Here is a 115,343-nt window from a genome sequence, read left to right on the forward strand (position 1 = left end):
TGTTTCCTTGTTAATACCTGACTGTTTGAATACAGGCATGTTTTAAAATTACTCACTTTTTCTCTCCAAAAATTTTTCAAATAATAACAAATATTAATAAATTGTTATATATAATATGAGAATTAATAACCAAGGTTACCGGGCTTTAGAGCATAGGACTTTGTGCTTTTCTGCAAACCCCAAAGACTTTTAGAGCAAAGGGCTTTCTACTTTGCGGCAAAGCCCTTTCACTTTTAACACCTGGGACTTTCAACTTTGCTCTGAAACTGAAAGCCCTTTGCCATAAAAGGCTTTCGACTTTACCGCAAAGTAGAAAGCCCTTTATGGCCAGATAGTACAAAAAATCCCCGGATTCAGAAGTTTAAATCTGAACCCGGGGAAGGTACCTTAAAATAACTGACTTATGAAATTACAATTTGTTTCTTGTATTCATAACTTGCTTCATCAACTGTAGGCTTATTACGAATAATAAGCTTATAGCTGCCGGCAGGAATGGAACTTTCTACACGTGCGCAAACTGTGCCACCTGTTATCTGAGTATAGTAAGAAAGACGGTATTCAGTTTCTCCATCAGAAAGGAAAATTCCATGTACTTCATTTTCTGAATCAAACTTAAGAAAGTCCCCTTTAATGCAGATTGTGTCGCCAGCTTTAATAGGACTGTCTGTCTTACCGTCTGCATTTGCCACAGTGTCTATGTAAACACGCGTTTTAATTGCATTTGAAACACGTTCAATAACTGTGTGGCTACTTACATCTTCCGAAAGTTCACGGTAAGGTCTAAAACGCATTCTTACAGCGTGGTTTGTTTCCTTTACATTAGGAAGAAATTCTTCAGCCTTTGATTCTGCAGAACCACCGGCAGCTGCAAAAAAAGTTCCAAAAGGAGTCTGTGCTGCATATCCTTCTTTTACTTTTTCCATAACAATCTTAAGCATTACATTGAGTGCTGCAAGTGCATCGGCTTCGGTAAGGGTGGTGTTGTACTCTGCCATCTTTTTTACCAGCTGCTCCTGTGTAAATGTTGCCATGTTCTCACTCATAAACACAAAACCGTTTTTAGCAACTGGGCTTACATTTTCTCTAACAAATACTTTTAACATAATAAGTTCTCCTTGCGGTAATGCATAAGCCTGCGCGCCGGACTCTGCACTACCCTTTTAATTTAATTTCAGCTCTGCCGGATTCAACGCTCCGTCTGCAAAACTGTTGTCATCAATATATTGCACTTAAACCTGCCCGTGCGTGGTGAAATTTCACCCAGTGGCATGGTGATTTTTCACCACGCAGAAGGGTTTCTTCTTTTTTTATTATTAAACGCACATACAACGTCTAAAAACAAGGAGGTACAGAGTATGGAAAAAGAAGATGAACTTTTGTTTGCAATGAACACAAGGCTTACAAGAGTAGAAAGCGGGCAGGAAAAGGTTATAGAACGCCTTACCAGCATTGAAAAGGAATTAAAGGAAGCACCGGCGCAGAAGAGAGCAACGGTACTTGCATGTATTTCTATTGCGGTGGGACTGGAAAAACTTATTCCGCTTGTTTTAAGGGGGCTTAGCTTATGTTAAGAACTGTTAATGAAAAAGAAACACGTTTTATAGATGCTCTTCTTACTTATGAAGGCTGCAAATATAAGCTTGGTAAAAGTGACAGGTTCGAAAGTGACTGTTCAGGTTCTGTGTGCGGAGCTCTTTCTTATGCTTATAACTGCAATATTCGGGTAACCGCAAATGAACTTTTAAAAAAGTATTTTACAAAAGCATACAGCCCCTTTACTGGCGGCATTCACGCAGCTTTTTTTCTTAATAAGAGCGGTAAGGCTGTTCATATTGCCGGCGGGCTTTATGGAAAGCTTTTTATGAATGTTTCCAGCATAGAAGTAGAAAAACGCGGTCATGTTCGTAATTTAGTAGAGCTAAGTGCCATGTACCCAGACTATAAGCTTGTTTTAAGAAGCCTTAATAAGGGGGTTCTTGAATGAAAATGAAACATGTTTCTAATACGGCTTCTGCCCTAGCCCTTATTCTAGTTCTTGCAACTTATGTACTTAATGCAGCAGGGGTTTGTAATGTCTGTATGGAAGAAGCTTTTAGAACTGCCCTCTTTATTAAAGGCTCTTTTGTACAAATAGATGTTTCCTGCTGGATAAACGCATTTAAGGGGCGGCTATGAATATAAAAAGTTTTATTAAAAAAGCAGCCTTTCCACTTGGGCTAATTTCAGGCTTTATATTATGCCTGCTAAAAACAAAAAAGGAGAAGTTTAATAATGAAAACAAAAAGAATTCTTATATGCCTTGTGCTGTTCCAGACTCTGCTACCGTTAATGAATGCTCAAAGCTTACAGAGCAGTACAGAAAAGATGCCGAACAAATCTACTCAAAAGCTTTGGACAGACACAGAAGTTCAGAAGCTTGTAAATGAACTTAACGCTCTTTCAGAAAACTACATTCAAAAAGCTTTCTTTGACGGCTGGAATTGTGGTTATAAAGAAGGCTTAATTAATGGTAAAAACTTTTATTCTGAAAACCCGCCTTTAAGATTAAAGGCAAAGTATTTTGGACTGGGATTTTGCGGTGGAGCTTTTACAGGGGCAGCAGGTCTTCTTTTCAAGTTACGGCTGTAAACAGCTAAACATATACCTTCCAAAAGGGTCATTCCATTCAGAGTCATCTTCATATACTATGCAGCTTACATAAAAATATTCAAACAAAATAGATGGCTCTGAACCTTCATTAAAAGCTTCATTCAAACATATAAAATCTTCTATATAATTATTTGCTTCTACAAAAACATTTATTGTAAATTCAAAATTGTATTCCTTGTCTTCTGTGTCATTTTCTTCTTCCTGATTACAAAAGAATACTATAGTTAAGCTCTTTACATTCTTTTGGGAATTATTATAAAAGCTGTATTCAATTTTTGTTTCTTCAGAATTAAAGGAAGTTTCTGTATTTGTGTACAATTTTAATTTATATGGAAGTATATCATTTTTTTCTGCTTCTTTCAGAAGAGTGCAAGACTGCATACAAATTAGAAACAGGAATATTAAACTCTTTGCTTTCATTTTTAATTTTCCTCACGATTTTGTTTTGCAAGCAGTTCTTTAATCTGCTTTCTAAAACCTTTCTTAAAATAGACATGTGGCACGTGCTTAAAATGAGCAGGACAGTTTTTCTGACTTTTTACATAATCAATGTAGTTAGTAAAAGCATTTGTAATGTTTTCTTTTAAGGTTTTATTTTCTACATCTTCTACTAAAAATATAATTTTTGCCCCATTCTGCTTTATTACACAGACTCCTTTATAAAGGCTGTAGGCTTTTGCAAGCATAAACTTATAGTTACCTTTCATTCAAAACCTCGTACCTATATACTTTCCAAGACAATGAAGTTTTGACAAAAATTCTGAAAAATATTTTAAATTTTTTGGAGATTTTTTTGCTTTTTACTATACAAAGAGCCGAGTTTCTATTTTTATTTGCCCTGACGTTACTTTTTCAGTATAATAATAGAAACTATTCTTACAAAAGGAGGCATGATTATGGACGGTGGAAGCTCCAGTTATCCCATATTTTTCTTAATTACAAATCAGTGCCTTCAGGAAAATTTTTCTTAGCAGCTAGTCTTTATTTCCTCAGGGCAAAATCAAAAGTCAAAAAGAGGAAAAATTATGATTACATATTGGCAGCAGGAAAACGGTCGCTTTTTAAAGGTAAAGAAAGACGAAATTCAAAAGTCTAAACCGCTCTGGATAGACGCCCGCAACGTTAACAGCGACGAAGCCGATGTACTTCAGCAGGAATACGAAATTGAACAGGATCACATTCTGGATATTTTAGACCCGGATGAGCTTTCTCGTATAGAAGAAGGCGAATCTGGCTATATCCTTACCATTGTACGTGTACCGGTTTATGACCCGGCAGCAGAAACTCCATATTTTACAGTGCCGGTTGGTATTATCATTAAAGGAAAGACTATCATCACCCTTTGCTGGACAGACAGCGAAGTTCTTAAAGACTTTGGGGCAAACCGCGTGCGTAACGTACGCCTTACAGACTTTCCTTCTTTTATTGCCCAGATTCTGAACCGCGCTAACTTGAACTTCCTTCGTTATCTTAAGGAAATAAATCGCCGTTCTACAGGCATTCAGAATGAAATGAAGCTGGAAATTGAAAACCGTGAGATTATGCAGATGATGAGTTTGGAAAAGTCTCTGGTTTACTTTACAACTTCGCTTAAAAGTAATTCGCTTCTTTTGCAGAAAATGCGCAACACACGCCTTATTAAGTTTGATGAAGAAGACCTGGACTTTGTAGAAGGCGTTATGATTGATAACAAGCAGGCTATTGAAATGGCAGACACATATTCAAGCATTATGTTTAACGTAATGAATACTTATGACTCTATCATTTCCAACAACCTGAATAACGTTATGAAAAAACTTGCCATCATCAATATTGTTATGATGTCTCCAACATTCGTAACAAGTTATTTTGGTATGAACGTAAAGCTGCCTTTTGACCACCTGGCAGGCTATATTCCTATTGTATACATTACTATCTGCTGTATTATTTCTGTTGTTCTTACAATTCTTGCCCTTAACGTAAACAAGGAGTCTGTAAGAAACCTGAGGGCCCGCCGCAAGCTGCAGAAAAAACAGCGTAAGAGTAATTCCAAAGCAAGAAAGAACCGCTAATTCTGTAACTTTTTTACATCTATTCATTTTAAATAAAAGGTTATAGAATGGTTAAAAAGTATGAAAAAAACTATCTGTTTTATAACGCTGATTTTATGCGCTTCTTTCTTCTTTGCCTTTACACCTATCAGCCTTGTAACATTTAAAAGTGGTCTCTCTTTTATTCAAGGGCAGAATACTCAGTCTACTCTTGCAGTTCGTGATTTAAAACCTTTTTCCATTAATAAATTTGAAACAACCTACGGCCTCTGGTATGAAATTCGTACTAAGGCAGAAATTTTAGGATATAACTTTGAAAATCCCGGTCAGCCGGGCTCTCTTGGCCGCCGCGCCGCCATACCAAATGAAGAAAATGCCAGTCAGCCTGTTACTATGATCAGCTGGTATGATGCTATTGTCTGGTGCAATGCCCTTAGTGAGATTCAGGGCCGTACCCCCTGCTACCAGTACAAGGGTCAGATTATCCGCGATTCAAGCGATACTGCCACCTGTGACCTGGCAGAATGCCTTTGGGAAAAAGACGGATTCCGCCTGCCTAGTGAAGCAGAATGGGAATATGCTGCCAGAAGAACTCCTGCTGGCTTTCAGGACGGGGATACTATAAGCGGAACTGTCTTAGCAAAAGAAGAAAATCCTGATGAAGGACTTTTATATTCATGGACTTCTGAAAATGCAGATGCTACCCACACTGTTGGAACAGCGGGGCTTCCTTTTGACCCGGAAAATATAAGCGAACCCGCTACCGGAAATGCCAATAATGCAGGGCTTTATGATATGTGCGGAAACGTGCTGGAATTCTGCTGGGACTGGTTCGGACCTTACAATCAGGATGAATTATACGGGGCAAAAAGGGGCTATGAGCGTGTTAGCCGGGGCGGAAGTTATTCTGAATACACTATGTTTAACTTTTGCGGAGACCGCTATAGCTTTGACCCTAACGAATGTTACGACTACTTTGGTTTCCGCATTGCCTGCACGGTAAAGGAACCCGCTAAGTTATAATTAAAGACTGCACAAGTCTGTTTTACTTACCTTCCAGCCATCGCCGGCTTTTTCTACTTCCAGCCAGGCGTAATTGCCTTCCTGTAACGGGCCCGGGTTAATTACAACTGTATCACCAATTTTATCTACAGCCTTTCCTTCGTGAATATGGCCGCATACTACTGCAAGCGGCTGATTTTCCTTAATAAAGTCTGTGAACATCTGGCTTCCGGCGTGGAGCTCTGCATTTACTGCGTCACACTTTGTATTTTTTGGAGGGTTGTGGCTTATTAAAATAAGGCTCTTCCAAAGGCTCTGGTCTCCTGTCTGTTCAACAGAATTCTTTACGATATTAAAGTCTGAAAGGATTTCTGCTTCTTCGCGTTCGTTGGCAGTTTTTCCTGTAAAATAAGTTCCGCCGCCGCTTCCTGCAAAGGCAAGTCCTTCATGGAAAACTAAAGTTTTTTCTACACAGATATCCTGATCTTCAAGCTCTTCTATGAATTCAGGCTCATCGCAGTTTCCAAGAACTGCAAAAATTGTATCATGCCTGGTGCAAAGGGTATTCAAGGCTTCTTTACCGGTTTCCGGCTTAAAGCATTCTGCAAAGTCGCCTGCAAAAATTACTGCATCTGCCTGGGCAAATTCTTTGTCCAGTTTTCCCAGGTTTTCATTATTTGCGTGTAAATCACTTAAAACTAAAATCTTCATTTTTATATTCCTTATACTGTTTTATTTATATTAAAAATCCGGGTTTTCTTCTTCAGATTTTTTTACGTCTTTCCAAAGGGCGCATCTGCCTTTTTTATGGTTCTTTACATAATAAAGGGCATGGTCTGCATTCATCATAACGCTTGCAAGGTCATAATGCTTTTCAATATCCTGATTTGAACAGAGTCCCATGCTGAAGCCCAGGTACTTTTCCGGCGGAATATCTACTGTACCGCCCAGCATGGCTTCCAGTTCAGGAATAAAGAAATCTGCGTCTTCCAGAGCCTTATGAAGGCGGTTGAACATAATTGTTCCGTCCTGGCTGCTGGTATCTGTCATTACAACAACAAATTCATCTCCGCCAAAGCGGCTTACAAAGTCTACTGCTCGGCAAACTCTTTTTAAGAGGCGGGCAAAGCTTGCAATTAAAAGGTCTCCGGCTTCGTGGCCAAAGTTGTCGTTATAATACTTAAAGTTATCAAGGTCTATAAAGGCAATGGTTTCTACTACAGAGAACTTGCGTTTTGGAGTATAGCGCTGGAGCTTTTCTGACTCATTGGAAATATGTTCCTGCAGGGCCCTTCTGTTTTTAAGCAGGGTAAGCAGGTCTGTAGAAGAAAGATATACCAGATGCTCTTCCTGCCTTATCATTACTATCTGAGCCTGAATGTTGGAAATGGCAAGGTTTAACACATTGAGCATTTCCATAGACATTTGGGTATGGCGGCCTGGAACAATAATCATTCCACCCACAAAGTCGAACTTAGAAAGGTTTCTGAAGTACTGGTGGAATACATTGTCGTAGGTAAGAAGGGTCTGAAGCTCTTCACTAGCCTGCTGGTAAAGTTCATCCCAGCGGGCGCCGGAAATTTCATCACCGTCGTTTCCGCTTGAAGCGGCAAGAAGCTTCCAGCCGTTTTCTGTATGTTCGGCGATATAAATGTCTTCTGCCATCAGATAATCCATTAAGGTTTGAACAACGCGGTTCAAATATACTTCCAGATTTGAATTATCTGAGCTGAAGCTCATAATCTTATTTAAGAACTGATATTCATAAATGCGGGCATGAAGCTGATTCATCAGGCTTTCTTTTTCAATCTTTTCTTCCAGATATTCCAGATTCAGGTTCAAAGGTTCAAAGTCGCGGATATCAACAAGATATTCGTCTATTGTCATGGAAGATTTGTTCTTTGTGTAATAGGTAAAATGATTGTCCCGTGCTATGTCAAAACCAATTTTAATGTATTCTGTAGATTTATCTGTGTAGCCGAATTTCTTAAGGGCATTTGAATACTCATAATAGAAGAATACAAGCCTGTGGGTCTGGTGGTAGTGGCCTTCTGAATAGCCGGCAACTGCCTCTTCAAAGGCTTCTTCAGAAAGCCTTATGTTTCCGTCTGAAATAAAAACAATGGCCTGCAAGAAGAAATAGAAAGGGCGTTCCAAAGGAGAAATTTCTGTATACTTTTTAGAAAGCATGTTGCAGTTGTTTCTGGCGTGAATAAAGTCTCCATTATCCAGCTCGATTACCGTTTTATAAAGGGTAATGTCTGCTGAACTTGGAAGTTCCGAAGTTGACTGGGTATTTGAAATGCCCATAAGCTGCAGGAATCTTGAAATCTTATTAAAAAGAGCGTAGGCAAGTTCAAAATGGCGCGAATAAAAAAGAGCGTAGGCGCAGTTTTTAAGGGTAGAAACAATAGAAGAATACTGGGTAACTTCGTAAAGGCGGCCTATAATTGAGTTGATAAGGATATAGGCCTCTGAATAATCTGCATGACAAAGGGCCTCATAAGAAAGTCCGTTACGGATATTCAAAAGAGGAGGAAGTTCTCCCATCTGGGTTCTAAGGCGGTTACTTTCATTATAAAGAAGTTTTGCCTGCTCGCTTTCTCCCTTATTAGAACAGATGATAGCCTTAAAATGTGCCGCAGAGGCAATTTCCGGTATATCGCCAATATGAGAAGCAAGTTTATATACGTCATCCAGGTGATTGATGATAAAGTCGTAATACTGAGGTTCTGCAGTAACTGTAATTGGCAGGTGGTTGCAGGTGTAAATATAGTTTACTGTGTAGCCGGATTCCTTTAATACCTTAAGGGCACGCTCGTAAAGCTCAAGGTAAGAGGCAACATCATAGCATTCTGTACAAAGGTACTCCATCATTACGCCAAGAGGATAGAGTTCTTTTATGCATTCTTCCTGGGCAATCTGCTGTACCAGAAGGGAATATTTTAAGCCCTGTTTTAAGTTGCGTTTTTTGAAGAATACTTTTGCAAGGAAAAGGTAAATATCGCAGGCAACTGCATCATTTTTTGAGCTTTCTATTACGTTGTTAAAGTAGAGGACTGCTTCATCCAGGTCGCCGTTATAGTAGTAGGAAAGTCCTATTTCCTTATAGACCATGCGGATCTGTTCCGGGAAGAAATTATGGGTTCCTGAATATTTTACAAAGAAGTCTGCAAAGCGCTTGTTTTCACTGATTGCAAGAAAGTTACGGTTATTAATAAAAATATCCATTACTTCAGAAAAAACATAGTCACGGTCGTACTTGTTTTTTGGTTTATCTGAATAAAGAGTTCTGTCACTTTCATCGCAGATATTTAAATAATTAAGTTCCAGCTGTTTGTCATTAAAATAAGCCTTTAGCGGTTCAGAAAGGAAGTCATCTCCCAGGGTATCAAAACAGAAGGCTACCGAACATTTAATATCTGATTTTTCAAAATCACGCAGAATATCAAAAGCTTCATCACCCATATACTGGGCGTTTAAAATTAAAAAGCTTCCGCTGGAAATTTCTTCCATAATGGAAATGATAGTCTGACGCATGGTGCGTTTTTCAAAAGTGATGTTATCAGAAATAAAAATATCGTAGCGCTTGTCTACGCAGCCGTTTTTCAAAAAGGAGCGGAAGGTCTTTTTCTGAGGGAAATAACAGAAGTCGTCCAGAAGAGTTTCAGAAATATTAAAGGTAGACATCATTTTTAGAAATGGCGAAAGAGGACTGAAATCTTCTGCCATATCAATAATGGTCATGTCCGAATCTTCAAATAAAAGAGGAAGGTCTTTTAAATATTCAGAAGTACCAGAAAGAAACTTCACCTGAAACTGAGGATCGTCTACAAACTCTTTTATTACCGAGGCCTGAACTTCTGAAAGATGCTTTATCTTCTGTTTCTGTTTTTTAAAGGCAAATTTTTTCAATTGCGATTTTTAATTTCTCCATCTGATCTTTTGTGCCAATCGTAATTCGCACAAAGTCTTCTATTCCAGCTGTGTTGAAGTGGCGGATTAAAATGCCCTGCTCTTTTACACGGCGGTAAAGGTCAACGCCGGCAATTCCGTCTTTTTTAGCAAAGAGGAAGTTTGTCTGAGATTTTAAAACGTAGAAACCTTTGTCTTTTAAAAAATTATAAAACGAGTCTCGCTCATCCGCAACCTTTTTTGCGCATTCTGCGTAGTAGGCAGGATTTAAGCAGGCAGCTGTACCGGCAACCTGAGCAACGGCGTCAATCGGGAAGTGGTTTACGCTGTTTTTTACTGTTGTTACCACGTTTACAAGCTCAGGATTTGCTACAATGTAGCCAAGGCGCATACCGGCCCCGCAAAGGCTCTTAGAGAATGTTCTTACAATTACAAGATTTTTGAACTCTTCAATCAAAGGAATGCATGATTCTCCGCCAAAATCTACGTATGCTTCGTCTACAATAAAGATTTCATCTGATGAAGCTGATTTGAGCATTTCGCGTACCTGTGCGCGGGTAAGTCCCAGGCCTGTAGGTGCGTTAGGGTTTGCAAAAATGATTCCGCCCTTATTTCCACCGGCACGTTTAAGCATTTCCTCAGTATCCAGCGTCCAGTCAGCACGCAAAGGAACATTATCCATCGGGATATTGTAAAAGCCTGCGTAAACAGGATAGAAGCTGTATGTAAACTGAGGCATTACAAACTTCTTTGAAGAGTCAAAGAAGGCATAAAATACAAAAGAAAGAACTTCGTCACTGCCGTTTCCGCTGTAAATCATTTCCGGAGTTACAGTGAATGGGATTTTGTCTTCCGGCGCTGGGGTAACCTTGCCGCCTTCAACCTTTGCACGGCAGAGAACGCTGCCTGTCTTATTGAGCATATCTGCAATTGCAGCGTGAAGCTCGTTTGAATCAGGATCTGGGTAAACTCCCAGTTTTTCCGGGTGATTCTGAACAAAATCAATTACCGCTTTCTGCACTTCCGGGCTTGGCGGATAAGGATTTTCGTTTGCATTAATTTTTATATAGTCTCTGTCTTTAGGCTGTTCACCCGGAACATATGGGTGAAGACCCTGCATACGGCTTGATGTTAGCATAAGTGTCTCCTAAACGTGCCGATAACGGCACTTACATACGTTCCAAATATGGAACCAATACCAGATTCATTGCATTCTTCATAACCTGAAGAGTACATTCTGCAAGATAAAGGCGGGCTGCGGCAACTTTCTTGTCATCAGCATTCATAATCGAACAGTTCTGGTAGAACTTACTGAAAAGCTTGCTTGTTTCGTAAAGGTAAGCTGCCATTACGCTTGAATCAAGATTTTCTGCAGCCTTCTGAACAGTTGCAGGGTAATCTCCAAGCTGCTTGATAAGCTCCCATTCTTCAGCTGCCTTCAAAAGTGCAACGCCCTCTGCCGAATAATCAGCTTTCATGCCTGCTTCTGCAGCCTTTCCAAGAATTGAGTTAATGCGGGCTCCCATGTACTGAAGGTAAGGTCCTGTATTTCCATTAAAGCTCAAAGATTCTTCCGGATTAAAGAGCATGTCCTTAATTGGAGTTGCCTGCAAAAGATAATAATGAAGCGCACCCAAAGCTACTTTTTCTGCAACATCATCTGCGTCCCCTACATCGCCATCGCGACCACGTTCCTTAATTGCTTCCAGAGCCTGAGCGTGCAAAGAATCAATCAAATCATCAGCATCAACGATTGTACCTTCGCGGCTCTTCATACGTCCGCTTGGAAGGTTTACAAGACCGTAGCTAAGGTGATAAAGCTTGTCTGCCCATTCAAAGCCAAGCTTCTTCAAAATATGGAAGAGAATCTTAAAGTGGTAATTCTGCTCGCTTGCAACAACGTAAACCAGCTGATTAAAAGCCCAGTCGTCGTGGCGGCTGATAGCAGTTCCAATATCCTGAGTAATATAAACAGAAGTTCCGTCCTTGCGGAGAAGAACTTTTTCGTGATTGTCTTCGTCTTTTCCCTTGCCGACAACGTCTGTTACGTCAATGCGGACAGAACCGTCATCAGCCTTAAAGAATACGCCTTTTTCAAGACCTTTAAGGATTTCGTCCTTACCCTTAAGGTAGGTTTCGCTTTCCATGTAAAGTTTATCAAAAGAAACACCTGTGCGGGCATAAGTTTCCTTTACACCTTCCAGAGTCCAGTCGTTCATCTTCTGCCAGAGGGCGCGAACTTCAGGGTCCCCCTGCTCCCATTTAATGAGCATATCTTCTGCCATCTGATTAGCTTCAGGATGAGCTGTTTCAGGCTTGTCTTTTTCGCCCTTAAGATAGCGGTCAAATTCAATATAGCACTGGCCTACAAAGTGGTCACCCTTCATTCCAAGGCTTTCCGGAGTATCGCCCTTTGCCTCGTGGAAGAGTTTATATGCCAGCATAGATTTACAGATGTGAACACCGCGGTTATTGATAAGGTCTACCTTGTAAACCTCAGCGCCCGCAGCCTTCAAAATGCGGCTTACAGATTCACCAAGAGCATCGTTACGCAAATGTCCCAGGTGAAGCGGTTTATTTGTATTTGGAGAAGAATATTCAACCATTACGCGGCGACCAGCCAGAGGCTTTTTACCGTCAGAGCCGAAAGAACCGTATTCGTCTTTCTGAGCGCGGATTGCATCCAAAATACCTGCAGCGCTTCCTGCCTTATCAAGCTTTACGTTTACGTAAGGGCCAACAGCAAGGAATTCACCGATTGATTTATCTGTAATAAGCTTTGCAACCTCTGCAGCAATCTGAGGAGGTGCCATATGAAGTGATTTTGCAAATGCAAATAGAGGAACTCCAAGGTCTCCCATTTCTGGTTTTGGCGGGGTTACAACCTGAATATTTTCTTCTTTTGCAAGCTCTGCTTCCGGAGCTTTTGCCTTAATAAACTCATTAAGAGCCGCACAAACAACCTTGCGGCATACTGATTTTGCATCTGCCATATAATAATCCCTAGTCTAAAATAAATTTCTTCTATTTTATTGATTTGACACAAGGCACGCAATATGATTTAATAAGGCAATTTGATAATGATTATCAGTTTTTACTGCTGACAACATTTACCATTTAGGAAGGCACATGGCACAATTGACATGCGAGCACCTTACTTTAGGCTACAACTCGCGCATTATAATAGAAGATTTAAACTTTTCTATTAGTAAAGGAAACTATCTCTGCATAATCGGCGAAAATGGTTCGGGAAAAACCACCCTGATGAAGACGCTTTTGCGCCTGCATAAACCAATTTCCGGCCGCATTATCACAGGGGACGGCCTTCTTCCGGATGAAATAGGCTATCTTCCCCAGCAGACTCAGGTTCAAAAGGACTTTCCTGCGAGTGTAAGGGAAATTGTTCTTTCAGGCTGCCAGTCCCGCTGCGGACGCCGTCCATTCTATACAAAAGAAGAAAAGCTTCTTGCCGCAGAAAACATGGAAAAAATGGGCATTACAGAATTTGCAAAACGCTGTTACCGCGAACTTTCAGGCGGTCAGCAGCAGAGAGTCCTCTTAGCCCGCGCCCTCTGTGCCACTCAAAAAATGCTGCTTCTGGACGAGCCAGTTTCCGGCCTGGATCCGATTGTTACAGAAGAAATGTACCGCCTCATCCAGCAGCTGAACAAAGATGGAATTACAATCATCATGATTTCTCATGACATTCAGGCCGCAATGAAGTACGCAAGCCACATTCTGCACATTGGCGACCAGAACTTCTTTGGAGAAAAAGAAATCTTCCGCCAGAAAATTCCGCAGACAACAAGGATTAAATTTTTATGATAGAAACCTTAGTACAGTATTTTTCATTTCCCTTTGTACGCTATGCCTTTATTGTAGGCGTTTTAATTGCTCTCTGCTCTTCCCTTCTGGGAGTAACATTGGTCCTCAAACGCTTCAGCTTTATCGGCGACGGACTTTCTCACGTAGCCTTTGGCGGAATTGCAATTGCAAGTGTTCTCAATCTTTCTAACAACATGTACCTGGTTCTTCCCCTCACAATTTTAAGCGCCATCCTTTTACTCCGCGCCGGAAAAGACACAAAAATCCAGGGCGATGCTTCAATTGCAATGATTTCTGTAGGAGCCCTGGCACTTGGCTACCTTCTTATGAACATTTTTTCAACTTCATCAAACCTTTCGGGCGATGTATGTTCAACCCTCTTTGGTTCAACTTCAATCCTCACCCTTACAAAAGGCGAAGTTTACCTTTGCAGTCTTCTTTCCCTCTGCGTAATAATAGCCTTCATTCTTTTTTACAATAAGATTTTCGCAGTTACCTTTGATCAGGATTTTGCAACCGCAGTCGGAACCCACGCAAGCATCTACAACCTTGCAATCGCAATCATCATCGCAGTAATTATCGTACTTGCAATGAACCTTGTAGGCTCGCTTCTTATTTCTGCCCTGGTAATTTTCCCTGCCATTTCTGCAATGCGGGTTTTCAAAAGCTTTTTCTCCGTAACAATCTGCTCGGCAATTATTTCTGTTACCTGCGCAGTTACAGGCCTTTTAATAGCAATTCTTGCAGGAACCCCGGTTGGAAGCACAATTGTTGCTGCCGATATTTTTGTATTCCTGGTATTTTACACAATTGAATTTATAAAAGGACGATAAGATGAAAGGTCAGGCGGCAAATCTTCTTCCTATATTTTTAATTCTACTTCTCTCTGCCGGCTGTAAAGCCAAAGCTCAAATGCAATTGCCGCCCGACCAGACCAGCCTTGAAGAGCCAGTCCGCACACCAGACGACGGAAGCTTTGGTGCTAAAAGAGAATCGCCTCCCCTTCCTCAGAAATCCGGTAAAATCGACGTTGACCTTACAAAAATGAATGCCAACATGATTTATTCCTACATCTTTGAAATGATAGTAGAACCGGATAACTACCTTGGAAAAACAATTAAGGTTACAGGCTTTTTCTATTCCGTTGTGGACGAAGAATCTGGCGAACGCTATTACGCCGTAATCATCCCGGACGCTTTAGCCTGCTGCAAACAGGGAATGGAATTTAAATGGCTTGGAGAGCACTCCTACCCGGAAGACTACCCTGCAGAAAATCAGGAAATTACAATTACCGGAACCTACAAAACAGAAAGTATGGAAGGCGACATTACCTATTCCTTCCTTGAGGTTTCAGATTTAACCTTCTAGTTTTTCTTCACAAGCTCATAAAACAGTTGAACTTTTGACGAACCTTATTTTATATTTAGAAGTATGAAAGATTCCTTCAAAGATTTTGCATGTACAGAAAACAATGAAAAATGGGCTCAGGCCAATAAGCGCGAAATAGAACTTTATTCAAGAAATAACGGCATCCGCTCGGAATTTGAGCGCGACTACACAAGAATTCTTCACAGCCAGGCCTTCCGCCGCCTTAAACATAAAACTCAGGTCTTTTTTGCGCCCCACGATGACCATATCTGTACCAGAATGGAGCACGTTACCCACGTAGCTTCAGTTGCAACAGAAATTGCAAAATATCTGGGACTTAATCAGGAACTTACCCAGGCCATTGCCATGGGCCACGACATAGGCCACGCGCCATTCGGCCACCACGGAGAAGACTGCCTCAACAATCTTCTGGAGCAGAAGGAAGGCGCCAATGCCCCTAAAAAATTCTGGCATGAACGCAACTCCCTCTTTTTTGCAGACTACATAGAAACGCTGGAAGACCCTAACGGAATCCAAAAGCCTTTGAACCTTACCTACGCTGTCCGCGACGGCCTTATCTGCCACTGCGGAGAAATTGACCAGCAGGGAATTAAGCCCCGTAAAGATGCCATAGACCTCTATTCAATGAAGCGGCCGGGTCTTACCCAGCCCTTTACCTGGGAAGGCTGCGTTGTAAAAATTGCAGATAAAATTGCCTATCTGGGCCGGGACCTGGAAGACGCCCGCACCTACCACATCATAGACATGACTTCTTACCGCCAGCTGCGAGAAATTGTAGGCAGCACCCTGGGCTTTGAAAAAAAAGGTGCCCACGCCCTGCGTTCAGGAAAAGCCGTAAACACAACTGTACTCATCAATGACCTTATAGTTGACCTTTGCGAACAGAGCAGCCCGGAAAAAGGTCTCTGCTTTTCTGATGAATATTTCCGCTTTATCCTTGAGCTTAAAAAGTTCAACTTCAGTCAGATTTACAGCCACTGGCGTCTTAAAGAATTTGCCATTTACGCAGAAAACATAATCCGCACAATTTACAGAACCCTTTACAAAACCTGGATTTACGCGCAGAACGGAAGGGTTTCTGCCGCCCTCCGCCTTTACCCTAAACTCTGCAAGACTTTTGAAGAATGGCTTATCAAGCATTCAAACTACAAGGCCTGGAGTTCAGAAAAGCACGACTTTATCAATAAAAAGCAGATTCTGCGCTTTGATACCCCTGTAGTTTTTGATGTAAATGATGAAGAATCTTTCATTAAGTGCATTATAGAATATATTTCCGGCATGACAGACCAGTATGCCATTCAGATTTACGAGGAAATCATAACCTTCTAGGAAGAAGGCAGTTCTACTGTCAAAAGGGCGCCGCCGTCCGGATTATTTGCAGCAGAAATTTTTCCGCCCAGAACAGAAGTAAGTGTTTTTGCAATTGCAAGTCCCAGTCCCGTACTGCTTTTCTTAAGATTGCGGGTTCTGGCACTGTTGCCTGTATAAAATCTGTTGAAAATTTCAGTCAAATCTGCTTCAGAAAAGCCTTCGCCGTTATCAGCTTCACAAAGGAAAACTTTTTCTTCACCCTTATATGCTTTAAGAGTAATAAGGCAGACTTCCTTGTTACAGAACTTTACGCTGTTTGTCATAAAGGCCGTAAAAGTCTGGTGCAGAAGTTCAGCATCAGAATTAATCTCCATCCTTTCATCGCAGTCTATTTCAACCTTTACAGTTTTTTCTGTATCAATATTTGAAAATTCATTTTTAAGGCGGTCAAAAAAGGCCTTCACGTTAATTTTTGTATATTCAGGCTTAAGGATGCCGCTTTCATACCTGCTCATCTGAAGAAGATTTTCAATAATCATCTTCATGGATTTTGCTTCATTGTTTATTGCAATAAGGGAAGTTTCCAGCTGAGCAGGATCATCTTTTCCCCAGCGCAAAAGAAGCTTTGACTGCCCCGTAATTACAGCAAGGGGAGTTTTCAGCTCATGCGAAACATCACTGGAAAACTGTCTTTCCCTTTCAAAATCTTTTTTTATACGCTCAAAAAGGGAATTAAAGGTTAGTGCAAGGTTATCAAGTTCATCATTTCTTGAAGAAAGAGGTAGAACTGCATCAAGTTCAGTGCTGGAAAGCTTACGGACATTTTCTGTCATGCGGACAACAGGTTCTATAGTACGCTTTGCAGTCAAATATGAAATGATAAAGGCAATAAAAATCAAGATTAAAAGAAAAGGCACCAGAGTATATGGAAAAAGCTGGGAAAGTTTTGCCGCATAATCTGTATCCATATAAATTGCGGCAATTATTCTTAAAGGTATATCACTTTCTTTTAAGGAACAGTCCTTGGCATAATAAAGGATTTTTAAATCGCCGTCCGAAAAATAATTCTTTTCATAATAAATGCGGGCTCTGGTACTTGTCTTCAAGTTACAGGGAAGAAGAGGGTCATTTGTGTAATAAACAAAACCGTTATGCGAATTATATACAGAATAGGTAATGTAATAAGGAATGGTAAGAAAAAACTCTGATTCCATTTCCAGCCCGTTAGTCATGGAAAGATTATTTGCTATTCCTTCGCAGGTAAATTTCAATTCTTCACTCTGCTTGTGCTGAATAGCCCTGTCCACAAATAAAACCATGGCAAAAATCGTTGCAATAAGCACGGTGGCAAGGATTTTTGTGTAACTTAAGGAAAGGCGGAATGGAAATGAATTTAAGAATTTCTTTATGGCATTATTTTTCAATAATATATCCGATTCCTCTTACAGTTTTAATGTATTCATCTTTGGTAACATCGCCGATTTTTGAACGCAGATAGCCAATATATACGTCAACAATGTTTTCGTCAATAAAGTGCTCTTTTCCCCAGATTGCATCAAGGATTTCATTGCGGGAAAGAACTTTGCCGGCATTTTCTACAAAGAGCTTCAAAAGGAAGTATTCGGTTTTAGAAAAATAAATTGTCTTTCCTTCAACCTTTACGCCCATGCCGTCCAAATCCATTTCAAGGTTACGCACCTTCAGAATTGCTGAATCTTTGGAACTTCTGTTCAGGCGTCTTAAAACGGCATTAATTCTTGCAACCAGTTCTTCAATATCAAAAGGCTTGGCAATATAATCATCTGCGCCGGCATTAAGACCGTTAACCTTATCAATTGATTCTCCGCGGGCAGTTTCCAGAATTACAGGCACATTAGATTCTTCGCGAATTCTTCTTAGAACCTCAATTCCATTCATTTCAGGAAGCATTACGTCCATCAAAATCAAATCGGGATTTTCTGAATGAAAGAGTTCAATTGCCTTGCGGCCAGTTTCAGCAACTACAGTTTCAAAACCTTCGTGTTTAAGTTCAGGGATAAGAAATTCGCAGATTCCCTTATCATCTTCTACTACAAGAATTTTCATTTTACAATTATTTCCTCTATAACTTTTCCATCAAATGTCTGAACATTTTTTAGTACAAGCTTAGATTTTTTTATCTCTTCCTCTGTATAAAAGTCAGAAACAAAAGTAATGGTTACAGCATCTGATTTCCGGTTGAATTTTATAATAACTCCTGAATCGACCTTTTTTCCATTCAGATATAGTGATTTTGAAGAGATTTTTGCAGTATCCACAGCCTGATTAAAATGAACGGCAAGCTGATAGTTATTTGCCTTTCGCGTAAGAGATGTATTTACAACTTCAAGAGGCTCGTTTGAGCAAAGTTTTCTTTGTCCGCGGTAATTAATAATTACAGAAGAGGATGAACTTCCTCCGGACGGCGCGCTTGGAGCGGGAGGCGGAGGCGGCGCATTTCTTTGTCCCGGAGGATTACTTCCCGGTGCTGGTGGCGGCGCAGAAGGAGGCGGAGCGCTTCTTCCCGGGGCTCCCCCACCTGGTCCAGGTCCACCCGGACCGCCAGGGCCTCCCGGTGCAGAAAAGGCCAGAGATGAAAATAATATAATAGAAAAAAGAGTTAATAGTCTTTTTTTCACAAGAATAGTATTAACCCCATCTTAAAAAATAAACAATATGGGGAAAGCTTTTATAAAAGAAGTCTTAGTAATAATAAGATTTTTCTTATAATTTAAACTCGATAGCATAACGCAAAGGTCGTAAGGGGCACTACAGTTTTTAGCGGGAAGAACCTTTGCTACACTTCTCCCTGACGGTCGAAGTGCTTTAGACGCGGTGCATAGCTGAAAAAACCTTCTCAGCCATTACGTTGATTTCTACGCCCATTTCTTCGGCTTTTTTGGTCAGGTCGGTGCGGAGCTGGTCAACAGCAACATCGGCTTTGGACAAATCTACCATCATCATCATTACAAAGTTTCCGGAAAGGATAGTCTGTGTAATGTCGGCAATATTTACCGAATGCTGTGCCAGGAATTCAGAGACCTTAGCGATAATACCAACTTTATCAGATCCTACTACAGTAATAATTGCGTTCATAATGTGCTTTATCCTCCTAAAAAAAGCCATTAAACAAGTTTGTCAAGGCTTTAAGCGTAGCGTGCCTTGACGAACTTGTATTTGTATATGGCCTAGAAATTATTTCCTAATGTTGCGGCAAGTACAGCCTTAATTGTATGCATGCGGTTTTCAGCTTCATCAAAAACTACAGACTGCTTGCTTTCAAAAACATCATCTGTAACTTCCATAGCTGCAAGCCCGAACTTTTCACCAATTTCCTGCCCGATTTTTGTTTCAAGGTTATGGAAAGAAGGCAAATCATGCATAAAAATTGCCTCAGGTTTTGCAAGCTTCATTACATCAGCATTTACCTGATAAGGCTTAAGGTCTGCAATGCGTTCTGCCCAAACTTCATCAGGCTCACCCATGCTTACCCAGACATCAGTATAAATAATATCAGCATTTTTTGCAGCAGCTTTAACGTCTTCTGTCAAAGTAATTGTTCCGCCGCTTTCCTTCTGCCATACCTTGCACTCTTCAATAAGAGCCGCATTAGGTGCGTATTTTTTAGGGCTGCAGAGCACAAGATTCAAGCCGAGTTTAGAACAAACAATGCTCAAAGAATTTCCTATGTTATAGCGGGCATCACCAAAGTAAACAAGCTTAAGGCCCTTAAGTTTTCCAAGGTGCTCGCGGATTGTAAGCATGTCAGCCAGCATCTGTGTCGGGTGATATTCGTTTGTAAGACCGTTCCAGACAGGAACTTCTGTGTATTTTGCAAGGGCTTCTACCATTTCCTGACCGTAACCGCGGTATTCAATTCCGTCAAACATGCGGCCAAGAACGCGGGCAGTATCAGCAATGCTTTCTTTTTTACCAATCTGACTGCCCTCTGCAAGGTAAGTTGTGCAGATTCCAAGATCATGAGCTGCAACTTCAAAGGCACAACGGGTACGGGTACTTGTCTTTTCAAAAATGAGGGCAATGTTTTTTCCCCGGTGAATATCCACAGGAATTCCAAGCTTTTTCTTTTCTTTAAGACTTGCTGCTAAATCAAGCAGATAAAGAATCTCTTCCGCCGTAAAATCTTTAAGTGTTAAAAAGTCGCGACCTTTCAAATCAATACTCATAACAACCTCGCTAAAAGTGATTGTGAAAGTTTAATTATAGTGCATAACTTAAGTATTATTCAAGAAGTATGTTTTTTTTAGAAAATCATATCAGCTTGATTGCCCCGTTTAACAGTGGCGAAAAATCCAGAAAAGCGATATAATATAAGTAATTATAAAATCCGGGTGGGGAAAATGGATTCTAAAAAAACGACTGCGGCAAAGGCTGCCGCTCCAAAAGCTTCAGTAAAATCTACAGCAGCGGCAAAAACGACTGCCAGCAAGGCAACAGCTGCAAAAAAAGTAAGTGCCGCTAAGGCAAGCACTGTAAAAGCGGCTCCCGCAAAGGCAGCTGCAAAAACAGCAGTTGCAGCGGCTTCAACTGCGCCTGCTGCACCATCAACTGTAAGTGAAACTACCACGGCAAAATCAACTGCAACAAAATCTGTAAGAACTACGGCCGCTAAAACAGTTGCACCAAAAGCTTCAGCTGCCGTTTACGATGAATCTTCCATTCAGCATCTTGAAGGTCTGGAGCACATCCGTCTGCGTCCTGGTATGTATATCGGTTCCCTTGGCGACGGTTCAAATGAAAACGACGGTATTTATATCCTCTTAAAAGAAGGAATTGATAACTCTGTTGATGAATTTTCTCAGGGTTTTGGTAACAGAATCGATGTTGAAATTAAAGACGGCCGCGTAAAAATCCGTGACTATGGACGCGGTATTCCTCTTGGAAAACTTGAAGACTGTGTAAGTAACGTAAACACAGGTGCTAAATACAATAACTCTGTTTTTAAGCAGGCAATCGGTATGAACGGTGTTGGTATTAAGGCTACCAACGCTCTTTCGTCATACTTCCGTGCGGCTTCTGTTCGCGACGGCAAAATGGCTGTGGTTGAGTTTGAAAAAGGAAACAAGCTGAGCGGAAAAACAGGTAACGCAAAGCCTGGCGTTCCAAACGGCACCTACCTTGAATTTGAGCCGGATAAAGAACTTTTTGGAAAATATGCCTTCAACATGGAATATGTTGAAAAACGTCTCTGGAACTATGCCTACCTGAACCCTGGACTTTTGATTAAGTGCAACGGCAAGGAATATGTCAGCCAGAACGGAATTATGGACCTGCTCAATCACGAAATGGGCGGGGCAGACAAGGCTCTTTACAATCTTTTTGACTACAAGGGCGAAAACCTTCAGTTTGTTTTGACACATGGTGCCAGCCTTGATAAATTCATCTATTCATTCGTAAACGGTCAGAGCACAGAAGACGGCGGTACCCATGTTACTGCCTTCCTTGACGGTTTTACAAAGGGAATAAACGAATACTTTAAGAAAGACTATGATATCCGCGATGTAACAAGCGGTTTGTATGTGGCACTTAAAATCGGACTTGATAATCCTATGTTCACAAGCCAGACAAAAAATAAGCTTGGTAACGTAGAAATCCGTGCTCCGATTATTAAGGAAGTTCAGATTGCGGTTGATGACTGGCTCCGCCACAATCCTGATATTGCCGGCCGCATCGAAGAAAAAATCATCAAAAACCAGAAGGCCCGCAACGAAATCAACAGCGTTACAGACAAGCAGATTCGCGAGGCTTCCAAGTCTCTTATGCTTAAGATTCCAAAGCTTAAGGACTGCCGCTACCATCTTCAGGACGGCCCAAAGGGTGCAGAAAGCATGATTTTCATTACCGAGGGTGATTCTGCGACTGGTACAATGACTCACGCCCGCGACGTAACATATCAGGCAATTTTCAGCCTTCGCGGTAAGCCTGCAAATATGTACGGAATGAAGCGTTCTGCAATTTTTGATGTAGAAGAGCTTAAAAACCTGACTTTCAGTCTTGGTATCCAGAAAGATATTGAAGGTCTTCGTTATAATAAAATCATCATCGCAACCGATGCCGATAACGACGGTTACCATATCAGAAACCTTGTAATGACTTATCTTCTTTTATACTTTGAAGAGCTTGTTCTTACAGGGCACGTTTATATTCTTGAAACTCCGCTTTTCCGCGTACGCAACAAGACAAAAACTGTTTACTGCTACAGCGAAGAAAGCCGTGATAAGGAAATCAAAAAGCTTGGCGCCAGCGCTGAAGTAACCCGATTTAAGGGACTTGGAGAAATCAACCCTAGCGAGTTCGGTCAGTTTATCTTCCCTCGCAAAGAAGGCGAAAGTGAAGATAAGGGTATGCACCTGACTCCGGTAACTATCCAGCAGCTTAAAAACGTGCCGGAAGTTCTGAAGTTCTATATGGGTAAGAACACACCAGAGCGCCGCGACTTTATTATTCACAACCTGGCTTCCGAAATTGACGCTTAATGTAACTTGAGCGAAGCGAAAGTTATGCAAAGGTCCGGGAAGTTATGCTATTAAGTTTGTCTTACGACCTTTGCAGAAATCGACGCTTAGAGTGTGAACAGTCGCATCAGAATCTATTTTCTCACTGTTTTCAAATCTGCCAGAGAGTCAAGGATTCTGGCAGTAATTTCAAAGGCCTCTTCATCAAGACTCTCAAAATCATCTTCCATAGTGTGAAGTTTCTGCCAGGAAAGGGGCTTGATAGAAGCTCGTAAGAAGGCATCAATTTCCTGGCCGGGCAGCATTGTAAAGGCTACGGCAGGAATACCGTTCGCAATAAAACCGGCATTATCACTGTAATTGCAGGGAAGCTTCATCCATTTGCCGCCAGCCGCAGTCTTTATCAAACTTTCAGCTCGTTCTTCAAGAGTACAAAAATCCTTTACAAAAGCCCGAGGCGCATTTTTAGGGAGCACAGTTTCTGTCAGAACCGGAACATCACCCCGCCCCATGCAGTCAAAAACAAAAACATCTTCGTTTGTTATTCCAAGACGCTTAAAAAGCTTTGCAAGCCCGAAGGCCCCTTGAGACGCCACTCCTTCAGAACTCAGTTCTTCGCCATCCGTAAATATCATGCGGATATTGTGAGTTCCAGTCCGCACAGAAAGCCTTTCCGCCCAGCGCAAAAATGAATACACAGAAGAAGAATTATCGTTGGCGCCCGGAGTCTGTGGCACGCGGTCATAGTGGGCAATTACTGTTTTGATTTTAAAAAGCGGGTTGTATTGATTTTTTGGGAAGGTAACGTAAAGGTGATTTTTTCCGTCAATGGGAATTATAGGACAATTAAGCCCGATGCCTTCCAGATACTTTTGAATGAACTTTACCCGGTCAGCATCGAGCTCTATAAACTTTTTAAATTCTTCGTCCAAAAACGCCATATTTATTTATCGGCAGAAAGACGAAGAATTCTTCATTTCTAAAAGAGATTAGAATTCATTTCCCGGAAAGCGAGGAATTCCTGCAAAACCTTTTTCAAGGTCAGCATCAGTTGGAATATAATCGCTCATAGTTCCGTCGTTGAAAGCCTTGTAAGCGTACATATCAAAGTAACCGGTACCAGTAAGACCAAAGAGGATTGTCTTTTCTTCGCCTGTTTCCTTACACTTAAGGGCTTCATCAATTGCAACCTTGATTGCGTGGCTTGATTCAGGAGCAGGAAGAATACCTTCTACGCGGGCAAATTCCTGAGCTGCTCTGAAAACTTCTGTCTGCTCAACAGTGCGGGCTTCCATAAGACCGTCATCATAAAGCTGAGAAAGAATAGAACTCATACCGTGGTAACGGAGGCCGCCTGCATGGTTTGGAGAAGGAATAAATTCACTTCCCAGAGTGTACATCTTTGCAAGAGGACAAACATGACCGGTATCACAGAAGTCGTAAACAAACTTACCGCGGGTCAAAGAAGGACAGCTTGCAGGTTCAACAGCAATAAACTGATAGTCAGCCTCACCGCGGAGCTTGCGTCCCATAAATGGAGAAATAAGACCGCCAAGGTTTGAACCGCCGCCTGCACAACCGATAATCATATCAGGCTTAATGCCGTATTTATCCATTGCAGTCATAGTTTCAAGACCGATTACAGTCTGATGAAGCAAAACCTGATTCAAAACGCTTCCTAAAACGTAGCGGTAACCTTCCTGATGAGTTGCAGCTTCAACAGCTTCAGAAATAGCACAGCCCAAACTTCCGCCAGTACCAGGGAATTCAGCAAGAATCTTTCTTCCTACTTCTGTTGTTTCGCTAGGAGATGGAGTAATTTTTGCGCCGTAAGTGCGGATAACTTCGCGGCGGAAAGGCTTCTGCTCGTAAGAAACCTTTACCATATATACCTGGCAGTCCAGTCCAAAGTAAGAACATGCCATAGAAAGTGCAGTTCCCCACTGACCTGCACCAGTTTCAGTTGTAACACCTTTCAAGCCCTGTTTTTTTGCGTAGTAAGCCTGGGCAATTGCAGAGTTCAGTTTGTGGCTTCCGCTTGTGTTATTTCCTTCAAACTTGTAGTAGATTTTTGCCGGAGTTCCAAGCTTCTTTTCCAGACAGTAAGCGCGGACAAGAGGTGCCGGGCGATACATTTTGTAAAACTCGCGGATTTCTTCAGGGATTTCAATATACGCGGTATTATCATCAAGTTCCTGCTTAATAAGTTCATCACAGAATACAGGACGAAGTTCTTCAAAAGTCATTGGCTGGTGTGTACCCGGATTCAAAAGCGGTGCCGGTTTATTTTTCATATCAGCACGAACGTTATACCAGCTGGTCGGAAGTTCGTTTTCTGAAAGATAGATTTTGTAAGGGATTTTTTCGTTACTCATTTTTAACCTCTCGTTCTTATTTATAGAAACATTTTGTACTTATACATAGTAACATACAAAAAGCGATACTGCAAGCAGAAACATAAAAAAGAAGGCCTCAGGTAACACCCAAAGCCTTCTATTTGTTATCTCAATTTGTCAAAGGACTTATGCCTTAACAAATTCCTTCTTTAAAAAGTCCAAATCAAGTTCCGGATAAAGAACATGTGCACCCAAAAGTTTGTTTACACGTGCACGAGCAGCATTTACAGTGTCATCTGAAATCTCGATTTTTCCTTTTGCAGGTTTACCTTCTTTAGTAAGTCCTGGCTTTGTATTTTTAAGAACAAAGTCAATAATGTCGGCAACTTCCTTCATATCAGCTTCATTCATTCCTAACGTTGTAAGACCTGGAGTTCCGATACGGATACCAGATGTCCACCAGGCACCATTCTTGTCGTATGGAAGGGCGTTAGCGTTGGCAGTTACACCGCACTTGAAGAGAGCAGCTTCTGCCTGTTTTCCTGTAAGACCGTAAACAGTTACATCACAGAGCATAAGGTGGTTATCAGTTCCGCCAGTCTGAAGTGGAATATTGTGTGCTTTACAGCCTTCAGCCAAAGCCTGTGCATTCTTTACAACCTGCTGTGCCCATGCCTGATAAGCAGGAGTACGAGCCTCTTTGAATGCGATTGCCTTAGCGGCCATAACGTGTCCGAGAGGTCCACCGAGTACCATAGGACATCCCTTATTTACATAGTCTGCAAATTCTTTCTTACAGAGAATCATAGCACCGCGAGGTCCGCGCAAAGTTTTATGAGTTGTAGTTGTTACTACGTCTGCCCATTTTACAGGATCGTAATCGCCAGTGAAAACTTTTCCGGCAACAAGACCTGCGAAGTGAGCCATATCTACCATGAGAACTGCTCCACACTTGTCTGCAATTTCGCGGAAGCGTTTAAAGTTGATTTTACGCGGGTAAGCAGAGAAACCTGTCAAAAGAATAAGAGGTTTTACTTCCATTGCCTGCTTTTCGATAGCATCGTAGTCCAAAAGACCAGTTTCTTTATCTACTCCGTATGGATGAGATTCAAACATGCGTGCAGAAACGTTCATTTTATAACCGTGAGTAAGGTGACCACCACAAGAGTAGTCCAGGCCCATCAATTTCTGATTTCCGAACTTTTTACGAAGTGCGTCGAACTGTTCGTCTGTAAGGTCGTTCAAAGATTTAACGCCGAGTTCTTCAAGAGTTGGAGTTTCTACTTTTGCAGAAAGGATTGCCCAGTAAGCTACAAGGTTTGTGTCTGCACCAGAGTGAGGCTGAACATAAGCGTAATCAGCACCAAAAAGAGCTTCTGCTTCGCGGGCAGCAGTATTTTCAACAGCGTCAATATTTACACAGCCACCATAGTAACGGTGTTCTGGATAGCCTTCTGCATATTTATCTGTAAGAAGGTTTCCCATAGCAGCCTGAACGTTAAGCGAACAGTAGTTTTCGCTTGCAACAAGCTTCAAGTGGCTTCTCTGATTTTCAATTTCATTTACGATTGAAGCAGCAATATCCGGCCCCACAGCTGCAACCTGCTGAAGATTTGCTACGTAAGCTGTCATTGCGGCATTAGGTTTTCCACCGCAACCTGCAAGGTAATTTTCCAATGGTGTTGGCATATTTACAACTCCTGAGTTTTAATAATATTTAAGTGATTTTAGCGTAATTAAAGATTTTTGGGAAGAGCAAAAAAAAACCGCAGGACTAAGAGCAGCCCTGCGGAAAATTTATTTAGAGGAGAATTTGGATTCTAATTAGATCTTAACGCGGCGTGCGCGAACGTCGAACAATACGGCAGCAATCAAAACAGCACCACGAACGATGTACTGCAAAGAAATACCTACACCCATAAGGTTCATACCGTTTGTCAAAGAAGACATTACCAAAGCACCAATCATTGTTCCTGTAACTTTACCAACACCACCAGATGCTGATGTACCACCAACGTAAGAAGAAGCAATAGCATCCATTTCAAATGCGTTACCAGCTGTTGGTGTAGCTGACTGAAGACGTGCTGCGAACAATACACCAGCAAGACCAGCAAGCATACCCATGTTACAGAATACGAACATCAAAATCTTTTCAACCTTAATACCAGAAAGCTGAGCAGCTTCGCGGTTACCACCTACAGCGTAGATGTGGCGTCCAAGAACTGTGTTGTTTGTAATGAAGTGGTAGATACCAAGTACAACAAGTACGATTACGATTGTCCAAGAAAGTCCATGATACTGAGCCAATTTTGTTGTGAAGAACAAAATCAAAACTGCCATGAAGAACAATTTAGCAATGAACAATGTTTTTGGGCTGTCAGAAAGACCATATTTAGCCTTGTTAGCACGAGCCTTGATTTCTGAACCGATAAGACATCCTACAAGAGCAATACCAAGAATCATTGTAAGGATATGAATATCGTGTTCACCACCGATATCAGGAATAAATCCGTTACCAATAGCGTTGAATGTTTCGTTCTTGATTACAATTGTACCAGTAGAACCAGTAACCAAAAGCAAAGCACCACGGAAGATAAACATACCAGCCAGAGTTACAACGAAAGGTGGAACTTCACATTTTGCAACTAAGAAGCCCTGATAAGCACCAACAAGAATACCGATTAACATTGCACCAAGTACAAGTACTACTACTGGAACACCAGGAGCAACACGCATAATCTGAGCAACAATAGCACCGATGAAACCACAAACATAACCTATAGAAAGGTCAATCTGAAGGTCGATCAAAATCAAAGTCATACCAATAGCCAGAACAGCAACATAACCAGTCTGGTCAAAAAGGTTACTCAGGTTACGAGCATTCATGAAGATACCGCCGGTTGTGGCAGTAAAGAAAAGCATTACAGCAAGCAAAGCGATGAACATAGCATAAGAACGCATGTTACGCTTGATTATAGTTAATGTACCCATTTTATATTTCTCCTATTTTTAGTTTTCAGTAGCGATACGCATGATTTTTTCCTGCGTAGCTTCTGCACCACTCATTTCGCCGGCAATTACACCGCCAGATACAACACAGATGCGGTCACTCATACCAAGAACTTCAGGTAATTCTGAAGAAATCATGATAATAGCCATACCCTGTTCTACCAGCTGGTTCATCAGCGAATAAATTTCATACTTAGCACCAACATCGATACCGCGTGTAGGTTCATCAAGAATAAGAACTTCTGGGCGTGTCATCATCCATTTAGCAAGAGCAACTTTCTGCTGGTTACCACCAGAAAGGTTGTTTACTTTTGTATCAATAGATGGTGTCTTTACACGAAGATCTTTTACATACTGAGAACTTACGACAATTTCCTTGTTCTTATCTACAACGCCGTTTTTAACAAGCTGTCTCAAAGAAGCAATTGTGATGTTCTGCTTTACATCCTGCTGAAGCAAAAGACCATTACCTTTACGGTCTTCAGATACATATCCGATACCGTCAGCAATAGCATCTGCCGGGTGCTTGTAGTTAACTACCTTACCATTGTGATAAGCGGTTCCTTCTACTTTGTATCTGCGAGGGTTACCAAAAAGACTAAGGGCAAATTCTGTACGGCCGCAGCCCATAAGTCCTGCAAGACCAAGAATTTCACCTTTACGAACTGTAAGGTTTACGCCTTTAAGAAGCTGACGAGAAACTGAATAGTCATAAACTTTCCAGTCCTTTACTTCAAGTGCTACATCACCAATATTGATGTGTTCACGTTTTGGATAAATATTGGTAAGTTCACGACCTACCATGTATTTAATAATCTGCTCTTCGTTGATTTCATCTTTTTCAAGCTGTGCAACTGTTTTACCATCGCGCAATACTGTTACACGGTCTGCAATTGCAGTTACTTCCTTAAGTTTATGAGAAATCATAATGCTTGTAACGCCCTGTTTTTTGAGCTCTACAATAAGCTTAAGCAGATTTTCACTGTCATTTTCATTCAAAGAAGATGTAGGTTCATCAAGAATAAGAATACGAACGTTCTTACTCAAAGCTTTTGCAATTTCTACAAGCTGCTGTTTACCTGTACCAAGATCCTTAATCTTTGTACTTGGATCAACATCAAGTCCTACACGTTCAAGCTGTTTTTTAGCCTGAATAATTGTTTCGTTCCAGTTAATAGTACCGTTCTTGTTCCGGATTTCATGTCCAAGATAGATGTTTTCGTAAACAGACAATTCAGGAATTAAAGCCAGTTCCTGATAAATAATTGCAAGGCCTGCTCGTTCACTGTCTTTGATTGTTTTGTACTCTTGAACTGCTCCATCGATGCGGATTTCTCCCTTATAAGTTCCAAAAGGATATACTCCAGAAAGAACCTTCATCAAAGTTGATTTACCAGCACCGTTTTCACCACAGATGAAAAGGATTTCTGATTCTTCAGCTTTAAATGTTACATCATCAAGAGCTTTAACTCCGGGGAATGTTTTTGTGATATGAGCCATTTCAAGTATTGTCTTGCCCATTTTGTTATTACCCCCATTTTATAATTGAAAAAATAAACCGGATTTACCGGCAAAAGTTTATGCGCATTCACGCTGAATTTTTTAATTTTCTTCTTAAATATTATTATTAAATCGTTTTTAATTATATTTTTCAAAAATCGGGCGAAAGCGGACTTCCGCCCGATAATTAATCACTTAAAGTTATTTTACGATATCAACGTTAGACTTTGTGATAACAGTTACATCAGCCTGGATAGCCTTAACCTTTGTCTTACCATTGTCGTAAGAAGCAGAAGTTGCAGGAGCTTTACCGTTGATGAGCTGTGTAGCCAAGTCTACAGCTGCTTTAGCCAATACAGATGTGTTCTTCCATACTGTCATTGTCTGTTTTCCATCGCGGATGTACTGGAGAGAAGCTTTTTCAGCATCCTGTCCTGTGATTACGTATGATTTTACAGCTGGGTCTTTAGCGAATTCGTCAGCGATTGCACGAGCAGTACCATCGTTTGGAGCCAAGATAGATACATCACCCTTGTCAGCAGCCTTAGCAACTGTCAAGTTATCAGCAGCCTTTCTCTTAGCAACATCGAAGTTCCAGTCTGTTGTAACCTGGTTGATTACGTTAGAAAGTTCAGCACGTGTAAGAGTTTTCTTTGAAGAAAGTTTTTCAGCTTCAGAAGAGTTCTTGATTACGAATGTACCGTCAGCGATTTTTGGCTGGAGTACTGACCAAGCACCTTCGAAGAAGATGAAAGCGTTGTTGTCTGATGCAGCACCTGCATAGAGATACAATGGGTTTCCTTTCTTTGATTTGTCTTTGAGGTTGTCGATAAGGAACTGTCCCTGAGCAACACCTACAGAGAAGCTGTCGAATGTTACATAGTAGTCAACAGCAGTTGTATCAGTGATAAGACGGTCATAAGAAATAACCTTTACCTTGTCTTTCTTTGCAGCTTCAGCAGCAGCAGCGGCAGCAGCACCGTCCTGTGGACAAATGATAAGAACTTTGATTCCCTTTGTAAGAAGAGCTTCAACGTTCTGTTTTTCTTTGTTTGAGTCTCCCTGTGAGAACAAAACTTCTACAGAAGCATTGTCTTTAAGAAGGTTTGTGAATGATGTTTCGTCCTGAATCCAGCGTGGTTCATCTTTTGTTGGAAGAACGATACCTACTTCTGTCTTAGCTTTCTTTGCTTTAGCAGCAAAAGCTGAAGAAGAAACTGCAGCGAATGCACATGCAGCAAGTACAACTTTTGTAATTTTTTTCATAAAAAACTCCTTTCCGCCTCCTAAGCGGTGTTCTTTTTTTATAGAAACATTTTGTTTCTTATTACGTTCAGTATATAAGATTGCATCAGAAAAAATTCATCGACTTTCTAGACAATATTAGTTTCTTACGCATTTTTTTTGTTTTTCATCATAAATATTTTGTCCAAATTCTAGAATTTATTGTTGTGCAAAATTTTTATGTGCTAATTTGTGCTATACTCCTTTTTATGATTGAACTTAACCTTGCAACTAAAAAAATTACGACAGACCTTCCCGCCTTTGTGATGGGAATTGTAAACGCTACTCCCGACTCATTTTTCAGCGGAAGCCGCGGTGGAATTGAAAGAGCCCTTCAGCTTATTGAAGAAGGCGCAGATCTCCTTGATCTTGGCGCAGAATCAACCCGCCCAGGAAGCGAATATGTAAGCGAAGAAGAAGAAATCCGCCGTCTTATTCCCCTCATCAAGGAAATCAGAAAAAACAGCGACATTCCCCTTTCCATAGATACAAGAAAAGCAGCCGTTTTTAAGGCAGCCGTAGAAGCCGGAGCCGATATTTTAAACGACATCAGCGCTTTGGAAGATGCCCCGGAACTTGCAGACTTCTGTGCAAAAAAAGGTCTGCCGGTAATCCTCATGCACAAACGCGGAAATCCTGGAACCATGCAGAAAAACACAGCCTACACAGACTGTTTTAGCGAAGTAAACGACTACCTGATTGAACGCGCAGCCTTTGCAGAAAAAAGCGGAATTGCAGCCGAAAAAATCATTCTTGACCCTGGAATCGGATTTGGAAAAAATACCCGCGACAATTTCCAGCTTATTCGCCGCTGCGGTGAACTTGCAGGCGGTAAATATAATGTGCTTATGGCCCTTTCCAGAAAAACCTGTATTGGTGAAGCGACCGGCCGGGCTGTTGAAGACCGCCTTTACGGAACTCTTGCCGCAGACCTGGTTGCCGTGCAGAAAGGAGCCTTTATGGTTCGCGTTCATGACGTAAAGGAAACTGTAGATACCCTCAAGGTTTTAAAAGCCTGCAATAATATAGAATAAAATGACAAAAATCGAACTCAGAAAGCAGATAAAAACTCTTCTCCCGGTCACGGAAATCAGAAAATCAGAAAGCAAAAGGATTTGTAATGCAATAATCCAGAGCAACGAATACCAGACAGCCCCTCTGATTCTCTTGTACATGGCCATGGATGATGAAGTTGATTTGAAGCTTCTGAACGATGACGCCCTAAATCGCAAAAAGCTTGTCGGCTTGCCTCGAATAATTCCCCAGAGCGGTCTTATGGACTTTTACTACGCAACAGCCCAAACACAATTGAAGGCGGAAGCCAGTTACGGAATAAAAGAGCCGGAGGCACTAGCTGAAAATCTGATTAATCCGGAAAATCTTCCTGACGGCACATTAATCATCGTGCCGGGACGGGCCTTCACAAAGGATGGCAGCCGTCTTGGCCGGGGAAAGGGCTTTTACGACCGCTGGCTTTCAAAAATCCCTTCGGACAAAAAAAATCGTGTTCATCTTTTTGGAGTATGCTTTCCGCAGCAGATTGTAGAAAGCATTCCTTGCGATGAACACGACTTTTTAATGAACAAAGTTGTGTATTAATCTTGTAATTTAGATTGATAAAAAAATGGCGCGAGGGAACAGAGTGCGGGGCAAAAACACTCTGATTGCTGTGACCGCGAGAGCGGTCAAGTTTATAGTTACTTTGCAGCAATCAGCGTGTAGCGCGATATCGCGCGGTTTTGCCCCGTACTCTGTGACCGGAAGCCATTTTTTTTAAACAATACCCTATTTTACAAGAATAAATTCAACACGGCGGTTCTTCCAGTTGTTGTCCTTATCTTTTGGATTAACAACAGGCTTTGTACCACCCATACCTTCAGTTGAAATATTAGCGCCGCTTACACCCTTCTTCATCAGGTATGCGCGGATTGCATCTGCACGTTCCTTAGAAAGTGGCTGAGAAGCACGTCCCCACTGGTTCATATTGTCTACAGTCTCTTCTTCAGGATTATCAGTTACCTTGTTAGCGTGACCAACCACAGTAACCTTGTAATCCTTGAACTTCTTAAGGATTTCTGCGATACGGTTCAAAATCTTAATGTTGTTGTCTACCTTATCCTTTGCAAGCTTAGCATTTGCAGCCTGGAAGTTTGCAGCGTCGCTTTCAAAGATAATAGAAGGAACTGCCATCTTAAGAACGTTACCGTCGCGGATAACAAGAACATCTACAGAAATCTGACCAGTAACAGTATTTGTCATACCAAGGTTATCAGTTACTGTAAATTCATAAGGATAATCCATAGCTGACTGAACGCGTTCTGCACGTCCCTTAGAATCTTTCTGAACATTACTCAAACCGTCCCAGATAAGGCGTTCTGTAATTGAGTTTTTACCGTTCTGAACCCAGAAGTCCTTGCCTTTTGGATCTTTAATTGTAAAGTTCCAGTTCTTAACCTGAGCCTTTGTTGCGCAAGAAAGCTTGATGAACAAATCATCGTCTGTACCGTCGTTATCAGGGCTGAAGTATTCAGGAGCTGTCTGAACCTTAAGCTGTGGAGCTGTTGCAGTACATACAAATGGAGAAGAAACTGCGCTTACGACATTACCCTTCTCGTATTCAATATCAAGAGTTCCAGTAAAGGTTCCTTCGCAGGCATTTCCGTCTACTCCGGCGCCATTCCAGTTGATTACAGCAGGAACGTTTGCGCTGTCTTTTTCTGTAAGTGCAAATACGCTAGAGCCGTCCTCTTTTCTTACATTGAATACCCAGCTCTTAATTCCGTCTGGAACAGAAAGTGTAATTTCAAACTTCTGAGTATCGAACTTAGAGTCTCCGTTTGGAGAGATTCCTTCAAGGTCAGCAGTCAGGTAAGCCTTTGTTTCGCGGCTATCCAGTGTGAGTGAAGGAAGAACTGATTTGAATGAGTTTCCAGCCTCATCAGTTGAAGTAAATTCAATAGAATAAACTCCGTCTGCAGCTACGTTTCCGCTTTCGTCAGTTCCGTCCCATGTAAGGGCAGAAGATGAACCGCTCCAGGTGTACTTCTTAACAAGCTGATTTTTTGAATCAAGAACATTTGCTGTCCAGAGTTTTTCTGAAGAGCAGTTTGTGATTGTTACAGGCATCTTGTCTTTCTTGCTGTCTCCGTCTGGAGAGAAGAACTTGTATGGAGTTGAAGCTGTAAGACTTGGAGCTACTGTATCAATTACAAAAATCTGAGTAGAAGCAGCTGCCTGAGAACCGTTTGTAGCTTCAAGGCTGAGCTGAGCAGAATAATTTCCGTCTGCACAGAGAGTCTTGTCATCAGCTTTTCCGTCCCATGTAAAGCTTGCAGGAAGAGAGTTTTCTCCGCTTGTCTTGTAAACAGCCTTTCCAGAAGAATCTTTTACAGTGAATGTGTATGATTTAACTTCTTTTGTCTGTGTAAGAGGAGTAAAGCTGATTGTCTTTTTAGGGCTGTTTCCATCCGGTTTTGGAGAGAAAGCTGAATCACTCATAGCAAGAAGAAGCTGAGCTTCAGTTGTATCAAATGTTACAGTTCCGGCTGTCTGTCCGCCTCCTGCGTTTCCTGCAAGGTCTACTGCAGAAATTACCATCTGATATTTACCCTTTTCACTGATCTGGCCTTTGTCGTTTACACCGTTCCATGTAACTGAATCAGGTGGGAATGCGCCAAAGTCGTAAGTACGTACAACTTCATTTGTTTCAACATTCTTGATTTCTGCCTTCCAGTTCTGAACTGGTGCTCCGGCAGAAGGAACAGTTGTAATAGTAAATTTAACAGAATCTTTTGAGCCGGCACCGAAGGTTGTTTCAGAAGCCTTGATGCTTGCTACAGGTTTTTCTGTATCAAGAACTACATAAGGAGAATAGATAGTTGTAGGAACATATCCGTTCAAATATTTTGCAGTAATGCTTGCGCGGTATTCGCCGTCCTTGAGTTTTGTTTTTCCGTCTGTGCCGTCAAAAGTAATTTCAGAAGGAGGAACTGCGCCAGTATTAGACTGATTGTAAACACGAACTGCCTTTCCGTTTCTGTCTTCAATTGTTAAAGCCCATTCAACAAGCTTGTTGCCAGATTTTTCTTCTGGAACAGGAATTGTGATATTGAACTTAACATCTTTATAAAGGCTTTCTGTTTCTGGAGAGAAGTAGCGTGAAGAAGCAAGGTAGATGTTTGTAGCAGGCTTTTCTGCAGAGTAGATGATATTTGAAATACCAGTTTTTGCAGCCTTGTTTCCTGCGCGGTCAGTTGCTGTGATGTCGTAAGAATAAACACCATCAGGAAGCTGAGCATCAAGATCATCTGTACCCTTCCAGCTGAATTCCAGAGGTTCAGATTTTTTCCATGTGTAAGTGCGGACTGTTTTTCCGTCTGCGCTGGCAAAAGTACCAACCCAAAGGTCTTCTTTTGAACCGCTCTGGCGAACTTTGAATGCAGCTTTTGCGCCTTCACCAAAGATTTTGTCACCAGGCTGAGCAATTTCAACCTCAGGAGGAACTGTATCAATTACTACCTTGAATTCTTTTGTCTGGCCTTTATTGCCGTTATCATCAATTGCAGTAATATAATAGAAGTAAGTTCCATCTGGAGCCAGTTCACCATTATCCATTGTTCCGTTCCATGTGATAGAAGACGGAATTTCAACTCCGTGTTTTGGAGTAATAAGCTGCTTGAAGAAAGTCTTAATTCCAAGTTTTTCTGGAAGCGATACTTTGTTTTCAATTGTGCGGACTACATTCTTGTTTGAGTCCATGATTACAAGACTCCAGCCCTGTACATAACGTTTGTCAGAAATGCGGAGTGGAATCTCAAGAGTATCCTGTACACCGTCGTTGTTTGGTGAAATATAGCGTGTTTTTGCAAACGCGCAGACAGGAATCATCAATGCTAATAATGCGATTTTTACTGATTTCATTTTTGCCATATTTCTACTCCTCATCATCGTCTTCTTCGTCATCTGGCCAAACTTTGATTACAGGAGGTGTTTTATCCTTCATACCAAGGTTCACGTCTAAGTTTGCAGTTACTGCATGAACTGAAGCATCAAGATTTTTATAAGCGGCAGATGCAATCATTTCACTTTCGCTCCAGCCGTTTCTTTCAAGATACTGATTGTTCTTTACGTTGAAGTTGAACTTAAAGAAAGCGCCGATACCTGCAGAGAAGCCTTTGTTGTGGGCTTCTGCCATTTCATAGCAGTTAACAGAAAGAGGAACTGTGAAATAAAGCATTTCCTTTACAGCGAATTTTGGAGTAAAGTCTACAATCAGGTTCTGGAAAGATGGAGCTGACAAATCAAGTGCTGAAGAGATTTCGATTGTATCGTTTTTATAGAAAACAGCATTTACTCCTGCTTTAAGAGTTGCAAGAGAAGGCCAGTTTGTTGCACTTTCTGACCATTTTGCGCCAGGAACATCATTTTTATAATATTTTCCAAGGTTCAAAATTGAAGCGCCTACGCTGAAATCAGGCATAAAGCCAAGTTTTCCAAAGTCATAGACAAAACCAAGACCTGCGCCAACTGCCCAGTCTGCGCCAGCACCCCAGGCAAAACCTAAGTCAGCATTTGCGCCGACAGAAAGTTTTGGAGTAATTTCCTTAGAAAGGCCAGCCTTCATATTCCAGGAATTTTTCAACCAAGGCTGTGAAACAAAGTTTGTAAGGCCTGAAAAATTGAACATCTTGAAAGGAATAAGGATTCCTGCCTGAATGGCGTTACCGTAATCATCACTTGGATCATAAGTAACAAGGGCAGTATAACCCAGATTCAGGGAAACTCGCTGAGCCTGAGCTGTAAGAGCCGGATTCAAAACAATTGAATCAGGAGCGCAGCCTAAAGAGCCAACGCCTGCAACTGAATTCATTCCGGTAAGATTTCTAGTGCTGGAAAGATTCCAGAGATTTTCTGAAAGTTCCGGCGGATTGTAAGCACTTGCACTTGATAAAATCAGGGCAAATGCAGCAATTGCAATACCAATTTTCTTCATCATTTTTCTCCCAATTTTTGATAAATATTTGTTCTAAATTATACAGCAATAAGATTTATATTTCCACTAACCAAAATTATAACAAAAGACATAACTGACAGGTAACAAAATACTTAACTTGAAATTACAGTTTTTTTATCCTATTATTATATATTATGAGTGCAGCACCAAAAAACACAAAACCTGCAAGTTCAGGCGGATTCCTTTCAAATCTTTTCGCTTCTCTTTTTAAATCATCAAATCCGGATGCAGATAAAAAACGCAGATTAAAGAATATTGCCAAGGCATTTACAAAATCAAAATTCCACGTTTTTTATAAGCCTAATACTCAGGAAATTCTTCCACCATTTCCAAAAATGCTTTTTGATTTTTATAAGGCAACATCGCAGGCTCAGGTTTACTTCAGAAACATTCCAAATCCTAACCAGCATAAACAGCGCCTTATTACATATTCCCTTTCAGAAAATCAGGCAGAACTTCTGGAACACTTTGACGAAAACAAAATCATGGAAATGTCAAAGCAGATTCCAATCAACAAAATCAAAACTCAGATTGACCATGATTTGCAAACCTTTAAGGCTGAATTCGAAGGTGAGCGCGCTAATAAAATAGAAAATCTTTACAAGGCTTTCTGCCTTTTCCAGGATTTCTGTACTTACGACTACTACGTTTTGCTCCGCAAATTCAATTCAGGAATCAGAGAGTTCAGTTTTGACAGCACACCGACTTTTGACAAAATTAACGGCGATTATATCACTGATGACCTTAAGGATTTTATTGCAGTAGCCTTCCCTATTACTGATGATACAGTTGTCTGGTCAGATTTGTTCGAATTCTTCCAGAAAACTACAGGAAAGGAACTCTGTTCTCAGAATAACTGGAAAAAGATTATTGCAAGAATCCGTTCAATTCAGGCAACAAGAACTTTTGACATGATGATTCAGATGATTTCTCAGGATCCGTCTTACGCTTCTGAATACAATATGAACATCGAATCGCTTCTTGACCCTTATGTAGAAACTTTAACAAACGATACATGGAATCTTTTGAATAAAATCAGCGAGCACCAGAAGGAATCTAAGGCAAATGATATCTGTCTTCAGATTTTTGGAACTGCTTCGCCTCAGTCTCTGGCTCATTACGTTCCGTCTTTTAATGAAGGAATGCTTAAAAAGAACCTGGATCAGATTATTTATGCAGAACCTTTGAATTACCTAAAGGCCTTCCTTGTTGAATACCTTAAAAAAGATATCCGCGAATTCTATGATGTTGTAGTTATTCGCGGTCAGTGGGATTCTTCTATCTCGGCTCCTATGTCAAATGCTTATCAGGAACTTCTTGCTGTTTCTGACCAGATTACAGCTTTTGACGAAAGTTTTGCTGAAGAAGGTCCTATGGGCATGAAGATTAAGACACTTCTTCCTAAAACAGGACACGATAACAGCGCCATCAGCATCATTAACCGCGTAATTTCTGACGCAAATGATGCAGCTAAGGGCTTTATCATTACTTCTACTCAGAACTTCGTAACAATCGGTAAGACAATTAAGCAGCTGATTGAAGACTATTCTCTTTCTAAGCCGGTTTTGGTTCAGAACTGGAAGGAACTTGAAAAATACATCGAACAGCCGATGAAGGACTTCAGCGTAGGCATTTACAAGAAGATTTACCTTTTTGTTCAGCTTATGCAGCAGTATTTGACTCAGAGTGAGTAAACAGCCACAGATGAAATGCAGATAGACACAGGTAATTTAGAGCCCTATTGGTGTAATACTGAATCTACAAGGGCTTTGAATTCAGTGTTGTATTCGGCGGCGCTATAATCCAGGTTTTCTGCAATCTGGAAAACGCCGTCGTTTTCATAAATTACGTGGTCGCGGTCGGCAACTTCTTCCAGAGATTCTATATCATCTTTTTTAGCAAAACCTGTCATGGCAAAGTAAGGCTTTCCTTCGGCAGGAGGCACTTCTTCTGTAAGATCTGCAATATCTTCTAAAAGTTCTTCAGCACCAGCTAAAATGCCTTCGTTTTCTAAATCTTCATCTTCTCTATACATATCTGAAAGTTTGTGTACCTTAAAATTAACAACATTTGAGGGATGCCTTTTTGTAAAGGTATCGTACTCATTTCCAAGCGCAATTTCTTCTGCAAACAGATTCGTTACGCTGGCAAATCTGTCTGATCTGATAAAGGCATCCTTATCTTCAAGATATTCATCCCTGCCCGGGAGAATATTATCAACGGAATAGAAAGTAAGTCTTTCGTCTTCGTAAGGAATGTCTTTTTCAGCGATAAACTCATCGTATTCTGGAAGCTCTTCGATTTCTACCTCGTCATCAAGGTCGTCGATGTCTTCAGCTTCGTCTAGTTCTGCAACTTCATCGTCAGTGTCGTCTGCATCTTCAAGAGCTTCAACGTCGTCAGCAGCTGCTTCAGTTACCTCTTCAACTTCATCAAGCTCTTCTACTTCATCGAGTTCAGCGACGTCTTCCAGGTCTTCAACAGGCTCTGATTCTTCCTGCTCCTGAACTTCATCAAGTTCAGAAATCTCTTCATCCGCTTCGTCTAAGTCAGCAGGCTCTTCGGCATCTTCAAGGTCACTGACTTCATCAAGTTCGTCTACTTCATCGACATCTTCTACTTCGTCAATGTTCTCGACCTCATCAACTTCAGCTACATCTTCCAAGGCCTCTAGGTCATCGACATCCTCAAGGTCGTCAACCTCTTCAAGGTCGTCCACTTCGCTTACATCCTCGACTGCCTCTACCTCGTCAAGCTCACTTACCTCTTCGACTTCTTCTACATCTTCCAGTCCATCAACTTCATCAAGGTCCTGAACTTCGTCAACTTCCTCTACTTCTTCGATGTCTTCAACTTCGTCTATCTCGTCAATTTCTTCAATGTCTTCTACATCATCAGACTCTGGCTGAACCTTAGCCGGCCCAGCAGCAACAGAAGCTTTCTGAGGAGGAACAGAACTTCTCACTTCTGCCAGCTTTGAACCTAAAACCTCTTCAATCACGTTCCTGATTTCAGAAAGATTAACTTCTTCACGCTGAACCACAGTCTGAACAGCATGCGCATTTTCCTGCTTTTCAAAGACTTCGATTATATCATTCCAGGCCTTTTCCAGAAGCTGGTCAATTTCCTTTTTATGACGGCGGTTTTTCCTAGATAAGCCTTCAGAAAGATTATCCAGGAAATCAGATTTCCTCAGGCGCAGGGCCTGGGCAACTTTTGACCATTCAATATCCTGCTTGCGTTCCAGATATTCCTGAATAATTCCCGACTGCAGCTGCTTTATCTTCTTTTTCGCAAGAGAGAGCGAATCCTGCCCCAGACTGAAAATCAGATAAAGGATAAGGAAAATCGTAATAAAAACACAAATGTAAATAAGCCAGATTAAATCTTTAGAAAGCTCAAAAGTTGAACTTCGATAGATTCCGCTTATCTTGATGTATTTTGACGCCGTAGCAGAAAGTACAGTCCAGTAATCCCCGTCAGATGATGAAACAATTTTTACAGGCTGCTTCAAAAGCTCTTCAGAAGCTTTTTCGTTTTTCCAGGAATTAAGCACCGAAAGCTTAAAATCTTCCTGAGCATTCAACGGAACGCCTAGTGCAATTCCGCCCGCCAGGGCATCATCATTATAAATAGAAAAACCTTCGCCATAAGAAAAAACATTTTCAGAAACAAAGTTTTCCCTTATATCATAAAGATTAAAATAGAAGAAAATATCTCCGTTTTGAATGTCGCCAAACCAGTAAAAAGGCTGACTGATAATAAGGCGGCTTCGGCGGGAATCAATAAAAACTTTTTGATTACCGTCCGTTTTTATTATAGAAAAGTCCAGTTCACCCAAATCACGCTGAATGTCGGTGTAATTCTTGTAAACCTTGGTAATTCCGTTTTGCTTGAGCAGGTCAGTCTTATCAAAACTGGAATAATGAACGTTTCGCCCGTTTTTATCCACAATTCTGAGGCCTGTAAGCGGAGGAATTTCCTTAAAAAGCTTTTCAAGGACGTTGCGCCGGTCTGTAACAGACTTTTCGGACGGATTTTGCTCTACAAATGACACAACAGAAGGCGTTTTGGCAAATTCATCCGCATTTTTGAGAATATTTGAAATGTACGAATCAAAGCTTTTGGCAACATCATCCAGATGATGAACTTTTTGACTCACCTTAGCCTGAGCGTAAAAACGCGTTTCAAGCTCGGGAAAAAGTTTGAGGTTTGCAGTTATGACAAAACCTGCAAAAAGCAGCATCGAAAGTAATGTGCTGAAAGCAATCTTCTGGCCAGAAGTCATACTATCAGTTTATTATCGGCTGAAATTGAGCAAAAATCCACGTTTAACGCATAAAAACATCTGAGAAATTCATATTTGTTTGGACTTTTAACAATTCTGTTGTAAGATTAAAGCATGGTTGAAGTAGAGAAAGAACAGAACAAGGTTCCTCGTGCTTTACTGGTGGGGGAACCAGGCAACGACTTACAGGAATTAAAAGGTCTCGTTCAAACTTTAGGATTAGACATCATCCAGAGGCTCACGTTGAACCGTATGGAAGTTCAGCCGCAGTATGGTATTGGTACAGGCAAGGCACAGGAGATTAACGAACTTGCCCACAAAATTGAAGCCGACTGCATTATCTTTGATTTTAATATTGAGCCAAGAAAGCAGCGTAACTGGGAGGAGCTTACAGGGCTTTCTGTTTTTGACCGTCAGGAAGTAATTATCCGCATTTTTGCGTCACGCGCGCAGTCTAAAGAAGCTACGCTGCAGGTAGAACTTGCCCGCCTGCAGTATTCTTTGCCGCGCCTTGCGCATCTGCGTAACGATTTTGCCCGCCAGCGTGGTGGAGCATTCGGTGCAAAAGGTTCGGGTGAAACTCAGCTTGAACTTGACCAGCGCCGAATCCGTGAAAAAATTGCCCAGATTAAGCACGACCTGGCCGAAGTTGAACTTAACCGGCAGACACAGAGGAAGCAGAGGGGAAAACAGCCTTCCTGCGCGCTTGTAGGCTACACAAACGCCGGAAAATCTTCCCTTTTGAACGCTCTTACAGGTTCAGATGCCTTTGTAGAAAACAAGCTTTTTGCGACCCTTGATCCTCTTACAAAGAAGCTGCCTTTGAACGACAGTGCCGGGGTTTTGATTACCGATACAGTTGGATTTATCAGTAATCTTCCTCACCATCTGATTGACGCATTTAAGTCTACACTGGAAGAAGCCGCTACGGCAGATTTGCTGCTGCTTGTACTGGACGCTTCCGACCCGAATGCTGAAAGTCAGTATGAAACTGTCTGCGACGTTCTTGATGAAATCGGCGCAAACGAAAATCCGCGTATTCTTCTTTTGAATAAGATTGATAAATGTGATGACGAGACAAAGCAGCTTGAAAAACTGCGATTAAAGTTCCCGGATGCACTTTGTATCAGCGCAAAAGAGGAAATCGGCTTTGTTGACTTAAAGGATAAGATTTACAACATGCTTTACGGAGAAATCTGCAATTACGTTATTCCGGTATCCCAGGTTCTTCTGATTAATGAGCTCAGAAAATCAGGCTGTATTCAGACCGAAGAATGGCTGGACGACGGAGTTCACATTTCTGCAAGAGCTGTAGGAAGACTGCTCGCACTGGCATCGCCATTTGTGGTAGAATAAAGGCATGACAGCAGGCGGAATCAGAAAATTAGAAAAAACTCTTACTGTAATAGCAGGGGTGCTCGTCGTATTAATTGCGGCGGGCACTTTTATTGGTCTTGTAAAAAAAGGCGCTGCAAACGTTGATGCAGGCTCAAAATCTGCGCAGAACCTGATTTCTAAGGGAAAGGCGACAGCGCTCAATGCCCCGGTAAGCGACAGTGTAACTGCATATTTTGAACTCGGCACTATAAGGCTTTCAACAGCCCCTACAAAAAAGGACGAAAGCGCCACACTGGTAATTTCTCCCTGGCTTTCCTACCCTACCGGAGATGATGTTTTTTACGAAGAGCTTGCGAAAAAACGCAGCATCATAAAAGGACTTTTCAGCTCCTATTTTTCCGGCAAAACTAAAGCCCAGCTTTTAGGCAAAGCTGAAGAAAAAATAACACAGGAATTAATAGAAGAAATTAATGCCCGGCTTTCTCTTGGAAAAATAACGGGCATCAACTTTACAGATTACATTTTCATTGAATGATGAATTCCAACAACTTGCGCTATGCGCAAGTTAAACGAAGGTTCGGTTTCTTCGGAAGTTGGAGTTAATATTACGACCTTCGTATTAGTCTAATAAATTCTGAATAATATCGCTGAGGCGCTGGCGTTTCTTTTCTTCCTTATTGAACATACGGTTAATAAGGTGACGGTAATTCTGGTTTACCTTAAAGCGGACAAGACTTCCTTTTGCGGTAAGTTCTTCTTCCGGATGTTCCAGTTTTTCCAGGAATTCAAACTGATTTACACGTTCAAAGTTCTTAAATCCGTTTTTAGCGCAAATCAATCGTTCGAACTCGCGCATAATAAGTTCCCGGGCAAATTTTGATGCAAGCAGCTTCTGGTTATTTTCAACCTTAATTTCTTCTTCAGGATGATTATTCTGATTTGCGGCATTTCTGATTGCTTCAACAGAAGGAATAATCAGGGCACCAAGGCTGTTCTGATCCTGACCTACAACAATTGCAGTCTGAATATAAGGAGATTCTGCAAGTTTTGCTTCAATAGGGAACGGCTCAACGTTTTCACCGCTCTTAAGAACAATTGTATCTTTCTGGCGGCCCTTAATCATAAGTTCGCCCTTTACAGTCTGCATTGCAAGGTCGCCTGTATTAAACCAGCCTTCTTCATCAAGTACCTGGGCAGTAAGTTCAGGCTGCTTGTAATAGCCCTTCATTACGTTCTGGCCCTTTACGTAAAGAATACCCTTCTGACCTGGTGCAACAGCCTTTCCTTCTGTATCAAGAATTTTTACCTGATTGTAAGGAAGAGCCTGACCGATAGTACCCATCACCGGCGCAAAACGCTTTCGGGACGCAACAACCGGGGCAGTTTCTGTAAGACCATAGGCTTCAACTACGCGGATACCGATAGAGTTGTAAAAGCGGTCAAGGAAAGGTGGAAGTCCGCCGCCGCCTGAAATACCGCAGGCAAACTGACCGCCGGTAACTTCGCGGATATTCTTAAAATAAAGCTTATTTCCAAGGGCGCGGAGAGGAAGAAGGCAGAAATACGGCACATACAAAAGCTGGTTCAGACCAATCTTAAAAGCATTCTGAGCCTTAAAGAGAGGATGACGGCCTTTTATCTTTCCTTCCAGGGTAAGCGCACTTGCCGAGGCATTAGACAAAATCTTAAATAAAAGCCAGGCTGTTTTAGACTGTTTTTTAATCTTCTTGGAAATTGCCTGATAGATCCCTTCCCAAACGCGGGGAACACAAGGCATGAGCTGAGGGCGAACCTTTGCAAAATCTGTAATAAGAAGGCTTGTAACAGGCTTTGAATAGCAGAGGGTTCCCGCAAAATACATAACGTAAAACTCAAAAGCCCGCTGGTAAACATGCCAGATTGGAAGGATACACATACTGCGGTCTGCACGGTGAAAGTCAAAAATATCTGAAAGAGCCGGCAGCTGGCAGAGAAAATTATTGTGGGTAAGCTGTACCCCCTTTGGAACGCCGGTTGTTCCCGATGTAAATATAATAGTAGCAACTTCGTCAGCATGGATTTCTTCACGAATCTGCTGGTCGATAATTGTCGGATGCTCATTACGCCAGAGCTGACCCATTTTCAAAATCTGATCATAGCGGTAAAGATTACGGCCGCCAAGTTCGTATTTATCAAGAGCCTGGTTCTGAGTATCAATGATGATGATATTTTTCAGGGTCGGAATCTGGTTCATGCACTCACAGAGTTTTCCCAGTACAAAAGGATTTTCAACGCTTACAGTTTCGCACTCAGTAAAGCTGAGGATATAAGCCATTTCCTTTACGGTAACGTCAGTGCCGCGCGGAATATCAATTCCCCCTGCCGCCATAATACCAAGACTTACAACCTGCCATTCCTGGCGGTTATCGGCAAGGTGACCGATTCTATCTCCTTTTTTTGTGCCAAGCGTGATGAGGCCGCCCGCAAAATTGAGCATCTGCTCGGATAAATCTTTATATAAAACAGGCTGAAAAACGCCCTTAATGTCTTTAGAAAGCTGTGCCGGAGTTTCGGGATAGCGTAATCCCTGATGATAGAGTAAGTGTGGTAAGTTTTTTATAATCATATTTGATATTATGACATTTTTTGTTATTATGTCAATCTAAAAAAAAGCCACAGCTGGGACACAGATTAACACAGATGTTTTTATCTGTGACTCATCAGTGTGAATCTGCGGCTATTCTATTTTTGAAAACAGTTTAAAGTTTCGTGTATATTCATCATTATTTTCATACATAATCAAAGGCGCTTCTATTTTTAAGTCAGGCTTGTAGTTGGGGCGGGCTTCTATAAGCACCATTTCCGGGCTCTGATCGATTTTCGGGTAAACAAGCTGCATGCAGCGGGGAGTAAGGCGGTATTTTTCAAGAGCAGAAAAGATTTCCTGCAGGCGGTAGGGGCGGTGAATCATAAAAAAACTGCCGTTAGATTTTAAAAGCCATTTTGCCGCGCCCACAATGTCATCCAGCGAACACAATACCTCGTGTCGCGCAATAGTTTTTTCGTCGGTGGAGTTAGCCTTTGCAGCGGAAGGCAGCATATAAGGAGGATTAGACACAACTACATCAGCGCACTGGGCCGGGAAAGCGCCCCTTACATCCTTAATATCCCCTTCCACAATTTCAATCTGTTCTGTAGAAAGCCCGTTCAACTTCACGCTTTCCCGCGCCATCTCAGCAGCTTTCTTCTGAACTTCCAGCCCCGTAAAATGGCAGTCCCCTGCTCCGTGGGCGCTTTTCAAGTCCCTTGCCTTAGCATTCAGTAAAAGAGGCAGAATTCCGTTACCTGTTCCCAAATCAAATACGCGGTCGCCTTTTTTCAGCCTGGTAAAAGCCGAAAGCAAAACCGCATCAATTCCAAAACAAAATGCCGAGTCATCCTGAATAATTTTGTATCCGCAGGAAAGTGTGTCTGTACGCTGCATAATAAAACTGTAACAAAAGCGTACTATACTTTCAACATAACAGAACGTAAATTATCTAACTAAACCAGGCGCGAGGGGGAAGAGTGCTTTTACGTTGCATATTAATTTACTATTCTGTTAAAATATATATATGACTTTCGATAATCACACAGTTTACGTTTTAGACAGCTACGGACTCATTTTCCGCTGCTACTTTGCATTTATAAACAGACCTCTTACAAATCCCAAGGGCGAAAATATCAGCGCCCTCTTCGGATTTTTCAGAAACTTCCATTATATACTCGAACATTACAAGCCGGGCCACATCATCGCAGCAATGGATTCAAAGACAAAAACCTTCCGCCACGATTTTTACCCCGAATATAAAGCAACCCGCAACAAAACTCCGGAAGACCTTCACGCCCAGATTCCATGGATTTGCGAAATCCTTCAGGCTCTTGGCATTCCGATTTTGCAGTGCGACGGCTACGAGGCAGACGACGTTATTGCCACCGTTGCAAAAAAATGCGCTGAAACTGGCCGCACCTGCCGCATTCTTTCCGGCGACAAGGATTTGATGCAGCTTGTAAACGACAGCACCCAGATTCTTAAACCCGAAAACGGCGGCGGCTGGAAGGTGACCGGCGAGGAAGGTGTCATTGCAGAATGGGGAGTAAAGCCTGCCCAGCTGCTGGATCTGCTTTCGCTTTACGGCGACACTGCCGATAACATTCCCGGCGTTCAGGGTGTCGGCGTAAAAACTGCCGGAAAACTTTTGAACGACTACCAGAACCTTGACAGAATCTATGCCCACATCGACGAAATTAAGGGCGCCATGCAGAAAAAGCTTGTAGACGGCAAGGAAAATGCCTATTTTTCTCAGAAGCTAGTCCGCCTCTGCGACACCGTTCCCTGCGAAGAAATCGACAGGGCAATTTCCCAGCCGCTTAACCTTAATTTTGCTGCCGCTGCCACTGCCCTCGAGTCCTACGGCGCCCTTCAACCAGCAAAACAGTATGCTGAGCTGGCGGTAAAGGCAGGCCAAACTGTAACCTTGGAAGCAGCGGGAAACACCACTGCTGGACTCTTGGCTGCGAAGCAGACAAAGTCAGGTTCCGTAAAAGGCACTGACAACGTGGGAGGCCTTACGACGGAACCGACCATCGCTTCAGCCACTCAGGAAATCATTCCAATTCGCAAGAATGACACATCTAACTATAAAGCAATCACAAAGCTTGCCGACTTAGATGCCTACATCACTGCTTTCATCTCTTCCGGTACAAAACGCATCGCCTACGACTGCGAAACAACCAGCTTAGATACTCTCAACACCACCCTCGTAGGCTTCAGCCTCTGTTACCAGGCAGGACATGCTGTTTACGTTCCAATCCAGCTTCCAAGCGAAGACCTCTTCAACCAGACAGATTACATCGAACTAAAAGATGCCCTTACCCAGCTTCTTCGTATTTTCAAAAATCCGGACATTACCGTAATCATGCACAACGCAAAGTTCGACCTTAAAGTATTCTTTTCTTCTATTAATAAAGCATTTTCTCAGACCGAACTTACAGGCATCCTAAATAAGGAAAAAACTCTTGGCCTGGAATGCCGCCTTTTTGACACAATGATTACTGCCTGGCTTGAAAACTCGGACCGCATGGGCAAAAACGCATACGGCCTTGAATATCTTTGCGAAACAAAACTTGGCCTTGCAGGCATTGAATATGACGACATCGTAGAAAAAGGAAAAACTTTTGCCGATGTCCCGCTTGAAACAGCCTACGCCTACGCAGCCGAAGATGCAGATTTCACACTCCAGCTTGCAGACCACCTTACCGCCAGCTGGCTGACTCCGGGCGGTGAAACTGCCCAGAAACTTTTTGACCTTGAGCACACCCTGCTTCCGGTTTTAGCCCAGATGGAAATTACAGGCATTCATTTGGATTCAGCTTTCTTAAACACTTACAATGAAGAGCTTACAGAAAAACTGGCACAGGTGCAGGCACAAATCCATCAGACTGTCGGACACGAATTCAACATTGCTTCTCCAAAACAGCTTCAGACAGTCCTTTTTGATGAACTGGGACTTCCACGCGGTAAAAAGACCGCAACCGGCTATTCGACAGATACCTCAGTTCTGGAAGAACTTGCTGCCGTAAATCCTGTTCCAAAAATGATTTTGGAATACCGCGAACTTGCAAAACTCCAGTCTACATATGTAGAAACACTTCCAAAGCTTACAGACAGCGCCGGCCGCATTCATACAAGCTTTATCCAGACAGGAACTGCAACAGGCCGACTTTCATGCCGCGACCCTAACCTTCAGAATATCCCAGTCCGCAACGATGCCGGCCGCAAAATCCGCCAGGCCTTTACTGCACCAAAAGGCAAAGTACTTATTTCTGCCGACTACGCCCAGATTGAACTCGTTGTTCTTGCCCACCTCAGCGGCGACCAGAATATGTGTAAGGCATTCATAGAAGGAACTGATGTTCACCGGGCAACCGCCTCAATGATTTTTGGAGTTTCACCAGACTCAGTGACCCCGGAAATGCGCCGAACTGCAAAAACAATCAACTTCGGCGTAATTTACGGAATGAGCGCCTTCAGTCTTGCAAAAGACCTTGGAATCAGCCGCACCCAGGCACAGAACTTTATCGATATGTACTTCCGCACTTACTCCAGCGTAAGTTCTTTTATGACAAAAGTCATAAGCGATGCCGAAGCAACAGGCTGCGTAAGCACAATGTTTGGCCGCCGCCGTCCTATTATGAACATCAACAGCCGTAACAAGCTGGAAAAATCAGGTGCCGAACGTATTGCCAAAAATACACCTATTCAGGGTACCGCAGCAGACATCGTAAAACACGCTATGCTAAGCGTTACCCAGGCACTTACAGAGTCAAACAGTCCTGCCCGCCTTCTTCTTCAGGTTCACGACGAACTGATTTTTGAATGCCCGGAAGACCAGGCTACCGTTGACCAGACCATCGCCCTAATCCGCGATAAAATGGAAAACACCGTAAAACTTTCGGTTCCTCTCCGCGTAAGCATTGAGTACGGCAAAAACTGGGGAGAGTTCCACTAATACTTTTATGAAACTAAAGTCTCTTGGCAACAAAATCTCCACTTTCTCAATAATCTGCGTTACCGGGCAAATGGCGGCAGGCAAAAACTATGTCTGCTCCCAGCTGGAAAAATCCGGCTGGCATGCCACAGACCTTGACCTTACAGCCCACCAGGCAATAGAAGAATGCAAGGAAGAAATTCTTGCAGCTTTTAAGGGCGAAGCCGAAAGTTCGGGGCTTAGTATTTTAGACTCCAATGGCTCAATCAATCGCCGTAATTTGGGAAGGCTGCTTTTTAAGAATCCATCGCTTCTCGCCCGTCAGGAATCAATCATCTATCCTAAAATCATAAATCTTACAAAAGATTTTATCGCACAAAATCAAAAGGTAATAATAAATGCAACCGTACTATTCAAAACTCCTGAACTTATAAAGTTCTGCGATGCAATCGTTTTTGTTACAGCGCCCTTTTTCACTCGCCTTATCCGCGCACGCCGCCGTGACCAGCTGCCTTACCGTCAGATTCTCCGCCGCTTTCAGGCCCAGAAAAAGCTCTTAAAAGAATACAAAAAGACCGGCAAACAGATTATTTTTGTTAGAAATTTCTAAAGTGTTTTTTTCAAAAACCGATAAGTTAAACAAGGTGGCTAAAAGTTTAAAAGACTTTTAGTGAAAAGAGGAAAACTTATGGAAAACAAGAAAACATTATGGATAATTGCCGCAGTCGGAGCTTTCCTGCTCGTAGTTTTAGGAGCAGCATTAATCTGCTATTCACCGACCGCAAAATCATCACAAACCGTTGCAAGAGTTTCTCCTGCAGAACGCCAGAATAATATCAGAACAAATCCAGGTTTTGAAAATAACGGCTTTACTCCTGCACCATCTTCAGTTGAACATCAGTTGAACTTTCCTAGCCACGAACTTCCACAGCCTGGCGAACCACTCAAAGTAAACGAAGTTTACCTGGTTGCAGACAAGGCAAACGTTTACGAAATGCCTTCAAACGGAACAACAATTGATTTGAATTCGCTCAAGGAACTTAAAACAGAAGATTCAGAAAAGAATATAAATGTAACAGTCACATTTGCCGATCAGGGAAAACCTGCAGCAGATCGTGAACGCCCTCCACGTGATTTTGAAAAAAGCGCTCCAAGACAGGAAGTTGCTTCAAACTCAGCAAAGAGCACATCAGTTACAGCAAAAAAATCTGAAACTAAAAAGGCAGCAGCAAAACCAGCTGCAAAAGCTCCAGCAGGTCCAGTTAAATACTGGGTACAGGTTGCAGCCTACAGCAACAAAAAAGGTGCCGAAAATGCCCGCTCAACTTTGGGTACAAACCAGATTCAGGCAGACATTTTCACCTACAAAGACAATAAGGAAAACCTTTTCTACCGTGTGCGTGTAGGTCCATACACAACCAAGAGCGAAGCCGAATACTGGCGCCAGAAAATCGCCCGCATAAACGATTTCGCCAGCGCTAAAAGTTATGTTACAAGCACAAATTAGTAACGAACTTAGCGAACCCTAAAATCATAAAAAGGCAGACTTTTGGTCTGCCTTTTTTATTTTATTTGAAAAATTTTAAACTTTCTCATAATAATACCTGTCATATCTCAATATTCTCCCCGTTTCACGTCCTCCCGTGAAACACCCCCACTCTAAAAAAAAGGGAGGATTTTTTCAAATGAAAAAAATCGTTGGAATTTTAGCAGCTGCTGCTTTGGCAACATCTGCTTTCGCTGAAATCAATGTAAGCTCTTGGGGACGCACAGTTGTTATTCCTTTGAACTTTGCTGGAGAAAATGCAGACGGAGATAAGGAAGTTCTTTCAGGTGCTGGTGCTAACTGGGATGATGCAGCTGGTGGAAAAATGGGAAAAGACGGTGTTTCTTTCTCTGGTTCATCAGAAAATGCCGGTATGGCATTGGATATCGCTTATGCAGGTTCTTCACTTGGTGTAGGTGATAACGCTAACCTCTGGGTAAAACCAGTTGACATGCTTAAATTGACATTTGGTAAAGTTGACTATAACAACGGCCGCCAGGATTTCTGCTATGGTACATTTGATCACACATGGCGTCTCCAGGGAATGGCTGTAGGTGAAGGTCTTTCAGTTGGTGGACGTGGTGTTACAGGTTTTGTTGTAAACCTGAACCCAATCGAAAACCTCTGGTTTGACTATGCTGCTGGTGTAAAAGCTGACAAAGCATACAAAACACTCTGGGACGGAGCTTCTTTCGGTGTTGGATACAACATTCCTGAGGTAGCTAAAATCCGTGCAGTTGTAATCGGAAAAGATGGTTCATATGAAAAAGATGGTTCATATGTTAAACAGGTAACAAAAGATGGTAAAAATGTTGGTTGCCATGCAATCATCCAGGCTGCTGCTGATATCACAGCTGTAGAAAACCTCTTCATTACAGTTGGTGCATCTGTTCCAACAACATTCGGAAATGCTTACTCATTAAATTCTACAACAAAATATGAAACAACAAAATATAAGCTTGACGAAGATAAAGGTACAATCGTAGTAGATAAAGACAATTCATCTGGTAAAGTTGAAACAAACACAGCTGATAACGAATATATTAAGGCTTCTCTTGGTGCACGCTATACATTAGATATGCTTACATTCAACGCTTTGTTTGATTCAAAAATTGGTGTAGTATCTGGAAAGGCAAAACCTAACAGCGATGGAACTGAAGGTGACTATGAAAACAATGGTTTCGGTTATTTGCTCGGATTTGGTGTTGATGTAAACTTCACAGACTCACTTGCTTTGATTACAGACGTTCGTTTCACAAATGATGTATATCAGGGAGTTGTAGGTACAAAGACAAATAATGATGGTTCATCAGAAGCTATCTACAACCGCGGTAAGTTCGGTGCATATGTTGGTATTGAACAGAAACTTACAAACGGTGTATTTGGCGCTGGTGTTGAAATGGGTACAAACAAAGCAGTTATCGAGGCTTTGGACAACAGCTTCACAGTTGCTATCCCTCTCATGATCCAGGTTGGTCTCTAATCTAACACCTAAGTTAGCTTAAAACTAATCTACCACAGGCGGATTTCGTACGAAGTCCGCCTGTTTTTTATTTATAAGCAATATCGTTAAAAGAAAACAGGCGTTACCCGCATGGATACCGCCTGTTTAGCTAAATGACTTGTTCTAAGTCAGAAGAGTCAAATTAGAGTGAAATGTCGAGTACAACTGGTACAGCGAATGTGAAGCTCTGGAGCTTTCCTTCATCTGTTACATTGTCATGAACAAGAGAGTTTGTTACACCTTCGAAACCAATCTTAACATTTGCATTTGTGAGGTTGTGCTGTGCACCAACGTAGAAGATAAAGCGGTCAACTTTGTCAGCAAGTTTTGTAGCTTTTACAGCCTTTACAACTTCGCCTTTCTCATAATCAACTTTTCCATCTTTTGCACCGACTTCTGGGGTTCCAACAAAGATGTCGTTCTGGTAGCGAACATCGCCAACCAATGTCCAAGCATCTGTTACAGCGAAGTCTACACCAGCGCCAATAGAGAAACCAAATTTCTCATATTTAGCATCTGACTGAGCTTTTTCATCATCACGTGTAAGTTTACCATTGAAGAAACCGTGGAATGTCAATGCATTAAATGTATAGTGAGCACCTGCTGCAAGGTTGATTGAACCCATATATGCATCAAATGTTGTAGGAACTGCAACACCAAACTGTGCATCAAGTCCTTCTACACCTGTAAGCTGGAATGCAGCGTTTACAATACCAAAGTCTTTTTTATCACCGTCTTTGTTTTCTGCCTGATCCTGACCAGCAACCTGAGCCATAATTGTACCTACATCAGCGATTGTGTAAGCAACACCATAGCGTGCGTGGTTCCATACTTCATCATAGAAATCATACTGGCTTTCTTCTGCTTTGTAGTCCCATACAATTTCAAGACCTTCAATAGGTGTAATCAAAACCTGGAAGTTTGGCTGATGTGGGCGAGCGAATGCCAAGTCATCACCTTCGCTGCTAATTCCGTATGGACGAAGTGTGTTCCATGCACCATAACCAAAACCAAGTCTCTTCCATGGGTTATCCATTTTACCAGCAGAAATCTTCAAGAAGCTGAATGGTTTTACCCAACCATAAGCGTTATCTTTAGAGAAATCTTCTGTGTGGATATCTGTTACAACACCAGCATTTTCAGTTTCTGCAGAGAATGAAAGTCCAACACGACCAGTTGTTTTTCCTGAGTTTGTTCCACCCCAAGCTGCATCTGGTCCAACTGTTACCACGCGGTCACCATCATAAGCGATAGGTGCAAATGCCTGGTTAGCAGACAAGCCGATATTTACTTCAGCAAATGCAGTTGCAGCAAATGCAGCAGCTGCCATAATTCCAACGATTTTTTTCATTTGAAAAAATCCTCCTTTTTTTTTAGAGTTTAAGGAGGAAAATTTATTGCTTATAATTTAGTAGTATCTTGAGAAAATTTGGTATTATATTGAGTTTTTAATAAAACAAGTTATGGGGATTTTGCATATAAAATACACTTTTTATATGGGGATTTTGCATAATATTTCTTGATTTTGTAAGGGGATTTTGTATAATTTTATATATGAAAACATTCAAAAGGAAAATATGGACTAAGTTCAGTGAGTGGAAAAAAGAGTCGGAAGGTAATACGGCTCTCCTTGTAGAAGGAGCCAGACGAATCGGAAAATCAACCGCAGTCGAAGAATTTGCCAAACAGGAATATGAATCTTATATTCTCATAGACTTTTCTATTGCATCAAAGAAAATAAAAGACCTTTTTAATGATCTTTCTGACTTAAACGCATTTTTCAGGCTCCTGCAGTTTTATACTGGTAAGGAACTCATAGAACGAAAGTCACTTATTATTTTTGATGAAGTACAACTTTTCCCTTTGGCACGTCAGGCTATAAAAGTTCTGGTAAAAGATCATCGCTATGATTATATAGAAACAGGTTCATTGCTTTCAATCAAAGAGAATGTAAAAGATATTCTTATTCCCAGTGAGGAACGCTCTGTTCAGATGCATCCTATGGACTATGAAGAGTTCTGCTGGGCAATCGGACAAACAAATATTTATGAAATGGGGCGTTCAATTTGGGGAGAAAAGAAATCTCTTGGAGATGATGTAAATCGGGAACTAATGAGAACATTTCGTCTTTATATGATTGTTGGTGGAATGCCTCAGGCTGTTGATACCTTTCTTGAAACAAATAACTTCTGTAAGGTTGATCTTGTTAAGCGTGATATTCTCAAGCTTTATGAAAATGATTTTATGAAATTTGATTCTACAGGTCGTGCATCTCTTTTATTTGATTCTATTCCTGCAGAACTTAAGAAAAATGCATCTCGCTATCAGATTTCAAGTGTAATAGAAAATGCAAGGGCTGCTACTATGCTTGATCGTATATCAAAGCTTCAGGACTCTAAAACTGTAAATCTTGCCTATCATGCAAATGCACCAGAAGCAGGGCTGTCGCAGAATATCGATTTGGAAAAGTTTAAGCTTTTTGTTTGTGATACAGGACTTTTTGTAACGCTGTGTTTTAAAGACAAGGAATTTACAGAGAATATTATTTACGAAAAATTACTTTCAGATAAACTGCCGGCAAATCTTGGTTTTGTTTACGAAAATATTATTGCACAAATGCTTACTGCAAAAGGTGATAAATTATATTATCACACCTTTCCAAGTCAGACCTCAAATCATAATTATGAAGTAGATTTTATTATTTCCCGACAAAACAAAATTTGTCCAATAGAGGCAAAATCTGCAGACTATAAGAAGCATAAATCCCTGGATATTTTTACACAGAAATTTTCAAGGCATATAGGCACACGCTTTTTAATTTATACAAAAGAGTATCGGAAAGATAGTGATATCTTCTGTATCCCTATGTATCTTGTTCCATTTATTTAATAAAATCCTCTTAAAAATGACAAAAATTATATCGTTTTACCTTTGAAAAATGACAAAAATTATCTTAAAATACCTTTGAAAAATGACAAAACAGTAGTATGATTAGCGTGACAGGAGAATTTATGCTTTATCGAGAAATATGGCAGGAATTAAAAAACTGGAAAGAAAGAACTCATCATCCGCTGATTGTTCGAGGGCTCAGACAGATTGGCAAGACCTATATTGTAAAACAGTTTGGAAAGGAATTTTACGAGAACTGTATTTATCTGGACCTTCGTTATAATTCTGCCGTTCATAAAGCATTTGAAGGTGATTTCAATGTTGACCAGATGGTACTTTCAATTACATCTGTTGAAAAGGAAGCTCGATTTATTCCCGGAAAAACTCTGCTCATTCTTGATGAGATTCAGGACTGTCCGAATGCACGAAGTTCTCTTAAGTACTGGGACATAGATGGTCGTTTTGATGTAATTTGTACAGGAAGCTTTCTTGGCGTAAAAGGATTTCGAACTCCTTATAAACGTGGAATCCCGGTTGGTTATGAAGAACAGCTTACCATGTATCCGCTTTCCTTTCATGAATTTTTGATTAATGCAGGAATGGATAAAAAAGTTCTTGATTATGTTGAAAAATCGATCACAGAGAAAACTGTGATAGAAGAGACGATACATAACAGCATGAGATCTCTTTATCTTCAATATCTGATTACAGGCGGAATGCCGGAAGTCCTAAATACTTTTTTTGAGACTCATGATTTAAATGCAGTTCGTGAAGTTCAGCAGAGAATATTAAATTCTATAAAAGATGATTTTGGCCGCTACAAAGATGAAAAAGGTAATGATAAAATAAATGAGGTTCTCAAACTTCGTTCAGAGGCCTGTCTCAATTCTCTTCCTGCCCAGCTTTCAAAAGAATATAAAAAATTTCAGTACAGTCTTGTTGATGTAAAAGGGCATTCACCAGAAAAGGCTGATGGTCTGCAATATCTTGAAGATGTAGGACTTGTTGTTCGCTCATATAATACCAGACAGATTTCATATCCTCTTGAAGCAGAAAAAATATCGACCGAGTTTAAGGTTTTTTGTATTGATACAGGCTTATTAGTTTCTATGCTTGGAAATGATGTTCCTGCAAAAATTCTTAATGGAGATTTAGGAGCTTACAAGGGTGCTGTTGCGGAAAATATGGTTGCAGCAGCATTTGCAAAATCCGGACAAAGGCTTTATTACTTTCACGCGCCAAGCGGATCACCAGAGCTTGATTTTCTTTATGAAAAAAATGGTGAAGTTATAATTACAGAATGTAAATCTTCAAATAATCGTGCAACAAGCATGAAGTTTGTAATAGCGAATGCAAAAAAATATGGAAGTCACCCTGCAATAAAAATTGCAGATACAAATGTTGGAAAAGGTCCTGGCTATGATACCCTTCCACTATATGCTCTGGGCTTCATAAATGAAAAATCAGAAAAATATATTATTCCAGTAATTGATGTTAAAAATATAAAAATACCAGAATAATAATAATGCTTTCAATTCTACTGTCCTTTAGCGCAGTCAGAACTTCAATCCGTGGCTCAAATGAACTGAAAAGTGCCGTTACAGGTTTTAGTAAAATTGCAGTTACAGTAGAAGAATAAAAAACAGGCGGCGCCCGGGTGTGAAGGGTGCCACTTGTTATAACATCACAAATCAGATAAATCGAGTTTTGGTTTTGCAGGAAGCTGAAGAGAATCTTCATTTAAAAACATAGTCATATAAACAGGAAGGTATGTTACTTTTCCTTCTTTTTGAATATTAAAAGAACTTAAAACAAAGGCCTCCTCTATTTTGTAATCTTCATTAGAAAGAACATTATTTAAGGCAGAATGTTTAGTAAAATCTTTGCCGCTTTTTACTTCAACAGGAAGAACTTTGCCATTATATTCAATAATGAAATCCAGTTCCCCCTGAGTCTTACTGGCAAAATAATATAAGTCGTAACCATTTGCCGTAAGTTCCTGGGCAACTATATTTTCAAAAATGGCCCCACAATTTATTTCTTTTTCTTTATCCAAAAGTTTTATCTGTGAAGCGCGGCCATAACATGTAGTAAGAAGCCCCGCATCAGACATAAACAATTTGAAAAGATTACTTTGCTTATTGATTTTTAGAGGAATTACAGGTTCTGTTGTATTAAATACCGGCAGCGCAACTCCTGCGTCCATTAACCAGTTAAAGCTGTTTTCATAACGGTCAAATTTTAAATTTTTATCAAGATCTGTAAAAATATAACGTTTATTCTTCATATTCAGTTCAGAAGGAATAAGGTCATAGGTTTTAATCAGTTTAAGAGTTGATTTTTCTTCATAGTGAGTAAAATCCTGCTTGTACATTGCGATTATATCTTTGTGAATCTGACTGACTTTTCTAAAATCATTTTCATCGATATAAGACTGAACAGCCTGTGGCATTCCCCCGACAACCAGATAAGTATAGAACGCGTCCATAATTCTCTGATGAATAAAATCATCAACGGGCAAACGATTTACAAAACAGTCACGGAGTGTTTCCAAAGTTTCATCTTTTATACCCACAGCTTTAAGAAACTCCTGAAAATCCAGAGGATACATTTTTAATACAGAAAGATATCCCACCGGAGCAGATGTAAGATTCCGTAATTCAACACCAAGAAGAGAACCGCTCAGAACATAACGGAAAGTACCGTCATCAACCATAAATTTAATTGCAGTAAGAATGTCTTTGTAAACCTGACATTCATCGATAAAAATAATTGTCTTTCCTTTTGTCAGTTTCTTTTCTGTAGCAACAGTCAAACGCGAAATAAACTTCTGCATATCATTGGTACTTGCACTTTCAAAAAGAGAAACTAACTCCGGCTGTCTTATAAGATTGAATTCAACATAATCTGATTTTGTTGCCTTGAGCAATTCCCTTATAAGATATGTTTTTCCAGTCTGGCGTGCGCCTGTAACTAACAGAGCATTTTTTCCAGTTCTTAACCATTCATTAAATTTGTCTTCAAGCTTTCTTTTTAGCATAAAACGCCCCCTTTTCTAATGCAATTTAGATAATTTTTGCCCCGTTTTCTAAGGTATTTTAGGTAAAATCTGCCCCCTTTTCAATAATTTTGAATTGTAAATTTTGTAATTTTCTCAAGATAGCACCCAAAATTCTCAAGATACAACGGGTAAATGTGTCTACTTTTTAAGCTGTCATCCTCTAAAAAAAAAGGAGGATTTTTTCAAATGAAAAAAATCGTTGGAATTATGGCAGCTGCTGCTTTGGCAACATCTGCATTTGCTGAAATCAATGTAAGCTCATGGGGACGCATGGACGTTATTCCTTTGAACTTTGCTGGTGAAAACGCTGCTGGTGATAAAGAAGTTCTCTCAGGTGCTGGTGCAAACTGGGATGGTGCAGCTGGCGGAAAAGTAGGAAAAGACGGTGTTTCTTTCTCTGGTTCTACAGAAAATGCAGGTATGGCATTGGATATCCAATATGCAGGTTCATCACTCGGTGTTGGTGATAACGCTAACCTCTGGGTAAAACCAGTTGATATGCTCAAACTTACATTCGGTAAGGTAGACTATAACAATGGCCGTCAGGAACTCGCATACGGTACTTTCGCTCACACATGGCGTCTTCAGGGACTTAACCAGGGTGAAGGTGGATTCTCAGTAGACGGACGTGGGGTAGACGGTTTCGTTATTAACTTGAACCCAATCGATAACCTTTGGTTTGACTATGCTGCAAGTGTAAAAGCTGACAAAGCGTACAAAACTCTTTGGAATGGAGCTTCTTTCGGTGTAGGATACAACATTCCTGATGTTGCAAAGATTCGTGCCATTGTAATCGGAAAAGACGGTGATGGTCAGAAAACAAAGGATGGCAAAAATGTAGGTTGTCATGCTGTTATTCAGGCTGCTGCAGATATTACACCTGTAGAAGGCCTTTTCTTGACAGTTGGTGCTAGTGTTCCAACAACATTTGGTAATGCATATTCAGTTAAGGAAACTAAGTATAAGGAAGTAAAGTTAGGTGCTAAAGATGCTAAATATAATTATACCCCTACAGGTACATTTGATACTGATGGAAACGCACTTTATACTCGCACAGAAAGCGAAGCAGCAGTAGGTGGTACAACTTATTATGCTGTTGATGAAGCTGGAAATTATGAAAATGAAGCAATCAAGGCTTCTATTGGTGCTAACTACACATTGGATATGCTTACATTCCACGGTTTCTTTGATTCAAAAATTGGTGTAATTTCTGGACAGGATAAACGTAACGATGATGATACTGCAGGTGATTATAAAAACAGTGGTTTTGGTTATGCTGTAGGTCTTGGTGTTGATGTTGCATTCACAGACAGCCTTTCTTTGATTACAGACTGCCGCTTCTCTAACGATGTATATCAGGGAGTTGCAGGTGTAAAAGCAAATGATGACGGTTCTTATGACGCTGTTTACAACCGCGGTAAGTTCGGTGCTTACGTAGGTCTCTGCCAGGCACTTACAAACGGTTTCTTCGACGTTGGTGTTGAATTCGGTTGCAACAAGACTGTAATCCAGGCTTTGGACAACAGCTTCACAGTTGCTATCCCACTCCAGATTCAGGTTGGTCTCTAATCTAAACAACAGATTAGTTTAATCTAAATCTACCACAGGCGGTACCTTCGCGGGCACCGCCTGTTTTTTTTAACGAAAATATTTTTCGCCCACTTTTATTGACTGGTACAGACTGGTACACTTTATAGATTTATGCTAAAAATTTTATCTAAAATCGAAGTTTTTTTTCAAAATTTTTGTCAAAATTTGAATATCTTGGAAAGTATATATGTAGGAAATTTTATCTATAAAAATACTTTTCGAGGTTAAAATGAAAGAAACTAAATCACAAACACTTCCAAATGAAATCCATCTTAATGCAAACCGTAAGGTTAAGGACAGACTGTTCAGGCTTATTTTTGGCGGTAAAGATGAACGCAGTAAAACATGGCTGCTCTCATTGTACAATGCACTGAATAACACTGAACACACAAATATTAATGACATTGAAATTACAACCATTGAAAACGCTGTGTTCATCACAATGAAAAATGATTTGTCTTTTCTAATTGATTCCGAAATCCACCTTTATGAACATCAGTCTTCTGTGAATCCTAATATGCCTTTAAGAGGTTTACATTACTTTTCGCAATTATATCAGGTTTGGGTTGCACGACAGAAAACCGATTTATTCGGAGAAACAATTGTAAAAATACCAAATCCTCATTATGTTGTTTTTTACAATGGTTCAAAAAAACAGGACGATATCAAAAAGTTTCGGCTTTCAGATATGTTTATAAAAGAAGATAAATCTTTAGAGTTTGAGTGGACGGCTACTGCAGTTAATGTAAACTTCGGTCATAATAAATTACTTCAAAAAAAATGCAAACCATTGTATGATTATAGTGTATTTATTGCAAAAGTTCGTGAAGGTATAAGTAATAATCTTTCACTGGAACAGGCAGTAAAAGCAGCCGTAGACTATGCGATTAATCAGAACCTGTTAGACGGCTTTTTCAGGGAACATAAAGCGGAGGTTACAGCAGTGAGTTTAACAGAATTTGACCAGGAATTATACGACAACTGCCGTCGCGAAGAGGGCAAACAAGAAGGTATAGAAGAAAAAGCTGTAGAAGATGCAGTTTTGTTGATAAAGAAGTATAATGCCACTCCTGAAACAGCCGCAGAAGAAATGAAGGCTCCTTTAGATAAGGTGTTAGAAGCTTTGAATAAATAAAATACCACAGGCGGTACATCTCGAGTACCGCGTTGTTAAGTGGAATAAGGGTTACCTTGTTGTGATGACAAAATATTCTCATGAAGATGAACTTGAGGTTTCATATGACTGATTTAAAAAATATGAAAAAGAGTAAAATTCAGTAAATATAAAGTATTTTTTAGATAATAAGTGAAACTTACTGAAACTTAAATTATGCCCAATACGGAATATATTTTATATTCATAGAAAATATATTATTGAAGTTTTTTCTGTTCAATGTATTTATATATATTTTTCTTAAAATCACGAGGAGAATGAAAATCATAAGCACCGAAGTCTCCTGATTCATCAATAAAGATGCTTAAAATCTTCTTCTGCAAAGCTGTTTCTCCCCAAAAAAAATAGCGGGGTAATTCCCCGCCTTTCGGTGGACCCAGATCTTACGACCGGCCCATGTAATCTACTGATTACATTTTTATTTTTACATGAATTACAGTAATTGTCAATAAAAAATAGGATCAGGCAAATGTAACGTTTTTCTGAGATATTTTATATAGTTTTGTAACGTTTTTCTAAAATATAATACATAATAAAAAAAGCAGGCGGTGCCCGGGAGGGAACCGCCTGTGGTAGATTAAGTAGTTTCTAAATTAGGATTAGAACTCAACCTGAATCTGAAGTGGGATAGCAACTGTAAAGTCGTTTGTCTCAGCTCCAACGATTGTCTGGTTTACACCGCATTCAACACCGAAGTCGAATTTAGCATTTGTAAGCTGCTGGCAGAGACCTATGTAACCACCGAATTTACCGCGGTTGAAGCCCATTTTGTACTCTTTATCTGAAGCATTTTCTTTTGTTAAAGTACCTGTTGCACCAACATATTCAGCATTGCAGAAGCGAACATCTGTAATCAATGTTAACATATCTGTAAGAACAACATCTGCACCTACACCTGCTGCATAACCAAATCCGTTGTATTTGAAGTCAACACTAGTTCTAGAACCTTCAATAGCTGAAAGGATTCCAAATTTTGTATCCAAAACAGCGTGGAATGTTACTGGGTCAAGTTTATAACTTGCTGCAGCTGATGCACGGAATGTATCAGCCTGAGTTGCTTTCAAAGCTGATGTATCAGATAAATCAAGTGTACCATATTTACCAAAAGAAGTAGGAACAGAAACACCGAATGTCATGAACAAGTTTTCTACTGCAGTGATATCAGCTGCTGCTGCGATAACTGCATAAGGACCTGCATTATTACCATTAAGATTTGTCACTGAAACATCATCGAATTTTTTGTTCTGTGTAGTAGCTGTAGCACTACCGTCTTTTCCGAATACAACTACACGGAAGCTACCAAGACCTTCTTTGTCATATCCGATTCCATAAGAAGCGTTTGACCAGAATGTTTTGTATGCGCGGTCATCCTGCTGTACGTCACAAGATGCATCAATCCAAAGACCTTCAACTGGAGTAAGTTCTACAACGAAACCTCTTGCAGCACGTCCACCAATAGCCAAACCATCACCAAGATCCTTGAAGTTATCTCCCTGGAAACGCCATGCGTGATCATAATGACCATAGCAGTGAGCCTGTTTTCCCTTGTTGTAATCAATACGACCGAAAGAAAGCTTAAGCATTTCTACAGGTTTTACCCACGCGTAAGCGTTATCACCGCGATCCAAACCAGAGTTGCAGTAAGCTAAATCCAAAGCGAAACCAGCATTTTCTGAAGAAGCAGAGAATGAAAGACCATTTTTTCCCATTGGGTTTTCACTAGCTTTTGTCCAGTTAGTACCACCGTATGAGTTGATGCCATCATCATTTACGAAGTTGAATGGAATAACATCCTGACGATTCCAAGAACTGATATTGATTTCAGCGAAAGCAGATGTTGCCAAAGCAGCAGCTGCCATAATTCCAACGATTTTTTTCATTTGAAAAAATCCTCCTTTTTTTTTAGGCCTCAAAAGAGTCAACGACTTTTTTTTATTTGATACCTTTTTATGTTTAAAATGGTAGCACAGCCAAAATGGCAAGTCAAGAAAAATAATTAAAAATTCATTCAGTTTTTGTAACTTTTCAAAGAAAGTTCTGTTATATTTCATTTTGCGTTAAACTGGGGGTGGCTTAGCGGTAAATTAGGGCAGGCAATCGGTTGCATTTCGCAGGAAATCGGTTGCAGGAAGGTGCCAAAGCGAAAATAAAAGCGCCGCTTTTACCTTTGGAATTATTCCCGTAAAAACGGCGTGTTGAATGGATAACGAACGGTAGTTATTGAGATGAAGAAAGAACATGTGTTTGATTTTTAGCAATTTCTTCAACGGTTTCTACAGGAAGCCCTAAAGAATCTGCAATCTGTTCAAAGGAAAGAGTATTCAGTCTTAGAAGATTTTTTGCAGCTTCAATTGCTTTCTGCTGGGCGCCTTCTTCGCGACCTTCGTTACGAATTGTTTTTTCGTATATTTCGCGGTCAAATTCTTCAAACATTTTACCTAAAACCCCCTGTTTTTGTTCTTTGAATAAATCATCAAGAAGTCTGTCATTTATTGCATCATCAACAGCAGCCATAATTGCTTCATTTGGATCTTGATGGTCATCAAGAATTCTTTTCCGAACATTTGCTATGAAACTACTATAATCATACAACGCTTTGCATCTTTTTTGAAGTGCAGGATTACGACCTGCATTTATGTTTAATACTGTACAAGTCCAAGCCAATAATCGAAGAAGCGTTAAAAAACACAAATACGGCAGTGCTTTTGTTTAGCTTCATCGTGTATATAGCTCAGTCTGAGACTATGCGAGGACTGTCAAATTTTCAAATATCGGCCGTCGCTCGCAAGTCTCGCTCCGAGCTGTTTTCTTGATAATCCTAAAAAATTGCGCTGTCGCACAATTTTTCTTAACGGATTCCCGATATGAAGCATATTTGGATTGACGGAACTTTGATGTTCAAAAAGATTCATTTCAGAATCAATAAGAAATGACAAGTCTTCCTTTACCTCAAGAAAGAGAGCGTTCTCCAGAGTGGTGATTTTGAGTTCATTGATGTCTGTGTAGTTCGTATCATTCAAGGCATTGTAAAGAGAAAGAAGCCAGCGCTTGCTCCTGTCATCTTCACCGCTAAAAATGAAACGGAACAATGAGTCCTTGTGATTACGGTTAGGCTTTGCATCAATCTGATTTTCATTGATTGTTAGGTTTTGCGTTTCCATTAAAAAACTCCTGTTGATTTATAGTTTGGAATTATTTTTCCTTAACTATAAATTCCCTCAGATAATGGAGTTTTGACAAAAAATACGAAAAAAAGGTTTTGAAATTTTGAGAAAATATTGTGAAATGACTATACGTCAGGTCAGGATGATGGGTAACTGGAAGGTGGCAGCGGGCAGGAGCATGGAGCCATGCCGGAGGCAGCCCGAAGGGCCGCGTGGCAGCAAGTGGCGGAACGCGACTGGGTGTTTTGTCCCGCCTGCAAAATGGTAAAATTTAGATACGGGAAGCTTCTTCTACAGGAACAGAAACAATTTCTTTTACCTTCTCTTCGGTCATTTTTAATGATTTGGCGATAAGCTCTATTGAAACGCCATTTTCATACAAGGCACGGGCGGCTTCAATCGCTTTCTTTTCCTGACCTTCTTCAAAGGCCTCTTCACGCTGAACGGCGATATCGGTTTTGTAATCATATTTGGCACAAAGCATATTAATTACCTTCCGGGTCTTTCTATCAAGATAATTATCCTTGTCTTAGAGAGCAAGGTATGGTATATTTAAATAGTAAGGCACTTCGCAGTTATGCGTCTTGCCTCCGTTTTTGGTTAAAGACCGCCACGAGGGTTCAATGCTGTGGCGGTCTTATTTTTTACTCAATTCTGTCTCTGCGTTTGCGGAGGTAACTAAGTAATTCAAGAATCAGAATAGCAAAATTAATTGCCAACGAAAGTTTTTCGTAAATCGTCATCTGCTTAGCCTCCAAATCAATTATTCCGGTAACCCCGGTTTGAGCTTGGAGGCAAAACCGCCATTAACTTCGAAGTGCCATTTTTAATTCTAACATAATCAATTTATTATTACAATACAGTTTAGAAGTTATATACGTAAAGTATAATTATTTATTATCATATAAATAAAAAAATATTCTTTCTGAATTATTCGTTAGGACGGGCTGACTGGTAACTGGAAGGTGGCAGCAGGCGGGAGCATGAAGCACCTGCGAAGCAGCCGACCGCAGGCTGAACTTGTTTCAGCCGAGGACGGTGAGCGCCAGTGAAGTGCAGAACGCGACTGGGAGTTTTGTCCCGCCTGAAAAATAGTAAAGTTTAGATATGAGAAGGTTCTTCTACAGGAACAGAAACAATTTCTTTTACCTTCTCTTCGGTCATTTTTAATGATTTGGCGATAAGCTCGATAGAAACTCCGTTTTCATAAAAGGCACGGGCTGCTTCAACAGATTTTCTGCGTTCACCTTCATCCATGGCATCTTGAATTGCTAAAGATTCAAACATATAAAGCTCCTTGACGGCTTCTTTTTGTTTTACAGTTTTAACTGCGCTGTCAATTTCTTTTGTAAAAGAATCACCAGCCGTTCCATTTTTAATATAATTCAGAAATGTTCTGATTTCAACATCTTTTTCCTGGTCTGCGGCCTCTGCATTAAAAAAGAATTTATGAGCACCGTCGCCCAGAAGAATATTATTATCTTCCTGACAGGTTTCAAGATAGCTGTACACGGGGAGATTTTTCCCCACTGGGTCATGCTTGCAGATAAAGACTATATAACTGTCTTTCAGATTTTTATATTTTTCACCTTTCATAAGTGCATTTGCATCTACCATTGACTGATAGTAACGAAGTCGTCGTGGTAAATCATCTTTATTCTGGCTCTGCATATCTAAATCAAACACTCTGTTACTGTCTTTAACATAAACATCAAGCCTTATACCTTTTGACTGGTAGTAAGGTTTAATTTTCTTTTCCAGTTCCACTCGTTCAATGTGGTCAATTTTGATTTTGAGCAGACGTTCCAAAACGCCTATACAGATTTTATCATCCTGCATCACCTGATTAAACATAAAATCATCACTGTATTCCAGTTCTTCGATTGGTTTAATTTCTGACATTTAATACCTCTTCTTTTGAAATAAATTTCTCATTTATATACTTTCCACGCTTGTCAAATTTTGACAAAATTTTACGCTTAAATTTTGAAAAAATTTAAGCAGGAAAGGTTAATTGCACTTACAACTGTAGAGTAAATTACGGCCTTTCCAGTTTTGACAAAAATTCTTGAAAAAAACTTAAAAAGTTTCCCGCTTTTTTTAAGTTTGACTATACGGGAAAGCGGACGCTATAATAGAAAACATGATAAAAAAAATTATTTCTCTCTTCAAAATTTTAAATTCGAATTCTAAGCCTGGCGAAGTAGCAAATGCGGTTTGCATGGGGGTAATGCTGGGATTTGTACCTAAAAATAATCTTTTGTGGTATCTGCTTTTTGTATTTTTCTGTTTTGTCAGAATAAACAAGACGGCTTATTTTTTTGTAACGCTTTTGATGTCCTTTGTGGCGCCGCTGGCAGACGGATTTTTTGATTCCCTGGGATATTCGGTGCTTACAAGCGGGAGACTCTCGCCTCTTTTTGCAACCTTAATCGACATTCCATTTGTTGGCTTCACGAAATTCAATAATACGGTTGTCTGCGGGGCTTTTGTTTTCAGCCTGATAATTTATATTCCGCTTTTCGTGGTTCTCATCTTCTTTATTAAAATCTGGCGAACAAAAATTACTACGGCTTTTAACAACAGCAAAATCGGTACTTTCTTCTATAAATTACCAATTGTTGGAAAATTCCGCGAAGCATCTTTGGAATTAATGTAAATCGGAGAAAAGAATGAAAAAAGAAAAAAAAGTAAAACTTGTAAAAGCAAAAAAAATACCGGGGCTTTTTAAGAAACGCTACACTGAAAAAAGTCTTGAAAAGAAACTTCTGAAAAAGCTATATGTTCCGGCTGATATCGAATACATAAAAAATCTTTTTAAGGATGATGAAAGCAAGCCCGGATTCTTGAAGGCAGACACATCCGGACAGATTGAGAAAAAAGAATTAAAGAGACTAAAAACACTTGCAAAGGAAATCAAAAAGAATAAAGCGGGCTTTAAGCTTGTGCCCTTTGCGGCAGTTGGAATTTTCATTGCGGCTCTTGTACTGGGCGTAATTCTCTTTAAGGATGTCGCCGTAAAAAAAGCTATCACAAGCGCAATGCAGTCGGCCTTTGGCGCAAAAACCGACATTGCATCTGTTCATCTGAAAATTCTGGACGCTAAGCTTGAAGTAAAAAATCTGGAACAGGCTAGCAGCGATGATGAAATGAAAAATCTCTTTCAGATTGCTGACCTTACTTTTGATTTTAATCTTACTGAAGCCCTGCGCGGAAAAGTTGATATTGAAAACCTTACGATTGGAGAAGTTCTTTTTAATACCGACCGTAAAAAATCAGGAAAGCTTAAAAAGGTAGAAAAACTGAAGAAGCAGCAGGAAAAAACGGCCGAAAAGGAAGCTGTGAAGGCAGCCAAAAAAGGAACAGCGGCTCCTGCCAAAAAGAATGATTTGATGGCAAAAACTCAGAATACTCTGAACTCTATGTTTGCCGATTATAATCCTGAAAACATCATGAGCAACATGCAGGAAAATCTGAAATCGCCGGTGGTGGCTCAGAATGCTCAGAAAACAGCGGAAGAGCTTGTTGAAAAATGGCAGAATGAACCTGCTAAAATAGAAGAATCTGTTAAGCAGATGCAGGCACTTGCTGAAGATGTTCAGAAATTTGATTATTCAAAGCTTTCTGATCCTTCAAAAATCAAGGAAATGATTGAACTTGTAAATTCTTCTATTAATACGGGTAACGAAATCACGTCCAAAACAAAATCTCTCGTAAATGACGTGGAAAAAGATTCTGCAAAAGTCAAATCTCTTTCTGATGATATTCAGAAGGCAATTGATTCAGATAAAAAACTTCTGGATGCTGAAATCAGTAAGTTTACTACACTCAAAGACAAGGGCGTAAAAAATGTTTTCAATGATATGATTACGGCCTTTGTTTACGGAATGGCAGATCAGTATTCTCCAAAGGCCCGCGGCTACATCAACAAGGCGCTGGAACTTAAGGCAAAGCACGATGCTTCTGCAGCAAAGAAAAACAGCGATAAGCAGAAGGCGAAAAAACTTAAGTTGAAAAAGCGAATTGCCCAGCGTGCCGGCGGCCGCTACGTTTATTATAAAAAAGACCGAGTTCCAAAATTCCTTCTTGAAAAGGCATACGGTTCTGGTGACGGCTGGAGCCTGAATGCACAGGAATTTTCTAGCGATGCTGATAAGCGGGGAAGTGAATCTTTGCTGGAGGCGGCGCTTGCTCTTTCTGGAACAGAAAACAAGCTTCACGCAGTTATTGATGCCCGCTCAGAAAGTGAAAACTCTTTTGTAAATGCCACTTACGCAGGAAAAAATCTTCCTTCCGACGTAGTAATCGACTCTTACGGCATGAAGTCCAAGTCAGCAGTCAACTGTACTATTGTTATTGATGATTTACAGGAAGGCGTTCGTGGAGAGGGGATTCTTGATTTGAATGTGATTCAGATTCTTTCTCCTTCATTTGAGCCAAAAGCCGTTTACGACATTTACAAGTCGACTCTGGATTCTGTAAAAACAATGCGCGTCAGATTCAATTACAAATGGAATGAAGAAGATGGTCTTGCTCTTGATTTGAAAACTGATGCCGGCGACGTTTTCCAGAGGGCCTTTACAAATACATTCAATAAAGAAATCATCAAGATTACAGAACAGAGCCGCCAGATGGTAACTCAGCTGCTTTCTGAAAAAACTGGAATTGCCACAGACAAGATTTCGGAATTTTCTGATATAGAAAAGCGCATTAAAGATTCTGATAAAATGGCTCAGGGCTTGAAAAAGCAGATGGAAAGCAAGAAAAAGGAAATGGAAAATTTTGTAAACGGCGCTGCTGACAGAGCTAAAAAGCAGGCAGAAGCTGAACTTGCAAAGGCAAAAGCAGAAGCTGAAGAAAAAGCCAGAGCTGAAGCCGAAAGATTAAAGAAAGAAACCGAAGAAGCAGTAAGAAAAGAAGCTGAAAATCAGGCGAAAAACCTGCTGAAAGGGTTCGGATTTTAGATTATCGGGTCAAGCCCAGTAATGACACTAGCCGGAAATTGGCGGTGTTGATTCTTTTTTGCGGTTATCAAAGTATCCGCCGTCTTCAAGGTAGCGGCGGCGGGTCATAATCAGGCTAATAAGTTCCTGATACATATTGTAGTCAATTTCAAGCGCCATCGGTAAAAGGAAAAATTCTGTTTCATCGCAGTAGCGTTCGATGAATTTAGGGTCTGTAACGTAACCGAGCGAAATCATATTGCTGATTCGGTCAGCACATTTCAGTATTTTTGCCTTCTGGCTTCCGGTATCAAGAATGCGGCGAAGGAACTGGCGCTTATCTTCATCATCACGACGGGTAACTTCCAAAACCAGGTTCAGGACAGTCTGCCCTTCTTCGTCACAATTAATAATCAGATTGCGGTCAAAATTTGGAATATCTTCTACTGTGTCGTGGACCACGCTGGCTTTAAGCAGAATTGAGTCAATGTAGCCGTAGTCAATAAGGATGGAAAGAGTGTCCATCTGGTGACGGAACATATTACCGCCGGCATGACGGGCTTTACCAATCAGGCCGGTGGCAAGCTGCATGTAAGGAGCAAGAACAATGTCTTTGAGCTGCTGCATGTGCTCAGGATCCATGTCTTTTGAGCGGTCAATTCGCATTTCGTATTTCTGTTTAGCCATCGTCCTGTCTCCCGTATGCTACCTATTTTAAGTCAGCAATATAGCTTTGTAAAGTTGCAATTTTTCGTTCGCTTTCTGCAAGGCGGGCCTTTTCTTCTTCTACAAGATTTGCAGGCGCGTGCTTAGCAAAGTTTCCGTTGAGCTTGTTCTGGCTCATGCGGGCAAAGCCCTCTTCTTTTTCAATTGTCTTCTGGAAGCGGGCAATAAGCTGTTCCTTGTTGATATTTTCATCAACCAGGATGAAAGACTCAAAGCCTTTTCCTACTGTACCAATTGAAGATGCAGGTTTTGCTTCAACAAAGTCTACTTTTGCAACGCCGGCCAAGAGCTGAATCATTTCAACTTTTTCGCGGCAAACTTCGGCAGCAGAACCCTTTTCAATCAAAATAGCAATATTGATTTTTGAAGCAGGGTCAATTCCGCAGTCTACGCGGAGTGCACGGGTTTTACCGATAAGTTCCTTAAGAACCTCAAAGCGGGCTTCAATTTCTGCATTTTCGCGGTCTTTTGTATATTCAGGATAAGGCGCATTGATGAGCATTCCTGCATATTCGCTGTTTGATGCAACTTTCTGATTTCCTGCAGACTTGCGGTTAGCAGCAATTTCAGAAAGAGGAAGTTTTCCGTAAATTTCTTCTGTAACAAATGGAAGATATGGGTGCAAAAGACGAAGGTTTTCTTCCAGAATATTCATAAGAACAGAAGCCTGGCGGTCTTTTTCCTTATCATCACCATTCTTAAAGTTGATTTTTGTAGCTTCAACGTACCAGTCGCAGAATTCATTCCAGAAGTATTCCATAAGAGCAGAAGCTGCGTCGTTGTAGCGGTATGTATCAAGAGCTTCGCGGGCAGTTTTTGCAGCATAGTTGAGGCGGCTGTAAATCCACTTGTCCAGTTCTGTAAGGTCTGCGTCTGTAACAGGAACCAGATTGCGGCCTTCAAGGTTACCAAGAAGATAGCGGCTTGCGTTCCAAACTTTATTACAGAAGCGTGAACCCAGTTTGAAAGAATCTTTATCAATAAGAATATCCTGTCCCTGAGCGCACATAAAGCCAAGAGTGAACTTAAGGGCATCGGCACCGTACATATCGATGATTTCAAGAGGGTCCATACCGTTGCCAAGAGACTTAGACATTTTGCGTCCCTGCTTATCGCGTACAAGACCGTGAATGTAAATATCATGGAAAGGAGCTTTTCCTGTAAATTCAAGACCAGCCATAATCATACGGCTAACCCAGAAGAAGATGATATCGTAGGCAGTTACAAGAGCAGTTGTTGGATAGAAGGTTGCAAGGTCTGGAGTATTTTCAGGCCATCCCAAAGTTGAGAAAGGCCAGAGCCAAGAGCTGAACCAGGTATCGAGTACGTCTTCATCCTGTTTAAGGTCTGAAGCCCCTGCTCCACATTTCGGACACTTGCAAGGGTCTTCGCGGCTTACAATTACTTCTCCACACTTCTGGCAGTACCAGGCCGGGATGCGGTGACCCCACCAGATCTGGCGGCTTACACACCAGTCGCGGATGTTTTCCAGCCAGTGTGAATATGTATTTTCCCATTTCTGAGGGAAGAACTGAATTTCACCCTTTTTCCATGCGGCAAGAGCCTTGTCTGCCATTGGCTTCATTTTTACAAACCACTGGTCACTCAAATAAGGCTCAACTACAGTTTTACAGCGGTAACAGTGACCTACAGAGTGAACCATTTTTTCTTCACCCTTGAAAAGGCCGGCTGCTTCAAGATCTTCAATTACGAGCTTGCGGGCAGCTTCCGGTTTGAGTCCGCGGTATTTTTCAGGAACGTTTTCGTTCAGGCGTCCGTCCGGAGTAAGAAGATTGATTACTTCAAGATTGTGGCGTTTACCAACTTCCCAGTCGTTAGGGTCGTGAGCCGGAGTGATTTTTACCATACCGGTTCCGAATTCCTTATCAACATAATCATCAGCAATGATAGGAATTTCTTTTCCTGTGAGAGGGAGCTTAAGCTTCTTTCCAACAAGAGCTGTATAGCGTTCATCAGTCGGGTTTACGGCAACGGCAGTATCACCAAAGAAAGTTTCAGGACGAGTTGTAGCAACTTCAATCTTTCCGCTTCCGTCTGCATATTCATAATAAAGGTGATACATTGCGCCCTGTGTATCTTCGTGGTCTACTTCATCATCAGCAAGGGCAGTACCACAGCGGGGACACCAGTTTACAAGACGCTTTCCGCGGTACATAAGTCCGCGCTCATAAAGAGTTACGAAAACATCGCGAACTGCGGCAGACAAACCTTCGTCATAAGTAAAGCGCTCGCGTTCCCAGTCTGTAGAGTTTCCGAGTTTTCTCTGCTGTTTTACGATTGTGTTGTGGTGGTCTTCTTTTACCTTCCAGGTTCGTTCAAGGAATTTTTCGCGTCCAAGGTCGTTACGGGTAAGACCTTCTTTTTTCAGCTGGCGTTCAACAACGTTCTGAGTTGCAATTCCGGCGTGGTCAGTTCCAGTGAGCCAGAGGGTATTATCGCCCTTCATACGGTGATAGCGTACAACGATATCCTGAAGAGTATTGTTAAGTCCGTGTCCCATGTGAAGAACGCCTGTTACGTTTGGAGGTGGAATCACGACTGAATATGTGTTTGTTTTCTTGTTACAATCTTCGCACTGACATTTGTACTGTGCATGTACAGGGGAAGCTTCATCGCTGGCTGGCTTAAAATAGCCTTTTGTTTCCCATTCGTTATAAATTCTGTCTTCAAATGACTTTGGCTCGTAGGCCTTTTCCAATTCAATTGCTTTCATAGTAAAAAATTATAGTGATTTTCCGTTGTAAAGTAAATTAATCTGATATAAAATAGCAATGATATGGCAACCACAGCAAATTTAAGTGCATTAATCAAATATTACGCTGATAAACAAAAATCTCCCTTCATCGATTTTAAGGAATTCTGTACATACATAAAAAAGTACGCAGACCACCACGTTGAAGAACAGGGAGAACTTGTAAAATATCTGGGCGATACTGCGGGCACTATAAATGCTGAACTTCAGGGCTTGAGTGAAAAACACCTTGTTGCCGTAACAACAAACGGCAACAAAAAGATGATTGTTGCTTTTAATTTTTTTGTAGCGCGTTATACAGCTCAGTTCAATGAGATTTTGAAAAATGATTCAACACCATATCCTCTTGTTTCTGATTTACCGAAACAGTTTCCGCTGACTGCCATTGAAAGAAAAGCTGCAACTTCTTACATTCCTTCTTTAATAGAAAAAGATACATCAAAAACAAACCAGCTTTTGTTCCTGGAGTTTTCACAGGAAATTCCGCCGCTTATTTTGCCTTCATGTATTTCGATGCAGCTTTTGATTGAGACGGCACAGCAGAAAATCCGCCGCATCTTGAAAAAGGAAGAATATCACGACTACTTTTTGAAAAAGCTTCGTTCTACAAATCCGACAAAGGAAGTTCCTATCCGCGGTTTCTATTCAAAATTTGTAGATGCAAATGAAAATAACTTTTCTCAGCTTGCTGACGGTGATGATTACTACTTCTGGAATCAGCTCTTGTACTTTATCAAGCAGGATTACATTAAGATTCAGGACAGAACAACTGATGATGTAAATATTCTTCAGGCTGTTCTGATTGCTGAAATCCACAGTTCATACCTTAAGTCTAAATTCCAGGATAACAAGAAAAAAAGGGATGCCCTTAATGAACTGGAAGCGTCACTTGGAAAGCCTCCGTATTTCTTCTCTATGAATCAGATTCTTAAATTCAAGGATAAATCTGGTCAGGACTTGTACGGAATTTATACAGAAGAAGATTTGAAGAAAACCCTTCAGCGTCTTACAACAGAAGGTGAAGCAAACGAATTGCCGCCGCTTCTTGTTTTTAAGGTTTCATCCGGCACACGATATTTTGTTTACAAGAAAAATGTTCTTAATGTTGTAGTTCGCCTTTGTAACGAAGGTCACGATTCTATTGAACGCGCTCTGGAAGAAAAATGGTTCAACGTTTTGATGGATCATGAAAAACTTCCTGAAATGACAAATTTAAGTCATTTTGAAAATACCCTTCATAAAATGGTTGAAGCAAACTCGCCGGTTTTGCACGCTCTTTTAAGCGCCAACTTCATGACCCTTCTGGCTTTTGATACAGATGAATCTGAGATGCCACAGGGCTTCAGACTTTTTGTAAACGGAAAACTTTTGCCTTACCATGATTTATTGATGCTGAAAAACGCAAAGATTCTTGCAAACGCCAAGGCTCGTCTTCCTTTTTACTACACAATGCCTATTATTTCATGGCTTTTTGCCCTCTTTACTTCAGGTAAAAGACAGCAGGAAAAGGAAGCCAGAAAGAACGAAATCAGCAATCCATTTGATGAACTGGAAGAAGAACCTTCACGCACAAACAAAAAAAGCCGCGCAGAAGTGCTTTCTGCAAAAGCAAAAGATATTACTCAGGATATGATTCCTGAAGGTTCTACTATTGACCGTGAATTAAACTATCTTGAAAAACAGTGGAACAAGCGCATTTCTAAAGATGCCTACAACCAGCTGAATGAAGACGTTAACGCACTTATCCGCGATTACACACGAAAAATTTTACGCACGCTTTCTGATTCAACTTTCACAAAAGAACGAATTAAAAATCTTGCTGAAACTTTGACTGCAGCGCCTAATATGCAGAAACTTGGCAACAATAAAGCTTTGACAGAGTATGTTGCGCTTTATATGCTGAGACTGATTTCTAACAGATAGATTGCCGGGATTATTTTCTCGACAACTTGTATAGTATTCTCACAAAAATTCCTTAAATTTCTCACTTTTTTTTTCAAAATTTTTGTCAAAACTTCATCATCTTGGAAAGTATATATATGTTGAATTTCAACGTGTTTTTCTGGCCGGAAAAGCAAAACTAAAATGTATGAGGTTTTATATGAATCAGTTGAATTCTTTGATTATTGAAGGAAATGCCGTAAAAAAGGCAGAATTTTCAGAGCCTAAAGCAGGCTTTTTTGTATGCAGATTTCCGGTTGCAGTAAACCGCTGGTACAAGAGCCGCAATAACGAAGGCGTTTCTGAAGTGTCGTATTTTGATGTGGAAGCTTATGGAAAGCTTGCGGAATACTGTAAAAAGAAGGTTGATAAAGGTCAGGGCATGAGAGTCGTGGGACGAATCAAGCAGGACAGATGGAAAGATAAGGATGGAAAAAGTGCAAGCAGGGTTTATGTTGTTGCAGAACACATTGAATACAAACCAAAGTTCAACAATTCCATAATGACCACTGAAGAAGAAAGCACTTCTGCAGAAGAGGAAGGTGGAAGCAGCGAAACTTCACAGGCTCTTCCAGATACTGCAGAAGAAACCGTATTCTAGCGCTTTTTTCGTCCTTTGAATTTAGCGCCAGGTCTGCCCTTTGCAGGGGTAAGCCCCTTTACAGGGGTAGGCCCCTTTACAGGGGTAAGCCCCTTTGCAGGGGCAGCACCTTTTGCCTTTGCTGCAGCGGCGCGTTCAGCGGCAGCTTTATATTCCTCAAGTTTTTCAGGATTATAAAAACCGTCTTTCCAGTTGAATCTGGAAATTTCAGGGAGAGGCTGCTGCTTGATAAGCGAAGTCATAATGGCTTTAATCTGGCTTTTTGAAACCTTTGTTTTAGAAAAATCAACAAGGAGTTTCTTAAAGCCGGCGCCCTGCAAAATATTAACCTTATCCACAATGCTGAAAGGTTCTTCCGGCATTACAAAAGAACCGTCCTGAGTAGAGCTGATTTTGAACATCTTTTCCTCTTTGTCGGAGAAGAATGTAAAATCATAATCTGACGGCATCTTAAAGCGCATGCGGAAGAGAGCCGGATAGGCAAAAACAGGCACAAGGACACGTGAGCGTACTTTTTCTTCGTAAGTAGCTTCCAGGTTTTTACGGGAGTTTTCATACGGAGAAACAAAGGCACCGATATTCAGGTTTTCAAGCCATGAAACTGCCCAGCGGTTGAATGTATAAAGGTAAGGTCCTGCAATCATATTCACGCCAAGAGACTTGAGCATCTGAATGTGGGCAAGATTGTTTACGACAAAGTTCTTGTAACCGTCTTCAACAAGGGCTGTAAGTTCATTTTTAAGCTGGTCTTCCTGCAGAGGACTACAGAATGGATCAAGCGAAATAAAAATCTGCTTTTTAGAGAAAGGCAGAACAGTCTTATGATTCAAAAGGTCATAAGAAGTTTCTGAGTTATATTCCAGAATGAGACGAACTGGCTTTAAGCCCTGAACTGCAAAGACGTCTGCAATAGAAGAAACCTGGGCATATATGCCGTCCGGAAAGTAAGCAAGCTCCTTATCTTTTACAGGTGTAAGGTCAAGAATCGGAAGCATTTCGTCTTTCGGCTGCTTGCGGTAACGGCCAAGGTCACCCGGTAAAACTCGCTGATAGCGTTTTGAGCCAGACTTAATCTGCAAAAGATAAACTTCATCACCAACAGCAAAGCCGCCCGGAATATCAATCCAGCGTTTTCCTTTTTCTTCGTCAAGTTCTACAGAACGGATTTTATGGCTTACGCGGCCTGTATCATCCTTTTTATGAAGGCGGATTGAATCACCCGGATCAGGGTCGTAAGAACCGCCGGAAAGACAGGCCATTTTTACATTTATCTGCTCCTGAGGAGTATCAGGATTTGCATTAGCGCGGATAGCTTCTACAAGCTCACGAGGTGCTGCCTTAATTGCAGAGATTTTTCCAAGATAAATACCGGTTCCGCCAGCCTGGTCAGGATTCAAAATCTTCTGGGCAGAGTTTTTAACGCCATCATCAAGAGTCTTAAAGCCGTACCAGTAATCAGTTTTTGAGCGCGCAAAGTCAGAAGCAAGCATACGTTTGCCGGCTGCAATTGCGCCTTTTTTATCTTCCTTATAGTGGTCAATTACGTAGCGGTAAGCTGCAACTACACTGCCGACATATTCAGCACTCTTCATGCGGCCTTCAATCTTGAAAGAATCAACACCGACTTCCATAAGATCTGGAATATGATCAATAAGCTGTAAATCGCAGGGAGAAAAATAATAACCGCTCTTAATTCCGCCTGAAACTTCTGCATTGTAGTAGCGGCGGCAGGCCTGGGCACACATTCCGCGGTTAGCAGACTTTCCGCCCAAAAAGCTTGAAAAGAGACAAAGGCCTGATTCACTTACACAAAGGGCTCCGTGAACAAAAACTTCCAGGTTTGCACCTGTCTCGTTTTTAATTTTCTGAATTTCTTCAAGCCCAAGTTCGCGTGCAAGAACCATGCGCTTTAGGCCCTGCTTTTGCAAAAGGCGTACGGCAGCGGTGCTTTCTACGTTCATCTGAGTAGAAGCGTGAAGTTCCATATTCGGAAAGAATTCCTGAGCCATGCGCATGATTGCATAATCCTGCACAATAAGGCCGTCTGGTCCAACTTCATTGAGATAAGATAAAAAGCGGTAAAGGCGTTCTGTTTCACGCTCTTCGCTTACTGTATTAACTGTGACGTAAATTTTCTTGTTCTGACGGTGAAGAGTTTCTACAGCCGCCTCAAACTGATTCCATGCAAAATTTGATGTTCTAAGGCGCGCGTTAAAACTCTTCAGTCCCAAATAAACTGCATCGGCACCTTCGCCGATTGCTGCATCCAAAGATTCAATATTTCCCGCAGGAGCTAATAATTCAACCATTTGGATAGTTTAACATAATTTTAAGAATAATTACAATGTTCCCGGAGAATAAGTGTCTGTTTTCCAGCTTGAAGCCCCCGCCGGCAGCGGATATTCAATTTCCTGGGATTTCATCTTTTCATATATTCTTTTGGAATCCTGCCTTTGCAGGGATTTTGTAACAGAGCTTTTTACTTCATTTGTAAATTCATCATAAGACATCTGCTCAAGAATCTGTCCGCTTCCTACGTTAATCAAAACCATAGTGTCCGCAGCTTTTGTAAGGCAGGCTTCTGTATTGGCGCTCCACAAATCCCGAACTCCATTATTAGAATTTCCGCCTGTTGCAAGACTTAAATCTTCCCCTTCTTCAGAAATACAGCCCTCGCCTTTTGTTCTCAAATGAACAAGAATTATTTCTCCTTTACGAACTTCAACAGAAGGAAAATCGTATCCTTTATCAATTCCTTTTGAGGCACTGTAAAGCTTAAGGTTAGAAAGATTTCCATCGCTGAGGGCAAGAAACTCTACAAATTCCGTCCGGTATTTAGTTTTATTTGAGCTTTCATTTGAAATAAAGACTTCTGTCATAATCAGCTTTGGAATACGGGGATTATAACCGGAAAATTTAGTTGCAAAAGTAAGTGTGTTTCCAACCTGATCTTCTACGACAGCATAAAGCTCGTAAGCTTTCCCGACGGTGGTGGGTGACGCAAAATTAAAAAGAAGACTTTCGCCGTCATCTTCATTATCAACCGTAACAGGAATTTTTCCGTAGCCGCCTGAAGCTGCTTTTAAGGCAGTAGAAAGTTCTATGTTTTCCGAATGTTCAATGGAATCAGAAATGCCTTCCATAAAAGGAGAAAGCACGGCCCCGGAAACCTTCACCTTTTCTGAGAAAGTAACTCTCAAAGACTTTTCGCTTACTACTTCAATGCTTTCAATTTGTGGAGAAGCATAATCCCCGCCGACAAGCTGAATACCCTCTGTAGTCACCTTACATGAAAAAGGCATTACGCTGAAAAGCGTAATGCCTGTAATCAATGCCGTCTGAATAAAAGACAGAATAATCGTTTTTAGATTTTTCATTCATTTCCTCTCTTTTTTGATTTCTACATATATACTATCCGCAGACATCAAAAATTCGGAAATGATTTTGAAAAAAATCTGAAATTTTTATCTGATTTTTGCAGCTTCTATCATATAGCGGACAGAAAGTCCTGCATCATCTTCATAATGTTTTTCAATTACAAAGATAAGGTTTGTTCCCGATTCATCACGGAAAATGCGTTCAATCTTATAGTTTGTAACACCCTTGCGAGTAATTGAAGGAGAACCAATTCTCTGTGTGCTGAGCAGGTAACCGTCTGCATCAAATTTTTCAAGATTAATATAGAAAGAAGAACGCGCATTTTTTCCCTTTCCTGTGATTGTAGGAACCAGGGTAATTCTATAGGAATTCTGATTATCTAAATCTGCGCTTGTAAAATCCTTAAATATAATCTCATCAGTTCCAGTCTTATTTACATCATCAAGGATATAAAGGACATGCTCTGCATTTGCTTTTTTCAAATTGAGGGCATTCAGATAGCCGGCAGCTTTTGCTTCAAGCTCTTCGTAAACATCTTTACCGTTTTTATCTGCAGTAGCTCCTGTCGGACGGGTCTTAAATACACCGGAATCTACATAATCGTTAGCGGCAATATCCACCTGGAAGATTTCTGCCCAGGCCTGAAATTTTTTATCAACTTTTCCGTACTGAGCAAAAACATAATATTTTCCGTCTGCTGAAAATCCTTTATCTACAAAAGAGGCAACATCCCCCGCATTCAATGCTGTGGCAGCCAGTAAAACTGCTAAACTACACAAGAACGATTTTTTCATAAATCCTCCCGTAAAAAATCCTTTTAATTGTGGTCTATCACTTTATTTTCGGCTTTACAGAAAAAGTCTTTAACGTTATTTTTTTTATTATGACAATTAAAGCTAGAAATCGTTTTTACATGGGATTTTTCATTCTTTCGCTCTTTTTTCTTATTTTTGATTTTGTATTTTTCCATTATCAAAAGTTTTCCGGATCTTTTATCCTTCCCGAAATTACAGCAAGCTCAAATCTTTCAACATCCTTTATATTCGGCTACAGGCCATATTTCACCTTCGGCGCTATTTTCTTTGAATTCATTTATCTGTGCGGAACAAGTTTTATAATTCTTTACGCCTTTTACAAGACTCAGTCCGGGGAACTTGGCTATTTTCTTCTGTTCCTGCTTTCTATTCTTATGGACACAACAAGAATTTTCATTCCGCTTCTTCAGCTTGCAGAAACTTACACAACAGCCCTGATTGTCATAAATAATATTGTGCTGACGGGTACTATTTTAGGTCCTATTTCACTGCTTGCCCTTGTGCTTTTTTCTGCAGAAGAGTACCGGCAGAATCTTGAACAAAACTGCGTCATCATTATTGTAGTGAGCACTTTTGTGGCATTTTCTATTCCAATTAATACAGGCATTCTGCTTCCAAGCTATGCTTCTGCCTATGCCTTCAGTAATGTTTTAAGACTTTTTATAATCATCGCAATTATAATTTCAGTTGCCTCTATGAGCATGAACAATTACAAACGAGAACTTTCGCAGCTTACTACTGTGGGATTTTTTATAATGGGTCTGGGCTCGCTGATTCTAAAGCACTGCTTTACTCTTTTTCAGCTGGTAATCGGAGTAATTTGCAGTGCAGTGGGAACAGTCCTTTACTTTAAGGAACTCCACAATCAGTATTTGTGGAATTCCTAAGCGGACTGAGAGATTTTAACTTACCAGGCCAAAGAAAAGGCCGATTATTATTGGAATTAAAACGTTATCAAAGTCTGAAAGAGGAAGCATTTCCAGAATCATTGCTGCGCAACCTGTAAGAAGGCTTACGTAGCAGTTCTGACAGCAGCAGAAGGTGGCAATATAGACTGCAAGAAAGCAGGTAAGACTTCCGGCTACAGTTTTTCCGTGGCTTCCAGGAATTGTAATTTTTCCTATTAACTTGCCAGAAAGGCTTGCCAGGCCGTCTCCAAATGCAAGCGCAAATATTCCAACCTTAGCGCATTCCGGCGGCAATAGCAGGGCCGCAAGGATAATTCCAATCACCAGCGTTACAGGGCCAAGTACAAAACGGTTTTCGTCGCGTTTACGTGCTGCAACTTCAGTTACTTTTGAAACCAGAGGAATTGTAACTCCTTTAAGACGTAAAAATTCACACAAAGAATAACCAGCCAGAGCAAATACAAGAAGCCACAAAGTCGGATAATAAGCAAGTCCTAAAAACAAGGGTACAAAACTTGAACAGATATGAATGCTTTTTCTAAAAAGTTCCTTTGCAAGTGAGTTTGCTTTCTGTCTTAAATAGATTCCGTATTGAATGCTGTTCTGCATCTGTATTTTTACCTCTCTTTATCAGTCAGAGTCTTTGGAATTTCTGTATAAATTGCAGGCTCATATTCAGAGAAATTGTGAGTTACATATTTAATATTCTGCTCTGCAAGGTTTGTTCCGCCCAGACGCAAAAGTGTATTCTGGTTACGAGTAAGCGCATCCCAGGCACGAACTGACTGCTGGAACTGAACAATTGATTTTGCGTTCAGGCTGCTGTTTCCGGTTCGTTTTGCAAGACGGTAGAGAGTTACACCATAGTTGTTTGCAGCAGAAAGATATGTATTTACAATGTCGTAATCGCTGTCGTTTACCTGAGGGAATACCATCTGGCGGTCAAGAACTTCTTCATCAAGGCGCTTAACCAGCTGATTATAATAACCTTCGGCAGCATAGTCATCACCGCGCAGGCTGAGTGTATTTGCCATGGCAAGCATAAGGTTCTTTTCCTTGATATTTCCGTCACCGGCCTTCATAAATGAACCAAGGGCTTCGGCAAGATTGTCGTTATTATACTGAATATAACCGATTCGGTAACGGATCTGAGGGCTGTCGTTTTCAAGTTCAACAGAAGACATGTAATTTTTGAGTGCGTCATCATAATCAGCAGAAATAAAATACTTCAAGTCTGCCATGTCTTCATAAAGTTTTCCGATATCCTTGTTACCTTCAAAGCCGGCGTTATCGCGTTCCTGAGTATAAAGGGAAATACCTTCAGCATACTGCTCCTGAGCCTGAACATGTTCTCCGTTTGCTTCGTAATGTTCGCCCAAAAGCTTGTATGTATCAATGTACTTGTAAAGGTCGCGGCGCTTGATAGATTTGGCAGCGTCAAACTTTTTAAGTGTATTTTTGAGGGTGTTTTCTACCCTTTCGTTTTCGTTAGAAAGCACGTAGTACTTAGAAAGATTGTAGAGAGCCACAGGATTTTCAGGATTTGCATGAGCCGCAGTCAAAAGAAGTCGGCGGAGTCCGTCAATCTGGAAGCGCAGATATTCCTGACTTGCAGGAAGAGGTCCATAGTATTTATCAAGAAGATAGCCTGAAAGTTCTGTCCAGTCATCTGCAGGAAGCGATTTTTCCTTAGTTTCATCAAAGTTCTGGCGGATTTCCAGAACCTGACGGAGTTTGTCCGAACGGATAAAGTAGCGCATCATGCGGGCAAGATAGAGATTATTAGGCTTGTAAAGCTGCATAAGTGAAGCATACTGTTCGCGGGCTAAATCCAACTTAGAAGGGTCTTTTTCTGTTCCCCATTCAAGGTAGATGTCTCCAAGCTCGAGGATTCCGTCTGCATCATTGATGTGGTAATCAAGAACTTCGCGGCGTACAATTTCTTCGGCCCGCTCGTAATTTACCATATCATTGAGTTCCATGTCGGCATATTCAAGACCGGCTTCCTTATCGTGGCGGAAGCACATGAGGATATTCTGATACATTTTCTCTGCTCGCTGATACTGCTTGTGTTCACGATATCCGCGGGCATAATTGAAGAACCAAGGTCGGCTGAGACGGTACTGTACAGCCTCGTCAAATTTGATTTCTGACTGAGGATATTCTTCTGCCTGCAAAAGAGCATAGCCCTGCTTGTAAAGGGAGTGTGCCTTAAGAGGTTTGTAGATGCAGTTCTTTCCAAAGTTGAAAAGTCCGATTCCAACCAGAATTAAGGCGCAGCCTACGATAAAGCCAGGAATAATTCTGTTACGCAGCTGATAAGAAAGCGACTTTTTATAGGCTTCGTATTCTTCTGCTGAACGGTGCTCAAAATCACGAGGAACTGGAATTGAAATATCCAGCATCTTTTCGAGCATTGAGGCAACCTGGCGGGCAGGAGCCTTGTTTATGATTTTTTCAATTACTTCAAATTCGGCGTCTTCTGTAAATTCGTCCTGAACGATAAAGTTTTCAAAGGCAAGACGAACATTGAGCGGATATTCGCTGAAGTTTTTTAGGAAGACTTTGTACTGGGCGTCAGAAAGTGTATTCGGAGGAAGTTCTTCGCCCGGAATAGCTTCTGAGAAATCCGGTTCATCAAGATCTGATTTAGGCTCTTCTGGTTCTGCCTTTTTAGGGGCTTTCTTTGCCTTTGGAGCAGGTTCTTCTTTTTCTTCTTCGATTTCTGAGAAGCCTGGAATTACAAAGTCGTCATCACCGCCGCCAAGGAAGTCATCTTCGTTTATCTGACTGTCGGTATCTGAAATACCAAAGTCCATGTCATCCATGCCGGTAGTATCAAAGGCTTCTACAGGTTCGTCAGATTCTTCTATGCCTGAATTGAGGGAATCAAGGCTGAGGTCTTCGTCGTCTGAAACTTCTTCGGCAACGGCGTCGGTGTAGTCTGGCATTGAAACTTCTTCGCCAGAATCGCCGGCTGGAGCACCGAAATCCATATCGTCAAGGCTGAGGCTGTCCGGACTGAAGCTGTCGCCAGAAGCATCAGTACCGTCTGCAGGAGTTTCAGCAGCGTCTGCACCGCCGAAGTCCATGTCATCAAGGTTCAAATCACCGGCTGAAAGGTCAGAGTCTTCAGCAGGACTTTCAGCGGCATCTGCTCCGCCAAAATCCATGTCATCAAGGTTCAGGTCACCAGCTAAAAGGTCACCTTCTTCTGCCGGAGCTTCAGCAGCACTTTCTTCTGCAGCCGGAGTCTCGTCAAAGGAAGGCATATCCATATCGCTGAGGTCAAAGAGGTCTGCTGTTGATGGCTCAGCAGCCTCTCCATCTTCTGACGGCATTTCTGTATCTGCAGCTTCTTCCGGCTCAGTGCTTTCTGATATTTCTGAACTTTCTGCCATTTCGCCTGCGTCTGCCGGCTCAGCAGCTTCTGCGCCTTCTTCACTTGCAGGAGTTTCAGCTGGCTCAGCCATGCCGAAATCCATATCGTCGAGATTCAGGTCATCAAGACCTGTGGTATCAAAAGTTTCGTCAGCAGGAGCTGCGTCTGTTGCAAGCTCATCAGATGGAAGTTCAGAGGCTTCACTTTCTGCAGGCTCTGTACCGACAAAGTCCATGTCATCAAGGTTGAAATCAGCGGCTGAAAGGTCAGCGCCTTCTGTATTCTCGAGAGGAGTTTCTGTAAGATCTTCAGAAGCAGGCTCTGGCACTTCTTCAGCAGACTCTGGCTCTGCTTCTACTGGTTCAGCTGCGTCTGAAACTTCTTCTGCAGCCTCAGCCGGGCTTTCTTCTGCAGGAGCGGCGTTTTCAGTTTCCCCGCTTCCCATATCATCAAAGCCATCTATATCAAGACCATCAAGGGTAAGATCGTCAAAATTAATGTCTTCAACAGAAGGTGCCGGAGCAGCTTCTTCTGCCGGAGTAATATCCTCTACCGGGATTTCATCCAGACTTGCAGCATCTTCTGCATTTTCTTCTATATTAATACCTGTATTATCAAAGAGTTTTGGAGTATTTTCTTTTTTATCAGACTTTGTTTCCGGATGAATGTTTGTTTCTTCGTCGTCATCAAAACCGCCGCTCAAATCAAAGTCATCGAAAGGATCTTCTTCAGCCATTTCACCAAAGATGCTTGAAGCTTTGGCTTTTGGTTTTGGAGCCTGGATTTCAACTTCAGGAATGTCATCAAGGTTCAAATCATCAAGATCTGAAACATCAAAAGAAGATGACGATGGAGCTGCATCTGCCTCTGGCACACCCTCTGCTTCAGGAACGGCTTCAGCCTCTGCTTCTATAATTCCGTGCTCATTAAGTTCAGGGATATTATCCAAAACTGCATCAGCTTCCGGGACAATTTCTGTTTCAAGTGAGGCGTCTGCATCTGGGGAAACTTCCTCTGCAGTAGCCGGCTCCTGTGCGCTCTCAGACTCAGCTTCAGACACAGGAAGGTCGCCTAAGTCGAATTCACTGTCAAGAGAAGGGAGATTGTCGGCATCAAAGTCAAATGATTCAGCAGGGAATTCAGGGGCATCTGCTTCACCCTCTCCTGTAAGCCCTTCCATAGAAGGAAGCGCTGAATCATCGGCGAAAGAATTATCAAGGTCAAGGCGCTCGGCAGCAGCGTCAATATCTTTCTGAGTAGGTTCTTTTTCAATGCCAGGAATATCAAGCTCGCCAATGTCGGCAAGACCGCCATCAGAAGAAAAATCATCAAGTTCAGGGAGACTTTCATCAAGCGTCTCAGGCTCTGGTTCAGGTTCGGGCTCTGGCTCCGGTTCGTCAAAACCAGCACCCGCAAGAAGGGCATCAAGGCCTAAATCTGAAATCGGGATTTCTTCGGGCTCTGGCTCCGGTTCAGGCTCCGGCTCGTCTTCAAACATGGAAAGGTCAGGCATGTCACCGCCGCCTTCGCCATTATCATCGCCGCCCATGCTCATTCCAAGATTAAGCAAATCAGACATATCAGGAGCGGCAGAAGCTGGAGCTTCAGAAGAGTCGTCGCCGCCGGAAGTTTCAGCTGCAGTAGCGCCCACTCCGGTAATATCAGAAAAATCTTCTTGAACCGGGGCCTCTTCCTTGGCAACTTCTTTCATCGGCATTCCGATTACGAATTCTTCGGAATCATCAACATCTGGGATTGTAGCCGGGATTTCGACTTTTACAGGCTTTTCGCCACGAGTAGCACGAACGGTAACTTCGTTACCCAGAGAAAGCATGTCGTTGTTAAACTTTTTAAGTTGGCTCAAGCCTGGCATAGTGTAATTTTACCCCACAACACTTCAATATTACAAGAGAGTTGTTTTTCCCCACTCTTCTTTGTAAATTAACGGAATTTTTTAAGGGGCACTTTAACAAAATGTTACTTATATATGAAAGAAAAAATATCTTACAATTGCAAACAAAAAAATGACTCACAGTCGAAGAGCCTGTGTCAAAACCGCGCAATAATGCGCTACTCGTTGCTTATTGCAAAGTAACTATATGACTGGCCGCTTTCGCGACCGCAATAAGCAAAGTGTTTTTGACACACGCTCCTCTCCTTCCGTCATTTTTTTCGTCTTCCCAAGTAATAATTTTGTTACTCCCTTAAAAAATCCCTAAATCTCCGGCGCCAGCTGCCGATATTGTGAGTATGAAAATGACAAAATTTGTTTTGGTGTCGGCACTGGCAGGGATTTTCTGCACGGGGATGGGGTTTGCGGCGGCTCCGGCAAACTATCAGAATTTTGAACTTGATACTCTTTTGCACAACATCGAAAAACCGGGCGAGCCGATTGTAACTGAAGATTACATTATTTTTACGGCAAACACACAGAACCGCTCGGTTGGAATTGCATTTGATTTTGAAAATTATCAGGTTATCCACCCTTTCCAGGTGCTTTCTAATACTGATGACGAAGGTGTCTCAACCCGCAAGCACCTTTTTTACTGCTATCAGCGCCAGCATCGTTTTGACACGCTCAAATATCGCCTTGTAATCGACGGGCTTTGGACCACAGACCCGCTCAACCCAAACAAGGAATACGATGAACAGGTAAATTTGTACTTTTCTAAACTGGAAAATCTCGGTCAGATAAAAATTGAAACAGAGGCGACTCCAAATGACACCGTAAAGTTCATTTACAAGGGGGAAAGCGGCCTCAAACTTCATCTTGCCGGCACTTTCACCAACTGGGATCCCTGGATTTACCAGCTTGAAGAAATCCAGCCCGGCCTTTACGAGCTCGAACTGCCTTTGACCACCGGCGTTTATTACTACAACTATTATCTGGGTCTCACCCCGATTCTGGACAACACCAACCCGGAAAAAATCTACACCGCCGACGGACGAAGCGCCAGCGTGATTAGGGTGAATTAGGTTATAGGTGTCAGGTTTTAGGTTTTAGGATTTTCTCTATCTAAAACGTCTCGCCATTTCGCGAAGCTTATTCATATCCATGCCCTTTAATGCGCTAGGGTCAAGTCCACCAAGGCCGCCCATGCCGCCGGCTCCGCCCATCATAGACGGATCAAGACCAAGCTGATTCATCATCTTGCCCTGGAGACCGCGGTTACGGCTTACTTTTTTCATCATGAGTTTTGTCTTTTCAAACTGCTTGATAAGCTTATTTACGTCTGCAACGCTGGTTCCGGAACCTTTTGCAATGCGCTTGCGGCGGCTAGGACCAATAATCAGATGGTTCAGGCGCTCCTTGTATGTCATACTCTGAATGATAGCTTCGTTCTTTTTCATGCCGCTCATATCAAGCTGGCTTGGGTCAATTCCATTCATGCCAGGAAGCATTTCCAGAAGCTTACTCATGCTGCCCATTTTTTTAACCTGCTGGAACTGTTCAAGCATATCCTGCAAAGTAAACTCGTTGCGCTGAAGCTTTTTCTGCATCTTAAGGGCAGCTTCCTGATCAACAGTTTCCTGTGCCTTTTCAACAAGGGAAACGATATCACCCATGCCAAGAATACGGCTGGCAATTCGCTCTGGGTGGAATACTTCAAAATCTTCTGTTTTTTCACCGGTTCCCACAAAGAGAATAGGCTTATCTGTGATTGTTTTAAGAGAAAGTGCCGCACCACCGCGGGCATCTGAGTCGAACTTTGTAAGAATAACACCTGTAAGGCCAAGCTGCTCATCAAAGCTCTTGGCAATTTCAACAGCATTCTGACCAGTCATTGCATCGGCAACAAGAAGCACTTCAACCGGGCTAGTTACCTTCTTGATTTTTACAAGTTCAGCCATCATATCTTCATCAATCTGAAGACGTCCGGCAGTATCGATGATGATTGTATCGTTTCCGTTACGGCGGGCAAAATCAATTGCTTCTTTTGCGTTCTTTACGGCATCCTTAGAGTTTTCCTTGAAAACCGGAACGCCGATTTTTTCTCCGAGTTGAGAAAGCTGTTCAACAGCGGCAGGACGAACTAAGTCACAGGCAGCAAGAAGAGGCTTTCTTCCGTCTTTAAGGAGTTTTGCCGCAAGCTTGTGGGCAGCTGTAGTTTTACCGGCACCCTGCAAACCGAGCATAAGGATAACCGACTGGGTATCTGGTCCTTTAAGATGAAGGTCAACCTTTGTGTCACCAAGCATGGCAACAATCTTGTCGTAAATGATTTTTACAAACTGCTGACCAGGATCTACGGCTTTAAGAACTTTTTCGCCCTTAGCTTCTTCAATAGTAGAATTTACAAAGCGGCGTACAACACGAAGGTTTACATCGGCTTCAAGAAGAGCCATTTTAATCTGCTCTACTGTGTCCTCGATGTTACGTTCCGTGATTGTGGACTTACCACTTAAAGTTTTTACAACTCCGCTAAAAGCTGATGAAAGTTTTTCAAGCATTTTTCTTTTCCTTATTATCTTACGTCAGGCTGAATTTTACGCACATTCTTGCGTCTTACATATACTTTCTTTCCCTGATTGTAGAGCTCGTTCATAAAGTCTTCAGGAGTAATTTCCTTATTCAAAATCCTGTAAAGTCCGTTACAAATCATGAGCTTAAGGCCCTTTTTCTTTGCAATTTCGTGAACGTATTTACAGGCAATGGCACCTTCAGGAAGGTAGCCGATTTTTGCAACGTTTGCTATCAAATCATCAATATCCTTGAACTTTGAAAGCATATCTGTCTTGATTAAATCCTGTCCGAAACGGCGGTTGCGGCCGTATTTACTCTTACAGGTTACGTCCAGGTCTCCTACACCGGAAATCGACGTAAATGTTTCTGCATGGGTTGCTCCCATTGCAAAGCCAAGCATCTGAATTTCATTCAGGCCGGCAGCCATCAAAAGGCTTTCTGTGTTATCACCAAAGGTATCAGAAGTTTCTGCAATTGCATCCATCGCACCGTAAACAACGGCAACAACGTTCTTTGCAGCGGCACAAATCTGAACACCAATAACGTCAAAGCTGGAATAAACCATAAGGCCTGGAACTCTCAAAAGCTCGCGAACCTTGATTGAGTTGCGTGGATAGGCAGAAGCAGAAACAAGTCCTGTCAGTTTGCCCATTGCAACTTCCTCTGCATGGCTAGGACCTGCAACATAAACGGTTTTTCCCTTGTAGCAGGCAGGAAGGACTTCTTCCATTGTTTCAAGAATCAACTTAGGACCATGTTCTGTAGGAACAAAGCCCTTTGTTAATGAAGCGATGACTGTCTTTCCGTTCTTGATATTAGGAACATCGACAATCTTCTTAATTGTACTTGCCAAAAACAAAGAAGGTGATGCAATGATGAGGAAATCCTTTCCAGTCGCAGCTTCAATGATATTATTAGTAGCAGTAAGTTTTTCGGAAAGTTTGTAGCCTGCAAGAAAACGTTTATTTTCATGCTCGTTATTGATTGAATTTACTACATCTTCTTCCAATGCCCAGATCTGAACATCGTGATTTCCGCGCGCAAGAGCCTGTGCCAATCCTGTACCCCAGGCACCGCCGCCGATTACTCCAACAGATTTTTTACTCATTACAATCGCCTTCTTGTTTTATGCCGGTGCTCGCATAGTCTCGCACCGAACCATTTTCTCGTAAATCCTAAAAAATTGCACTGTCGTACAATTTTTTTTAACGGATTTGCTATTTTCGGTATGTCGCAGCTTTGTTTTTAACGCTTCCTCCATTATCGGCTAATACCAGCCAGCCTCTGCGTCGTTCCAGTCGTAAATTTCTTCGTCTTTGAACCAGAGCTTGATTTCGCGCTCTGCGCTGGCATCACTGTCTGACGCGTGAATGATATTGCGTGCTGTGTGTATACAGTAATCACCACGGATAGTACCCGGCATTGCTTCTTCAGGTTTTGTAGCGCCGCAGAATTTGCGGATCAATTCAACACAGTTATCAGCCTGCCATACCATTGCAACAACTGGACCAGAAGTAACGTACTCTACAAGTCCATCATAGAAAGGTTTTCCCTTGTGCTCTGCATAATGTGCTTCTGCAATTTCCTTTGAAGGATGAAGCATTTTCAAACCTACGAGCTTAAAACCTTTTTTTTCAAGGCGAGAAATAACTTCGCCAACCAACCGGCGGTTAACAACTCCCGGCTTCAACATAGTAAAACATCGTGTCATAATTCTAATATTATAACCAAAAAAATCCCCTTGTTTCAAGATTTATGAAAAAAGCATTCTGCCGCACTGATAAAAAGGTCCCGGCTCTTTGAAGAAAAGTTTCTTAGTCTTTCTAAAAAATTCTGAACTTCGTGGGAGTTCAACTCGAACCTGCACGAGGTTCAAACTGAAACTGCACCAGTTTCAAGCTGAAACTCCACGGGGTACAACATTTTTTCGAAAGGGCTTTGATGTTTTTGACACTGAGACAGGGAAAACTCTCCTTTCCAGATGAATCTTTTTCTGCATGCCTTATTTATTTTTTCATAGTGTATTTTACAAATATATGTTATAATTAATTATTGTAAAAAGTGTGGGTAGAGGGAAACTTATTTGAGGTTAGCCGGTGCTTAAAACACTTTTTAAAAGACACTATTCTCTTTTTTTAATTCCATTGGCTCTTTCCATATCCTGCACAAATCTTGTAGATGATTCTTTTGAAAATCAAAATGCCCAGACAGAATCTCATTCAATAGTTTATATCACGGGAAATATTGATTCATCTGCAGGCAGACAGTCAACTCAGCTTTTACAGATTGATGATTCAAAGGCGGCGGAAAACGATGATGTCCGCGCAGCCATGCCCAATATTAGCCCTGACACTTCTTCATCAGGAAGTTCAAGCTACATATATTTTGTTTCGGCTTCTACCATGGGAGTTTCGCCTGCTGAGAGTGTAGACGGCACAGTTTCTTCTGATGCGTCTGGGAAACTGTCATATACAATTGCTTTGAAATCAGGATATAGATGGAAAATTACTGCGGGAGTAAAGCGAAAAGCAGATTCTAAACAGGTTCTTTCTGATTCCTATGAAGATACAATTTCCTCATCACATCCGGTAAGTTCAAAAAACTTCTTCCTTCAGCCAGCTAGCGGAAGCGGAGATGTAAACCTGCCTGTCACGGTTGATTCTTCGATAACTGATATTGAAGTAGAACTTGGTACTGCTTCAGAACAGGCAGCCTGGGACACAGCAATGGCAGAGGGCGGCTCAATTACAACTTCTGCAATCAACGTTCCTAATCTTCCGGCAGGAAATTATCATTTGACAATCAATTTTAAGGACACAAACGGTCAGATTGTTTATTCTGTAAATCAAGCGATGACTGTTTATCCTTTTGTAACGACAAATAAATGGGTTGCAGGCTCCTCTTCAAGTTCGGTTATTGATGCAAGCGGTAACTTTCAGATAGATTCAGCAGATTTAAATAGCTGGAAGCGAAATGTTTTTTACGTAGCCCAGAACAGGATTTTTTCAGATTCAGCTGCTCCTGATGACGGCAACGACGGAAGCGCCTGGTACCCTCTGGCAAGTGTGACCGGCGCAATCAATAAAATTATTGAAAACAATGTTTCAGATGCCGAATACACGATTTATGTAGTCGGTACTATTAAAGATAATGTAACTGTGTCTACAACAAGCATGACATCTCTTACCATTTCAAAACTGATGGATAATGCCGCAGTAGTTGACGGCGATGCAAATGGCACGGTTTTTGATATTTCTACGACAAAGCCGGTAATGTTTAAGGGAATTACGATTCAGAACGGACAGGGAAATGCCATGTATAAAGGCGGCGGTATTAGTTTGGCGACTGGAGGTACTGTATATATAGAAGACTGTCATTTAATTTCGAATAAGGCAGTAAATGGCGGTGCAATTTACATCGGTTCCGGCTCAACGATGGAACTGACAGGCAATGTTTACATTCCATCCAGCGCAGTTGATGAAAATGACATTTACCTTGTGGATGGAACTTACATCGACCTTAATTCAACTCTTAAACATGAAGCGCCTGTAGCCTCAGTAACACTGCAATCATACTCATACGGAAGGGCTGTTCTTTCAGGAACGGCTGCGGGCAGTAATTATTCTAAATTTACGATAAATAATGATACTTTCGGAAATACCTGGACACTTAATAATGAAGGAAAGCTTTCTCCTTTGGAGATCATGATAAAAACAGGTTCAGCGATTAATTCTGCTTTACCGTGGAATTCTACTGTGCCGTTTGAAGCAAGTTCAATAGGGCCTGATGCAGGAACCACTGTATATTATCTTGATACTGCGGCAGAACATGTTCCTGTATGGTATGACGGCAGCGGTATTTCTCCTGCCGTAAAATATTATGCTGGTGGTGTTACTGATGGCGGTGGAGGAAAACTGATACTTAATGCCGATTCAAGTGAAATGTTCAGTACAACCAGACGCTTTACAAGCATTGATTTGTCTTACTTTGATGCAAGTAAAGTTACAAATACAAGCAAAATGTTCTATGGATGTTCTACGGATCTTACTATGATTCTGGTTGGTGATTCCTTTGATTTAAGTTCTGTTACAAATTCAACAAGCATGTTCAGTACATCTGCTACTAATTTAAAGGGCGGACTGGGAACAAGTTTCGATTCAAGCAAAACAGACAAAACTTATGCCCGAATTGATTCTGAAGATTCTCCTGGTTACTTTACAGGTCCTAAGCATTTAAAAACTGGTTCTGACATTAACAGTAAACTTTTCTTTATTGATGCTTATAGTAATACTTCTTTTGAACGAAGTTCGACACCGCCAGATTCAAGTGTTTCTGCAAATGAAATTGCATATCTGGATTATGGAGAAAAATATTATCCGGTATGGAGCCAGGGCGGTAAAAATTATTATTATACAGGAGACAAAGATAGATTATTCTTGAATCCTGATTCATCAAGTATGTTTGATGGTTGTCCAAATTATGAAACAATCGATTTAAGCGGATTTGATACTTCAAGAGTTACAAATATGTCAGAAATGTTTGCAAATTGCAAGAAACTCACAGAACTTGATTTGTCCGATTTTGATACTTCTAAAGTTACGAATATGTCAAAGATGTTCTATATGCCAGGTGAAAGCAATACCGCTTTAACAAAAATTACAGTTTCTTCAGGATTTGTAACTACAGCTGTAACAGCATCTGATGAAATGTTCGCATACTGTGCATTACTTATAGGTGGAAGCGGCACAACTTACAATTCTTCTGTAATAGATAAGACTTATGCCCACATAGACGGCGGAACTTCAAATCCGGGATATTTTACGGCAAAATAAGAGAGAAACAGAAATGAAGAAAAAATATACAGGCAAAAACATAATAATTTCTCTTTTAATCTGGCTGGGGGTATTTCTTGCAGTTTCCTGCGATTTGATGAATAACCCGGTAAAGGGCTTCTTTGATGAATTTGGCGCATTCAGAATCTCTTCTGATATAGATGAATTTGATAATATTGATTTAACGACTTCTTTTGTTTATTACGTTTCCGCAAACGGTGATGATACTAATGACGGCTCAAAAGAAGCGCCCTTTAAGACAATGGATCAGGCTTTCACTGCCTTAAAAGCCGCTTTTGTGGAAGAACAAACATTAGCAGGCGATGATAGTGAAAAAACTAACGGTTATGTTCTTTTGCTAGACAGTATTGCCCTAACTGATGAAGTAAATCTGGAAACATATAACTTTGCTTCACTTACTAAGGATGTAGATATTGTTATAGGCGGTTACGGAGCAAGACGGACAATTAATGCTAACTACAATTGTCGTGTAATGAGTATTGGTAATACAAAAGGTAACGTAAGACTCAAAAACCTGACACTTACCGGCGGAAGCACAGATGATGCTGGCGGCGCAGGACTTTATGTTACATCATCAGATTGTGGTTCTAATACATGTGTAATTGAAAATTGCAGTATATATAATAATTTGAGCTCATTATCAGGAGCAGGAATTTATCTTTATACGGATTATAAGGTCTTTATAAGAAATTCAGAAATTATTGGAAACACTGTATCTGATGGTGCTGCTGCATGTGAAATTAAATACAGAAGTGATACATCATGGCTGCATATTTCTAATACTGCAATCAAAGAGAATAACAGCATTGCCTCAACCAGTCCTGCACCATCATCTTATGATTATGGTTACGTCATTAACACTGATGGAAACGCATATGTTTTACTGGAAGGCGGTGTCGTTATCAGGGATAACAACATCAGTCAGGTATCTCCAACTCCTGCAACTGCTTATTCTTCACTTTGTGCGGTAAAGTGTAATATAGGAATAAGACTTTCCGGTGCTAATATTATCCGGGAAAACAGTGTAGATTTTACAGACGGTACGGTTTTGACAAGAAACATCGTTCTTACTCCTGCTGGTTCAATGGCAACTCCATTAATTACACTTACAGGTAACTGTAACGGAAGTTCAATCGGAGTAGGATTAAATTCAAGTATTACCGCTGATACAAGGTTTACAATGTTCTATTCAACTTACGGAACCACAGCTGCTCCTGGCAGTATTTTCGTCAGCGATTGTGAATACGGAATAGGATATAACTCAACAGAAACTGAAGCCGCCTTTGTTCTCAGCAGTGGCGGAATGGGCTCACCACTTGATTACACCGTAAACTTTACTGTATTCCCACCTGTAATTCCAACAGGCAAGGCATCAAGTATAACCGTAACTCCAAAGGTTATGAAAGGAACAGAGGATGTCTCTTCAACTGTAACGGGAATGACCTTCACTCTTAAACTTATGGATTCTTCAACTGTTGCAGCATCCTCCAGCACAAATACTCTTTCGGTTAGTGCTGCAAGAGCTTTACCTGGTACATACTCGCTTTCTGTTACAGCAGAATGGAATGGCATAGCCTACGATGATACCGTATCAATTGTCTGCAGAGATGCTCTGGAAGGTATGATTTCTGTTTCAGGAGCAAGCATTAGCGGGGCAATTGCTGATTCCGGGGTCTTTGTAACAGGAAGAAATTTAACAATTCCAAGTCTTTATGTAGGTCAGCACGAATTAACACAGAAAGAATATCAGGAATACTGTTATTATGCCCACTCTGGAAAACAGCCTGCAGCCGCTTACACAGGGGATAATTATCCGGCCTGTTTTGTAAGCTGGTATGATGCTATTGTTTACTGTAATTTAAGAAGCATTGCAGAAGGACTTACTCCGGCCTATAGTCTGGGCGGTGAAACAGATCCAAGAAAATGGTCTGGAATCGTAAGCGGCAGCGGAACAAATGCCGGTAAATACTGCGGTCCTTTAGCTAATACAGACAGCTGGAACAGCATTACATTTAATACAAGCGCAAACGGCTGGCGTATGCCTGTAGAAGCTGAATGGGAATATCTTGCCCGCGGAGCAAATCCGGATTCTGCAAGTCAGACGGCCTATGCCGGAAGTGATGATTATCAGGACGTTGCATGGACATCCGATAATGCTTCTGCGCCTCAGTTAGTAGAACAGAAGACCTCGAACTCTCTTGGTCTTTATGATATGAGCGGTAACGTTTTTGAATACGTATGGGACTGGTATGGCGGAAATATAAGTTCTTCTGTTGGTATTACAGGCTGTGACACTCCGGTTGAGGTAACTGAGGCTGGTTATAGTCCTTACAGGCGAATCGTTCGCGGCGGTGGATTTACTTATGCCTCAGACTATTCAAAAATATCTGACAGAAGGGTTTATAATACGCCGGAAATGCGCTGGTGGAATTGTGGCGTGCGTATTGTAAGAAATGCAAATTAACATTTTGCTTGTCATTGCCGGGCGTGACCCGGCAATCTTTTTTTTTACCAAGGGATTATCGGGTCAAGCCCGATAATGACACTCCTATTCGAGTATTGCACCCTTATCTGCTGATGAAACCAGTTTTGCATATCTAGCCAGGTAACCAGTCTTTACTTTTGGTTCCGGTGCCTTCCATACAGCGCGGCGGCGTTCAAGTTCTTCGTCGCTTACGTCCAGGTGAATCTTGTAGTTGTTGATATCCAGAGTGATTTTATCACCTTCCTGAACAAGGGCGATTGGACCACCTACCGCAGCTTCCGGTGAACAGTGACCAAGAGAAGCTCCTCGTGTTGCGCCAGAGAAGCGGCCGTCTGTAATCAGGGCAACCTGTTTATCAAGTCCCTGTCCTGCAAGAGCGGCTGTTACTGCCAGCATTTCGCGCATACCAGGGCCGCCTTTTGGTCCTTCGTAGCGGATAACTACAACGTCACCCGGTTTAATCTGTGCCTTCTGAACAGCTTCCATTGCCTCGCTTTCATCGTCGAATACACGGGCAGGACCAGTGTGGAGCATAAGCTCTTTTGCACAGGCAGAACGTTTTACAACAGTTCCGTTTGGTGCAAGGTTTCCAAACAAAATTGCAATACCGCCGTTATCGCTGAATGGATTTTCAATTGGGCGGAGGATTTCAGGATTGCGGTTGCGCACCCCCTTAATATTTTCTGCAATAGTTTTTCCGGTTGCAGTGATAAGTGAAGTATTAATAAGATTCTTCTTTGCAAGTTCAGCAAGAACAGCCTGAACACCACCAGCATCATCAAGTTCGCACATAAATGTGTGACCTGCAGGAGCGAGGTGACACAAATTAGGGGTTCTGTTAGAAATCTCATTTACTTCGTGAAGGTCAAGTTCAAGTCCTGCTTCGTGCATGATTGCAGGAACGTGAAGCATTGTGTTAGAAGAACAACCCAAAGCCATGTCGGCAGCAAGAGCATTGCGGAAGTTTTCTGCTGTCATCATCTTACGGGCTGTAATTCCTTTGTTGTAAAGGTTCATAACTGCCATACCAGCGTGTTTTGCAAGGGCAATACGCTCTCCTGTTACAGCAGGAATTGTTCCGTTTCCTGGAAGACCAAGACCAAGAACTTCTGTCAGACAGTTCATAGAGTTTGCAGTGAACATACCAGAACATGCACCGCAACCAGGGCAGGCACGATGTTCCATTTCTTTAAGCTGCTCTTCTGTGATTTTACCTACTGCAAGACCACCTACAGCTTCGAACATATCTGTTAAAGAAAGATTTTTTCCAGAATAAGGATTTGAACAGTCATTTCCTGCAAGGTGACCAGGCATCATTGGACCGCCTGAAACAAATACTGTCGGCAAATCAAGGCGGGCAGCTGCCATAAGCATACCGGGAACGATTTTATCGCAGTTTGGAATCATAACAAGAGCATCAAACTGGTGTGCTTTAGCAACACATTCAACGCTGTCTGCAATAAGCTCGCGGGTAACAAGTGAATACTTCATTCCTTCGTGGCCCATTGCAATACCGTCACAAACACCGATTGCAGGGAATTCAATCGGAGTGCCTCCTGCCATTCTAACGCCGGCCTTTACAGCCTCAGAAATGCGGTCAAGTTCAATATGACCCGGAATCAGTTCGTTTTTTGCACAGATAATTCCAACTAAAGGCTGCTCTAATTCTTCGTCTGTGTAGCCAGAAGCATAAAATAAAGAACGGTGAGGTGCACGTGCCACACCCTTTTTTGCGTTATCACTTTTCATAAAATCCTCGCTTATAAAAAACTATGCCGGATATGCCAGCTTTATTTCAACTTAATAATAATCATAAAAGCTATTCTAATCAATAAAATAATTTATAAATACTAAAGTTTCTTAAATATATATAAAAAAAGCGTTCCCTCCGTAGAAGGAACGCAGAATATTTTTAATTCAAATGAAAAAAATCGACTACTCGTACTTGTCCTGAATGACAAGTTTAATAAGCATGTCACTCTTAATCGAAACACGCTTTCTCTGCTCTGCAAGCTCGTTGCTGTCAAGGCTGATTCGCGACTGCTCACAAATCATCTTTCCGTAATCAGAAAGGCTTGCAGGACTTGCTGCTTCACAGGCAAAAATTACATTGCGCTTGTTGATAAAGTGGAAGTAGAACTGCTGGAACTCTTCGTTATCAGAAGGCAATGCGTAAAGCAAAATAATTCTCTTGAAATCGTGGATTCTTGCAATTTTCTTTACACAAGTCATCAATTTTTCAGAGAAAGAATGCTCTCCAATATCAGATGTGATGATTTTTTCTGCAATTACGAACAAATCACCATCCTCTGGAGGCTCACCTGTTGGTTCACAAAGTTCAATCTTACTGAATCCAACCGATTCAATAAGGATTTTTGTTTTAGAGTCTAGGGCTAAGCGGTCTTTAGGCTGAAAGTGAACATCATCACGACCGGCACCTGCTTCCTCACCACCGGAAGAAAAGAGATTAGCAAGCTCATCAGTTGAAATTGCAGCGCTTGATGGTGCGCCTTCCTCTTTAGCTTCTTCAGCCTCAATTCCAACGCCGCTTACACTATCAACACGGGCTTTTTCTTCCCCCATGATATCAGCAAGCATATCATCAACATTATCAGACATTTTATTTTCCTCCGTTATTTCCGCATCATTTTCTACTATATTATCAACATTTTCAGCAAGGTTTTCTTCAGGCACTTCTTCTGCACCCATTGCAGTCAACTCTGCATCTGTAGCGCCAATTTCCTCACTATCTTTTTCAAGTTCCTCGCCTGCTGCTTCAACTTCCTCATCTGCAGCACCGATTTCAGAACTGAAAATATCATCATCTTCCAGATCATCTGTATCTGCAAGAACAATTTCAGAATCTTCGCTTAAACTGTCCTCATAGAATTCAATCGTATTTTTCTGGGCAGGCGAAATCTTAATTCTAAGCTTGTCATCACCGTCCAGCGACTTTTCATAAAGACAGCCATCATCCTTAATGTAAAAAAGATTGTTTCCCTCATCCACCCTGATATTGCGGATAGAATCACAGCCTTCAAAAGCATCATCTGCAAGTTCATAAAGCTTTGCAGGAAGAACAACCGTTTCCAGTCCCTTGCAGTCAGCAAAAGCTCTGGAATGAATTTTTGCAACTGTATTCGGCACGACTACCGACCTAATGGAAGAACAGCCAGCGCAGCAGTTTTCCGGCAGCTCCTGAATACCCGCTCTAAAAGGAATATCAGGCAGCGAAGCACAGTTGTAAAAAAGACCTTCCGGGAATTCCGTAACAACATTCGGCATTGAAACCTTAGTGAGATTAGAACATCCCGAAAACAAATATGGGGGCAGAACCTGTAAAGAAGGCGGCAGTTTTACGCTTTGAAGAGACTCAATGTTCTCAAAAAGACAGTCAGGCAGTTCCTTTACAGAGTCTGGCAGAGTTATGGAAGAAACATTTGTTCCTGCAAAAGCTTCGTCCGCAATCTCCTTTGGTCCGTAAGGCACCTGTCCATTGAATTCGCTGGAAGCAGAATCGATTCCTACCAGCACATTCATGTCAGACGTAAAAAGCAAACCATTCTTTGATGTATAATCAGACATAACAATATTTTAACACCCAATTAGCGATATCGCAATTAAAATCTAAAAAAAATGCAGTCTGCCAATATGACAAACTGCATCTATTAAGGAGGGAAAAGCCTTCCCCGCAACGCCCCGTCTTAAGCTACAACAGCCTTAACGTAAACGTCTTTTACATCTTTATCTGCTGCAACAATCAGACCATTTGCCTTTCCGCCTTTAACTTCAAGCGAAACAGCACCTGTGTTCTTTTTGTTTTCAACAGTGATGTGGTATGTAACTCCGCGGAACTTACGTGTAAATTCAGCGTTCTTTACGTGTTCTGGCAGACGTGGTTCAATTTCCAGACCAGCGTGCTGAGGGCGAAGTCCGCAGATGTACTGTGAAAGTGCAACAAAGTTCCATGCGGCAGTACCTGTAAGCCATGAGTTTTTAGCTTCACCTTCGCGGCGGGCTTCCTGTCCTGCAACCATCTGGCTGTAAACATAAGGCTCAGTGCGGTGGATGTCAGACCATTTTTCTTCAACCCATGCAGGTCCAATCTTTGTGTAGTGTTCCCATGCATCCTGAGGACGGCCGTTTACAACTTCACCAATTACAACCCAAGGATTGTTGTGGCAGAAGATACCGCCGTTCTCTTTGTATCCAGGTGGATAAGAAGAAACTTCACCAAGTTCAACGTGGTATTCCTGGTAAGCCGGCCAGAGGATACAGATTCCGTATTTAGAATCAAGGTATTTCTTTACGCTGTCCAAAGATTTTTCAGGATAACCTTTGTCTTTACCGATTTTTGCCATTGTACCAAAGCCCTGGCTTTCGATGAAGATTTTTCCGTTTTCGCATTCTTTAGAACCGATTTTGTGACCGGCATCATCATAAGCGCGAACGTACCATTCTCCGTCCCAGCCTGCTGTACAGATAGCATCTTCCATCTTTTTGCAAAGCTCTTCTGCGCGTTTTGCTTCAGCTTCATCACCCATAAGACGGCACATCTGAACGTAGTCAGGTGTTACGAATACGAACATCTGAGCGATCATTACAGATTCTGCATTCTTTCCTTCCTTGTTTGTACAAGTCTGGAATGAATCGTTAGGGTTTGTAGAGAAACAGTTCAAGTTCAAACAGTCGTTCCAGTCAGCACGGCCGATTAAAGGAAGTCCGTGTGGTCCCATGTGGTTAGGGATGTAGTTGTATGAACGGCGAAGGTGCTCGAACATTGTAGCTTTATTTGTTTCTGAGTTATCAAATGGAACATCAACTTTAAGGAAGTCTACGTCGCCAGTTTCGCGGATGTAGTTTCCAACACCAAGAACAAGCCAGAGAGGGTCATCATTGAAGTTAGATCCGATATCAGCGTTTCCTCGTTTTGTAAGAGGCTGGAACTGGTGGTAAGCAGAACCATCTTCGAACTGTGTTGCGGCAACGTCGTAGAGGCGCTCGCGGATGCGGCTTGCTGGGAGCTGGTGAGCGGCACCAAGCATATCCTGAGAAGTATCGCGGAAACCAAGACCACGGCCAATTCCTGATTCAAAGTAAGAAGCAGAGCGGGCAAAGTTGTATGTAACAACACACTGGTACTGGTTCCATACTGCCATACGGTCAAGCTTTTCATCGCCGGTTTTGATTGAGAAGTGGCTCAATGTTTCGTCCCAGAATGCCTTCAAATCAGCAAGAGCTTTTTCTACCTTTTCCTTGCTGTCGAATTTTTTCTGCAAGTCGTAAGCTTTTTCCTTGTTGATTACGCCTGAAGCTGTGTTTGTGCGGAGCAATCCTGCATCCAGAGCCTTCTTTTTATCTGCTTCAGAAAGGAATTTCTTGTCGTTATCCATCTCGATGTAGCCGAGAACGAAAATCAAAGTCTTTTCTTCGCCAGCCTTAAGAGTAAGGTTTACGCGGTGAGAAGCAATTGGAGACCATCCGTCTGCAACTGAGTTTCCTGATTTTCCTTCAACAACAGTTTTTGGTGCAGAAATAGGATTGTAAAGTCCGAGGAAGGTTTCGCGGTCTGTATCAAAACCGTCGATTTTCTGGTTGCACCAGTAGAAAGTAAAGTGATTGCGGCGCTCGCGGTATTCAGTTTTGTGGTAGATTGCGCTGCCTTCAATTTCTACTTCACCGGTAGAGAAGTTTCTCTGGAAGTTCTGGCAGTCATCAGATGCGTTGTAGAGACACCATTCAACAAAAGATACAAGGCTTACAGTTTTGTCTGATTTTCCTTCGTTCTTGAGGGTCAGCATTTCTACTTCTGCATTTTCTGTGTTTGGAACAAAGTAAACTGCCTCAGCCTTCAAATCATTCTTTTTAGAAATGAATTTTGAATAGCCGAAGCCGTGACGGCACTCGTAAGAATCAAGCGGAGTCTGAGTTGGCTGCCAGCCCGGATTCCAGATTGTATCACCGTCTTTAATAAAGAAGTAGTGACCGTTGTTATCAAGCGGCATATCGTTGTAGCGGTAACGGGTAAGACGACGAAGGCGTGCGTCTGTGTAGAATGAATAACCGCCAGTTGTGTTAGAAATCAAGCTGAAGAATTTCTGGCTGCCAAGGTAGTTGATCCAAGGGTATGGAGTCTTTGGTGTTGTGATTACATACTCTTTGTTTTTGTCGTCGAAATTTCCGAATTTCATAAAATATATTCTCCTAATTTGGGGCTCGCTAGTCTCGCCCCCTGAGCATTTTTCAAAGTAAATCCTAAATCAACCCGCTGTCGCAGCTTGATTTTTAACGGATTCACTATTATAAGCTTTATTCCTTTACTCCACCACTTGTAACGCCACCGATGATGTAGCGAGACAGAAAGAGGTAAACAATAAGCAATGGAATGATTGCTACACAAATCATGATGTAAACCTGTGCAAGGTCGAACTTCATGAAGTCTGCAGAACGAAGCTGTGCAATCAAAATAGGGATTGTCTTTTTTGCCTTTGAGCTGATAATCAAAGCCGGCATAAAGTAGTTGTTCCAAGAACTTACGAATGCAAAGATTGCCTGAACTGCAAGAGCAGGTTTAATCATTGGAAGTACGATTACATTGAAAGTAAGGAACTCGTTACATCCGTCTACGCGGCTTGCTTCAACGATTGAATAAGGCAAAACTGATTCCATATACTGCAAAACATAGAAGAAAACAACTGGAGCTGCGATTGCAGGAAGAATCAAAGGCCACAAGGTATTAATCATGTGAATTCCTGTTACAAGCTTTACAAAACCAAGGGCTGTAACCTGGGTTGGAATCATCATGATTGCCATGATGAACTTGAATACAATTTTCTTTCCCTTAAAGCTGTACATGTGGATTCCGTAAGCAGTCATTGCACTGAAGTAAACAGAAAGCAAGGCATTGAATACAGAAACAATGATACTGTTCCACAAGCCCGTAAGAATAGGAATATTGTCATTCGCAAGCAGGTTTCCCAGGTTCTTGAAGAAGAAAGTTCCAGGAATAAGGCTGAAGCCCTTTACCAGCTGTGAGTGAAGTCTTGTTGAGTTTAAAATCAAAAGTACAAACGGAGCCAGAGAAAGGAATGTAAGTACAATCAAAACAAAATAACAGATAAAACGTCTGGTTGCTAAAGCTGCTCTTTTCATTACTTACCTCTCTTGTATGACTGCATGTTGAACTTGTAAACAATTCCGCTCAAAGCAGCAGTGATTGCAAAAAGAATTACAGATACTGCACCACCAAGACCGTAGTTCTTGCTGAACAGGTGTTTGTTCAGGTACATAATCAAAGTCATAGAAGTGCGGTTTGGAGTTCCTTCACCATTTGTCAAAATCTGAGGAACATCGAACATCTGAATACCACCAATCAAAGAAGTAATAACAACATAAACCAGAATCGGTGCAAGCTGAGGCAGTGTTACTTTAAAGAAAACCTGAATTGGGTTAGCACCGTCGATACGCGCAGCTTCAAAAATTGAGTTATCAATACCCATAATACCGCTCATCAAAAGCAGTGTTGTGTTTCCATACCACATAAGACAGTTCATAAAGGCAACAAGGCCGCGAACAGACTTAGTTTTAACAAGGAAGCGAATAGGGTCATTTATCAAATTCATGTTCATAAGAATGCTGTTTACAGGACCACCGTCAGCAAAAATAACAAAGAACAGCATTGCAAAAGCCGAAGCCATGATTAAGTTCGGCATGTAAATTACAGTCTTAAAAAACTGAGTGTGTTTAAGGCTTAATTCTGTATCAGTAAACCAGATTGAAAGAAGCAGGGAGAGAATAATCTGAGGAACAAAACCCAAAATCCACATAATCAGTGTGTTCAAAGCATAGCGGGGAACGTCACTTTCAAAAAGAACTGTCTTAAAGTTTGCAAGTCCGTTGAATGTCGGACCAATCTGCATAAGTCCCACACGATAATTTTCAAAAAAACTGTTTCCAATTGTAGAGATAAGCGGAATCAGCTGAAAAATTATAAATACAACAAAGAAGGGAGCGATAAAAAAGTAACCCCAGTTGTTGTAATTAATTTTTCTCGTTTTCTTAACTTTTTCATTAGCCATCAGGATAGCTCCTCTAACCTTTTAATCGATTCTAATAAAGTACAAAAATGGTACAAAAAAACGCTGCCTAAAAAGTAATAAGTATTGGAGGACTCTTCAGGCAGCAAATAGGAGGTGATTAACAGAACGGAATTACGCTCTTAACTAACTCCGTCCTGCTATTTCTATGAAACCGGCTTTACCCTATTTCTGCAAATTAGGATAAAGTTCTTTCAAAGACTTATAGAAGTTATCCCATGCTGTAGCTTCATCAACGTCTCCGTTGTAGTAATCAGCCATAGCACCCTGGATTTTTTCAGCAAATCCCTGATCATAAGGAGTCATAGTAGCCTTAGAGATAGATTTTGCTGAATCAAGGAACAATGCGATGTGGTTCTGACCGCCCAGGAATGGGTTCTGGTAATCAGAAGCTGCAACTTCACGCATAGCAGGTTCGTTGTTTACGAAGTCAGAAGCTTCCTTAGCAATCTTAACCATTGTTTCTTTATCACAAGTCATTGTGTACATGATTTTCTTAATCAAATCTACGTTGTCTGAACCAGCAGCGGCACAAATCCAGGTTCCACCCCAAGAGAAGCCCTGTGGACCCATACAGAATGCCCAGTCACCATAAGAACCGTTTCCAATTTTGTGTTCTGCATTTGGGTCATCCAATGTAGCAGGAGCAAGACAGAAGTCGATGAACCAGGCTGGTCCGAAGTAACCGAATACTTTACCGTTCTTTGAAGCACCCTTGAATGATTCGTTTGACCAGAGGTTAGCTTTGTTGTTGTATCCTTTTTCTGTGTATTCTTTAGTCTGCATTACCCAGCGGCGGATCTGAGCATCAACGTTGATTTTTCCATCTTTTACACATGGAGTTGTAACGTTGTCGCTGAATACGCGGTAGTCATCATCAAAACCAGAAAGCATGAAGTAACCTTTAGCTTTTGCCTGAGCTGCAACTGAGTCGAAACGATCCCAGTCACCGAGAGACTTCTGAACTTCAGCAGGATCATCAGTTCCAAGAACAGCCTTAGCGATTGAACGGCGGTATACGAATCCACCTGGACAAGCCTGCCATGTTACACCACGAAGACGTCCTTTTGAGTCTGTCATAACGTCTTTTGTATATTTGTACTGGTTAGCAAGGTCAGCATCTGTAAGACCGATATCCTTTTTTACGTCCAATACGAATGGTGAATCAACATATTTCAAAGCATAGTCTGCTTCAACAAGGAACAAGTCAACTTTTTCATCAGCAGGAGCATTTTCCTGACCGAGGAGAAGTTCATCCAATTTATTCTGGTAAGCGTTACCCTGGTTAGGTGTGATAATCCAGTTAACCTTTACATCTTCCGGTACAAGGCCAGCTTTTGCAAAATAATCATTGAAGCGTGACTGGAACTCTTCATTCCAAACACAGATGTTAAGAACTTTACCCTGTGCCTTTGACTTAGCAGCACCACAGCTTGTCATAGACAAAGCCGCGATTCCAACCATAGCTGCAGCTGCAACTACAGAAACTAACTTTTTCATAAAGTTACCCCTAATTTAAATATATTACATCGTTGTTTTTGACTACAACGTTGTAGTAACATAATAACGTTTTTTTGCCAGGTGTCAAGAAAAATTTAGTAAATTCTGCGGAATTTTTTACAATGTGATGACAGTTTCGCCTTCACGGATGCTGCCGCGAACACGGACAATCTGAACGTCCAGGGCAGGGTTTTCTATGCGCTGGATAAGGAGAGTTGCAAGCTGCCGGCCGATTTCCTTTGCGTTCTGGGCGTAGGTCGTGAGGGCCGGAGTGAGCACTGAAGAAAGGAAGATTCCGTCGTAACCGACAACACTGATGTCGCGGCCAGGAACCAGGTTGTGTTCATGAAGAACTTTGAGTCCGCCAAGATAGGCAAAATCATCTGGGAACATAATGCAGGTAGGCGGATTTTTAAGAGCCAGAAGTTTTTTAGTTGCCTCTTCGCTTGATTTTGTGTCGTGGTAAATACCTTTGATGATGTATTCCTTTGGAACATGAAGCTTATTTTCACGCATTACGTCGTAAAAAGTGTCCAGACGGACGTTTGTAACGTCGGTGCTGTCACCGTAAATGTAAGCAATCTGCTTGTGTCCCTTGGAAATAAGGTAATTAAGCATCTGTTTTATGCCGTTTTCGTTATCGCTGAGTACAGACGAACAGTCTTTTTCCGAAGTATAGTCCAGAAGGCAGACCGGAATGTCAGAATGAATGAGTTCCTGAATGTCTTTTCTGTGGTAGTCGTTTGTGCTGGCAATAACAACGCCGTCAAAACCCCGGTATTTTGCCTGACTCAGATAAGAATCTTTTTCCCGGTTTACGCTGTTCAAAAAACTGATGTTATAACCGTTAAGATTTGCGTTTATGTTTAAGGAATCAAAAATACTTGCAAAGTACTGATGCTGAAGTCCGCTTTCTGTTGCATCTTCAAAGATAACGCCTATGTCATAAGAGCGGTTTGTACGGAGTTTGCGGGCAGCGGCATTTGCACGGTAGCCCATTTTTTTTGCAGTTTTCTGCACAAGCTCTATAGTAGCCGCACTGATTTCCGGACTTCCCTTCAGCGCTTTACTAACCGCCGAAAAAGAAACTCCGCATTCTCTAGCAATATCTTTAATAGTAACTTCAGCCATAAAACTATTATTACCACAAAATGCCGTTTTGTAAAGAAAATTACGACAACGTTGTAGAAAAATCAGCCGGATTTTAGAAAGAATAGCGGACGAAGGCTTCTAAGTTCCAGGTGTAGCCGTCTGCAGCAGCGTTAGAGCCCCCCTGCAGCGAGTAAGTAGTTTCACTTTCGGTCTTTTTATAGTCACTTCCTACAAGACGGTTGATATATACAAATTTGAAAGCAGCCCCGGCTGAAAGTCCTTTCCAGATTTTTACATCAAATTCGGTTCCAAGATTAAAACTTTTGAAAAAGCCCTGCATTTTATCAAGGAACTTTGTGCTGCGTAAAATATGATTATCTATGGAATTTATCTGAGTAAAGATTGCAAGTCCGAAATCAGCACTTACAGTATATCTTTCCAGAAAATTATATTTTGCCTTTACCCCCAGCAGGTAATTAAATATTTCGCGTTCGTAGGTAATTACGTCGCCATATTTATCCATATTTCCTATTTTTGCTTTAGGAGAATTGTAGGGAACATCATAAGACAGACCTGTTGTAGTTTTATCTCCATACCAGTAGGTTCCGCCGTTTGCAGTAAATTTAACTCTGCTGTAAGCAATGCCGGCGTATGGAATTATATGGAGAAAATCCCAGGTTTTAATATTTACACCAAGACGTAAGCCTAAATCACCCAGATAATCCACTTTATTTGAACTTTCTGAATAATTAGTTTTCATTCCATAATTAGAAGAGTTCTGCCAGTCTGAGTCATACATCATGCCGCTTTCTTTGGGAAAGCCCCACATGCAGTCAGTTTCAATAAGAATCATTTCCCAGCCGACAGTGGCATTAAAACCCAGCATGCTGATATTTTTGATTTCCCAGTTCAGCTCACTCAGTTTGTTTCCATTATTATAAAGAACATATTCGTTGAGCTGACCGTTCTGCAAGCCATACTTAGGCGCTACAGAAAACTTAAAGATTTCAAAGGCAGATATTTTTCCCGCAAAGGTAAGAACCCAAAAGAGAAATAGCGATATCTTTTTCAAAAAATTATCTGCCTTCATCTGTGTAAATCTGCGGCTATTATTCTGCCGTGCTGTCTACCCTGTAAATCTTGGCAAACTGCTTTCTGACTGCTTCCATATCACGAGGATAAGGAGCTGTAAAAGTCACCTTTTCGCCTGTTTTTGGATGAGTAAATTCAATTTTATAGGCATGAAGGGCAAGACGCTTCAAAAGAGGTCTTTCCTCTTCTTCATCACCGCGCCAGTTTTTCTTAATTTCACTAAGACGAAGGGGCTTCTGGTTTCCGCTGTAAAGAGGATCGCAGACAATGCTGAGTCCGTTAGCCGCAAGATGCACGCGAATCTGATGAGTACGCCCCGTAAGAGGTTTTGCTTCTATCCAGCTGAACTGGCCGCAGGTCCCGATCAAATGAAAATCAGTTTCACTTGGCTTTCCGAATTTTTTATCTACGACTGTGCGGTGGCGGGCATCTCCATCCGGCTTAAGGGCAAGCTTTACTTTTAAATCCTGCCAGAGAGGATGTCCGTAAACCAGGGCATGGTAAGTTTTGTGAACCTCGCGTTTTTCAAACTGCATTGAAAGATTTTTATGAGCCTCTGGATTGCGGGCATAAATAATAAGGCCGGAGGTATCTTTATCAATTCTGTGAACGGCATAAAGTTTGCCGAATTCTTTTTCTGCAAGTAAATCCAGGCGGGGAGCGTCCGGGTCGTAACGATCGGCAGCAATAAGAATGCCGGAGCGCTTGTTCAAAACTACTATGTCCTCATCCGAATAAATGACAGTGTAATCGAAATTCTTCATACGGTTATTATAGCGGAATTATACCTATAATGTAATAGCAGGCATTGACAAAAAAAATTGGCACGAGGGAGTGCAGCATGAGGCAAAAACATTCTGGTTGTGGCGGCCGCGTGAGCGGCCTGTCATATGGTTTCTTTACCACAATCAGAGTGTTTTTGCTCCACACTCTGTTCCCTCGCGCCATTTTTTTTAGGAACAAATTACCTTGTACGAATTTCCACTAAACTACGCTATACTGCACGTCGCCGTAGCTTGGCACAGGCCACAAATCTTTTGGCGTAATAACTTCCAGCTGGTCTACAGACGAACGGAGCTCGTTCATGGCAGGAAGAATGTGCTGGCGACAGAAGAAGGCAAGCTTTGATGCACCTTCAATATTCTTTGCCTCAGCAACAGCCTTTTCAAGTGCTTCAACGTTATCAAAAATCTGGCCGGTCAAATCTGAAACACGGACAAGATTCTTTTCTTCATATTTTACGTTTACATTCGCGTTTGCAGCTTTTTTAGCATTAATTGCATCTGAAAGACGGCGGCCAAAGCGGCTGGCAGCAGGGAGATAAAGCTTGTTAGCCATTTCCAGCATAGTCTCTGCTTCAATCTTAACAATCTTAGAATAGTTTTCGTTGTGGATTTCAAAGCGGGACTTAAGCTCTGTCTCCGAGTAAACGCCAAACTTCTTGAAAACCTTAACGTTCTTTTCATCAAGCAGGTGAACCAGGGCTTCCGGAGTAGAAGGAAGATTCAAAAGACCGCGTTTTTCAGCTTCTTTTACCCATTCTTCAGAATAACCGTCACCATTAAAGATAATACGCTTGTGCTCTTTAATAGTACGCAAAATCAGAGCATTCAGTTCTTTAGTAAAGTCCTTAGCCCCTTCAAGTTCATCAGCAAATTCGCTCAAAACTTCTGCAACGCAGGTGTTCAAAATTGTATTACAAAGGGCAATTGAATCATTAGCACCAAGAGAACGGAACTCAAACTTATTAACAGTAAAGGCAAATGGAGAAGTTCTGTTGCGGTCTGTAGCATCACGGCTGAATTCAGGAAGAACAGTAACACCAATCTGCATTTTCTGTTTACCCTTTCCGCCGTAAGGTTTTCCTTCTTCAATGGCATCAAGAATACCTGTAAGCTCTTCGCCAAGGAAAACCGAAATGATGGCAGGAGGCGCCTCGTTACCGCCAAGACGGTGGTCGTTTCCGGCAGATGCAACAGAAATACGCAGCAAATCCTGATATTTATCAACCGCCTTAATTACACCAACCAGGAACAAAAGGAATTGAGCGTTCTGAGCAGGAGTTGCACCAGGATCCAGAAGGTTCTTTCCGGTATCAGTAGAAATAGACCAGTTATTATGCTTGCCGGAACCGTTTACACCGGCAAAAGGCTTTTCGTGCAAAAGACAAACCATACCGTGCTTGCGGGCAGTCTTACGCATAAACTCCATTGTGAGCTGGTTGTGGTCGCAGGCGATGTTAGTAGTCGTAAAGATAGGAGCAAGCTCGTGCTGAGCAGGCGCAACCTCATTGTGTTCAGTTTTAGCAAGGATTCCAAGCTTCCAGAGCTCCTTGTTCAAATCCTTCATAAAATCCTGAACGCGGGATTTAATATTACCAAAGTAGTGATCTTCAAGTTCCTGACCTTTAGGAGCCTTAGCACCAAAGAGAGTGCGGCCAGTAAAAATCAAGTCCTCACGTTTTTCCCAAACCGATTTATCAACAAGGAAGTATTCCTGCTCAGGGCCGACAGTAGTAATTACGCGGCTGACATTTTCGTTACCCTCAAAAAGATGAAGAACGCGGAGAGCTTCCTTAGAAATTGCTTCCATCGAACGCAAAAGCGGAGTCTTTTTATCAAGAGCATCGCCAGTATAAGAACAGAAAACAGTTGGAATACACAAAGTTCCGTCTTTAATGAATACATAAGAAGTCGGGTCCCAGGCAGTATAACCACGGGCCTCAAAAGTTGCACGAATACCGCCGTTAGGGAAGGAAGAAGCATCCGATTCACCCTGAACAAGCTCCTTGCCCGAAAATTCCATGATTACGCGGCCGTCTTTAGTAGGCTCAATAAAAGAATCGTGCTTTTCTGCAGTAACACCGGTCAAAGGCTGGAACCAGTGAGTGTAGTGAGTTGCCCCCTTTTCAATCGCCCAGTCCTTCATGGCATTGGCGATAACAGCCGCAACAGTCGGGTCAAGCTTTTCGCCGCCCTGAATAGTTTTCATCAGCTGCTTAAAAGTTTCTTTCGGCAAACGTGCTCTCATTGTTTCTTCATTGAATACGTTTTCGCCGAACATCTCAGTTACAGAACTTTCCATCTTTGTCCTCCGGAACTTTTTGTGCGTACAGGCATGAGCCTAAAATAAAAAAACGTCGTAGAAAGTACCCTGATTAGAAATCTGAATACTGTCTACGACGTCTTTAACATGCTTATTTTTACTATTTTATATGCTTTTCGTCAATTACCAGAAGTGGATTTTAACACGACTTTAAACTGACTGAAGAAAAACTGTATAATGCCCTTATGCTAAAAAACTACCTTTGGATATTTTTGATTTCGATGATACCGCTGGTGGAACTGAGGGGCGCTATCCCGGTTTCACAGGCCCTGCAGCTTCCGGTAGTTCCTTCCTATATGATTTGCATTTTGGGAAATATGATTCCAGTTCCTTTTATCTATCTTTTTGCCAGACGATTTCTGGAATGGGGACAGGATAAAAAATTTATCGGCGGAATATGCATTTTCTTTTTGAAAAAAGGTAACCGGGCCGGACAAAAGCTTCAGGAAAAAGCTGGAAGCGGGATTTTCATTGCCATTCTTCTTTTTGTAGGTATTCCTCTTCCGGGAACAGGGGCATGGAGCGGAACTCTTGCGGCAAGTCTTTTGGGAATTAAGTTTAAGACTACTGTAACAGCCGTAACTCTGGGAGTTCTTCTTGCAGGCTGCATTATGATGGCAGGCTCTTTCGGGCTTTTTTCTGCCATCATACATTAATAATGAATATATTTGAAAATATATAAGAGGTTTTTTATGTATCAGTTAGTTTTGAATCAGCTTATTGTGATGGCACTTATTGCGCTGGCTGGATTTGTTTTTGCCAGAATCGTAAAAGTAAGTGATAAAGAACAGAAATTTTTGAGCAAACTGCTTTTGTATTTTGTAAATGTCTGTCTTATCATTGATTCCTTCAATATGGAATACGACGCCCAGAAGTTCCGCCGCTTTCTTTTTGCAGGACTGATTGCCTTAATCATTCATCTTGCGATGATTTTTGTTTCCTTTCTTTTGACTCATTCAAAAAATGCAGAAAACCGTTCTTACAATCACATTGACCGTCTGGCAATGGTGCTTACAAACTGCGGCTTTATCGGCATTCCTTTGATTAAGGGAACTTTGGGAAATGCAGGAGTATTCTATTTAATGGGCTACCTCAGCGTTTTCAATATTCTTGCCTGGACCTGGGGTCTTTACCAGATGAGTGGAACCATTAATCTGAAGAAAATCATCCTGAATCCGGTAATTTTGAGCGCGATTTTCGGCATTTTCCTCTTTTTGATGCCTTTTACTCTTCCGGAGCCAGTTATCCGCCCGATAAAAATGATTGGCGACTGTAACACAGCTCTTGCCATGGTTATGGTGGGCATTCTTTTTGCAGATTTCCATTTTTCTTCTAAATATACCCTTCGTCTTATTAAGGCAGTTCTTGGCCGCCTTCTTTTGTGCCCATTTATTGCCCTTTTGATTATTTTTGCAATCTGGAAGATGAATTTGAACGTAAGCGATGCAAGAACAATCCTTTTTGTAATTTTGATTTGCGCTTCCTGCCCATCTGCGACTACCGTTCCTGGTCTTGCGGCCCTTTTTGACAAGGATGCGGCCTATGCAAGTTTGACAGTTTCTGTTTCAAGCCTGCTTTGTATTTTTACAGTTCCAGTATTTGTTGCACTGGCAGAGAATTTAATTAAATAGCTGGCTTGCGGTCGCGGAGCAATTACTGAAGTAAGTAAACCGGGGGCGTTGCGGGGAACTCCCCGCAGAGAGGGTAGCCCGCAACGAAGTGCGGGCGCAGGGAGAGACTTCTCCCTCCTTACTTACTTGAAAAATTCTTCTATAAAAGTTAATCTAATCTAATTGTAAATAAAATATCAGAGGTACATTATGGCTGAAGAAAAATATGATTTTTCAATTGAGAATTTGGGACCTTGTACTATACAGTCCCCTATAAAACTTTCATCGGTTTTTGGTGACGGAACTGCTAACTATGTTAATGACCACTCATACGTTATCAATCAGATTAACGTTTATGACCCTACAAAACCAATCGTTTTAGATTCTTCAAATCTTATTGAAAAAGCCGGCCCTCGTGAAAAGATATATTTTGACCCGGCTCATGTACGTGCCGGAATTTGTACCTGCGGTGGTCTCTGCCCTGGTTTGAACGACGTAATCCGTGCTATTGTACGCTGTCTGAACACACGCTACGGCGTAAAAATCGTAAAGGGTTACCGTTTTGGTTATCACGGATTCTTTGCAGAGGAAGGTTATGCTCCTCTTGATCTGGACCGCTATACAATCGATGAAATTCATAAGATTGGCGGTACTTACCTTGGTACAAGCCGTGGCGGCGGACAGCGCGTTTCTGAAATTGTTGACTGCCTTGAACGCGACAACATCAATATGCTCTTTATTATTGGTGGTGACGGTACTCAGCGCGGTTCTTATGATATTGCCTGCGAAGTTGAAAAACGCGGTCTTAAATGCGCAGTAGTTGGTATTCCAAAAACTGTTGATAACGACCTTATGTTCATTGACCGTTCATTCGGTTTTGAAACTGCCGTTCAGCGCGCTAAAGAAGCTGTTTCTGCCGTTCACATGGAAGCTGCAAGCCAGATTAACGGTATCGGTCTTGTAAAAATCATGGGTCGTGAGGCTGGTTTCATTGCAACTGAAGCTGCTCTTGCAAGCCACGAAACAAACTTCTGTTTGATTCCTGAAGTTCCATTCGAAATGGAAGGTGACAAAGGCTTCCTTGCTTGCCTTGAACGCCGTCTTGCAAAACGCGGACACGCTGTAATCGTAGTTTCTGAAGGTGCTGGTCAGGATTTGCTTGAAAGCACTGGCGCTACAGATGCTTCTGGAAACAAAAAGCTTTCTGATATTGGTGTATTCCTTAAATCTCAGATTGAAAAATACTTCAAGGAAAAGAATATCGAAATCAACTTGAAATATATCGACCCTTCTTATCAGGTTCGCGCTTCTGTTACAACAGCTGCTGACTCAATTTACTGTGAGCGTCTTGGAAACAACGCCGTTCACGCTGCAATGGCTGGAAAGACAAAGTGTGTAATCGGTCTGGTTCACGATAAGTTCGTTCACCTGCCAATCAAGGCTGTTACAGCTCACCGCAACGCTGTTGACCCTGAAGGTTCACTCTGGCGCGATGCTCTTGATGCTACTGGTCAGCCAATTTTGATGGTAAACGACGTTGAAAAGGCTAAGGAAAAGATGGCTGCTGCTCTTGCAGGCGCTAAATCTAAGCCAAGCGAGCAGAAAAAAGGAAAGTAATACGTGCGGTTAAAAAGGAAAACACCAACTTCCGGATGAACCTAACCGCACTAACACATTTTTGCTTAGCAAAAATGTGAAATTGGATTAATACTAAAAAAGGCGCCTTTTGAGGCGCCTTTTATTTTCTACTTATCGTTATTTACAAAACTCTTCAAGAACTTCCCTGTAAATTGCAAGACCTTCTGCAATTTCTTTGTCTGAAATGTTCAGAGGCGGAAGGAAGCGAACAACATCCGAGCCGGCTGTTGTTGTACAAAGGCCTTTTTCCAGACAGCGAACTTCAATGTCAAAAGGCTTAACGCTCGGGTCAATCTGAGTTCCAATCATAAGACCTTTTCCGCGAACATCTTTTACAATCGGAAGGTTCCAGCTTGAAATCTGACCGCGGATGTAGTCACCAGCGTGATTTACACGGTCAAGGAAGGCCTGGTCGCTTACAGTATCAAGTACAACAAGACCTGCAGCACATGCAAGAGGGTTTCCTGCAAAAGTTGACTGATGATCGCCTGCAACAAAAACATCTGCTGCCTTACCGCGGAAGAGGCAGGCTCCCATTGGAACGCCGCCTGCAATTCCCTTGGCAAGAGTAACAACTTCAGGATTAAAACCAAGTGCGTCACTTGCAAGGAAGGTACCGGTACGGCCAACACCTGTCTGTACTTCATCAGCCATAACGATAGCGCCAGCCTCGCGGGCAGCCTTAGCCGCAGCCTGTGCCCACTCAGGAGAAATAAGGTTTACACCGCCTTCACCCTGAATACACTCGATAAAGAGAGCAGCAGTTGTATCATCAAAAGCGCCCTTAAGAGCGTCAAAATCGTTTGCCTTAATTGTTTTAAATCCTTCCGGATATGGAGCAAAGCTGTCCGGGTGGAATTTATCCTGACCAGTTGCAGTCAAAGTAGCAAGAGTGCGTCCGTGGAAAGAAGATTCAAGAGTTACGATTGTCTTGCGTTTTGCGCCGCCGTTGAGCTGACCGTATTTGCGGGCAAGCTTAATGGCAGCTTCGTTAGCCTCTGCGCCAGAGTTTCCAAAGTAGCCGCGCTCAAAACCTGTTACCATAAGAAGGTTTTCTGCAAAATCAAGTCCGATATCAGAAAAATAATAGTTTGAAATATGAATTTCCCGCTTTGCCTGCGAAGCCACAGCCTTTACAAGCGGTTTATAATTGTGTCCAAGACAGTTTACGCCAATACCCGCAATAAAGTCGATGTACTTTTTGCCGTTTACATCCCACATGGTAGAGCCCTTGCCCTTAGCCATTACAATGTCAAAGCTTCCGTAGTTGTTTACAATAAGTTTATTCATATTTCATCCCTGTGTAAGCGAGCCGGTCAGAGCTCGCAGTGTATAAATATGCAAAAATTATGCCGTTTATGGAATAAAAATGCAACTAAAATTTATTTTACCCTGAAATTTAATGTCACTTCTTCACTTCCGCAAAGAAGGCGGCAGGAATGCTCTCCCCTCTCAACCGGAAGTGAAAAAATAAAGGGGCGGTTCACCTCTGCAAATTTTTCCTCATCATAATAGACTGTCAGAGTATTTTCAGCGCCGCCAGTCACTTCAAAAGGGATTGCCTGAAGCTGGCTATTAAAACTGCTGTAAAAAAAGAGGGCCTCGTCTTTTGGTGTGATAATCGTAAGGGGTGACTGAGAATATTCAATAAGGCCCTTATCAGGTCGGGAACGGAGCCACTGCTGATATTCCGGCGGATAAATTACCTGGACTTCCTCTGAGCCAGCCTTCCTTACATGCCAGCTGCAGCTTTCAAGCTTGCAGCCATCCTTCACATATTCAGAAACGACGGCCTTGCAGTTTTCACCAGCTTTAAGCCCCGAAAGTGAACAGATTCTTTCCTTATGCCAGCCTTCAGGTTCTGGGAAACCTTGTAAGGAATAATTACGATTTTCAATTTTATCCAGAGTATTTTTTGCAACCCAGGCAGGAAGAGAAGAACCTGTTTTTCCCATTACTGTATTTCCGGCATGATTTCCCATCCAGACACCGATTATGTAAGATTTTGTAGCGCCCAGGGCAATAATATTCTGATACTGATTTGAAGTTCCGGTTTTAAAAATCGAAGGATAATCTGTCTGAAAAGTTTGAGAATAGCCAAAACCAAGGGCTCGGGCGCC

General features: G+C 41.5%; 88 protein-coding genes (1 of these 88 running past the window's edge). 35 read left to right on the forward strand and 53 right to left on the reverse strand.

Features of this window, described 5'->3' with window-relative positions; translation table 11 throughout:
- Positions 1-401: 401 nt before the first annotated feature.
- Positions 402-1,103, reverse strand: a complete 702-nt coding sequence (locus T530_RS0103780) for a DNA-binding domain-containing protein (protein ID WP_027727880.1) — start codon at positions 1,101-1,103, stop codon at positions 402-404.
- Between the two features lie 252 nt (positions 1,104-1,355).
- Between T530_RS0103780 and T530_RS0103785 the strand changes: the two genes are divergently transcribed.
- The 4 genes from T530_RS0103785 (at position 1,356) to T530_RS0103800 (ending at position 2,628) form a co-directional block, all read left to right on the forward strand.
- On the forward strand, positions 1,356-1,571 hold the full coding sequence (locus T530_RS0103785) for a hypothetical protein (protein WP_027727881.1): 216 nt from the start codon (positions 1,356-1,358) through the stop codon (positions 1,569-1,571).
- Complete coding sequence (locus T530_RS0103790; protein WP_027727882.1) at positions 1,565-1,984, forward strand: hypothetical protein; 420 nt, start codon at positions 1,565-1,567, stop codon at positions 1,982-1,984. The genes T530_RS0103785 and T530_RS0103790 overlap by 7 nt, the downstream gene beginning before the upstream one ends.
- Entirely contained in the window at positions 1,981-2,175 is a 195-nt protein-coding gene (locus T530_RS0103795; protein WP_027727883.1) for a hypothetical protein, read from the forward strand. Before T530_RS0103790 ends, T530_RS0103795 begins: the two co-directional genes overlap by 4 nt.
- 96 nt (positions 2,176-2,271) lie before the next feature.
- Complete coding sequence (locus tag T530_RS0103800; RefSeq protein WP_027727884.1) at positions 2,272-2,628, forward strand: hypothetical protein; 357 nt, start codon at positions 2,272-2,274, stop codon at positions 2,626-2,628.
- Here T530_RS0103800 and T530_RS0103805 read toward each other — a convergent pair.
- Both T530_RS0103805 and T530_RS0103810 read right to left on the reverse strand, forming a co-directional pair.
- Entirely contained in the window at positions 2,617-3,030 is a 414-nt protein-coding gene (locus T530_RS0103805) for a hypothetical protein (RefSeq protein WP_027727885.1), read from the reverse strand. The genes T530_RS0103800 and T530_RS0103805 overlap by 12 nt on opposite strands.
- 41 nt (positions 3,031-3,071) lie before the next feature.
- Positions 3,072-3,356: a hypothetical protein gene (locus T530_RS0103810; protein ID WP_027727886.1), complete on the reverse strand. Its 285-nt coding sequence runs from the start codon at positions 3,354-3,356 to the stop codon at positions 3,072-3,074.
- A gap of 318 nt (positions 3,357-3,674) precedes the next feature.
- Here T530_RS0103810 and T530_RS0103815 point away from each other — a divergent pair, with 318 nt between their 5' ends.
- Both T530_RS0103815 and T530_RS0103820 read left to right on the forward strand, forming a co-directional pair.
- On the forward strand, positions 3,675-4,700 hold the full coding sequence (locus T530_RS0103815; protein ID WP_027727887.1) for a magnesium transporter CorA family protein: 1,026 nt from the start codon (positions 3,675-3,677) through the stop codon (positions 4,698-4,700).
- 60 nt (positions 4,701-4,760) lie between these two features.
- On the forward strand, positions 4,761-5,702 hold the full coding sequence (locus T530_RS0103820; RefSeq protein ID WP_027727888.1) for an SUMF1/EgtB/PvdO family nonheme iron enzyme: 942 nt from the start codon (positions 4,761-4,763) through the stop codon (positions 5,700-5,702).
- Here T530_RS0103820 and T530_RS0103825 read toward each other — a convergent pair whose 3' ends face one another.
- Genes T530_RS0103825 through argS form a run of 4 tightly spaced genes read right to left on the reverse strand, consistent with a single transcriptional unit; the run spans position 5,703 to position 12,589 of the window.
- Complete coding sequence (locus T530_RS0103825; protein WP_027727889.1) at positions 5,703-6,392, reverse strand: metallophosphoesterase; 690 nt, start codon at positions 6,390-6,392, stop codon at positions 5,703-5,705. It lies immediately after the preceding gene.
- Positions 6,393-6,422: 30 nt separating this feature from the next.
- Positions 6,423-9,596: a GGDEF domain-containing protein gene (locus T530_RS14625; RefSeq protein ID WP_027727890.1), complete on the reverse strand. Its 3,174-nt coding sequence runs from the start codon at positions 9,594-9,596 to the stop codon at positions 6,423-6,425.
- Positions 9,577-10,734, reverse strand: a complete 1,158-nt coding sequence (gene hisC, locus T530_RS0103835; RefSeq protein WP_027727891.1) for a histidinol-phosphate transaminase — start codon at positions 10,732-10,734, stop codon at positions 9,577-9,579. Before hisC ends, T530_RS14625 begins: the two co-directional genes overlap by 20 nt.
- A 31-nt stretch (positions 10,735-10,765) precedes the next feature.
- On the reverse strand, positions 10,766-12,589 hold the full coding sequence (gene argS / locus T530_RS0103840; RefSeq protein WP_027727892.1) for an arginine--tRNA ligase: 1,824 nt from the start codon (positions 12,587-12,589) through the stop codon (positions 10,766-10,768).
- Positions 12,590-12,725: 136 nt separating this feature from the next.
- Between argS and T530_RS0103845 the strand changes: the two genes are divergently transcribed.
- The 4 genes from T530_RS0103845 (at position 12,726) to T530_RS0103860 (ending at position 16,139) form a co-directional block, all read left to right on the forward strand.
- Positions 12,726-13,421, forward strand: coding sequence for a metal ABC transporter ATP-binding protein (locus T530_RS0103845; protein WP_038073605.1), 696 nt, complete (start codon positions 12,726-12,728; stop codon positions 13,419-13,421).
- Positions 13,418-14,254 carry a metal ABC transporter permease gene (locus T530_RS0103850; protein WP_027727894.1) on the forward strand — a complete coding sequence of 279 codons (837 nt, stop codon included), beginning with the start codon at positions 13,418-13,420 and terminating at the stop codon, positions 14,252-14,254. Before T530_RS0103845 ends, T530_RS0103850 begins: the two co-directional genes overlap by 4 nt.
- A gap of 1 nt (position 14,255) precedes the next feature.
- Positions 14,256-14,789: a hypothetical protein gene (locus T530_RS14630; RefSeq protein WP_051537807.1), complete on the forward strand. Its 534-nt coding sequence runs from the start codon at positions 14,256-14,258 to the stop codon at positions 14,787-14,789.
- A gap of 63 nt (positions 14,790-14,852) precedes the next feature.
- Positions 14,853-16,139, forward strand: coding sequence for a deoxyguanosinetriphosphate triphosphohydrolase family protein (locus T530_RS0103860; protein WP_027727895.1), 1,287 nt, complete (start codon positions 14,853-14,855; stop codon positions 16,137-16,139).
- On the opposite strand, the gene T530_RS0103865 is transcribed toward T530_RS0103860, so the two are convergent.
- The 5 genes from T530_RS0103865 to argF all read right to left on the reverse strand — a co-directional run bounded on the left by T530_RS0103865 (position 16,136) and on the right by argF (position 20,326).
- Entirely contained in the window at positions 16,136-17,545 is a 1,410-nt protein-coding gene (locus tag T530_RS0103865; RefSeq protein WP_051537808.1) for a HAMP domain-containing sensor histidine kinase, read from the reverse strand. The genes T530_RS0103860 and T530_RS0103865 overlap by 4 nt on opposite strands.
- Entirely contained in the window at positions 17,535-18,206 is a 672-nt protein-coding gene (locus T530_RS0103870) for a response regulator transcription factor (protein ID WP_027727897.1), read from the reverse strand. Before T530_RS0103870 ends, T530_RS0103865 begins: the two co-directional genes overlap by 11 nt.
- Positions 18,203-18,778 (reverse strand): hypothetical protein, encoded by a 576-nt coding sequence (locus T530_RS0103875; RefSeq protein ID WP_027727898.1) that lies wholly within the window; start codon positions 18,776-18,778, stop codon positions 18,203-18,205. The genes T530_RS0103870 and T530_RS0103875 overlap by 4 nt, the downstream gene beginning before the upstream one ends.
- Before the next feature lie 187 nt (positions 18,779-18,965).
- The gene (locus T530_RS0103880) at positions 18,966-19,235 is read right to left on the reverse strand and encodes an ACT domain-containing protein (RefSeq protein ID WP_027727899.1); all 270 of its coding nucleotides are present in this window, start codon (positions 19,233-19,235) and stop codon (positions 18,966-18,968) included.
- A 92-nt stretch (positions 19,236-19,327) separates the two neighbouring features.
- On the reverse strand, positions 19,328-20,326 hold the full coding sequence (gene argF / locus T530_RS0103885) for an ornithine carbamoyltransferase (RefSeq protein ID WP_197018236.1): 999 nt from the start codon (positions 20,324-20,326) through the stop codon (positions 19,328-19,330).
- Positions 20,327-20,500: 174 nt separating this feature from the next.
- On the opposite strand from argF, the gene T530_RS0103890 reads away from it, so the two are divergent.
- The gene (locus tag T530_RS0103890) at positions 20,501-22,636 is read left to right on the forward strand and encodes a toprim domain-containing protein (RefSeq protein ID WP_027727901.1); all 2,136 of its coding nucleotides are present in this window, start codon (positions 20,501-20,503) and stop codon (positions 22,634-22,636) included.
- Between the two features lie 113 nt (positions 22,637-22,749).
- On the opposite strand, the gene T530_RS0103895 is transcribed toward T530_RS0103890, so the two are convergent.
- The 6 genes from T530_RS0103895 to T530_RS0103920 all read right to left on the reverse strand — a co-directional run bounded on the left by T530_RS0103895 (position 22,750) and on the right by T530_RS0103920 (position 30,726).
- A complete protein-coding gene (locus tag T530_RS0103895; protein ID WP_027727902.1) occupies positions 22,750-23,556 on the reverse strand; it encodes a M28 family peptidase in 807 nt (268 codons plus the stop codon).
- A 48-nt stretch (positions 23,557-23,604) separates the two neighbouring features.
- Positions 23,605-24,990 carry a TrpB-like pyridoxal phosphate-dependent enzyme gene (locus T530_RS0103900; protein ID WP_027727903.1) on the reverse strand — a complete coding sequence of 462 codons (1,386 nt, stop codon included), beginning with the start codon at positions 24,988-24,990 and terminating at the stop codon, positions 23,605-23,607.
- Between the two features lie 147 nt (positions 24,991-25,137).
- Positions 25,138-26,640 carry a glycine hydroxymethyltransferase gene (locus tag T530_RS0103905; RefSeq protein ID WP_027727904.1) on the reverse strand — a complete coding sequence of 501 codons (1,503 nt, stop codon included), beginning with the start codon at positions 26,638-26,640 and terminating at the stop codon, positions 25,138-25,140.
- A 135-nt stretch (positions 26,641-26,775) separates the two neighbouring features.
- Positions 26,776-27,942, reverse strand: a complete 1,167-nt coding sequence (locus tag T530_RS0103910) for a sugar ABC transporter permease (RefSeq protein WP_027727905.1) — start codon at positions 27,940-27,942, stop codon at positions 26,776-26,778.
- Positions 27,943-27,960: 18 nt separating this feature from the next.
- Entirely contained in the window at positions 27,961-29,481 is a 1,521-nt protein-coding gene (locus tag T530_RS0103915; RefSeq protein ID WP_027727906.1) for a sugar ABC transporter ATP-binding protein, read from the reverse strand.
- Between the two features lie 180 nt (positions 29,482-29,661).
- Positions 29,662-30,726 carry a sugar ABC transporter substrate-binding protein gene (locus T530_RS0103920; RefSeq protein WP_009102737.1) on the reverse strand — a complete coding sequence of 355 codons (1,065 nt, stop codon included), beginning with the start codon at positions 30,724-30,726 and terminating at the stop codon, positions 29,662-29,664.
- A gap of 227 nt (positions 30,727-30,953) precedes the next feature.
- Between T530_RS0103920 and folP the strand changes: the two genes are divergently transcribed.
- Entirely contained in the window at positions 30,954-31,778 is an 825-nt protein-coding gene (gene folP / locus T530_RS0103925; protein WP_027727907.1) for a dihydropteroate synthase, read from the forward strand.
- Position 31,779: 1 nt separating this feature from the next.
- Positions 31,780-32,343, forward strand: a complete 564-nt coding sequence (locus tag T530_RS0103930) for a 5-formyltetrahydrofolate cyclo-ligase (protein WP_027727908.1) — start codon at positions 31,780-31,782, stop codon at positions 32,341-32,343.
- 186 nt (positions 32,344-32,529) lie between these two features.
- Here the strand turns inward: T530_RS0103930 and T530_RS0103935 are convergent, their stop codons facing one another.
- Both T530_RS0103935 and T530_RS0103940 read right to left on the reverse strand, forming a co-directional pair.
- Entirely contained in the window at positions 32,530-35,673 is a 3,144-nt protein-coding gene (locus T530_RS0103935) for a FlgD immunoglobulin-like domain containing protein (protein WP_027727909.1), read from the reverse strand.
- Between the two features lie 4 nt (positions 35,674-35,677).
- The gene (locus tag T530_RS0103940) at positions 35,678-36,739 is read right to left on the reverse strand and encodes a hypothetical protein (protein ID WP_156011523.1); all 1,062 of its coding nucleotides are present in this window, start codon (positions 36,737-36,739) and stop codon (positions 35,678-35,680) included.
- Positions 36,740-36,891: 152 nt separating this feature from the next.
- Between T530_RS0103940 and T530_RS0103945 the strand changes: the two genes are divergently transcribed.
- Positions 36,892-38,451, forward strand: coding sequence for a hypothetical protein (locus T530_RS0103945; RefSeq protein ID WP_027727911.1), 1,560 nt, complete (start codon positions 36,892-36,894; stop codon positions 38,449-38,451).
- Between the two features lie 44 nt (positions 38,452-38,495).
- Here T530_RS0103945 and T530_RS14635 read toward each other — a convergent pair whose 3' ends face one another.
- A complete protein-coding gene (locus T530_RS14635; RefSeq protein ID WP_051537809.1) occupies positions 38,496-41,045 on the reverse strand; it encodes a hypothetical protein in 2,550 nt (849 codons plus the stop codon).
- A 114-nt stretch (positions 41,046-41,159) separates the two neighbouring features.
- On the opposite strand from T530_RS14635, the gene hflX reads away from it, so the two are divergent.
- Both hflX and T530_RS0103960 read left to right on the forward strand, forming a co-directional pair.
- Entirely contained in the window at positions 41,160-42,401 is a 1,242-nt protein-coding gene (gene hflX / locus T530_RS0103955; protein WP_027727912.1) for a GTPase HflX, read from the forward strand.
- A 4-nt stretch (positions 42,402-42,405) separates the two neighbouring features.
- Positions 42,406-42,918 carry a flagellar basal body-associated FliL family protein gene (locus T530_RS0103960; protein ID WP_027727913.1) on the forward strand — a complete coding sequence of 171 codons (513 nt, stop codon included), beginning with the start codon at positions 42,406-42,408 and terminating at the stop codon, positions 42,916-42,918.
- An 84-nt stretch (positions 42,919-43,002) separates the two neighbouring features.
- Here T530_RS0103960 and T530_RS13430 read toward each other — a convergent pair whose 3' ends face one another.
- The gene (locus T530_RS13430) at positions 43,003-44,988 is read right to left on the reverse strand and encodes a long-chain fatty acid--CoA ligase (protein WP_051537810.1); all 1,986 of its coding nucleotides are present in this window, start codon (positions 44,986-44,988) and stop codon (positions 43,003-43,005) included.
- A 111-nt stretch (positions 44,989-45,099) separates the two neighbouring features.
- A complete protein-coding gene (locus T530_RS0103970; protein ID WP_038073610.1) occupies positions 45,100-45,846 on the reverse strand; it encodes a tRNA1(Val) (adenine(37)-N6)-methyltransferase in 747 nt (248 codons plus the stop codon).
- A 130-nt stretch (positions 45,847-45,976) separates the two neighbouring features.
- Here T530_RS0103970 and polA point away from each other — a divergent pair, with 130 nt between their 5' ends.
- The 4 genes from polA to T530_RS0103995 all read left to right on the forward strand — a co-directional run bounded on the left by polA (position 45,977) and on the right by T530_RS0103995 (position 51,921).
- Positions 45,977-48,913, forward strand: coding sequence for a DNA polymerase I (gene polA / locus T530_RS13435; protein ID WP_038073614.1), 2,937 nt, complete (start codon positions 45,977-45,979; stop codon positions 48,911-48,913).
- 7 nt (positions 48,914-48,920) lie between these two features.
- Positions 48,921-49,502, forward strand: a complete 582-nt coding sequence (gene coaE / locus T530_RS13440) for a dephospho-CoA kinase (protein WP_051537811.1) — start codon at positions 48,921-48,923, stop codon at positions 49,500-49,502.
- A gap of 78 nt (positions 49,503-49,580) precedes the next feature.
- Positions 49,581-50,399, forward strand: a complete 819-nt coding sequence (locus T530_RS0103990) for an SPOR domain-containing protein (protein ID WP_027727915.1) — start codon at positions 49,581-49,583, stop codon at positions 50,397-50,399.
- 178 nt (positions 50,400-50,577) lie between these two features.
- The gene (locus T530_RS0103995; protein ID WP_027727916.1) at positions 50,578-51,921 is read left to right on the forward strand and encodes a hypothetical protein; all 1,344 of its coding nucleotides are present in this window, start codon (positions 50,578-50,580) and stop codon (positions 51,919-51,921) included.
- Positions 51,922-52,084: 163 nt separating this feature from the next.
- Here T530_RS0103995 and T530_RS0104000 read toward each other — a convergent pair whose 3' ends face one another.
- On the reverse strand, positions 52,085-53,293 hold the full coding sequence (locus T530_RS0104000) for a hypothetical protein (RefSeq protein WP_027727917.1): 1,209 nt from the start codon (positions 53,291-53,293) through the stop codon (positions 52,085-52,087).
- A gap of 203 nt (positions 53,294-53,496) precedes the next feature.
- On the opposite strand from T530_RS0104000, the gene T530_RS0104005 reads away from it, so the two are divergent.
- Positions 53,497-54,831 (forward strand): ATP-binding protein, encoded by a 1,335-nt coding sequence (locus tag T530_RS0104005; protein ID WP_027727918.1) that lies wholly within the window; start codon positions 53,497-53,499, stop codon positions 54,829-54,831.
- A gap of 122 nt (positions 54,832-54,953) precedes the next feature.
- The gene (locus T530_RS0104010) at positions 54,954-56,351 is read left to right on the forward strand and encodes an ATP-binding protein (protein WP_027727919.1); all 1,398 of its coding nucleotides are present in this window, start codon (positions 54,954-54,956) and stop codon (positions 56,349-56,351) included.
- Positions 56,352-56,515: 164 nt separating this feature from the next.
- Here the strand turns inward: T530_RS0104010 and T530_RS0104015 are convergent, their stop codons facing one another.
- Positions 56,516-57,871 carry an ATP-binding protein gene (locus tag T530_RS0104015; RefSeq protein WP_027727920.1) on the reverse strand — a complete coding sequence of 452 codons (1,356 nt, stop codon included), beginning with the start codon at positions 57,869-57,871 and terminating at the stop codon, positions 56,516-56,518.
- Positions 57,872-58,078: 207 nt separating this feature from the next.
- Here T530_RS0104015 and T530_RS0104020 point away from each other — a divergent pair, with 207 nt between their 5' ends.
- Positions 58,079-59,461, forward strand: coding sequence for a hypothetical protein (locus T530_RS0104020; RefSeq protein ID WP_027727921.1), 1,383 nt, complete (start codon positions 58,079-58,081; stop codon positions 59,459-59,461).
- Positions 59,462-59,711: 250 nt separating this feature from the next.
- Positions 59,712-60,617: a hypothetical protein gene (locus T530_RS13445; RefSeq protein ID WP_051537812.1), complete on the forward strand. Its 906-nt coding sequence runs from the start codon at positions 59,712-59,714 to the stop codon at positions 60,615-60,617.
- Positions 60,618-60,853: 236 nt separating this feature from the next.
- On the opposite strand, the gene T530_RS15290 is transcribed toward T530_RS13445, so the two are convergent.
- The 6 genes from T530_RS15290 to T530_RS13465 all read right to left on the reverse strand — a co-directional run bounded on the left by T530_RS15290 (position 60,854) and on the right by T530_RS13465 (position 65,722).
- Positions 60,854-60,979 carry a hypothetical protein gene (locus T530_RS15290; protein ID WP_256380929.1) on the reverse strand — a complete coding sequence of 42 codons (126 nt, stop codon included), beginning with the start codon at positions 60,977-60,979 and terminating at the stop codon, positions 60,854-60,856.
- A 276-nt stretch (positions 60,980-61,255) separates the two neighbouring features.
- On the reverse strand, positions 61,256-62,536 hold the full coding sequence (locus T530_RS0104035; RefSeq protein WP_027727922.1) for a hypothetical protein: 1,281 nt from the start codon (positions 62,534-62,536) through the stop codon (positions 61,256-61,258).
- Between the two features lie 337 nt (positions 62,537-62,873).
- Positions 62,874-63,170 (reverse strand): hypothetical protein, encoded by a 297-nt coding sequence (locus tag T530_RS13450; protein ID WP_038073618.1) that lies wholly within the window; start codon positions 63,168-63,170, stop codon positions 62,874-62,876.
- Between the two features lie 242 nt (positions 63,171-63,412).
- Positions 63,413-63,817 (reverse strand): hypothetical protein, encoded by a 405-nt coding sequence (locus T530_RS13455; RefSeq protein WP_051537813.1) that lies wholly within the window; start codon positions 63,815-63,817, stop codon positions 63,413-63,415.
- Positions 63,818-64,091: 274 nt separating this feature from the next.
- Positions 64,092-64,304 carry a hypothetical protein gene (locus T530_RS13460; RefSeq protein WP_038073621.1) on the reverse strand — a complete coding sequence of 71 codons (213 nt, stop codon included), beginning with the start codon at positions 64,302-64,304 and terminating at the stop codon, positions 64,092-64,094.
- 617 nt (positions 64,305-64,921) lie between these two features.
- A complete protein-coding gene (locus tag T530_RS13465) occupies positions 64,922-65,722 on the reverse strand; it encodes an Rpn family recombination-promoting nuclease/putative transposase (protein WP_051537814.1) in 801 nt (266 codons plus the stop codon).
- Between the two features lie 241 nt (positions 65,723-65,963).
- Between T530_RS13465 and T530_RS0104070 the strand changes: the two genes are divergently transcribed.
- Both T530_RS0104070 and T530_RS0104075 read left to right on the forward strand, forming a co-directional pair.
- Positions 65,964-66,479 carry a TIGR03546 family protein gene (locus tag T530_RS0104070; RefSeq protein WP_027727923.1) on the forward strand — a complete coding sequence of 172 codons (516 nt, stop codon included), beginning with the start codon at positions 65,964-65,966 and terminating at the stop codon, positions 66,477-66,479.
- Positions 66,480-66,492: 13 nt separating this feature from the next.
- Complete coding sequence (locus tag T530_RS0104075; protein WP_027727924.1) at positions 66,493-68,784, forward strand: hypothetical protein; 2,292 nt, start codon at positions 66,493-66,495, stop codon at positions 68,782-68,784.
- A 27-nt stretch (positions 68,785-68,811) separates the two neighbouring features.
- Here the strand turns inward: T530_RS0104075 and T530_RS0104080 are convergent, their stop codons facing one another.
- On the reverse strand, positions 68,812-69,429 hold the full coding sequence (locus tag T530_RS0104080; protein ID WP_081773667.1) for a hypothetical protein: 618 nt from the start codon (positions 69,427-69,429) through the stop codon (positions 68,812-68,814).
- A gap of 43 nt (positions 69,430-69,472) precedes the next feature.
- Positions 69,473-72,223, reverse strand: coding sequence for a valine--tRNA ligase (locus tag T530_RS0104085; protein ID WP_027727926.1), 2,751 nt, complete (start codon positions 72,221-72,223; stop codon positions 69,473-69,475).
- Between the two features lie 63 nt (positions 72,224-72,286).
- Here T530_RS0104085 and T530_RS0104090 point away from each other — a divergent pair, with 63 nt between their 5' ends.
- Together T530_RS0104090 and T530_RS0104095 are read left to right on the forward strand one after the other, a co-directional pair.
- Complete coding sequence (locus T530_RS0104090) at positions 72,287-74,185, forward strand: hypothetical protein (protein ID WP_027727927.1); 1,899 nt, start codon at positions 72,287-72,289, stop codon at positions 74,183-74,185.
- Between the two features lie 178 nt (positions 74,186-74,363).
- Positions 74,364-74,804 carry a single-stranded DNA-binding protein gene (locus tag T530_RS0104095; protein ID WP_027727928.1) on the forward strand — a complete coding sequence of 147 codons (441 nt, stop codon included), beginning with the start codon at positions 74,364-74,366 and terminating at the stop codon, positions 74,802-74,804.
- Here the strand turns inward: T530_RS0104095 and T530_RS0104100 are convergent.
- From T530_RS0104100 to T530_RS0104110, 3 genes are all read right to left on the reverse strand, one after another.
- Entirely contained in the window at positions 74,801-77,113 is a 2,313-nt protein-coding gene (locus tag T530_RS0104100) for a U32 family peptidase (RefSeq protein ID WP_027727929.1), read from the reverse strand. The two genes, T530_RS0104095 and T530_RS0104100, sit on opposite strands and share 4 nt — an antisense overlap.
- Before the next feature lie 30 nt (positions 77,114-77,143).
- Positions 77,144-78,181 (reverse strand): hypothetical protein, encoded by a 1,038-nt coding sequence (locus T530_RS0104105; RefSeq protein WP_027727930.1) that lies wholly within the window; start codon positions 78,179-78,181, stop codon positions 77,144-77,146.
- Positions 78,182-78,268: 87 nt separating this feature from the next.
- Positions 78,269-78,976, reverse strand: a complete 708-nt coding sequence (locus T530_RS0104110) for a DUF2259 domain-containing protein (RefSeq protein WP_027727931.1) — start codon at positions 78,974-78,976, stop codon at positions 78,269-78,271.
- Between the two features lie 89 nt (positions 78,977-79,065).
- On the opposite strand from T530_RS0104110, the gene T530_RS0104115 reads away from it, so the two are divergent.
- Positions 79,066-79,884, forward strand: coding sequence for a hypothetical protein (locus T530_RS0104115; RefSeq protein ID WP_156011527.1), 819 nt, complete (start codon positions 79,066-79,068; stop codon positions 79,882-79,884).
- Between the two features lie 15 nt (positions 79,885-79,899).
- Here the strand turns inward: T530_RS0104115 and T530_RS0104120 are convergent, their stop codons facing one another.
- Together T530_RS0104120 and flcA are read right to left on the reverse strand one after the other, a co-directional pair.
- A complete protein-coding gene (locus tag T530_RS0104120; RefSeq protein WP_027727933.1) occupies positions 79,900-80,514 on the reverse strand; it encodes a diacylglycerol/polyprenol kinase family protein in 615 nt (204 codons plus the stop codon).
- Positions 80,515-80,522: 8 nt separating this feature from the next.
- Entirely contained in the window at positions 80,523-85,160 is a 4,638-nt protein-coding gene (gene flcA / locus T530_RS0104125; protein ID WP_027727934.1) for a periplasmic flagellar collar protein FlcA, read from the reverse strand.
- 377 nt (positions 85,161-85,537) lie between these two features.
- On the opposite strand from flcA, the gene T530_RS13470 reads away from it, so the two are divergent.
- A complete protein-coding gene (locus T530_RS13470) occupies positions 85,538-86,263 on the forward strand; it encodes an isoamylase (protein ID WP_156011529.1) in 726 nt (241 codons plus the stop codon).
- 36 nt (positions 86,264-86,299) lie between these two features.
- On the opposite strand, the gene ffh is transcribed toward T530_RS13470, so the two are convergent.
- The 3 genes from ffh to ndk all read right to left on the reverse strand — a co-directional run bounded on the left by ffh (position 86,300) and on the right by ndk (position 89,463).
- On the reverse strand, positions 86,300-87,739 hold the full coding sequence (gene ffh, locus T530_RS0104135) for a signal recognition particle protein (protein WP_027727935.1): 1,440 nt from the start codon (positions 87,737-87,739) through the stop codon (positions 86,300-86,302).
- Between the two features lie 14 nt (positions 87,740-87,753).
- Positions 87,754-88,860, reverse strand: a complete 1,107-nt coding sequence (locus tag T530_RS0104140) for an NAD(P)H-dependent glycerol-3-phosphate dehydrogenase (RefSeq protein ID WP_027727936.1) — start codon at positions 88,858-88,860, stop codon at positions 87,754-87,756.
- A gap of 159 nt (positions 88,861-89,019) precedes the next feature.
- A complete protein-coding gene (gene ndk, locus T530_RS0104145) occupies positions 89,020-89,463 on the reverse strand; it encodes a nucleoside-diphosphate kinase (RefSeq protein ID WP_027727937.1) in 444 nt (147 codons plus the stop codon).
- 385 nt (positions 89,464-89,848) lie between these two features.
- Here ndk and T530_RS0104150 point away from each other — a divergent pair, with 385 nt between their 5' ends.
- The gene (locus T530_RS0104150; RefSeq protein WP_027727938.1) at positions 89,849-92,584 is read left to right on the forward strand and encodes a BspA family leucine-rich repeat surface protein; all 2,736 of its coding nucleotides are present in this window, start codon (positions 89,849-89,851) and stop codon (positions 92,582-92,584) included.
- Positions 92,585-92,597: 13 nt separating this feature from the next.
- Positions 92,598-95,069: an SUMF1/EgtB/PvdO family nonheme iron enzyme gene (locus tag T530_RS0104155; protein ID WP_027727939.1), complete on the forward strand. Its 2,472-nt coding sequence runs from the start codon at positions 92,598-92,600 to the stop codon at positions 95,067-95,069.
- 84 nt (positions 95,070-95,153) lie between these two features.
- Here T530_RS0104155 and ilvD read toward each other — a convergent pair whose 3' ends face one another.
- From ilvD to T530_RS0104205, 10 genes are all read right to left on the reverse strand, one after another.
- The gene (gene ilvD, locus T530_RS0104160; protein ID WP_027727940.1) at positions 95,154-96,839 is read right to left on the reverse strand and encodes a dihydroxy-acid dehydratase; all 1,686 of its coding nucleotides are present in this window, start codon (positions 96,837-96,839) and stop codon (positions 95,154-95,156) included.
- A 186-nt stretch (positions 96,840-97,025) separates the two neighbouring features.
- Positions 97,026-98,675: a leucine-rich repeat domain-containing protein gene (locus T530_RS0104165; protein ID WP_027727941.1), complete on the reverse strand. Its 1,650-nt coding sequence runs from the start codon at positions 98,673-98,675 to the stop codon at positions 97,026-97,028.
- Positions 98,676-98,794: 119 nt separating this feature from the next.
- Complete coding sequence (locus T530_RS0104170; protein WP_027727942.1) at positions 98,795-101,281, reverse strand: GH36-type glycosyl hydrolase domain-containing protein; 2,487 nt, start codon at positions 101,279-101,281, stop codon at positions 98,795-98,797.
- A gap of 118 nt (positions 101,282-101,399) precedes the next feature.
- The gene (locus tag T530_RS0104175) at positions 101,400-102,242 is read right to left on the reverse strand and encodes a carbohydrate ABC transporter permease (protein ID WP_027727943.1); all 843 of its coding nucleotides are present in this window, start codon (positions 102,240-102,242) and stop codon (positions 101,400-101,402) included.
- Complete coding sequence (locus T530_RS0104180; protein ID WP_027727944.1) at positions 102,242-103,168, reverse strand: carbohydrate ABC transporter permease; 927 nt, start codon at positions 103,166-103,168, stop codon at positions 102,242-102,244. The genes T530_RS0104175 and T530_RS0104180 overlap by 1 nt, the downstream gene beginning before the upstream one ends.
- 183 nt (positions 103,169-103,351) lie before the next feature.
- A complete protein-coding gene (locus tag T530_RS0104185; RefSeq protein WP_027727945.1) occupies positions 103,352-104,686 on the reverse strand; it encodes an ABC transporter substrate-binding protein in 1,335 nt (444 codons plus the stop codon).
- 117 nt (positions 104,687-104,803) lie between these two features.
- Positions 104,804-105,817, reverse strand: coding sequence for a LacI family DNA-binding transcriptional regulator (locus T530_RS0104190; RefSeq protein ID WP_027727946.1), 1,014 nt, complete (start codon positions 105,815-105,817; stop codon positions 104,804-104,806).
- 73 nt (positions 105,818-105,890) lie between these two features.
- On the reverse strand, positions 105,891-106,850 hold the full coding sequence (locus T530_RS0104195; protein WP_197018237.1) for an omptin family outer membrane protease: 960 nt from the start codon (positions 106,848-106,850) through the stop codon (positions 105,891-105,893).
- A 37-nt stretch (positions 106,851-106,887) separates the two neighbouring features.
- Positions 106,888-107,634, reverse strand: a complete 747-nt coding sequence (locus T530_RS0104200; RefSeq protein WP_027727948.1) for an RluA family pseudouridine synthase — start codon at positions 107,632-107,634, stop codon at positions 106,888-106,890.
- A 220-nt stretch (positions 107,635-107,854) separates the two neighbouring features.
- Entirely contained in the window at positions 107,855-109,954 is a 2,100-nt protein-coding gene (locus T530_RS0104205) for a glutamine synthetase III (protein ID WP_027727949.1), read from the reverse strand.
- A 206-nt stretch (positions 109,955-110,160) separates the two neighbouring features.
- Here T530_RS0104205 and T530_RS0104210 point away from each other — a divergent pair, with 206 nt between their 5' ends.
- From T530_RS0104210 to T530_RS0104220, 3 genes are all read left to right on the forward strand, one after another.
- The gene (locus T530_RS0104210; RefSeq protein ID WP_027727950.1) at positions 110,161-110,631 is read left to right on the forward strand and encodes a small multi-drug export protein; all 471 of its coding nucleotides are present in this window, start codon (positions 110,161-110,163) and stop codon (positions 110,629-110,631) included.
- A 36-nt stretch (positions 110,632-110,667) separates the two neighbouring features.
- The gene (locus tag T530_RS0104215) at positions 110,668-111,606 is read left to right on the forward strand and encodes an AEC family transporter (RefSeq protein ID WP_027727951.1); all 939 of its coding nucleotides are present in this window, start codon (positions 110,668-110,670) and stop codon (positions 111,604-111,606) included.
- A gap of 189 nt (positions 111,607-111,795) precedes the next feature.
- On the forward strand, positions 111,796-113,202 hold the full coding sequence (locus T530_RS0104220) for an ATP-dependent 6-phosphofructokinase (protein ID WP_027727952.1): 1,407 nt from the start codon (positions 111,796-111,798) through the stop codon (positions 113,200-113,202).
- 138 nt (positions 113,203-113,340) lie between these two features.
- Here T530_RS0104220 and T530_RS0104225 read toward each other — a convergent pair whose 3' ends face one another.
- A complete protein-coding gene (locus T530_RS0104225) occupies positions 113,341-114,513 on the reverse strand; it encodes an acetylornithine/succinylornithine family transaminase (protein ID WP_027727953.1) in 1,173 nt (390 codons plus the stop codon).
- Between the two features lie 92 nt (positions 114,514-114,605).
- Positions 114,606-115,343 carry the 3' end of a transglycosylase domain-containing protein gene (locus T530_RS13475; RefSeq protein WP_197018238.1) on the reverse strand. Its footprint extends 1,329 nt past the window's final position, so 738 of the gene's 2,067 nt are visible here — the last part of the coding sequence; its start codon lies beyond the right edge, outside the window; it ends in the stop codon at positions 114,606-114,608.

This window comes from Treponema sp. C6A8 (genome assembly GCF_000619925.1).
Taxonomy (GTDB): domain Bacteria; phylum Spirochaetota; class Spirochaetia; order Treponematales; family Treponemataceae; genus Treponema_D.

Bases quoted from the DNA above. Each gene is read 5' to 3' on its own strand.
- T530_RS0104085 (WP_027727926.1), bottom strand. From the start codon at position 72,223: ATGAAAGCAATTGAATTGGAAAAGGCCTACGAGCCAAAGTCATTTGAA.
- T530_RS0103995 (WP_027727916.1), top strand. From the start codon at position 50,578: ATGAAAAAAATCGTTGGAATTTTAGCAGCTGCTGCTTTGGCAACATCT.
- T530_RS0103920 (WP_009102737.1), bottom strand. From the start codon at position 30,726: ATGAAAAAAATTACAAAAGTTGTACTTGCTGCATGTGCATTCGCTGCA.
- T530_RS0104190 (WP_027727946.1), bottom strand. From the start codon at position 105,817: ATGGCTGAAGTTACTATTAAAGATATTGCTAGAGAATGCGGAGTTTCT.
- T530_RS0103930 (WP_027727908.1), top strand. From the start codon at position 31,780: ATGACAAAAATCGAACTCAGAAAGCAGATAAAAACTCTTCTCCCGGTC.
- T530_RS0103780 (WP_027727880.1), bottom strand. From the start codon at position 1,103: ATGTTAAAAGTATTTGTTAGAGAAAATGTAAGCCCAGTTGCTAAAAAC.
- T530_RS0104070 (WP_027727923.1), top strand. From the start codon at position 65,964: ATGATAAAAAAAATTATTTCTCTCTTCAAAATTTTAAATTCGAATTCT.
- T530_RS0104015 (WP_027727920.1), bottom strand. From the start codon at position 57,871: ATGCTAAAAAGAAAGCTTGAAGACAAATTTAATGAATGGTTAAGAACT.
- T530_RS0103870 (WP_027727897.1), bottom strand. From the start codon at position 18,206: ATGAAAATTCTTGTAGTAGAAGATGATAAGGGAATCTGCGAATTTCTT.
- T530_RS0104110 (WP_027727931.1), bottom strand. From the start codon at position 78,976: ATGAAAAAATCGTTCTTGTGTAGTTTAGCAGTTTTACTGGCTGCCACA.
- T530_RS0103970 (WP_038073610.1), bottom strand. From the start codon at position 45,846: ATGCAGCGTACAGACACACTTTCCTGCGGATACAAAATTATTCAGGAT.
- argF (WP_197018236.1), bottom strand. From the start codon at position 20,326: ATGAGTATTGATTTGAAAGGTCGCGACTTTTTAACACTTAAAGATTTT.
- T530_RS13450 (WP_038073618.1), bottom strand. From the start codon at position 63,170: ATGGCTGCTGTTGATGATGCAATAAATGACAGACTTCTTGATGATTTA.
- T530_RS0103945 (WP_027727911.1), top strand. From the start codon at position 36,892: ATGAGTGCAGCACCAAAAAACACAAAACCTGCAAGTTCAGGCGGATTC.
- hflX (WP_027727912.1), top strand. From the start codon at position 41,160: ATGGTTGAAGTAGAGAAAGAACAGAACAAGGTTCCTCGTGCTTTACTG.
- coaE (WP_051537811.1), top strand. From the start codon at position 48,921: ATGAAACTAAAGTCTCTTGGCAACAAAATCTCCACTTTCTCAATAATC.
- T530_RS0104140 (WP_027727936.1), bottom strand. From the start codon at position 88,860: ATGAGTAAAAAATCTGTTGGAGTAATCGGCGGCGGTGCCTGGGGTACA.
- T530_RS14635 (WP_051537809.1), bottom strand. From the start codon at position 41,045: ATGACTTCTGGCCAGAAGATTGCTTTCAGCACATTACTTTCGATGCTG.
- T530_RS0104080 (WP_081773667.1), bottom strand. From the start codon at position 69,429: ATGCGAATTGACCGCTCAAAAGACATGGATCCTGAGCACATGCAGCAG.
- T530_RS0103825 (WP_027727889.1), bottom strand. From the start codon at position 6,392: ATGAAGATTTTAGTTTTAAGTGATTTACACGCAAATAATGAAAACCTG.
- T530_RS0103790 (WP_027727882.1), top strand. From the start codon at position 1,565: ATGTTAAGAACTGTTAATGAAAAAGAAACACGTTTTATAGATGCTCTT.
- T530_RS0103960 (WP_027727913.1), top strand. From the start codon at position 42,406: ATGACAGCAGGCGGAATCAGAAAATTAGAAAAAACTCTTACTGTAATA.
- T530_RS0103905 (WP_027727904.1), bottom strand. From the start codon at position 26,640: ATGCCAACACCATTGGAAAATTACCTTGCAGGTTGCGGTGGAAAACCT.
- T530_RS0104165 (WP_027727941.1), bottom strand. From the start codon at position 98,675: ATGTCTGATTATACATCAAAGAATGGTTTGCTTTTTACGTCTGACATG.
- T530_RS0104210 (WP_027727950.1), top strand. From the start codon at position 110,161: ATGCTAAAAAACTACCTTTGGATATTTTTGATTTCGATGATACCGCTG.
- T530_RS13445 (WP_051537812.1), top strand. From the start codon at position 59,712: ATGAAAGAAACTAAATCACAAACACTTCCAAATGAAATCCATCTTAAT.
- T530_RS0104000 (WP_027727917.1), bottom strand. From the start codon at position 53,293: ATGAAAAAAATCGTTGGAATTATGGCAGCTGCTGCATTTGCTGCAACT.
- T530_RS0103860 (WP_027727895.1), top strand. From the start codon at position 14,853: ATGAAAGATTCCTTCAAAGATTTTGCATGTACAGAAAACAATGAAAAA.
- T530_RS0103820 (WP_027727888.1), top strand. From the start codon at position 4,761: ATGAAAAAAACTATCTGTTTTATAACGCTGATTTTATGCGCTTCTTTC.
- ndk (WP_027727937.1), bottom strand. From the start codon at position 89,463: ATGACACGATGTTTTACTATGTTGAAGCCGGGAGTTGTTAACCGCCGG.
- T530_RS0104090 (WP_027727927.1), top strand. From the start codon at position 72,287: ATGGCAACCACAGCAAATTTAAGTGCATTAATCAAATATTACGCTGAT.
- T530_RS0103795 (WP_027727883.1), top strand. From the start codon at position 1,981: ATGAAAATGAAACATGTTTCTAATACGGCTTCTGCCCTAGCCCTTATT.
- polA (WP_038073614.1), top strand. From the start codon at position 45,977: ATGACTTTCGATAATCACACAGTTTACGTTTTAGACAGCTACGGACTC.
- T530_RS0103890 (WP_027727901.1), top strand. From the start codon at position 20,501: ATGGATTCTAAAAAAACGACTGCGGCAAAGGCTGCCGCTCCAAAAGCT.
- T530_RS0103940 (WP_156011523.1), bottom strand. From the start codon at position 36,739: ATGATGAAGAAAATTGGTATTGCAATTGCTGCATTTGCCCTGATTTTA.
- ilvD (WP_027727940.1), bottom strand. From the start codon at position 96,839: ATGAAAAGTGATAACGCAAAAAAGGGTGTGGCACGTGCACCTCACCGT.
- T530_RS0103935 (WP_027727909.1), bottom strand. From the start codon at position 35,673: ATGGCAAAAATGAAATCAGTAAAAATCGCATTATTAGCATTGATGATT.
- T530_RS13460 (WP_038073621.1), bottom strand. From the start codon at position 64,304: ATGCTTTGTGCCAAATATGATTACAAAACCGATATCGCCGTTCAGCGT.
- T530_RS0103800 (WP_027727884.1), top strand. From the start codon at position 2,272: ATGAAAACAAAAAGAATTCTTATATGCCTTGTGCTGTTCCAGACTCTG.
- T530_RS0104225 (WP_027727953.1), bottom strand. From the start codon at position 114,513: ATGAATAAACTTATTGTAAACAACTACGGAAGCTTTGACATTGTAATG.
- T530_RS0104200 (WP_027727948.1), bottom strand. From the start codon at position 107,634: ATGAAGAATTTCGATTACACTGTCATTTATTCGGATGAGGACATAGTA.
- T530_RS0104120 (WP_027727933.1), bottom strand. From the start codon at position 80,514: ATGCAGAACAGCATTCAATACGGAATCTATTTAAGACAGAAAGCAAAC.
- T530_RS13465 (WP_051537814.1), bottom strand. From the start codon at position 65,722: ATGTCAGAAATTAAACCAATCGAAGAACTGGAATACAGTGATGATTTT.
- T530_RS0104180 (WP_027727944.1), bottom strand. From the start codon at position 103,168: ATGGCTAATGAAAAAGTTAAGAAAACGAGAAAAATTAATTACAACAAC.
- T530_RS0103845 (WP_038073605.1), top strand. From the start codon at position 12,726: ATGGCACAATTGACATGCGAGCACCTTACTTTAGGCTACAACTCGCGC.
- T530_RS0104185 (WP_027727945.1), bottom strand. From the start codon at position 104,686: ATGAAAAAGTTAGTTTCTGTAGTTGCAGCTGCAGCTATGGTTGGAATC.
- T530_RS0103815 (WP_027727887.1), top strand. From the start codon at position 3,675: ATGATTACATATTGGCAGCAGGAAAACGGTCGCTTTTTAAAGGTAAAG.
- T530_RS0104075 (WP_027727924.1), top strand. From the start codon at position 66,493: ATGAAAAAAGAAAAAAAAGTAAAACTTGTAAAAGCAAAAAAAATACCG.
- T530_RS0104105 (WP_027727930.1), bottom strand. From the start codon at position 78,181: ATGAAAAATCTAAAAACGATTATTCTGTCTTTTATTCAGACGGCATTG.
- flcA (WP_027727934.1), bottom strand. From the start codon at position 85,160: ATGCCAGGCTTGAGCCAACTTAAAAAGTTTAACAACGACATGCTTTCT.
- T530_RS0104020 (WP_027727921.1), top strand. From the start codon at position 58,079: ATGAAAAAAATCGTTGGAATTATGGCAGCTGCTGCTTTGGCAACATCT.
- T530_RS0103880 (WP_027727899.1), bottom strand. From the start codon at position 19,235: ATGAACGCAATTATTACTGTAGTAGGATCTGATAAAGTTGGTATTATC.
- T530_RS0104155 (WP_027727939.1), top strand. From the start codon at position 92,598: ATGAAGAAAAAATATACAGGCAAAAACATAATAATTTCTCTTTTAATC.
- T530_RS0103915 (WP_027727906.1), bottom strand. From the start codon at position 29,481: ATGGGCAAGACAATACTTGAAATGGCTCATATCACAAAAACATTCCCC.
- ffh (WP_027727935.1), bottom strand. From the start codon at position 87,739: ATGCTTGAAAAACTTTCATCAGCTTTTAGCGGAGTTGTAAAAACTTTA.
- T530_RS0104010 (WP_027727919.1), top strand. From the start codon at position 54,954: ATGCTTTATCGAGAAATATGGCAGGAATTAAAAAACTGGAAAGAAAGA.
- T530_RS0104035 (WP_027727922.1), bottom strand. From the start codon at position 62,536: ATGAAAAAAATCGTTGGAATTATGGCAGCTGCTGCTTTGGCAACATCT.
- T530_RS0104220 (WP_027727952.1), top strand. From the start codon at position 111,796: ATGGCTGAAGAAAAATATGATTTTTCAATTGAGAATTTGGGACCTTGT.
- T530_RS0104215 (WP_027727951.1), top strand. From the start codon at position 110,668: ATGTATCAGTTAGTTTTGAATCAGCTTATTGTGATGGCACTTATTGCG.
- T530_RS14630 (WP_051537807.1), top strand. From the start codon at position 14,256: ATGAAAGGTCAGGCGGCAAATCTTCTTCCTATATTTTTAATTCTACTT.
- folP (WP_027727907.1), top strand. From the start codon at position 30,954: ATGATTGAACTTAACCTTGCAACTAAAAAAATTACGACAGACCTTCCC.
- T530_RS13470 (WP_156011529.1), top strand. From the start codon at position 85,538: ATGAAAATGACAAAATTTGTTTTGGTGTCGGCACTGGCAGGGATTTTC.
- T530_RS13430 (WP_051537810.1), bottom strand. From the start codon at position 44,988: ATGATTATAAAAAACTTACCACACTTACTCTATCATCAGGGATTACGC.
- T530_RS13455 (WP_051537813.1), bottom strand. From the start codon at position 63,817: ATGGAAACGCAAAACCTAACAATCAATGAAAATCAGATTGATGCAAAG.
- T530_RS0103895 (WP_027727902.1), bottom strand. From the start codon at position 23,556: ATGGCGTTTTTGGACGAAGAATTTAAAAAGTTTATAGAGCTCGATGCT.
- T530_RS0104095 (WP_027727928.1), top strand. From the start codon at position 74,364: ATGAATCAGTTGAATTCTTTGATTATTGAAGGAAATGCCGTAAAAAAG.
- T530_RS0103900 (WP_027727903.1), bottom strand. From the start codon at position 24,990: ATGAGTAACGAAAAAATCCCTTACAAAATCTATCTTTCAGAAAACGAA.
- hisC (WP_027727891.1), bottom strand. From the start codon at position 10,734: ATGCTAACATCAAGCCGTATGCAGGGTCTTCACCCATATGTTCCGGGT.
- T530_RS0104100 (WP_027727929.1), bottom strand. From the start codon at position 77,113: ATGGTTGAATTATTAGCTCCTGCGGGAAATATTGAATCTTTGGATGCA.
- T530_RS0103805 (WP_027727885.1), bottom strand. From the start codon at position 3,030: ATGCAGTCTTGCACTCTTCTGAAAGAAGCAGAAAAAAATGATATACTT.
- T530_RS0104115 (WP_156011527.1), top strand. From the start codon at position 79,066: ATGACAATTAAAGCTAGAAATCGTTTTTACATGGGATTTTTCATTCTT.
- T530_RS0103850 (WP_027727894.1), top strand. From the start codon at position 13,418: ATGATAGAAACCTTAGTACAGTATTTTTCATTTCCCTTTGTACGCTAT.
- T530_RS0103785 (WP_027727881.1), top strand. From the start codon at position 1,356: ATGGAAAAAGAAGATGAACTTTTGTTTGCAATGAACACAAGGCTTACA.
- T530_RS0103990 (WP_027727915.1), top strand. From the start codon at position 49,581: ATGGAAAACAAGAAAACATTATGGATAATTGCCGCAGTCGGAGCTTTC.
- T530_RS0103910 (WP_027727905.1), bottom strand. From the start codon at position 27,942: ATGGGTACATTAACTATAATCAAGCGTAACATGCGTTCTTATGCTATG.
- T530_RS0103810 (WP_027727886.1), bottom strand. From the start codon at position 3,356: ATGAAAGGTAACTATAAGTTTATGCTTGCAAAAGCCTACAGCCTTTAT.
- T530_RS0104170 (WP_027727942.1), bottom strand. From the start codon at position 101,281: ATGAAATTCGGAAATTTCGACGACAAAAACAAAGAGTATGTAATCACA.
- T530_RS0104005 (WP_027727918.1), top strand. From the start codon at position 53,497: ATGAAAACATTCAAAAGGAAAATATGGACTAAGTTCAGTGAGTGGAAA.
- T530_RS0104205 (WP_027727949.1), bottom strand. From the start codon at position 109,954: ATGGAAAGTTCTGTAACTGAGATGTTCGGCGAAAACGTATTCAATGAA.
- T530_RS0104175 (WP_027727943.1), bottom strand. From the start codon at position 102,242: ATGAAAAGAGCAGCTTTAGCAACCAGACGTTTTATCTGTTATTTTGTT.
- argS (WP_027727892.1), bottom strand. From the start codon at position 12,589: ATGGCAGATGCAAAATCAGTATGCCGCAAGGTTGTTTGTGCGGCTCTT.